The following is a 110,910-nucleotide window of genomic DNA, read 5'->3' as shown; positions in this document are numbered from 1 at the left end:
TAGGCGCAACGCCAGCAATCGCCCTCCTCCTCGCCCTTCTCCGCTCACTCGAAGCAGAAGGAGCGCGCGATGACTAAGCTGACGGAGTCAGAGGCAATTGTGAGCCGCTTGCCATGGTTCTATGGCGACGGATATTCGTATGGTGGCCAGATCATACTGACAATTGGCGGGCGATCCGTTTCCTTTGGCAATAGCGGCGAAGACGAACTTATCGCAATCGAGCTTGCTTGCCGTTGGAATGCCGGCCGCGCAACCTTGGAGGCCGACGATGCTACCTGATCAGCACATCGGCCAAGGCGGCAGCATCCCGAAAGGCTTCACGGACCTGCTCAAGCGTCGCAAGATCTTCGCTCCACGCCACGCAGGCCGAAACCGCATCCTTGTAGACCTGGCTTTTCTTATCCGGCCATCTGGCGTCAAGCAGCGCCTCGCCGACCTCGATAACGGAGGTGACGTTGCGCATCTGGCCAACGGTCAGCATTATCGTGACAGGCTCGAAGCGTTCTTGCATCGCCGTCAATGCGGATGGGTCGAGGAAGTTCCGGGAGAGCAGAATGAGTAGGGCGGACAACATCGCATATGCGCCCCGCGGACTTTGCCGGGAAGAAGCCGCCCGATACATTGGCGTGGGATCGACCAAGTTTGACGAAATGGTCAAGGATGGTCGAATGCCGAAACCGAAACGGGTGGACGGACGGACGGTTTGGGACCGGATCGCTCTCGATGCGGCATTCACTGATCTACCTGATGACGGTGGAAATGTGCTCGACCGGCTCTTGTCACGCCGAAATCGCGCAGCATAACTTGCCTGCATGAGCGATGATTACCCATATGCCTCGTCATATCAGGACCGCCACGACAAAACTCGTTGGCGATTTCGTCGCAATGGGAGAACGAGAAGCCTTCCCGGTTCTCCCGGCGAGCCAGACTTTGAGGCAGCATATCGAGCGGCGATTGAAGGCCGTGAACCGCCGAAGAAAGCCGCCGTTGTGGCGATGCCGGGCGCGTCGCTGCCGGAAACCTTTGGCGCGGCATGGAATCGGGTTATGCAGTCTGCCGAGTGGAAGGCCTACAGCATCGCGACCAAGACCAAGAATTCGAAGCTAGCCGAGGAATTCTTGCTGTCGCGCATCGTGCCTGACGATCCGTTTCTATGGCGCGACGTGCCGGTGAAGGACATGCGCCGCCGGCATCTCAAGGACATCATCGCGGACCATTCCGACACGCCCCACAAGGCCAAACACCTTCTCGTTGCGATCCGGAAGATGATTTATGCCGCGCTCGATGAGGAATGGATAGAGGTTGATCCATCCTACAAGCTGAAATGGCGGCCAGAATATATCGGCTGGAAGGCTTGGACACCGGAAGCCATGGAGGCTTTCGAAAAGCGATGGCCAATCGGCACCACGCCTCGCCTCACCTATGCGCTTGCCTTATGGCTCGGGAATCGCCGCAGCGATGTCGTGACGCTCCGATGGGATCAGCGCTGCACGCGGCAGATCCAGCAAGGCGAGACGAGCCGAAAGGTTGAAGGCTTCTTAGTCGTACAGGAAAAGGGTGGGGCAGCAGTCTTCGTGCCCATCACTCCTATGCTCGAAGAGGTTCTAGCGGCCACGCTGCGCAAGGGCGAGACGGTGCTGGTGACGCAATACGGCGAACCATTCTCGGCAAAGTCGATCACCGGAAGGATGGCCGATTGGACGAAGGCGGCAAAGATCGACAAGGGATACACGCTTCACGGCCTTCGCAAGACGCTTGGAAAGATGCTGGCAGAGGGCGGCGCATCAACCCGCCAGCTCATGAAAATTCTCGGCCACGATGATATCGAACACGCCGAACTCTATTCGCGCGAGGCAGAGCAGGTGCTGCTCGCCACCGAAGGTATGGACAAGGTCACAAAACTGGTGAATCGCCGCCGTGGCTAACCCTTTGGCGAACCTCATGGCTAACCACAAAATAAGTAATTGATTTTAAAGGAATTTTGGTGGGCCCGGAGGGACTCGAACCCCCAACCAAGCGGTTATGAGCCGCCGGCTCTAACCATTGAGCTACAGGCCCCACACACCGGCTGGATAGTGTCTTTTTGCGCAGCGCACAAGGCTTTACGCGCAAACAGTTTTGCACTTGCCGCATTCAACCCATAATCGCACCATAGTGCCGCTTGCATAGGGACGACGATATTGGAGATTTGCATGACGAAACATTACCTGCCGCTCGCGCTCGCTGCTGCGATTGCCCTTCCCGCCGCTGCCGCGCACGCTCAGGCCGCACAGAATCAGCCACCGGCGCGCATCATCGTCACCGGCGAAGGCGAAAAAACCGTCGCGCCCGATCTCGCTCTGCTCTCGCTCAGCGTGATGCGCGAGGCCAAGACCGCACGCGAGGCCCTGGACGCCAACAACGACGCCATGGCCGCCGTGATCGCGGCCATGAAGGCCGCCGGCATCGAGGACCGCGACCTGCAGACTTCAGGCATTCAGATCACCCCGCGCTACAATTTCAACAACAGACCCGATGGCAGCCAGGAGGCGGAGTTGGTCGCCTACCAGGTCACCAACACGCTTTCGGTGCGTGTGCGCGATCTGGCCAAGGCCGGCGACATTCTCGACAAGTCTGTTTCACTCGGCGTCAACCAGGGCGGCGGCATCAACTTCACCAATGACGATCCTTCGGCGGTGCTGACCGAAGCTCGCAAGCTCGCGGTTGAGGATGCGATCGCCAAAGCCAAGGTGCTGAGCGAGGCAGCCGGCGTGAAGCTCGGTCGCGTGTTGGAGATCGCGGACCAGTCCTTCCAGCCGCGCCCGATGCCGATGGCCAAGAGCGTCGCCTTCGACAGCGCCAGGGCGGTTCCGATCCAGGCCGGCGAGAACTCCTACAACGTCCAGGTCAACGTCACTTTCGAGATCAAGTAAGCAGCATATGCGGGCGGCGGATCGAGCGGCGCCTGCATTTCTCGCGATGGACATGGAAAAGCCCCGAGGGATTACTCCTCCGGGGCTTTTTATTGATCGCCGGGTTCCGGCCTGCCGTCAGCGCAGGATCGGGCAGTGCGAGGCGCGGCCGAAGGTTATGACCCTGCGGTCGCCGAACTTGCGGCCCACCACGGTGATGGTGCGCCGGCTGACATCAACGACGCGGGCACGGTGCAGGCCCATGCGGTCGGCCTTGTTGAGCGCACGTTCAGGCGTGCAGACGCGGCGGTCCCAGCGGTCACGACGATCCCAGCGGTCGGGGCGATGCCACCGATGATCGTTATCGCGGACATAGAAGCCGCCACCTGCGCCGCCACTGCCCAGATTGAGGTAAATGCCATCGGCCTGCGCGCTGGCCGGAAGGGCAGCCATGGCGCCGAGCCCGATGAAGGCGGAAAGCGCGGCGGTCTTGAGCATATTCAGCATCGGTGTCTCCTCTTTGGCTGAACCGTTCGGCGGTTCTTGCCGAAGCAATGTGGAGACAATGCCGGACCTCTGCTGAATGTTTCCAGAATCCGCCGTTCATCTGCGGTTCATGCAGTAAATCATTGAAAACTATCCGCAATAATACGTGTTCAGAGAGGTTTGCACGCGATTTCCGAGGTCGCCTTCAGGGCTCCTCGGCGAGCATGTGCTCGAAGAAATCCTCAGGCTCGGCCAGTTCGCTTTCCAGCGCCGTGACACGGCCGCGCATGGACATGCCGGCTGTATGGACCGTCTCGGGATTCCCTGAAATCAGCGGATGCCACCAGTAGAGATCGCGTCCCTCCGCAACCAGGCGATAGGCACAGGTCTGCGGCAGCCAGGAGATGGTGCGCACATTTTGTGGCGTGAGGCCGACACAGTCGGGCACGCGCGCGAGACGGTTGTGATAGTCGGCGCAGCGACAGGTTCCCGCGTCGAAAAGGCGGCAGCCCACGCTCGTCCAGTAGATGTCGCCGGTGTCCTCGTCCTCGAGCTTCGACATGCAGCATTTGCCGCAACCGTCGCACAGGGATTCCCACTGCTCGGGCGTCATCGCCTCCAATTCGGTGGTTTTCCAGAAGGGTTCGTTCATGGCCTGCATGTGGCCCGCGAACACGCCAAAATCAAGCGAAACCGGCACTTTGTGGCAGGTTTTGCCCACACTTCCGGTTTGCCCGGCAATCGCCCCACTCATGCCCCCTTTGCGGCCTTCGGGGAACAAATTTTCGTGTCCTATGTTCCTTTCAGGACGGGACTTATGCATCCAATGGAGAATTCACTGATGAAGCGCCAACCAAGGATTTTGACGGGCACCGCGCTCGGCCTGCTCATGGCATCCGCACCGCTGTCTGCAGCGCCGATGCCCGGCAACGTCACTGGTGAGGCGGTGCAGGCACCTTTCACGACGCACCTTTCCGCGCCCATCGTTCTGGCGCAGGCGGAAGAGCAGCCCTTGGAAGAGGTGCTTCCGAAAAAGCACCGCAAGAAGGAGCAGGCTCCCGCCGAGGCTGCACCGGAAGCCGCACCCCAGGCACAGGAGGCGGCTCCGGCTGAAGAGCAGCCGATGAAGCCGCGCCGGAAGGAGCGCAAGGAGGCTCCGGCAGCCGGGCAGGAGATGGCGCCTGTGCCCGCTGAGGCCCGGCCCGAGGCCGCGCCTGAGAAGCCGCGCAAGAAGAACCGCAAGGAAACGCCGGCAGCCGAGCAGGAGATGGCGCCTGCGCCCGCTGAGGCCCAGCCCGAGGCCATGCCCGAGAAGCCGCGCAAGAAGAACCGCAAGGAAACGCCGGCAGCCGAGCAGGAGATGGCGCCTGCGCCCGCTGAGGCCCAGCCCGAGGCCATGCCCGAGAAGCCGCGCAAGAAGAACCGCAAGGAAACGCCGGCAGCCGAGCAGGAAATGGCCCCTGCACCCGCTGAGGCCCAACCCGAAGCTGCACCCGAAAAGCCTCGCAAGAAGAACCGTAAGGAAGCGCCAGCCACCGAGCAGGAAACGGCACCCGTACCCGCCGAAAAGCCGACGGAAACAAAGAAAACACCGCAGGAGGCCACTCCCGAGCAACCGACAGAGGCAAAGCCGGAAAAGCGTGTGAAGAGGAAGGGAGGCCAGCAGGCTCCCGAAACAGAGCAGCCGGGCGCACCCAGTGAGGCGACCACCCCAACTCCCGCCGAGAAACCTGTGACGGGTGAAGAGCAACAGGCTCCCGCCGAAACCACCGGCGAAGGTAAGGCCGTACCTACACCCGACAGCCAGAAGGCAGCCCCTGTCCCCGACAGCCAGAAGCTTGCTCCCGCAGAAGGCCAGGCCGAAGGCACGCCCGATCAGGGCAAGAGAGGCCAGCGGGGCGAGAAGCGCCGTCCGGCCGCGCCGGAGGAAGCCGGCCCGCCACCTGCCGACGACAAGGCCGCCCAGCGGGAAGTGCGCACCGAAAAGATCGAGCCGGTAACGGCCGAGCAGGGCAAGCGCGTCAAGGAACGGCGCGTCGACATTTCCCGCCGTGAGCGCCCCGAAGGCACCGAGGTGCTCAAGCAATTCGGTGATCGCGTCATCATCGAACTCGGCAAGCAGATCATGGTGGAGAGCGATGACCGCCCGCGTATGCGCCATGGCGCGCGGGACGTCTATTACGAGGATCTGTCGCGCGGCCGCACCCGCGAAACCATCGAGCGTGGCGACGGCACCCGCGTCGTGACCATTCGCAACAGCTATGGCGACGTCATCCGCCGTTCACGTATCACGCCAGACGGCCGCGAATATGTGCTCGTCTATGTGGAGGACGAGGATCTCGACCGCGTCCGCGACTGGCGCGATCCCGGTCTCGACCTGCCGCCGCTTCGGCTCGACATTCCCGAGGACGAATATGTGCTGACGGCCGAGCGTGCGCGCGACCCGGATATGTATTATCGCTTCCTCGAACAGCCACCGGTCGAGCCGGTCGAGCGCCTTTATTCCATTGACGAGGTCAAGCGTTCTGCGCGCATCCGCGACAAGACGCGGCGCATCGACCTCGACACCATCACTTTCGATTTCGGCTCGGCCTCAATCGCCGAGAACGAGATTCAGCGCCTGGAAGGCGTGGCGACCGCGATCGAACGCATTCTGGAGCGGAACCCGGCCGAAACCTTCCTGATCGAAGGACACACCGACGCCGTGGGTTCCGATCTCGCCAATCTGGCGTTGTCGGACAAACGAGCGGAATCGGTTGCCGACGCGCTCACCAATGTCTTCGACATTCCGCCGGAGAACCTGGCAACGCAGGGCTATGGCGAGCAGTTCCTGAAGGTGGGAACCGACGCGCCCGAACGCCAGAACCGCCGTGTGGTCATCCGGCGCATCACGCCGCTGGTGGCGCCGGTCGCCAGCAACGGGGGCTGACTATGGCCTTTCGACCCGGTTTTGCCAGATTCCTGGTCGATACTCGCTGTCGATCACGGTTTCGCGAGCCGGCCCCGAGGTCATTGACGCGCCCGGCCCATAGCACCAGTTCAATTGGTGCGTAGTTCCCTGCCCCGTCCCCCTAGCCGGGGGACTGCGGCGAAAGCCCGGCCGGTTCCCCCCTCCCCGGCCGGGCTTTTCCTTTCTGGAAAAGCGGCAATCTGCCTCGCGATCGGCTCTTGAAAAGCGTTGCGCGGTCCCTGAAATACGCGCTTTCTCTCCAGACCACGATGCGAAAAAGTGCGGTTTCGCACGACATCATGGTCTATCCAGGTGATTTTGCCACATGTACGCGCCGCCAGGTGATTCGACCTGGTTGCAGCAGGCTCTAACGGAAGGCTCCATGAAACGTCTCGAACTCGCCATCGAATCCATCATTCTCGCCTCGCGCTGGCTACTGGTCGCGTTCTATCTCGGGCTGGCCGTGGCGCTGGCGGTCTACGCGCTTTCGTTCGGGAAGAAGCTGTTCGAATTCACCACCAACGTGATGGTGCTGCACGAAACCGATACGATCCTGAAGATTCTCGGCTTGATTGACGCCGCGCTCGTGGCAAGCCTGGTGGTGATGGTCATCATCTCCGGCTATGAAAACTTCGTCAGCCGCTTCGACAACCATGATGGCGAAGTGCATTGGCTGGGTACCATCGATGTCGGGTCGCTCAAGATCAAGGTCGCTTCCACAATCGTGGCGATCTCCTCGATCCACCTGCTGCAGGTCTTTCTCAACCACGCCAGCTACACCAGCGAGCAGATCATGTGGCTGACGCTGATGCATCTCACTTTCGTGGTCTCCGCCTTCATCCTGGCCTATATCGACAGGATCACCGGCCTTTCAAAGAAGGGCGGAAAGGACCTCAAGGCCCCGCAGGAACCGGGCTTGTAATCTGCCGCAGGGAACCTGCAGGCGAGGCAAAAGCTCCTGTCAGTATCGCTTCACCAGCGATCGGTAAATCGGCTTGGATCTTGCCCACACAGACCTTTACCAGGGGCGGGTCACTTCCGTTTGCGTCTGCTCCAGCACTGTATCCGGCACGAAGAAATCGCCGGCCAGCGCGCCCGTCACGCCGGGCGCGTATTTTGAGAAGTCGGTGACGCCCGCTTCGCGCAGCACCAGTTCGTCTATGTAGAAATTGCCGGTCCTCTCGCGCGACGGGCTGGTGAGGATGACATGCGCCGCATCGGCCATGATCTCCGGGGTGCGGCTCATATCGGCCATGGCCGCGCCGCCCAGAAGGTTGCGTACCGCGGCGGTGTCGATGGTCGTCAGCGGCCACAGCGAATTGACCGCAATGCCGTCCCCGGCGAACTCGGCGCTCATGCCCAACGTGCACATCGACATGCCGAATTTGGCCATGGTGTAGGCGACATGGTTCTTGAACCACTTGGCATCCATGTCCAGCGGCGGTGCCAGATTCAAAATATGAGGATTTTGCGCCAACTTCAGATGTGGAATGCACATTTTGGAAACGAGGAACGTGCCGCGCGTATTGATCTGGTGCATCAGATCATAGCGCTTCATATCCGTTTCCAGCGTGCCGGTAAGCTGGATGGCGCTGGCATTGTTGATGCAGATGTCGATGCCGCCGAAACGCTCGACGGTCCTGGCCACTGCATCCGCCACCTGTTGTTCATCGCGAATGTCGCACACCACCGGAAGAACCTTGCCGCCAGCTTTCTCGATTTCCCCGGCCGCCGTATAGATCGTGCCCGGCAGTTTGGGATGCGGCTCGGCCGTCTTGGCCGCAATCGTCACATTGGCGCCGTCGCGCGCGGCTCGCAATGCAATCGCAAGGCCGATGCCCCGCGATCCGCCCGAAATGAAAAGCGTCTTGTTCTTCAGCGACACGGCAATCTCTCCTCGTTGCCGGGCCAGTGTGTGGCGGGCTCCTCTTCGCGTCAATCGGTGGTGACTGTCTCTTCCGTGGTCCTCACCGCAACGCCGGCTCCATCTACGGAAACGGAACCCGCCTTCACCGAGGTGGTTGCCGTCCCGTTGGAAACGTGCGTGCCGAACACCCCGCCGCCCACCGCGCAACCCGACAGAACAGCCGTCGAGACACCTGCGGCAAACGCCAAATGGATGAATCTTTTCGGCAATGGCTTCATGATCTTCTCCTGCCCTATTGTTCCCGGCTTTGCGACAAGGATCAAGAATTCGCTCTTTCGCGGCGCGCAAGAACATGATCCCGGACCGACGGTCCGGGATCATTCGTCACAAACAGGGGCTTGGAAAGAAAGGTGGGCTCGGAGGATCGCCTCACTACAGCGCGCTGCCTTCCAGATATTGCGCGGCGAACTCCTCGCTTGGCGCGATCGGCTTGATGATGTCGATCAAGACGCCATTTGGATCGGCGGTGATGAAATGGCGCTGGCCAAAGGCCTCGTCGCGCAGCGTCAGCAGGATCGGCAGGCCCGCCGCCTGAGCGCGCTCATAGTGCGCGTCGGGGTCCTTCACCTCGAAATTGATCAGCAGGCCGGCTGCACTCTTGCCGCGCGCGGGCTCGGGTATCGTCTCATGATCGGCCTGCACGATGCCGAGATTTACCCGCCGGTCCTCCGTCGACTGGAGATGCACATACCAGTCGCTCTCGAACAAGGGCGCGAAGCCGAAATGCTCGGTATAGAAGACGGCGGTCGCGGCAACGTCGTCTGTCATGATCACGGGGTAGTAGCTGGTGGTTTTCATGGCTTTCAATCTCCATGGAATTTACATACAGTCTGCATGTGAAGCTCTATTAACATACAGGCTGCATGTATGCAACAACCAACCGGCCGTCGCTCCAACCGTGAACGCACCGAGGCTACGCGCGCGGAGCTGATTGCGGCCGCACGGCGGCTGTTCACCGAAAAATCCTATGCCGAGACGGGAACGCCCGAGATCGTCAGCGCTGCAGGCGTCACCCGCGGCGCGCTCTATCATCATTTCAGCGACAAACAGGCTCTGTTTCGCGCGGTCGTGGAACAGGAAGCGGCCGCCGTCGCGGACGAGATCGAGAACGCGACACCCGCCAACCTGTCGGCACGCCGGGCGCTGCTGCAGGGCGCCGAAGCCTTCATGGCCGCCATGCGCGAACCGGGGCGCACGCGCCTGCTGTTGCTGGATGGCCCGGCGGTTCTGGGCCGCGCCGAGATGGACGACATCGATGCGCGCCACAGCGCCCGCACGCTGCGCACCGGCATCGCCATCGCTATGCGTGAAGGCGAAATGAAGAAGCTGCCGCTCGACGCGATCACCACCCTGCTCTCTGCCGCCTTCGATCGCGCGGCGCTGGCGGTGGAGGCGGGCGCTTGCCCGGACGATCATTTGCGGGCACTTGCCGCGCTCATCGACGGGCTGATGGCCGATTGACGTTTTGTGCGCAGGCGACGCACAAAAAAGAGCGCCGAAGCGCTCTTGTCGGCGGGTTGCGCCGCAACTGGGTCAGCCGAATATCGACTCGCCCTGCTCGTCGATGATCTGCTTGCCCTTTTTGAAGGATACCTCGACCGCATCATCAAGCGAGGCGAAACGGTCAGCTCGGATGAAGCGATGCTCCTTCACCGCCTCGCCGACCTCCTTGGAGATGATGCCGCAGGTCTGGAACTGGCCGCCTTCCTTGAACGGCGTGGCGCGAATGCGGAAGCCGTTGTACTCGATCTCCTTGACTGCGGTTTCCGAGGTCTTGTCGGCTTCGCCGCCCCCGCCGAAAAGACGTTTGAAAAAAGACATATGCACCTCGTCCTGGATTCAATACTTAAAGGCTAGAGCATCGGAGCGAAAAGGGGAATCCGGTTTTCGGAATATCCGATGCTGATTTCCGCCGGATCGTTTTCGGTTCTCCGACGCATAGCGACGGAGAGACTCACGCCGCGGCGGCGCCAATTGTCGCGCGCGACACACGAAGTCCACACATAGGGCGCATCCGCCGTTCGGGTACCGGCGATGGCGTTATTCGAGCGTGGCGATGATTTCCCGATAGGCGGCCTCCGGAAATGCCTTGAGCGTACAGCTACGGACATTTCCGGCCTGGCCGATCTGCAAGGCAAAACGCGCGGCCACCGCATCATCAGGCGCCTCGCATACGGCCACCATGTCGTATTCGCCCATGGTGAGGTAAAAATGCTTGAAGCTGCCGCCCATGTCCTGGAGCTGCTTCTTGGCCGCGTCGAGCCGGCGCGGCGATTCCCGCACATTCCTTACGCCCTGTTCGGTCCACTTCATCAGCATGATGTAGGTTGTCACGACACACCTCCTTTGGCGCCGTAACGCGAAGACAAGCGGCGCGGGCGCCGGCAACCCTCTCCCCCCCGAAACGAGATATGGCTCCCGTATGGTCGAGGACAAGCATGCGCCGACACATCATGTTGTCCCGAACCGCTTCAGGACCAGTCGTCCCAGATTCTGCCGCCGCGTGGCGGCACGCATCTGTCGTGGCGCAGCAATGTCCATTCCTCGCACACGCTGCCATCCAGCAGACGGCAGAAGCCGAACTGCTTGCCGGCGCGGGTCTGGCGACTGTCCGGCTGCCCGCCGATATAAAGGCAATAATCCACCGCCGCATTGTGCAGATAGATCACTCCGGCCTGCGGCTTGTTCGGCGAACAGCCAACCGCTGCGGTCAGGGTGAGGATCATCACGGCACTGCGTGCTTTCAGGCTGATTGCCATCTGCCTGCCTCCTTCCCTTTCCCCCGAAAAGAAAAGAGCCCGGGGCATGCCCGGGCTCTCTTATATCTCAGCTGTCGAGGAAGCTTCTCAGCTTGCGCGAGCGGCTCGGATGCTTGAGCTTGCGCAACGCCTTCGCCTCGATCTGGCGGATACGCTCGCGCGTGACCGAAAACTGCTGGCCGACTTCTTCCAGCGTGTGGTCGGTGTTCATGCCGATGCCGAAGCGCATGCGCAGCACCCGTTCCTCGCGCGGCGTGAGCGATGCCAGAACGCGGGTCGTCGTCTCGCGCAGGTTCGCCTGAATGGCGGCGTCGATCGGCAAGAGCGCATTCTTGTCCTCGATGAAGTCTCCGAGGTGCGAATCCTCCTCGTCGCCCACCGGCGTCTCGAGGGAGATCGGCTCCTTGGCGATCTTCAGCACCTTGCGCACCTTTTCGAGCGGCATTGCGAGCTTTTCAGCCAGTTCTTCCGGCGTCGGCTCGCGGCCGATCTCGTGCAGCATCTGGCGCGAGGTGCGCACGATCTTGTTGATCGTCTCGATCATATGCACCGGAATGCGGATCGTGCGGGCCTGGTCGGCGATCGACCGGGTGATCGCCTGCCTGATCCACCAGGTTGCGTAGGTCGAGAACTTGTAGCCGCGGCGGTATTCGAACTTGTCGACCGCCTTCATCAGGCCGATATTGCCTTCCTGGATGAGGTCCAGGAACTGCAGGCCGCGGTTCGTGTACTTCTTGGCGATGGAGATGACGAGACGCAGGTTCGCTTCCACCATCTCCTTCTTGGCGATGGCCGCTTCGCGCTCACCCTTCTGCACCTGGTTCACGATCTTGCGGAATTCGGCGATGGAAATCGCAGTTTCGGTCGCCAGATTCTGGATTTCCGAACGCAGATCGTTGATTGTGGAGGTTTCCTTCTGCGTAAATTCCTTCCAGCCGCGGCTGGGGAGCTTGGCAATGTTCGACGCCCAATTGGGATCGAGCTCGGAGCCCTGATACTCCCGCAGGAACTCGTCGCGGCGCACGCCGAAGCTTTCGGCCAGACGCAGCAGCTTGCCTTCGTTCTGCACCAGACGCTTGTTGATGTCGTAGAGCTGCTCCACCAGCGCCTCGATGCGGGCATTGTTGAGCGATAGCGACTTCACGGCCGTGATGAGCTGGTCCTTCAGCTCCTTCAGGCGACGATCCTGGCTGGGCGACAGCGTGTCGGCGTCGGCCAGCCGGCTTTCCACCTGCTGGTCCTGCAGCTTGCGCAGCTTCTTGTAGGTGTCGGCGATGACGTCGAGCGTTTCCATCACCTGCGGGCGAAGCTCGGCTTCCATGGCCGCGAGCGACAGGTTGGTCTCGTCCTCGTCCTCTTCGTCCTCTTCCGTGCGGTTCTCGCCGCCGACATTGGTGATGTCGTCGTCGTCATTGCTGCGCGCACGTCGGGGCGGATTGCGATCTTCCGGGGTCTTGGGCCGCTCCAGCTCCTCGCGGTCGAGCACCGGGGCCTGCTTGGCTTCCGGCCCGGCATAGGTGGCTTCGAGGTCGATGATCTCGCGCAGCAGGATCTTCGCTTCGTTGAGCTCGTCGCGCCAGATGATGATGGCCTGGAAGGTCAGCGGGCTCTCGCACAGGCCCGCGATCATGGTCTCGCGACCGGCCTCGATGCGCTTGGCGATAGCGATTTCGCCCTCGCGTGACAGCAGCTCGACCGACCCCATTTCGCGCAGATACATGCGCACCGGATCGTCGGTACGGTCCGTCGGTTCCTTCTTCGTCGTGGTGGCGGCAACAGCCGTGCCGGTCTGCTCGGCAAGCTCGTTGGCGTCTTCCTCGGCATCGCCGGAGGCTTCGGCCTCGTTTTCCTCGCCGGCCTCGTCATCCTCGACGACATTGATGCCCATGTCCGAAAGCATGGCCATCGTGTCCTCGATCTGTTCGGAGGTGACTTCCTCCGAGGGCAGGACCGAATTCAGTTCGTCCATGGTGACATAGCCGCGCTTCTTCGCGGCCTTGATCATCTTCTTGACAGCATCATCGGAAAGGTCGAGCAGAGGGCCATCGGTGGCGCCTTCGCGTTCGTTCTCGACCTCTTCCTTTTCCTTAATCGCCATTCTTCTGCTTTCTCCAAGCGATCGGCCGTACGGAGCCCCAAGCTCTCCGACCGGGTAACAAATCACCGGCACTGCGGCTTGATCAAGCCGTTAGCAGTGCGTCAGTTACCTCCTGATTAACCCTAATATCTGGGGCAGCTTGTGCTTGCCGTCCAGATCAGCTTCCCATTCTGCCAATTCGGGTGCGGGTCGTTCCGCGTTCTCAAACTTCGAATCGTTCTGATTCCGCCATTCGGACCATAGGTCAAGCGCCTGTCGCATGATTCGCACCATAAAAGCGAATCAAATGCGATTCGTTTCCGCCCAACTTCCTTGCTGCCGGCCGGTGGCCCGTCAGTTTCGATCGGTGCGACCCGAAGATATACCGAAGCCTTCAATCAGCGCCTCGGTAGCCTGAACGTCACGAAACTGGGCCTGGACTTCCACCAGATGTCGATAATTTTCATCGGTTGGATCGGTGGCCAATGCCGTTTCCGCTACTTTCAGCTCCTTATGTAGAGTTCGGGCGCTACGGTGCAAGTGCAGCGCCTGACCGAAAGCATCGCGCGCATCTTCGATGGCTGCATCCTCAAGCGCCGGCCACATCCTCGCCTTGCGCACCAGCGCGATGGCGCGCTGCCATATCTCCTCCAAACCCGCCTGCACGATATGCGCCGCGATGGCGCCGCGCTCTTCCGCTTCATGCGCCACGGCGTCTATCGCCGCATTGTGCAGCAGCCGCAGATCCGGATCGGTCAGGTCGAGTTCCTCGATATGTTCGAAATGCTCGTCGATCAGGATCGGATGATTGATGAGCGTCACCACGAGCGCCGCCTCACGCAGCGGCATTACGCCGCTGGCACGCCTGACCAGCGCCGAACGCGCAAGGCTCTCCGAAACCGCCAGCCGCCCGGCCGCGATACCGGGCCTGCTACCACCGCGCTGGCCGGCATAACGGTTGCCACCGCCGCCCTGCTGCTGCGGCCGGGCACGCTGCGCGCCAAAAAAGCTCATCACCCGGTCGCGCATTTCCTGCGCGTAGTGATAGCGCACGCTCTCGTCCTTGATGCGATTGGTGAGTTCGCGCAGCGTCTTTTCCAGCTCGGCCCGCCGCTCGGGCGTATCGAACACCCCGCCCGAAGTCTCGCGCATCCACAGGAGATCGGCCAGCGGCCGCGCTTCGGCCAGCACTGCCTTGAAGGCATCCGGCCCCTCGGCCTTCACCAGATCGTCAGGGTCCTTGCCTTCCGGCAGCAGCGCAAAGCGCGCCGTGTGGCCTGCCTGGACCAATGGCAGCACCATGTCGGCCACGCGCCAGGCCGCGCGCAAGCCTGCCTGATCGCCGTCGAAGCACAGGACCGGCTCGCCGGTCATGCGCCACAGGATTTCAAGCTGGTTCTCGGTCAGCGCGGTGCCGAGCGGGGCCACGGCATTGTCGAACCCGGCCTGCGCCAGCGCGATCACGTCCATATAGCCCTCGACCGCGATCACCGTACCCTCACGGCCCATGCCCTTGCGGGCGCGGGCGAAATTGTAGAGCACGTTGCCCTTGTGGAAGAGTTCGGTATCGGGCGAATTCATATACTTGGCCATCGCGTCGGCCGACAGAGCCCGCCCGCCGAAGGCGATTACCTTGCCGCGCGCATCCTCGATCGGAAACATCACGCGGTCGCGGAACCAGTCATAGGAAACGGGAATGTCCGGCCCGTGCCGCACCAGGCCGCACGCCTCGATCTGCGCCTTCTCCACCCCTTTGGAGGCAAGATATTCCTTCAGCGCATTGCGGCTGTCGGGTGCATAGCCGAGACGGAATTTCTGCTGCGTCACCGACGTCAGCCCGCGGTCGCGCAGATAGGCGCGCGCCTTGGCGCCAGCGGCCGACTGCAATTGCTCCTCGAAGAATCTCGCCGCCATCTCCATGACGTCATGCAGTGAGGCGCGCTCGCGCTCGCGCCGTTCCTCCGCCTCGTCGCGTGCCGGCATGGGCACGCCGGCCATATCCGCGATGCGTTCCACCGCTTCGGGAAAGCTCATGCCGTCGAGTTCGGTCAGGAAACGGAAATGATCGCCCGAAACGCCGCAACCGAAGCAGTGGTAGCGACCCTTGCGGTCCTCGCAATGGAAACTCGGCGTCTTCTCGCCGTGGAAAGGGCAGCAGGCCCAGAAATCGCCGCGCGAAGCGTTGGTCTTGCGGCGATCCCACGCGACACGCTGGCCGATAATCGCCGAAATCGGCACCCGGTCGCGTATCTCGTCAAGGAAGGAAGGCTGGAAGCGCATGGAAGTGGCTCACTTTCCGCCCCATATAACCATGACTGTCCCGCGATACGACTCCCGGATTGAACAATGCCCGCTTTTCACAAGCAGGCGCTTCATTTCCGACGCTTTGCGACGCCATTGACCATGCACCGCGATTGGACGAAAAATATTATCCGGCTAATCTAAACGCAGACAGAGCCATGATCCTGATTCGTACCGTAACCGGCCACCTGAAACGCCAGTTCATCATGGCGGCGACGGCGCCTGCCCAAAAGGTGGCGGCATGAGCGGATCGGTCGTGCTGCTGCATCTGGCCGGCGCAGTCGCGCTGATGCTTTATGCCACGCGCATGGTGCGCACCGGCGTGGAGCGCGCCTATGGCGACCTGCTGCGCCAGAAGCTCCGCTCCACCATGCGCAACCCCTTCATGGCGGTCATCGTCGGCACCGCGCTGGCGATCGCACTGCAAAGCTCGACGGCGGTGACGCTGCTGGTGGGGTCTTTTGCGGGCGCCGGCATCGTCAGCGGCATGGCCGGGCAGCTTGCCGTGCGCGGGGCCGAAATCGGCTCGGCGCTTGTGGTCAAGATCCTGTCCTTCGACCTCACCCTGCTGGTGCCGATCTGTATCGCCGGCGGCACCGCGATATTCCTTGCCACCGAGCGGCGCACATGGCGCCAGTTTGGCCGTATCCTCGTCGGCATCGGGCTGCTGCTGCTTTCGCTTGAAATGATCGGTCAGGCGTCCGAACCCTTGCGCGACAGCAAGCTTCTGCCTGTCATCATCGACTATTTCTCCGGGGATCCGGTGACCGCTTATCTACTTGCTGCGCTGATAACCTGGCTGTTCCATTCCAGCATCGCCGGCGTGCTTCTGGTGGTCCAGCTTGCGGGGCGCGGCCTGATCCCGCCGGAACTCGGCATCGTGCTGGTGCTGGGCGTCAATCTCGGCAGCTCGATCATTGCGCCACTGCTGACGCGCGGGGCCGAGCCGGAAGTGCGCGTGGTGCCGATCGGCAACCTCCTCATGCGCGGCCTCGGCTCATTGGTGATGCTGGCGGCTTTCCTGACCTTCAAGCCCTCGCCTGCGCTCATCGGCGCGACCAGCACCGACCAGATCATCAATGCGCACATCCTGTTCAACGTCATCGTGCTGGTCGCCGGCATTCCCTGCTCGCCTCTGGTCTATCGCGCCTCGCAGGCTCTTGTCGCGCTGGGGACTTCGGCCAAGCCGGCGGAATCGCTCGCCATGGTCGAACTCAGCGCGCTCAACCAGGCCGACCTGGGCACGCCGAGCCTGGCACTTGCCAACGCGACGCGCGAAACCGTGCGTGTGTGCGAAACCGTCGAGATCATGCTCAAGCGCATCATCGAGCTTTACGAGAGCGCCAACACCGACAAGGTCACGGCGCTTGCCGCGCTCGACGACCGCGTCGACGACAAGACAGCCGCGATAAAGCTCTATCTGGCCAAGGCCACCATCCAGCAGATGACCGAGGATGAAGCACTGCGCTGCCAGGAACTGCTCGGCGCCTGCGTCAGGCTAGAGCAGGTCGGCGACATCATCGTGCGCAACATGCTGGTGCATGTGCAAAAGAAGATGCAGCGCGGGCTGGAATTCACGCCCGAGGGCTGGCGGGAGCTTTCCACCTTCCATGCCACGGTGCTGGCCAATGCGCGGCTCGCCTTCAACGTGCTGATCTCGCGCGATCCGGATTCGGCGCGCCAGCTCGTGGTGGAGAAGGACCGGCTGCGTGATTTCGAGAAGGAAACCAGCCATTCGCACTTTGCACGCCTGCGCGAGGGCGCAGAGCGCAGCGTCGAAACCAGCGCCATCCACCTCGACACCATCCGCGACCTCAAGCAGATCAACTCCCTGCTGACCTCCATGGTCTATCCGGTGCTGGAGGAACAGGGGCTGCTGCAGAAGACCCGGCTGAAGGCGAGCTGACGCGGCGCGCGCTGTTCGGCGTCGCCCCTATAAATCCACCCGGAAACGCAGGCTCTCGGCCCCTCCATAGGCCGCGTCTTCCAAAAACCGCTCTAAAAGCATGCCGCCATTGGCAAGGATCACCTTGTGGGAGGCAACGTTGTCAGGCTGGGCGGTGATCTCGACATAATCGAGCCCCCTCGCCCGCGCTTCGTCCAGCATCAGCGCGAGCGCGCGGGTGGCGTAGCCGTGACCGCGCTTCCACGGCACGATCGCATAGCCGATATGCCCCAGCACATGGGACGGCAGCGCCGACGTGCCCTCCTGCCAGCGAAAACCGATGGAGCCGGCCACTTCACCGTCCCAGATGAAGCGTCGATAGCCCGGCAGACGCGGCACCGTAGTGCCATCCGGAAGAGTGAGCGCAGGCCCCTTGGCTTCGGGATCGTCGAGGCTTTCGATAAAGGCAAGCGGATCGGCCGCAATCGCCGCAAGATGCTCGCGCGCCGTCACCTCCGGCTGCACATTGTCCGGCGACCAGCCGCGCTGAAGTGCATCCACATAGGAAGGCAGATGTTCGAGCGCGGGTTTTACCAGCTCTATCGTCATGGCTTGTCCATTGGCCGCCCATACGGCGGGCAGCTATTGCAGCGACGCCTTGACGAGCGCGCTGGCCCTGGTGAAATCCATCTGGCCGGTGTAGCGCTCCTTGAGCAGGGCCATCACCCGGCCCATGTCGCGCAGGCCCGCCGCGCCGGTTTCGGCGATCGCATCGGTCACGGCCTTTCTCACTGCGTCCTCGTCCATCTGCCTGGGCAGGAATTCGCGGATGATCTCGATTTCATCACGCTCCTGCTGGGCAAGCTCCAGCCGGTTGCCGTCTTCGAACGCCTTGGCCGATTCCTCGCGCTGCTTCACCATCTTGGCGAGAATCTGCAGGATGTCGTCATCGTTGACCGGGTCCTTGCCAGTGCCGCGATTGGAAATGTCGCGATCCTGGATGGCGGCGTTGACCAGCCGCAATGTCGAGATACGCAGCTTGTCCTGCGCCTTGAGCGCGTTTTTCAAAGCTTGGGCGATGGTCTCGCGCATGGCGTCAACTCCTGGGAACCGCGAGACAATAGATCACGATCCCCCTGGCCGGGAAAGATGTGTCCGCGTGCGCCCCGCGCAAAATTTCAATGACTTCCCGTTTCCAGACGGGACACCCGTCTAGGGGATTCGCGCCGAAAGTGGAATTCGGTTTTTCGGTTTACTCGATACTCAACCGGAGACCCGGTCGATGCGAAAGCAAATGTCTGCTTGCTCATATTGCGCTGCAAAATATTTCTTTGCAGACACTCGCCCTAACATTGACCCTGTGCGGCCCTTCGCCTATTGTCCGTGCCTTGCATGGACTTGTTTATGGGTATGCACGGGGATTTTGCGCGAATGCGCTGCACCCCGTGTTTTGTGCTGCGCGCTCGCCTTCGGATAGCTCCGCCTGGCAACAGCCGCATGCCGCCCGCCCGCTGACGAAGCCTGCCGCAACAAGATAGCAGATGGAGTAGCCGAGATGGCCACCAATACCGCCCCCTGGGCAACCGAAGTGCCGACCGCAATACTGGTTCTGGCCGACGGGACGGTCATCGAGGGCCGCGGCCTCGGCGCCACCGGCAGCGCGGTCGGCGAAGTGTGCTTCAACACCGCTCTGACCGGCTATCAGGAAATCCTCACCGATCCGTCCTATGCCGGTCAGATCATCACCTTCACCTTCCCGCATATCGGCAATATCGGCACCAACGACGAAGACAGCGAAGATCTGAACCCGGCCGCCCGCAATGGCGCGGTCGGCGTGGTGCTCAAGGCCGACGTGACCAACCCGTCAAACTACCGCGCCGCCGGCGACCTCGACCAATGGCTGAAGCGGCGCGGCGTCGTCGCCATCTCGGGCATCGACACGCGCGCCCTCACCGCTCTGATCCGCCAGAAGGGTGCAGCCAACGCCGTTATCGCGCACGCGTCCGATGGCAAGTTCGATCTGGAAGACCTCAAGGCGCGCGCTGCAGCGTGGTCGGGACTGGTCGGTCTCGATCTGGCTGGTGAAGTCACCTCGGGCCAGTCCTCGGTCTGGAAGGAGACCCCTTGGGTTTGGAACGAAGGCTATGGCGAGCAGGACGCGCCGTCCATGCATGTGGTGGCCGTGGATTATGGCGTGAAGCGCAGCATCCTGCGCCTCATTGCCGGCCTGGGCGCCAAGGTCACGGTCGTGCCGGCCAGCACCAGCGCCGAAGACATCCTCGCCATGAAGCCGGACGGCGTTTTCCTATCCAACGGCCCCGGCGATCCGGCTGCCACCGGCGAATATGCCGTGCCGGTGATCCAGGACCTGCTCAAGACCGACCTGCCCATCTTCGGCATCTGCCTCGGCCACCAGATGCTGGCGCTGGCCGTCGGCGGCAAGACCGAGAAGATGCATCAGGGCCACCACGGCGCCAACCATCCGGTGAAGGATCACACGACCGGCAAGGTCGAGATCGTGTCGATGAATCACGGCTTCGCGGTCGACTCCAAATCCCTGCCGGAAGGCGTTGAAGAGACTCACATTTCGTTGTTCGACGGCTCCAATTGTGGCATCGCGATCACCGGACGCCCGGTGTTTTCGGTGCAGCACCACCCCGAGGCCTCGCCCGGCCCGCAGGATTCCCACTATCTGTTCCGCCGCTTCGCCAACCTCATTCGTGCACGCAAGGGTGAGCCGGCGCTGGCCTGAAATCGCTCCGGCCGCTGCCAGAAGTTCAAAAAAAAGCCGCCTCTCGGGGCGGCTTTTTTGTCGGTTCAGGCTTCCGCCCGCTTCCGGGCAGTGCGCTCAAGGCTCACCGTTGAAGGTATCGCAATCCTGCAGCTTGCCGCTCTGGAAGCCGCGATTGAACCAGTTCATGCGCTGCGCCGAGGTACCGTGGTTGAAGCTGTCGGGGACGACATAACCCTGCGTGCGCCGCTGCAGCGTATCGTCGCCGATCTGCTTTGCGGCATTGAGCGCCTCTTCGAGGTCGCCCTGCTCAACCAGCCCTTTCTGCGCGGTAAAATGGCCCCAGATGCCGGCAAAGCAGTCGGCCTGCAATTCGACGCGCACCGACATCGCATTGGCGTCGGCTTCGCTCATCGACGGCCGCATCCGGTTGAATTTGGGCAGCACGCCGATGAGGTTCTGCACATGGTGGCCGACCTCGTGCGCCAGCACATAGGCCTGCGCGAAATCGCCAGAAGCACCGAACTGGCGGTCGAGCTGGTTGTAGAAGGACAGGTCGATATAGACCTTGCGGTCTTCCGGGCAATAGAACGGCCCCGCAGCCGACGAGGCATAGCCGCAGCCCGAACGCGTCTGGCCCGAAAACAGCACCAGCGTCGGCTCTTCATATTTCAGGCCATTGGCCTGGAAAATCCCGTTCCAGACGTCTTCGGTCTCCGCCAGGACAGTGGAAACAAACTGCTTCATCTCGTCATTGGACTGAGTGCCTTGCGTGACCTGCCCGCCACCGGGTCCGAGCGAGCCACTCTCGTCGAGGATCGCCAGCGGATCGATACCGCAGGCGCGCAGGACGAAGAACAGCACCACCAGGATGATCAGGCCCGACAGCCCGCCGCCGCCGGCCGCGCCACCGATGGGGATGCGAAAGCCCCCGCCCGGCCCCATGCCGCCGCCGAAGCCACCGCCTGCCCCCCGCTCGTCTTCCACGTTCTGACTTTGACGGCGACCTTTCCACAGCATGCGCGCAACCTCGTGCTCGTTCACGATCCGGCCGAAGCGGCCGTTGATATCAAATCGAAATCTATTCCAACGGTTGCATCAAGTCACAGGGTTTTTAGCGCCAGCACAAACCGCTCGCCCTGCACAGCTCTTCAGGCAAAGTTTCAGCGCTGCTTGGTCCCGGCGCTCTTTCCGTCCGAACTTTTGGCGCGTTCTTCGAAGCGCTCCGCTCCCTTCTTCATCTCGCTGCCCTTGCGGGCTTCTGTCTTGCGCTCATCGCCGGCAGCCGCCTGCCGCAAGCCCTTTGCCGCTTCCTTGCCCTTCCGCGTCGGTGCTTCCTTCACGCCCATGGTGTCGCTCCTTACCTGCATAGGAACACGCCAAAGCGTGACACGACCCCGCGTTCCACCGAAAAATCTTCGTTCCTCCCCTTGCGCTCACCTTGATGTCGCCCGATTTATATTGCTAATGATTTGCAATAGCGAATAATCCGCAAAGCCAGCAGAATGGATATTTCCAGCCAGACCGCCACCAAAACCGAAGATGGATGGCGCCAGCCACGCGGCGAAGCCTCCCTATCGGATGTACATCGCTCCATAGCGGTCCGAACAGGCGGCCCGACCTGGCGTCGGGCCATCGCTTTTATCGGCCCCGGCTATCTCGTCGCCGTTGGCTATATGGACCCCGGCAACTGGGCCACATCGCTCGCCGGCGGGTCGAAATTCGGCTACACGCTGCTGTTCGTCGCGCTGATTTCCAACATCATGGCGGTGGTGCTGCAGGCGCTGTGCGCACGCCTGGCCATCGGCTCGGGCCGGGACCTCGCCCAGGCATGCCGCGACGCCTACGGCAAGCAGGTTTCCTACGTTCTCTGGTTCCTGGCCGAGATCGCCATCATCGCCACCGACCTTGCCGAGGTCATCGGCACGGCCATCGGCCTCAATCTCATCTTCGGCATTCCGCTGGAAATCGGCGTCGTCATCACCGCGCTGGATGTCTTCCTGATCCTTTATCTGCAGCGGCTCGGCTTCCGCTGGGTGGAAGCCATGATCATCGCGCTGCTTGCCGTCATCGCCGCCTGTTTCGCCATCCAGATCGCGCTGGCCGATCCCGACTGGGGCAGTGTCATCCGCGGCTTTGCCCCCACCACCGAGCTTCTGACCAGTCCTGATATGCTGTATCTGGCGCTCGGCATCCTCGGCGCGACGGTCATGCCGCACAATCTCTACCTGCATTCGGGCATCGTGCAGACCAGAGACTACGGCCACACCACCCCGGAGAAGCGCGAGGCGCTGAAATTCGCCACGTGGGATTCCACCATCGCGCTGACCTTCGCGCTGATCATCAACGCCTCGATCCTGATCCTCGCCGCCTCCACCTTCCACCGGACCGGCCAGACCAATGTCGAGGATATCGCGCAGGCGCATGCGCTGCTCAGCCCCCTGCTCGGCCTTTCGGTCGCGCCGGTGCTGTTCGGCATCGCGCTGATCTGCTGCGGCATCAATTCCAGCGTCACGGCCACCCTTGCCGGTCAGATCGTCATGGAAGGTTTTCTGCACATGCGGCTGCCGCAATGGCTGCGCCGGCTCATCACACGCGCCATCGCCATCGTACCGGCAGCAGCCGTTACCATCTGGTATGGCGAGGCCGGCACGGCGCGCCTGCTCATCCTCAGCCAGGTGGTGCTCAGTCTCCAGCTTTCCTTCGCGGTATTCCCGCTGGTCATCTTCACCGCCAGCAAGACCAAGATGGGGCCGCTGGTGGCGCCGCGCTGGCTCACGGCCTTCGCCATGTTCATCGCCATCGTGATCGCGCTGCTGAACCTCAAGCTGATCTACGATTTCCTGCTGAGCTGATCCGGCAGGAAGAGGCCTGACCGAAACCGGTTCTTGCCGGATAAGCCGTGCGAACGAAATAACCGGAGCCGCGCATGTCGGGATCGCCTGCCTGCGCGCGTCCTCGAAACATTGCCGGACCTGAAGACGCCCGGCCCATTCGGGAGAGACATCATGAGAAGGATCGTAGCAGCCGTTTTCGTCAGCCTCGACAGCGTCATGCAGGCGCCGGGAGGCCCGCAGGAAGACCCCACCGGGGGCTTCCGCCATGAAGGCTGGGTCGCGCCCCATTTCGACGAAGCACTGTTCGGCGTCATGGGCAAGCTGTTCGAAAAGCCGTTCGACCTGCTTCTGGGACGCCGCACCTACGACATCTTCGCCGCCCACTGGCCCTACGTGAAGGATGATCCGATCGGCCCGATGTTCGATCGCGTGACCAAATACGTCGCCACCCATGATCCCGAAAGCCTCACCTGGCAGAACAGCGAATGGCTGGGCAAGGATGTTCCCGCGGCACTGCGCAAGCTCAGGCAGGACGATGGACCCGACCTGCTCATCCAGGGCTCCAGCGAACTCATTCAGGAACTGCTGGAACACGACCTGATCGACCGCTTCCAGCTTGTCGTCATTCCGGTCATTCTCGGCAACGGCAAGAAGTTGTTCGGCACCGGCGCCATGCCGGCAGCGCTCAAGCTGACCGATAGCCTGGTGACGCCCAAGGGCGTGATCGTCGCGGCCTACGAGCGCGCCGGCGAGGTCGAGACCGGCAATTTCGGGGCGGAACATCCAAGCGAGGCGGAACTGGAACGCCGGCGCGGACTGGCGGAAATGGAGCGACGGCGGAAGTCGGCGTGATCTGAACGCTCGACCTGCGCGCCCGCTGGATCAATTTTCGCAACCGAACCGTTCTTCGCCTTACGGCTTCTGCGACTTGCATTTCCTCGCCCTCACGAAATTGGGGAGAGGTGTCGAGGGCGAAGCCCGAAATGGAGAGGGATGTTGTCGATCTCACCAGACATTGGGACATCCCAGAGTTCAGCAATGTGGTGGGAAGCAGGTCGGCGGTTTTTGGCATGGAACACAGGTAAGCAGTCGTCCGGCTTATTCGTGAGGTACTGCTTCCTCGGGAGTTGGTCGCTTGTTGGCAACCGCCAAAGCGAGTCCGCCCAAAATCAGGATGACGCCTGCCGCAAACATTGGGCCGAGTTGGTCGCCAAAGATTGCCGACGCGGCGGCAATCCCGAAGACTGGCTGAAGATACTGGACGCTCGCCGCGACCCGCGCCGGAACGGTTCGCAGCAGATATAGCCACAGCAGCAGGCCCGCGACCGTCACCATGACGCCGAGATAGACGATTGCCCACATCGCCTGCATCGTGACCTGCACGGGCTCATGCGCCATTTCCCAACCGGCCAGAGGCAGGATTGCGACAAGACCAGCCAAGGCGTTCCATGCGGCTACGGGCAAGGTGCCATATTTCTCGGTAAGTTCAGCGCTCCAGATGTAGTAGAAGGCGATGGCGACGGCCGAAACGAGCATCCAGGCCACGCCGGTGGCTGTTGTTCTCGTCAAGTCGTCAACGCCCGATCCGCTTCCTGCCGCCACCAATGCAATTCCGGCGAAGGCCCCAAGCAGGCCGATCCACTGTCGCCCCGCAACGGGCTGTTTGAGGCGGATTGCCGCGAAAATCACGATGAAGATCGGGATCGTCGCCGAGATGATCGTTCCGGCCGATGCCGATGTGCCTCGCACGCCGAAGGATTGTGCGACATTGCCGAGCGTAATGCCCATCACACCGAGCGCGATGATACTTGGGATAGCTTGCCACGGCACGCGAAGCCGGCCCGCCGCCAGGATCATGAACAGAGGGACAGCGACAACGAAACGTATGGCGGTCAGCGTTATCGGCGGGATCGTTTCGAGGCCCAGCTTGGTGATCGGGATCGACAGACCCCACATGATCGCAAGCAATAGCATCGCGCCGATGCTCTTCGCGGACGGCGAGTGAGCAGCGAGAGCGGCAGGAGAGACGACTGCGGCGTCGGTAGCGTTCTGCGTCATGGTCTGCTTCGATTGATGTGATTGGCGAAAGCGTGCATCTGTGTCATGTCTAACGGCCGCTGAACCCCGCCGACAAACCATTTGTTCTCACATGATACGTGAAGACACATCACGCATAAGAACCCGATGTCCGACCAACTTCCTCCATTGCAAACGCTCCGGGCCTTCGAGGCGACCGGCCGAAGGCTGAGTATGACGCTGGCGGCGAAGGAACTGCACCTGACCCACGGCGCGGTTAGCCGCCAGATCAAGGCGCTGGAAGGCAGCCTGGGGGTTCAGCTTTTCAGCCGCCTGACCCGCAGGATCGAGCTGACAGAGGCGGGCTTATCCTTCTTCAGTGCCGTTACCCGTCTGCTTTCCGAACTCGCGCGCGAGGCGGAAAACGTGCGCCGCCGGAACGACGACAATCGCCTTGTCGTGAATTCGGGCGTCTCCTTCGCGAGCAAGTGGCTGACGTCGCGCCTGCACAGGCTGATGGCGCGCTATCCGGATTTCGATGTCCTTCTGGAAGTCGCTGACGCCCCGATTGATTTCGCCGCCGGTCATGTCGATGTCGCCCTGCGCTATGGTGCTGGCCAATATCCCGCGGCGGCGGCCGAGCGCATCATGAACGAGACCGTCTCTCCCGTTTGTACGCCAGACTATCGCGACCGCATGGGCGGGCTTTTGTCTCCGGCCGACCTGGGCGGATGCCAACTTATCCATGAAATCGGCATGACCACGACGTGGGAACGCTGGTTCTCGACGATGGGACTGCCTTATCCGAAGATGCGAGGTCCGGGCTACACACTCGGGAGCATGTCCATCGAAGCCGCGATTCGAGGGGAAGGCGTGGCGCTTGGGCGGAGCGTGCTGGTCGCCGAAGACATCGTGGCAGGCCGCCTCGTGAGCTTATTCCCGCAAGCCAAGCTGGACGTCGAATGGGGATATGATCTCGTCTACCGGACGGGTAATCAGGACGATCCAAAGGTCCGCGCGTTCAGAAATTGGATAACTGACGAAGTACGGAAGTTCACGATCGAGAGTGCTCTACAATGACCGCATTGGCGCGATGCGATCCTAATAAAAGTGCCTGCTTGGAGGTCGCAAGCAGCTTTCCCACACCAACGGCAACCCAAATCACACCAGCCTCGCCACACGTCCTGCAAGCGTCCAACAGCCGAAGCAGAGCTGCGATTTAGCCCTCTCCCTTGCCCGCATGGCTGCCATGCACAAAGGTCGCAAAGATTCCCGCATTTTCGGGGTTACAAGCGCGGCAGCATTTGCCTATAAGGCGCCCTTAGCCTGACAACAGACTCTGCACCCCACCGGCCGGGCATTCCCGCGCCGGGGTTTTGCGCAGAGCCAACGACGAATGGACCCCTGCCCATGCCAAAACGCACCGATATCAAATCCATCCTGATCATCGGCGCCGGTCCCATCGTTATCGGACAGGCCTGCGAATTCGACTATTCCGGCACCCAGGCCTGCAAGGCGCTGCGCGAGGAAGGCTACCGCGTCATCCTGGTCAACTCCAACCCGGCCACGATCATGACCGACCCGGAACTGGCCGACGCCACCTATATCGAGCCGATCACGCCCGAGGTCGTCGCCAAGATCATCGCCAGGGAACGCCCGGATGCGCTGCTGCCGACCATGGGCGGCCAGACCGCGCTCAACACCGCGCTGTCGCTGCGCCGCATGGGCGTGCTGGAGCGCTACAATGTCGAGATGATCGGCGCCGACGCCCATGCCATCGACAAGGCCGAGGACCGCGCCCTGTTCCGCGAGGCCATGGCCAAGATCGGGCTGGAAACGCCGAAGTCGATGTTGGCCAACGCCACCGAAGTGAAGGACGCCGACCGCAAGATGCACGAGGCCGAGCGCGCCGCCCTCAAGGCGTCGGGCGCCTCCGACACCGAGCTCGACGCGCTCGAAACCCAATGGAATCTCGGCGAAGGCGACCGCAAGCAGCGCTACGTCTCGCATGCCATGGGCGTAGCCGCGCAGGCGCTCGACGCGGTCGGCCTTCCGGCCATCATCCGCCCCTCCTTCACGCTCGGCGGCACCGGCGGCGGCATTGCCTTCAACCGCCAGGAATTCTTCGAGATCGTGCAGTCGGGCCTCGACGCCTCGCCGACCACGGAAGTGCTCATCGAGGAAAGCGTGCTGGGCTGGAAGGAGTATGAGATGGAGGTCGTCCGCGACAAGGCGGACAACTGCATCATCATCTGCTCCATCGAGAACATCGACCCGATGGGCGTCCACACCGGCGATTCCATCACGGTGGCCCCGGCGCTGACGCTGACCGACAAGGAATATCAGATCATGCGCAGCGCCTCGATCGCGGTGCTGCGCGAGATCGGCGTCGAGACCGGCGGCTCGAACGTCCAATTCGCCGTCAACCCCGACAATGGCCGCCTCGTCGTCATCGAGATGAACCCGCGCGTGTCGCGCTCCTCGGCGCTCGCTTCCAAGGCGACCGGCTTTCCCATCGCCAAGATCGCGGCCAAGCTTGCCGTCGGCTACACGCTGGACGAGCTGGACAACGACATCACCGGCGGCGCGACGCCCGCCTCCTTCGAGCCGAGCATCGATTATGTCGTAACGAAGATCCCGCGCTTCGCGTTTGAAAAATTCCCGGGCGCCGAGCCGACGCTCACCACCGCCATGAAGTCGGTGGGCGAGGTCATGGCCATCGGCCGCACCTTCCAGGAAAGCTTGCAGAAGGCGCTGCGCGGCCTCGAAACCGGCCTCACCGGCCTCGACGAGATCGAAATCCCCGGCATTGGCCAAGGAGGCAACCACAGCGACGACAAGAATGCCATCCGCGCAGCCCTTGGCACGCCCACGCCCGACCGCCTGCGCATGGTCGCCCAGGCCATCCGCATGGGCACCTCGCTGGAAGACGTGCACGCCATGTGCAAGATCGACCCGTGGTTCCTGGAACAGATCGCCGGCATCATCGCCATGGAACAGCGCATCCGCGAACACGGCCTGCCGGATGACGCGGTCAACCTGCGCATGCTGAAGGCCATGGGCTTCTCCGATGCCCGCCTCGCCTCACTCACCGGCAAGACTGCCAAGGAAGTCGCGCATCTGCGCAATTCGCTCGCCGTGCACCCGGTCTACAAGCGCATCGACACCTGCGCGGCCGAATTCGCCTCCCCCACCGCCTATATGTACTCGACCTACGAAGTGCCCTTCGCCGGCGCCCCCGCCAACGAGGCTGAGGTTTCCTCCGCCAAGAAGGTGGTGATCCTCGGCGGCGGCCCAAACCGCATCGGCCAGGGCATCGAGTTCGACTATTGCTGCTGCCACGCCTGCTTCGCGCTGGCCGAGGCCGGCTACGAATCGATCATGATCAACTGCAACCCGGAGACGGTCTCGACCGACTACGACACCTCCGACCGGCTCTATTTCGAGCCGCTGACGGCGGAAGACGTGATCGAGATCCTGAAGATGGAGCAGAGCCGCGGCGAGCTGGTCGGCGTGATCGTGCAGTTCGGCGGCCAGACCCCGCTGAAGCTGGCCGAAGCGCTGGAGAAGAACGGCATCCCCATCCTCGGCACCTCGCCCGACGCCATCGACCTCGCCGAAGACCGCGACCGCTTCCAGAAACTGCTGCAGAAGCTCGACCTCACCCAGCCGAAGAACGGCATCGCCTACTCGGTCGAGCAGGCGCGCACGGTGGCCGGCGAACTGGGCTTCCCGCTGGTGGTGCGCCCCTCCTACGTGCTCGGCGGCCGCGCCATGCAGATCATCCACGACGAAGGCATGCTGCAGACCTATCTGCTCGACACGGTACCTGAGCTGGTGCCCGAGGACATCAAGCAGAAATACCCGAACGACAAGACCGGCCAGATCAACACGCTTCTGGGCAAGAACCCGCTGCTGTTCGACACCTATCTCACCGGCGCCATCGAGGTGGACGTGGATTGCCTGTGCGACGGCGAAAACGTCTTCGTTTCCGGCATCATGGAGCACATCGAGGAGGCCGGCATCCACTCGGGCGACTCGGCCTGCTCGCTCCCCGTCCACTCACTGTCCGATGAGATCGTAGAGGAACTGGAGCGCCAGACGGCAGCGCTTGCCAAGGCGCTCAAGGTCGGCGGCCTGATGAACGTGCAATACGCGATCCAGGACGGCACCATCTATGTGCTGGAGGTGAACCCGCGCGCCAGCCGCACCGTGCCCTTCGTCGCCAAGACCGTGGGCAAGCCGATTGCCAAGGTCGCGGCCCGCATCATGGCCGGCGAGACGCTGGACAGCGCCTTCGCCAACTATGGCGACAAGCCCGACGCGCGCATGCCCGGCCACATCGCGGTCAAGGAAGCGGTGTTCCCCTTCGCGCGCTTCCCCGGCGTCGATACCCTGCTCGGGCCTGAAATGCGCTCCACCGGTGAGGTCATGGGCCTTGACCGCGACTATGCGCTGGCCTTCGCAAAGGCCCAGCTCGGCGCGGGTGTCGACCTGCCGCGCTCAGGCACCCTGTTCGTCTCGGTGCGCGACGACGACAAGGAAGGCGTGCTCGCACCCGTGAAGCGTCTTGCCGGGCTCGGCTTCAAGGTGCTGGCCACCGGCGGCACGCAGCGCTTCCTCGCCGAAAACGGCATCGAGGCGGAAAAGATCAACAAGGTTCTGGAAGGCCGCCCGCATATCGAGGACGCCATCCGCAACCGCCAGGTGCAGATCGTGTTCAACACGACCGACGGCCAGAAGGCCGTGTCGGACTCCAAGTCTCTCCGCCGCGCGACCCTGATGCAGAAGGTGCCCTACTACACCACGCTGGCCGGCATGGAGGCCGTGGCCGAGGCCATCGCCGCGCTGAAGGCGGGCAGCCTGGAAGTCAGGCCGCTGCAGGAGTATTTCTGAGCCTTTCCCCCCTTGCCCAGAGATCGGAGCAAGGGGGAAAGGTCAATATTGCGATCGCCTTGCCATTGACGAAGGGCACGGCGATCGCTAATCGGAACCCCGCGAGGGACGACCCTCACGCTAGCATACGATTCCGGGACGGCCCGGCCACTCAAAGGAGGGCCGCGCTATGGCCGGACCAATCGAACAGTTCGAGATTTCCCGGATTGTACCGGTCGAGATCGGCGGATTCGACCTCAGCTTCACCAATTCGTCGGCCTATATGGTGCTCACCGTGGCGCTTGCGTCTGGCTTCCTGCTGTTGGCGACGAAGCGTCGGGCGATCGTGCCGGGCCGGCTGCAATCCTGTGCCGAACTACTGTTCGAGCTCATAGCCAAAACACTGCGCGACAATACCGGCGAGGAAGGAATGCGCTTCTTCCCACTGGTTTTTTCTTTGTTCATGTTTGTGCTGGTCGCCAATCTGATCGGGATGTTCCCCTACGCCTTCACAGTCACCAGCCACATCGCCATCACCTTTACGCTCGCCATGCTGGTGTTTCTCACCGTCACGATCTATGGGCTGATGCGCAACGGGCTCGGCTTTCTGCGCCTGTTCATGCCGCCCGGCGTTCCGCTGGCACTCGCCCCCATCCTCGTTCCCATCGAGGTCGTCTCCTACATATCCCGGCCGGTGAGTCATTCGGTGCGCCTGTTCGCGGTCATGTTGGCCGGTCACATCACGCTGAAGGTGTTCGCAGGCTTTGTGGTTTCGCTTGGTGGGCTGGGCGCACTGGGTATCGCCGGCGCGATACTGCCGCTTGCCATGACCGTCGGCCTGACAGGCCTGGAATTGTTGATGTCAGTCATCCAGGCTTACATTTTCACAATGCTGACTTGCATGTATCTCAACGATGCCCTGCATCCGGGGCATTGACTGTTCGCAGCAACGCTTCCACGTAACGGCGAGAGGACGACCTCTCAACCGCAATCGAACGACCGGGACGGCCCGGCCCTGAAAGGAGGGCCTCGCCATGGCCTGGATTTATCTGGCACTTGCCGGTTTTCTCGAAATCGTATGGGCGTTCTTCATGAAGAAGTCCGATGGCTTCACCCTGCTGGTGCCGAGCGCCATCACCATCATCACAATGATCGCAAGCTTCGCGCTTCTGTCGATCTCGATGAAGTCGCTGCCGCTCGGAACCGCTTACACGATCTGGACCGGCATCGGGGCGGTCGGCGCCTTCGCCGTAGGCATCGTCGTGCTCGGCGAGGCCGCAACCCTGATGCGCCTTGCAGCCGGAGCCCTGATCGTGTCCGGCATCGTGCTCATGAAACTGTCGAGCACGGGCACATAGCCGGAGATACTGCCGCGGGCGGTCGCAAGGCCGCACCGCAAAACTTCATCCCTGGCCGATGCTGAAACGGAGTAAAAAACGCGCCGGCGGTTCAGGCGCCGGGCGTCACGGAAGCCAGCGCCGGCACGGGCGCGGTGTCCGGTGTTATGACCGGCGCGGAAACCGGGATCACGGCCGTCGCGGTCGGATCGGTCGCGGTCGGCTGGCGGCGCATGCGATGACGATCCCTACCGAGGCCGGTGATCTCCAGCATGCCCTTGCGTTTGGCATCGTAATAATAGCCGCGCTGGTAGAGCTTGTCGGCGCGCTTGTGGTCGCCATCGGCCACCAGATAGGCCCCGCGCAGATATTTGACCGCATATTTCAGATTGGTCTCGGCATCCAGCAACCCGCGCGCCGGGCCGTCATAGCCCATGCCGCGCGCGGTGGCATGCTTGATCTGCATGAGGCCCCAATGACCCTTGTTGTAGGCCAGCGGATTGAAGGTGCTTTCGCGGTTCACCACATGGCGCACCAGACCGACCGGCACGTCGTAGATGGACGCGTATTTGACGATCAGCGTCTCGATTTCCGCCGGTCCGGGCTGGGGTGCGGCGAGCGACCCGGCCGTGGCGGCGCCGGCATAGGCACTGGCCGGCAGCATTGGCTCCAGCGAGGCGACCTGCGTGCCGGGCAGGTCCGAACCGACCTGCGTAGGCAATTGGCCCTGGATGCCCTCGGCCTGCGCCACCAACAGCACCGGCGCGCCGTCGACAGGCGCGTAGGAAGTGGGCAGCACGGCCACGGTTTCGGGAAGCGGGAAGTCCGCGCTTTGCTCGTCCGCGGGGGTGGCGTTGAGAGCTAATTCAGGCGACGCGCCATTGCCGGTGGAGGTGCAGGCTGACAGGCTCGCTGCGGAGATCGCAACGCCGATAGCCAGAAAAATCCGCAAATTCGGCAAACCCGCTCTCACTGCAAATCGTTAAAAAGGCTCGTCCCAGAGAAAAATCTCTTACATGAGCCGTCTGGTGCGGGCAACCTGCCGCCGCGGCCCACGACAACGGGGCTGATCAACAGATGTGTCAGAGTGTTGCGGAAAAGTATTTGTTCCCCATTTGTACTTGATCACTTGCATGATACAAATCTGGAAGCATCAGGAACGAGGCCCATGTCTTCCGCCTTTCCCTATCATCTCTTCGAAACGCCTCTCGGCTGGATCGGCATTGCCTGGAGCGAGCGCGGCCTGTCGCGGGTGCAACTGCCCGAGCGCGACCGCGCCGCGACCGAAAGGCGGCTTGTGGCCACGCTGCCGCGCGCGCAGGCCGCGCACCCTGCGGAACAGAGCGCGGAGCAACTGCCGGCGGCCATCGCCGAAGCAGTCGCGGCGATCAGGCGCTATGCAGCGGGTGAAACCGTCGATTTTACCGACATTGCGGTCGATCTGGGCGATGCGGACGATTTTCGCCTCGCCATTTATGATGCCGCGCGAGGGCTCGGCTTCGGCGAAACCGTCACCTATGGCGAACTGGCAGCGCGGGCCGGCCATGCCGGGCTGGCGCGCGAAACTGGCCAGGCGCTGGGACAAAATCCGGTGCCCATTGTGGTGCCCTGCCACCGCATCCTCGCCGCGGGCGGCAAGATCGGCGGCTTTTCGGCTCCCGGCGGCTCGGTCACGAAGGAAAGGCTGCTGAATCTGGAAGGCGTTCAGGTCGGCCCACCTCCGTCCGCGCAGGGTTCGTTCGCCTTCTGAGGGCCGCAACCCGCCTGGATCAGGGACGGCTCGGCAGACGCAGGCGGCGCCCCGGCTCCGCCGGGCGGCACTCTCGCACCGGGCAGGCCTTGCGGTCGGCGGCAGGCACGAGGGTGGTTTCGGCACGCTCATTGTGCCGGCAGAATTGCCGGTCGCGCACGTAGCGGTCGAAACGCAAGGCGGAGGGGTCCCGCGGCGAGCGGTAGCGCAGGATCACCGCGCCCTCGCGCTCGATTGCCGACTGCACCTGCCCGCAACTCATATCCTTAGTATCGTAACGGGAAATCGCCTGCGCCTTGGCAGCAAGCAGCGACAGGAAAAAGGCAAGCAATACGCGTTTCACCAACACCTCCATAAGCGCCGGTGCATCCCCGCCGGCGTCTCCGCGCTATGGCCGGAAATGGCCGGAAGAATGGCGAAAACGCAGAGTGCTTCCGAAAACGGTGGATAGAGCCTTGGGCCGGAATGATCTGCGTTTTCAAGCGTTTTACGGTCGGGGATGCCGGTGGATAGCCTTGCGCCCCTCCGCCAAGATTGTTGCCGATGCCCCTTGTGCTTGTGACAGGCAACCCCTATATCGGGATTGTTGATATTTCGGCCGATCGATCTGGTAGTCTCGCGATTCTGTCGCGTTTGCTGACGTCTATCTCCAAAATCTCGATACTAACGACTGGAGTTCGGCCATCTGGCATCCGGTCAACCAACGTGCAAACGCAAGGAATACAAACATGCCTATCGGCACCGTAAAGTGGTTCAATTCGACCAAGGGCTTCGGCTTCATCCAGCCCGACACTGGCGGCGCGGACGTTTTCGTCCACATCTCCGCTGTGGAGCGCGCTGGTCTTTCCAATCTGGTCGAAGGCCAGAAAATCAATTTCGAGATCGAGCAGGACCGCCGCACCGGCAAGTCCGCTGCTGGATCTCTGTCCAAGGTCGGCTGATCGCAAAGCGCGCTGGGCCGAAAGCTCAAAGCGCGCGGCAAGTCACGGATGTACTGGCGGCCGCGCGTCAAGCGCGCCGGAGGTCAAGACCAGGAGCCTGACGCGGCAGATAGCCGCCAGACCTGGGCAATGAATTCCAGATCAGTCCGTTTGGACAACGAAGGCGGGGTAATTCCCCGCCTTTTTTATTTCAGATCAAAGCGCCGGGCGAGAAAGCCAGCAAACCGGCTTCTTCATGGCAGCCAGTCTATCGACACATGGCCCGGATCGGCGCGCACCCGCTTCAGCCAGGTGCTGACGGCCGGATATGCGGCGAGATCGAAGCCGCCCTCCCCGGCAGCATGGGTGTAAGCGTAGAGCGCAATGTCGGCGACACTCATTGCATCGCCAGCGAAGAACGCATTGCCCGCCAGATGCTTTTCCATCACGCCGAGCGCCTTGTTGCCGCGCTCCAGCGTCACTGCCAGGCGCTCTGGTGTCGCGTCCTTTGCCCGTTCGGGGAAGGTCAGCAACGCCTTGCGCACCGCAATATACGGCTCATGGCTGTATTGCTCGAAGAACAGCCATTGATAGGCCAGTCCGCGCCGGTAGGGGTCGGCCGGCAGGAACCGCGTTCCCTCAGCCAGATAGAGCAACATGGCGTTGGACTCGGCCAGCATGCGGCCGTCCTCGATTTCCAGCAGCGGCACCATGCCGTTGGGATTTCTGGCAAGATAGTTGGCGGATCGGGTTGCGCCGCTGCGTGAACTCACCTCGACATGCTCGAACGGCAGGTCCAGCTTGGCCAGCAAGAGGCGCGGCTTGTAGCAATTGCCGCTCTCGGTCATCCCGTAGATCCTGATCATGGCGCCTCCTTGTCGTGCGATCCCGTCGCGTTATCGCGCGGATCGGACCAGGCATCCAATGATAAGTTTTGCAGCTTTCTTCAACGCCGCTGACAGATTGCGCACGTCGTGCGGCAAATCCGGGTCAGGATCTATCCACGCAGTGAGATTGCCTTGCCGTCGTCCAGAATTGCCGAGATCGGAACCGGCCTGTCATCGAAAATGGCGCCTGCGGGCGCAGCCGAGGCAAGGAAATCACCCTGAAAATGGTCGGCATTGGCGTCGAGCGCAATGCGAAGCTGCGCGGCGGTGCCGATCCCGTCCACCAGCACCTTGAGGCCACGGCTATGCCAGACCGAGATCATCGATCCCAGCAGGCGCGCGGTCGGCTCGGCGCAGATCTTGCGGAACCAGGCCCGTTCCAGGCGAATGACATCGGCATCGACAGTCGTGGTCAGAGGCTGCGCGCCGCCAAAGACGCACGCCATGCGCACGCCTTTCCAGCTCAATTCTTCCAGCGCGTCGAGGATCTCACAGGAAGGCTCCGCATCGCCAGCGATTTCGCAAACCAGTTTTTCCGGTCCCAATGCGACGTCCTCCCACCCCGCCGTGCTGGGGCTGTCGAGAAGCGGCAGAAGATTGGCGATCCGATCGAGGCTGCAACTCACATGCAGGTCGAGCCCGGCAATTCCGGTATGACCGTAATTACGGATCAGCAGCGCCATGCCCAGAATGGCAGCGAAATCGGCATCCTGCACCGTCGCCGCAGCGAACGCATCGGCGGGAACCGGCCCCGCAATGCCGGCAAGACCGGACGGTCGCAAAAAATTGCTGTAGCGCGAAAAGATGGGCTGATAGGCGCAGGCCATCCTAAATCCGCCGACTATGCCCGTTGCGATGTCCAACTCGTCGACGCGGATCGCCTGATCGATTACCGCCGGCAGATAATGATCCTGCATCATGACGATTTTTTCCGGGTAGTACGCGCCACGGTCGAGCCGGAAGGAGCCTGGCGCGCGGACGCCGCGCCCGCCGCTTCCTTTACGCGTCCGCCAAAACCCGGCGACACGATTTCCGGCCGCGCCAGCACATAGCCCTGCACCATGGAAGCGCCGGACTTCTCGGCAAGTTCCAGTTGCCAGCTTTCCTCGATCCCCTCGAACACGGTGGTGATGCCCTGTTCGGCAAATTTTTCAACCATGGCGGTCAGCAGCGCAAAGCCCGCCCCGGTTACCATCAGCCGGCCGATCCATTGTGCGTCGAACTTCACGATATCCGGCTGCAACGCCTTGACGCGCCGGATGTCGGAGTTCTCCGCGCCGTAGTCGTCGATGGCCACCCTCAATCCGTTGGCGCGCAGCGCCTCGACAAAGGCGCGAAGCGCAGCCGCCGAGGGGGCCTTCTGCTCGGTCAGTTCGCAAACGACGCGGCCGGGAGCGATCCCCGCCTCCTCCATCACAAGGCGCATGTCGCGCAGCGCACTGTCGGCCACCGCGCGCTCGGTGAACAGCGAGGGATCGAAGTTCACGAAAATGGAAGTATCCTGCGGCAGCCATGCCGCACCATTGAGCAGATGCAGCGTCCGCGTCATCGTTTCGACGTCAAGCCGCTCTCCCGCCGCAATGGCGCTGAAGAAGATCATCGGCGAAATACGCTCGCCCCCGAGCGACGGTCGCACCAGCCCCTCATAGGCGACCAGCCTGGGTTTTTCCCCCGGCTGAAAGGCGAAAATCGGCTGGAATGCCGTTTCCAGCAAGAACGCGCCCCAGGAGCCGGTTGCGATACCGTTGTCCTGTCGGATGATGCGGCCGGTTCCGACGTTTCGCGACACGATAATTGTTTGCTCCGGGTTGACGGCGGATAATGACATGCCAAGGTTTTATTCCTTGTTAACGCATGTGAGGCTTGTGCGGACATTGATCCGAACCAGCCACAGCGCGAATTAAACGAGACCAACGCCACGCGACACTTGCGAATTGCCGCACAATCCGACATGACATGCGCGGCCGAAATTCAGGCCGCCCCATTGCAATGGAGATGAAAAGTCATGGCCTTTCTTGCCGACGCCCTTTCCCGTGTGAAGCCTTCCGCGACGATCGCTGTCACCCAGAAAGCCCGCGAGCTGAAAGCGAAAGGCCGCGACGTGATCGGTCTTGGTGCAGGCGAGCCCGATTTCGACACCCCTGATAACGTCAAGAATGCGGCGATCGAAGCGATCCGCCGCGGCGAAACCAAGTATCCGCCGGTATCCGGCATCGCTCCGCTGCGCGAGGCGATCGCCAGCAAGTTCAAGCGCGAGAACAACCTCGACTACAAGCCCGAGCAGACCATCGTCGCCACGGGCGGCAAGCAGATTCTGTTCAACGCCTTCATGGCCACTCTCAACCCCGGCGACGAGGTGGTGATCCCCGCTCCCTACTGGGTAAGCTATCCGGAAATGGTGCTGCTGTGCGGCGGCACGCCGACCTTTGCCCAGACCACCGACGCCAACGGCTTCAAGCTGACCGGCGCGGCGCTGGAAAAGGCGATCACGCCACGCACCAAGTGGCTGGTGCTGAATTCGCCGTCCAACCCTTCGGGCGCGGCTTATACCGAAGCCGAGTTGCGCGAGATCGCGAACGTCCTGCTCAAGCATCCGCAGGTGTGGGTGCTGACCGACGATATGTACGAGCACCTGACCTATGGCGACTTCGTCTTCAAGACCATCGCCGAGGTCGAGCCGCAGCTCTACAGCCGCACCCTCACCATGAACGGCGTGTCGAAAGCCTATGCCATGACCGGTTGGCGCATCGGCTATGCGGCAGGTCCCGTCGAGCTGATCAAGGCCATGGACATGATCCAGGGTCAGCAAACCTCGGGCGCCTGCACCATCGCCCAATGGGCTTCGGTGGAAGCGCTGAACGGTCCGCAGGATTTCATCGCCAGGAACAAGGCGATCTTCCAGGCGCGCCGCGACCTCGTGGTATCGATGCTCAACCAGGCGCGCGGCATCACCTGCCCCTCGCCGGAAGGCGCGTTCTACGTCTATCCGTCCTGCGCCGAACTGATCGGCAAGAAGGCACCGTCCGGCAAGGTGATCGACAGCGACGAAACCTTCTGCTCCGAACTGCTGGAGGCGGAAGGCGTTGCGGTGGTGTTCGGCTCGGCCTTCGGCCTCGGCCCGAACTTCCGCATTTCCTACGCGACGTCGGAAAGCCTTCTGGAAGAAGCCTGCACCCGCATCCAGCGCTTCACCGCCTCGCTCACCTGAGCGAGAACAAATCGAAACACGAAAAACCCGGCCTCGCGCCGGGTTTTTTGTTGGCTCGAACCGTTCTCAGGCAGACTGCTCTATTGCGCGGTTGCCAGCTGCGGGCGCGACCTGACGACCAGCAACAGGATGGCCGCGAGCAAGCTCACCGCTCCCGCGACCAGCATCGCCAATTGGAAGCCGCCCGCATAGGCGTCGAGGAAAAGCACCTGTACCCCGCTCTCGCCCAATGCAGCGTCGGTGGCAAAGTCATGCCGGGACACCGCAGCCCGCGCCACGTCGGCGGCACCGGAAACGCCGGCAAGTTCCAGCCCGTCGGTCAGCAGCCAGATGGCCCGCTGGCTCATGAAAGCGCCAAGCAGCGCAATGCCTATGGCCGTTCCGGTCTGGCGTGTGGCGTTGACGATCGCCGACGCCATGCCCGAACGCTCGCGAGGCGCCGAAAGCATGGCCGCCGCGCTTGTGGTCGGAATGGCCAATCCGGTGCCGATGCCCGTGATGGCCAGCAGCGTGCCGAAATAGGCGTAAGACGTTTCGGCGCCGACCCGGAACATAGCCAGCATCGAGCCGCCCAAAAGCAGATAGCCCACGATCATCACCACGCGATGGCCGAAGCGCGCGGTGAGCCGCCCGGTCGTCGGCGCTACCAGAACCTGCGCGATGAATTGCGGCGACATGTGCAAGCCTGCCATCACCGGTGACATGCCCTGCACCTGCTGGAAGAACAGCGAGAAGAAAAACACGCTGCTGTAGGAGGCAAAGCCGAGCGCAAAGGATGCAACATTGGTGACGGTGAAGCTTGTATCGCGGAAAAAGCCAAGCGGCAGCATGGGCTTGCGGGCTCTTGCCTCGACGGTCAGGAAGGCCGCCAGCCCGATAATGCCCACCGCAAGCGCCGAGAGCGTCAAAGGTGCGGTCCAGCCGGCTTCACCCGCTTCGATGAACGCAAAGGTGAGAGCACCCAGCCAGACGATGCTGAGCAACTGCCCGGCGGGATCGAGTGCGGCATGTTCGGGATGCGCGGTTTCCTGCATCGAACTGCCGCCGAGCAACATCGCAATGGCGCCGAGCGGCAGGTTGATCAGGAAGATGCTTTGCCAGCCGACGAGATCGACCAGCGTGCCGCCGAGAATCGGTCCGACGATGAGCGAGAGCGCGGTAAAGGACGACCAGCCGCCTATCACGCTGGCGCGTTGACGGGTGTCCGGAAAGGCTTGAACCAGGATCGACAAGGCGCCCGGAATGAGCAACGCACCTGCAATGCCCTGCACGACACGCCCGGTCAGAAGCACGGCGAGATTGGGCGCGGCCGCGCAGATCGCCGACCCCAGCGTGAACACGCCGACACCGATCATCCACGAACGCTTGCGGCCGTAGCGGTCGCTGATGGCCCCCGCCGACAGCATGAATGCCGACAGGCACAGCGTGTAGGAATCGACCACCCACTGCAGGCCGGCAAGATCGGTATCGAGCGCGCGCTGCAGCGTGGGCAAAGCGACATTGACGATGCTGACGTCCAGAACAGCGATGAACGTGCCGAGATAGACGGCAGCAACAAGCATGGGGCGGCGGGAGGTGGTCATCGGATCATTCGCTGCGTTGAAAAGATCGAGTTAAGGCAATGACCACCAGTCAGTCAATATGGACAACTCCTTTATTATCTTTATAAATTCCCTTCAAATAGCACTATCCATCAGGGAGCGAGGCATGGTGGACGGCAAGGAAATGCCCCCCATCGGGCAACGGACGTCACGCAAGCAGCGGCCCAAGCCGCGCACCAAGCCCTCCGAGGTGCGCCGGAGCGAACTGCTGGATGCCGCCGCAAGGCTGTTCATCGCCCAGGGCGTCGAGGAAACCACCGTCGAGGAGATCACCCTTGCCGCGGGCGTCGCCAAGGGCACCTTCTATCTCTATTTTGCCTCCAAACCGGAGATCGTGATCGCGTTGCGCGAACGCTTCATCGAAGGGTTTCGCGCTCGCATCCGCACGGCCCTCGACTCCTGCGGGCAGGAAGACTGGCCCGAGCGCTTGAACGCATGGGTCGCGAGCGCAGTCGGCGCCTATCTGGACGGCTATGAGTTGCATGACGTGGTTTTCCACGACTACCGCCCTCATTTCCGGCAGATGAAGGGCGAAAATATCGTTGTGACGGACCTCGCCATGATGCTGACGGCAGGCGCACGGGCCGCAGCCTGGAAGCTGGATGATCCCCGCCTCACCGCCATCGTCCTGTTTCAGGGGCTGCACGGGGCGGTGGATGACGCAATCGCCAATGATGAAAAGGATGGCGACAGGCTTTCCGCCCATCTTTCCGAACTGTTCCTGCGGATGCTTGGAACCAACCGGCAGGCCGGTTAAGAGAACGCCGCCCGCGAGCGCATGGGCTCACGGGCGGTTTCATCGCATGATCGCGCGCCGCTAGGGAATGTTGCAGCCAAGTAGAAACACCTGGCGTCGCACCCATGCGGCAAAATCAATTAGATAGCCCATGATGCCCGCTTCGCGCTTTTCGGCAACATGGTCTATGCGTTCAGCCAGCAGTAGACGAGCGCCTTCGAGCCCATCAGTTCGCCGTTGGGATCATCCACCCAGCCACCAACCTTGTCACTGGTCGCATCGACATAGTTGTTGAACATCGGCACGATCACCCCGCCCTCGTCGCGCAGGATGACCGCGGCGTCGTGATACATCTGCTTGCGCTTGGCCGTGTCGAGTTCGCCGCGCGCACCCAGGATCAGCTTGTCGAAATCCGGCCGGAAGAAGCGCGTGTCGTTCCACTCGGCGTTGGAGAGATAGGCGATCGAGTAGACCTGATCCTGGATCGGGCGCCCGGTCCAGTAGGACATCGAGAAGGGCTGCTTGTTCCACACTTCCGACCAGTATCCGTCGCCCGGCTCGCGCTTGATGTCGAGGGTGATGCCGGCCTTTGCCGCGCTCTGCTGGTAAAGCTGGGCAGCATCCACCGCGCCGGGAAACGCCACGTCGGAGGTGCGCAGCAGCACCGGGCCGTCATGGCCGGATTTCTTGAAGTGGAACTTCGCCTTGTCGGGATCATACGGGCGCTGCTCGATGTCCTCCGGGAACAGCGCATAGCCCGACATCACCGGCATATCGTTGCCGACCGTGCCATAGCCATGCAGGATTTTCTGCACCAGTTCTTCGCGATCGACGGCATATTTCAGCGCCAGCCTCAGGTCGTAGTTGTCGAAGGGCGCGGTGTCGCAATGAGCAATGAACACATAGTGCCCCTTGCCCGGCACGTTGCGGATCGTCACGCCGGGCGCACGCTTGACGAGATCGATGATCTTCGGCTCGATGCGATTGATGAGGTGCACCTGCCCGCCCTGCAAGGCCGACACGCGCGCGGTGGCATCGTTGATGACGACGATTTCGATCTGGTCGGCATGGCCGCGCACTTCGGGCGCCCAATAATCCTTGAATCGCTCACCGACATGGCGCACGCCCGGCTCGTTGGCAACAATCCTGTAAGGGCCGGTACCGATACCCTCGGCAGGATTGTCCTTGCCGCCATTGGGTTGGATCATCAAATGATAGTCGCCCACCACATAGGGCAAGTCCGCATTCGGCTCCTTCAGCGTGATGACGACATTCTGCCCGTCCACCTTCATGCTTTCGAAGCCGCTGACGAAAGGCAAGGCCGCGGATTTGGAGTTCTCGTCGGCATGGCGCTCCAGCGTCGCCACCACGTCGGCCGGCGTCAGATCCTTGCCGTTATGGAAAGTCACGCCCTTGCGGATCTTGAAGGTCCAGGTCCTGGCGTCGGGCGAGGCGTCGTATTCCTCGGCCAGACGCATCTCGATCTCGCCCGTCGGCGAAACCTCCAGCATCTGCTCACCCCAGCAGCGGCCGAGCGTATAGGGCACCTGGCTGGCCCATGTGCCCGGATCGAGGCTGTTGGTGGATTCGCCACCGACCATGCCCGCTCTCAATATGCCACCCTTCACCGGTCCTTCGGCGCGCGCGACGCTGCCGATCAGCGAATTGGCGAATGTCGCAGCAACGCCCAACGCAGCGGCGCGACCGAGGAAATCGCGGCGCGACAGCCGCCCGCGCGCGACTTCCCGGCTCAGGAATTCAAGTTCTTTGGACATGTTTCGGTTCCTCCTCCTCATTGCGAACGGGTACTGTGCTTATTGTCCCGTATCCGGAATAGTGACTGGCGCCCAAATGCCCTCGCCGGGCAGCCTACGACATCAAACGGCGCAAAAGAAACACGCACCCTGTCGTCAGCGGCAAAACGCCGGAAATCCAGACACAGCTGCACGAAGCTCCTCGCGGAGCGGAAACATCGATTCGCAATTCCCTTGCCCTCGCCCCCGGCCCGTGTGACGATGCTTTCAGGCGGGCCGGACGGCCCGCCGCGCGACGGCCGGAGAGGCCGGCCGCCGCCCCGGTGTTCACGCATCAGGAGGAGGTTGTCTCACCATGGGAAAACGCGCAGGAGGAAGACGAACGGGGCCGAAATGCATCGCCATTATCGGTCCCTTCGCAAGCGGTAAAACCACGCTGCTGGAAGCCATTCTTGCTCGCACGGGCGCCATAGCACGCCAGAATTCCATCTCATCGGGCAGCACGGTTTCCGATTTCTCGCCAGAGGCCCGCGCCCACGCCATGAGCGTGGAAGCCACCTTCGCCACCACCGAATTCATGGGCGAAAGCATGACTTTCGTCGACTGCCCCGGCTCGGTGGAGTTCGCCTTCGAGACGGAGCCGGTACTTGCCGCCAGCGATATCGCGATCGTGGTGGCCGAGCCGGACGAGAAGAAGATCCCCGCGCTGCAGCTCATCATGCGCAAGCTCGACGAGCTTGGCGTGCCGCGCATGCTGTTCCTCAACAAGATGGACAAGGCCGAAGGCGGCGTGCGCGAAACGCTGAAGCTGCTGCAGCCGACAAGCAGTTCCCCGCTTTTGCTGCGCCAGATACCGCTGCGCAAGAACGGCATCGTGATCGGTTCGATCGACCTGGCGCTGGAGCGCGCCTACATCTACCGCGAACATGCCGAGAGCGAGATCGCCGATATTCCAGGCGACGAAAAGGCACGGGAGATAGAGGCCCGCTTTTCCATGCTGGAAACGCTGGCTGACCATGACGACGCCCTGATGGAGCAATTGCTGGAGGAAATCGAGCCGCCGAAAGACACGATCTTCGACGATCTCGCCGCCGATCTGCGCGACGGCAAGGTAACGCCGGTGCTGATCGGTTCGGCCGAAAAGGGCAATGGGGTGCTGCGCCTTCTCAAGGCGATCCGCCACGACGCCCCCGATGTCGAGGTGACGCGTCGGCGCCTTGGCGCGCCGGATGACGGCCAGATGATCGCACAGGTGATGAAGACCATTCACACCCCGCATGGCGGCAAGCTTTCGGTAGCGCGCATCCTGTCCGGCACGGTGGCCGATGGTGCCGAACTGTTCCTGCCCGGCGGCGCAAGCGCCAAGGTGTCCGGACTCTATCGCATGTTCGGCAAGGATCAGACCAAGCAGCCATCGGCCGAGTCCGGAGAGACCGTCGCGCTCGGCAAGCTGGACAATGTCCGCACCGGGCAGACGCTGACCTCCGCCAGGAGCGGACTGGAACCGCTCGTCGTCCTGGACCCACCGCCGCCCGTGTTCTCTTTTTCGATGCGGCCGAAGGAACGCAAGGACGACGTGAGGATGTCGGCGGCAATCCAGCGGCTGTCGGAAGAAGACCCTTCCCTCTCTCTGCGCCACCGGCAGGATTCCAGCGAAACCGTCCTTTCCGGACACGGCGAAATGCATCTGCGCGTCAGCGTGGAGCGGCTCGAGGGCAAATACCAGATCGCCGTCGATGCGCGGGCGCCTGCGGTCCCCTACCGCGAGACGATCCGCAAGGGCGTGCAGCAGCGCGGCCGTCACAAGAAGCAGTCGGGCGGGCATGGCCAGTTCGGCGACGTGGTGCTGGACATCAAGCCACTGCCACGCGGCACCGGTTTCCAGTTTTCAGACACCATCACCGGCGGCGTCGTGCCCAAGACCTATATCCAGTCGGTCGAGACGGGCATCCGCGACTATCTGCGCAACGGCCCGCTCGGCTTTCCCGTGGTGGATGTGGCGGTCAACCTGTCGGACGGCTCCTATCATACGGTCGATTCCTCCGACATGGCCTTCCAGATGGCGGCAAAGCTCGCCATGAAGGAGGGCATGGTCGCGTGCTCGCCGGTGCTGCTGGAGCCGATCATGAAGGTCGAGATCTTCACGCCTTCGGACGCCACCGCGCGGATCACCGGCATCGTTCCACAACATCGCGGCCAGATACTGGGTTACAACCCACGACCTGACTGGCCCGGCTGGGACGTGGTGGAGGCGACCATGCCGCAGGCCGAAATCGGCAGCCTGATCGTCGATCTGCGCTCTGCAACCGCCGGCGTGGCCAGCTATCAGGCGAATTTCGACCATATGGCGGAATTGACCGGCAGGCTCGCCGACGACGTGATGAGCGCCAACGGCAAGGCGGCCTGAAAGCACATTGCCGAATCAACGAAAAACGGCGCCCGGGAGGAAATCCGGGCGCCGTTTTGCGGACCGTGCCGCCCAGGATGAATGGGGGGAGGAAAGCAGCACGTCAGGTCCGCCGCAGAACTCTGTTTCCCGGTACCGCCGCAGCACGCGATTGACCGGTCGGACGCGGCGGCTGCCTGAGCCCTGGTCCGAACGGGTGATGCCCCCATCCCCCGGCCGCCCAACGCCGCGTCCTTAGCTTGCCTAGCAAAACGGGCGTCTGTCCGGCAGGTTACAGGGGGTTACATGTCACTGTTACGCCGCCTAATCGGCTCGCGGCAGAACGTAATATTCACCGGAATATAGCACTTCACATGAGGCCCGGAGCGCCATGACAGGTTGGCGGTGAATTTCGCGCACAAAAAAAGCCGGATCAAATGACCCGGCTAAGTTTGATTGGAAGTGCCGATTAAGGCTAAACCTCCAGAGGGGAACACTCTAGGGCGCTAATGGGAGGAGGAACGCGCCCAGGAGATGGTTGTTATATGGGCTACCCATGCCCAAGAAACAAGCAGTTTCCTTGCAAGGCACCCATGCAAAATGACGCAGGCTGTGGCCCAAGCCCTGGATCACTCCATTGATCCAGTTCGATTTACACCCGATTGCCCACGCGCGCGCAGCAAAAACGGATGGTCGATCCGGGTCAGTTCGGCGACGGCAACTTGAAAGGCTGGCGCGAAAACAGGCACGAGCGTGCTGCTGACGATCATCGTGCGTAAGTGTTCAGAAAGTCGAAACGAACCACCGTGAGGCCGAACGCTCTCGACGCAGCAACCCGCGAGTTGCTGCAGGCCGCCCCCTATCGATTAAGCCGGCGTTATGGTCCGCCATTCTCATCCACACGCGACACGACGCACAAAGACGCGCCAACCGGCGACTGCATCAGTAGGACCAGTTGCGCGCCTTGGCGATGACGAAGTCACGGAAGACCTGCAGCTTGGCCTGGTTCTTCATCGTGTCGGGATAGCAGAAATAGGTGTCGAAGGACGGCACCTCGGTCTCGTCCAGAAGCTGCACGAGGCCCGAATCCTTGCTGACCACATAGTCGGGCAGCATGGCGATGCCCGCCCCGGTCTGCACCGCCCGCTTGATCGACAGGATGTCGTTGATCTGCAGGTTGGCGATGCGCTGGCCGCTTTCGAAATCGCCGACCGTTTCCAGCCAGTTCAGCTCGCTGAGATGGGAAGGAACCGGCACGCCGAAGGTGACGATGCGGTGGTTCTTGAGGTCGGCGATGGAGGACGGCTTGCCATGCTTGCTGACATAGGACGGCGACGCGTAGAGGTGGAAATGCACCGTGAAAAGCCGCCGCTGGATGAGGTCCGGCTGCTGCGGCTGACGCAGACGCAGCGCGCAGTCGGCCTGACGCATGGTCAGGTCCAGTTCCTCATTGGCGAGGATGAGTTGCAGGTTGATCTCGGGATAAAGCTCGAGAAACTCCTGCACACGCTCGGTAAGCCAGCCCGCCCCGAGGCCGACGGTCGTGGTCACACGCAGGACGCCGGACGGCCGATCCTTGGTCTCGGTGAGACGGGTCTTGATCGACTCCAGCTTCATCAGCACGTCATGGGCGGTGCGAAACAGCATTTCGCCCTGCTCGGTCAGCACCAGGCCACGCGCATGCCGATGGAACAGCGGCACGCCGACATCATGCTCGAGCGCGCTCACCTGCCGCGAGATCGCCGATTGCGACAGACGCAAAGTCTCGGCTGCATGCGTGAACGATCCCGCCTCTGCCGCGGCGTGAAACACGCGTAGCTTGTCCCAGTCGAGTGCCATGTTCCCCTCATTGCGCCGGGCTGCCTTGCCGGCGCGCTCCGCTTTACTCTGCGGCCTCACGATGTGCTTCAATTCCTGCCAGATACTTTTCTGCTTCCAGGGCCGCCATACAGCCCAGCCCCGCCGCCGTCACCGCCTGCCGGTAGACTTCATCGGTAACGTCGCCGGCGGCGAACACGCCGGGCACGTCGGTACGGGTCGAATCGGGCGCGGTCCACAGATAGCCGTTCGGCTTCTGCTTCAGCTTGCCCTCGAACAGTTCCACCGCCGGCGCATGGCCGATCGCCACGAACACGCCATCAATGGGAAGCCGCGTTTCGGCACCGGTGACGACATTGCGCAGCTTCAGACCATCGACCGAAGGCGGCATCGGCGCCTTGCCGGGCTGGCCGCAGATCTCGTCCACCACCGTATCCCAGATGACCTTGATGTTGTCCTTCTGCATAAGCCGCTCGCGCAGGATGCGCTCGGCGCGGAATTCGCTGCGGCGATGGATCACCGTCACGCTCTTGGCGAGATTGGAAAGGTAAAGCGCCTCCTCCACCGCCGTATTGCCGCCGCCGACGACCGCGACATCCTTGCCGCGATAGAAGAAGCCGTCGCAGGTGGCGCAGGCCGAAACGCCGAAGCCCATGAAGGTCTGTTCGGTCGGAATGCCCAGCCACTTGGCCTTGGCGCCCGTGGCGATGATCAGCGCGTCGCAGGTATAGGTCGTGCCGGAATCACCCTTCGCCGTGAACGGCCGCACATTCAGATCGACTTCGGTGATCACATCATTGACGATCTCGGTTCCGACATGCTCGGCCTGCTTCAGCATCTCGCCCATCAGCCACGGCCCCTGGATAGGATCGGCAAAACCCGGATAGTTCTCGACGTCGGTGGTGATCATGAGTTGGCCGCCCTGCTCCAGGCCGGCCACCAGAACCGGTTTCAGCATGGCGCGCGCGGCGTAGATGGCGGCGGTGTAGCCGGCCGGACCGGAACCGATGATAAGAACGGGCGCGTGTTTGGTCGTCATAATGGGCCTTCGTGAATCTGGAGACGGCGCGTTGCGATGTGAAATCGATAATCCGGGCTAATCTAGGTGTTGCGTGCGGCACCAGCAAGGCGGCGAATCAATAGTCCCCGGAAAGCTTTGGCTCTGGGGGCTCACGCGTTGTCGCAGTTGCGTCCAACCGTCAAAAATTCGCGCCATTCCGGCTGACGACGGCGATTGTATAGTTTAATTACGCGACTGCGACAGATTCTTGCGCCAACCACTCTACCGGGAAGATAAAAATGCCGCTTAAGGCCGACCTCGATGCTATCGATTGGAAGATCCTGCAGGAACTCCAGAACGATGGGCGCATGACCAATGTCGAATTGTCGCGGCGCGTCGGCATCTCCGCGCCACCGTGCCTGCGGCGCGTCAAGCGGCTGGAGGATACCGGCATCATCCGCGGCTATCGCGCGCTGCTGAACGCGCCAGCGCTCGGCATGGATGTGGTGGCCTTTTGCCTGGTCGGCCTCCACCACCACGCGGAAGCGGAACTGAAAGCCTTCGCCGACCGCACACGGCTCTGGCCGATCGTGCGTCAGGCCTGGATGGTGTCGGGCGACAGCGACTTCATGCTGCACTGCGTGGCAAGCGACCTGACCACCTTCCAGACTTTCGTCATCGAAGACCTCGCCTCGGCCCCGAATGTCGATACGGTGCGCACCGCCCTCACCATCCGTCAGGTCAAGAATGAGGGGTTGGTCGCGATCGCAACCAGCGACTGATCACGCACGGCACCACCATCCCGTGACAGCCATGGATGATAGCTGTTAGGGAACGTCAGCTCAGATCGGCTTCCAGTCCGGATCGATCCGCGATGCCTCCGCGCGCCAAAGGTCGCCGTAATCGACGTGTTGCCAGTCCTTGAACCAGGGACCGCCATTGGTGAAATGCACCGCCTTGGGCGTGCCGCCGGCCGGCTTTTCATTCCAGCCTTCCAGCCAGTTCCAGTCCACAGGCAACGCGCCGATCTCGTCATCCTTCGCCCATTGCATCCGGTGAAGGTAAGCGCCGCTTTCACGGTTGATGACGTCCGGCGTCAAGGTACGGGTCGAAGGATGCTCGCAGTTGAAGAGCATGAAGGACGACCAGTTCTTGCGCGGATAGGACGTCTGGACCTTGCCGTCCATCTTCACCGTGGCGGAAGGCGTGTAGTCGTGCTGCACGCACAATACCGCCTTGGAGGGGTCGAGATATTGCAGCAGCCCGGCCACATCATCGAGAAACAGGAAATCGCAGTCGCAAAACAGCGCCCATCCCTTGTAGCCCGCCAGCCACGGCGTGAAGAAGCGCGAATAGGTGAATTCGGTCGAGGCAAGCGGGTCCACCTCGCGCGTATACGCGCCTTCCCCCACCAGTTCCTGCAGCTTTATCGGCGAGACGCTGACAGGAACCGATGCGCGCTCACGCAGCGTGGCTTCAGCAACATCATAGGCAATCGGCTCGCGCGAGTCCCAGCCGATGTAAACATCCAGTCCTTGTCGTGCTTCCAACGTTTCTTCCCTCGCTTGCTTTCAGCCGGCGCGCCAAAACGTCAAATTCCGCTCCTCAACCTGCCGCAGCATCCATTCGCGTTCCGCATTCCAGGCGTGGCGCTTCCATCCTTCCCAACTGAAGCCGCAAATGTGAATGTCCCACTCGGCTCCGGCAAACCGCTCAAGCGTATACCTTATCCCGAAAAATCCGGTTGTCGGAAAGACGGTGCGGCGGTCACGCTCCGGAATGCCTAGCATATCGCAGCCCTCTTCGTAATAGGAGGGCGGCAGGATGGCGACCTTCTTGTTCACCCGCCCGAACATCTCCAGCGCGTCGAGCGTCCAGTCGGCCCGACGGCCCTTGAGCCGGGACAAGAAGTTCGGCTTGATCAGATAGTTGCGGATGGTGATGGGATGATAGGCGAAGAAAATGAAATCCGCCGCCTGCACGGTCGGCAAATGCGCATATTCCCTGCTCAGTATGCGCCGCTGCATCGGCTTGCCGGAATTGTTGACGAACAGCCAGTCGGTGCGGGTTCCACTCCAGTCGATCGAGGCCTTGGGCTCATTGAACCGCACTACGTGAGCGGCCCCGTCCACACGTCCGGAAAGATCGTGAGGCAAGGGTCCGTTGCCGATGATGAAAACTTCCTTGGCCACGTATTTACCCCTTGCCGGGCTACCGCATGGGGAAAACGTCCCTTGCCCGCGCCCTGAATTCCTTGTCCGTTGCGTCGTAGGTGGCGCGCGCCGCGCGTCCCATTTTTCGCTTGTCTTCTTCCGTCATTGCAAGAACGGACGCAATAGCCTGTTCCAGCGCAGCGCGATCCACGAAGAAACAAGTGCCCAGATGACGCGGTTCCTGACGACCATAGCGCACCGGAATGCCGTTTTCGGCGGTCACGAATTCGTTCATCGGCGGCGCGTCAGTCGCCACCACGCAGGCTCCGGTGGAAAGCGCCTCGACGATATTGTGGCCCCAGCCCTCGGCACGCGAGGGGCACAGATGAATGCCGCACTCGTTTTGCAGCCGCCGCAATTCGACATCATCGATGTAGCCGGACAGCAGCCGGACATTGGCCGGTACTTCCCTGGGGGCGTTGTCCGCCTTCTGCACCAGCACCAGTTCCGGCCATTCCGGATGGCTGGCCCAGAGCGCAAGCACATCCTCCGTGCCCTTCAACGTTGAGCCCCCGGCCAGATGCAGGAATTTGTTCCAGTCCTTTTCCACCGCCGGATCGAACCTGTCCTCCGAGGTGAAGCCGACATGGATGGTTCGCACCCCGAGGTCGGAGAAAATGCGCTCGGCATGGCGTGTCTTGGCGAACACGCCAGTGGCCCGTTTCAGCCGGTTCAGATGCCGGAGCGGATACCGCTCCTGATTGGGCATGATCCAGTTTTCGCTGCCGGCCGAAAACCAGCGCCACGAAGCGCGCTCCAGTTGCAGCACCCTCCTGGCGGCTTTGCGGCCCAGCAACAGGTCGAGGAGACGCCAGCGCTTACGCGGCGAAAACTCCGCGCTGAGCCCTGCCGCGCGCATGGCCTCGATCAGGATCTGCGCATCCCTGGTCAGCCCGTAGTTGTTGGCTCGGGCAACAACCAGCCAGTCCGGCAAATCCCGCTTGGCCATGATCCGTTCAGCCCTGCGCCGCCCAGACCTGGTCGTAGACGCCGCGAATGCCATCGACCTCGCGCCGCAGCGGAAAATTGGCGCGCGCATGGGCAAGAGCGGCTTCGGCCGCCGTCTGCCGCATGGCATCGTCATCCATGAAGCGGCCGGCCTTCGCGACCATTGCCGGCAGATCCTCGCGGGCGATCACATTGCCGGTCACGCCTTCCACGATCAGCTCGGAAAAGGCGCCGACGTCGGTCGCCACGACCGGCACGCCGCTCGCCATCGCTTCCAGCGGGGTCAGGCCGAAACCTTCCCAGCGCTGTGGCGCGATATAGAGCGACATCGCTCCAAACCACGGCGTGATGTCGTCCACCTCGCCCTTGAACAGAATGCGATCGGCCAGCCCGGCGGCTGTGGCGCGATCTTTCAGCTTCTGCTCGAATTCGGCATTCTGGGCCGTCGCCCTGCCCGTCACGACCGCTGTCCAGTCGGGTCGGGCCGGCAGCAGTTCGATCATGGCCTCGACGAACAAGTCCGTGCCCTTCTGGTGCCGCACGCGCCCGAAGCAGCCGACATAGTGCCGGCTCGGGTCGAGCCCGAGCGCCTTCTGCGCCACCGCCTTGTCGGCAGGCGGCGTGAAACGATCGGTGTCGATACCATGCATGACCACCGTGTGCGGCACCTTGAGATAGGCCGCCGACTTGCGGCTGGTGGCAATCACCGCATCCATCTGCCGGATCAGGAACTTCGTCCAGCGCTTGTGGTCACGCTGCCCTGCGGAGGTGAAAACGAGCGAAAGCGGCGCGCGGAACACCGATTTCAGCACGACGCCCGCCAGCATTTCCGGATTGCGCCGAGCGTGCCAGATGCGCCGGCGACCGGAGCGCGGCCGCTTCAGCAGCGAAAACACCTGCCACCATCGCATCCGCGGCAGCGTCTGCGGCAGGCCGGGACCGATCGTGGCAATGCCGAGGCTCTGCGACTGGATTGGCACGAGCTGGATGATGGTGCTGGTCACGCCCGACAGGCGCTTTTTCATGTTCGGCGCGACCACCTCGACCCGCGCCATGTCCGGCGCTGCCGAATGCGCAGCCGCGGCCTTGAAGGTCGCGGTTTCCTTGTGGTCGGCCATGGTGGAGGACCTCAAATGAACTGGACCTCGACCACTTCATAGCCGCGCGGGCCGCCGGGTGCGTTGACCTCGATGGTTTCGCCCACTTCCTTGCCGATCAGCGCCCGCGCGATCGGGGAAGAGATCGAAATGCGGCCCATCTTCACATCGGCTTCCTGGTCGCCGACGATCTGATAGGTCTTTTCTTCCTCGGTCTCCTCGTCGACCAGCTTGACGGTGGCGCCGAATTTGATCTTGTCGCCGGAGAGCTTGGAGATGTCGATAACCTCGGCGCGCGCGATCAGGTCTTCCAGCTCGTTGACGCGGCCTTCATTGAGGCTCTGGGCCTCCTTGGCCGAATGGTATTCGGCATTCTCGGAAAGATCGCCATGCGCGCGCGCCTCCGAGATCGCCTCGATGATGCGCGGACGTTCGTCCTGTTGACGCCACCGCAGCTCTTCCTTGAGAGTTTCGAATCCGGCTGCGGTCATAGGGACCTTGTTCATGTTGGTCTGCCTTTCCTCAAAACACCTTCCTCGTCCGGTTCACAGCGAAAGGACGCGGGCAGGCACAAAAAGAAAACGGTCCAGCAGCCTCCGCCGCAGGAACCGTCAGATTCATTTCGCAGCAATATAGCAATCTTCCTGCATTTTTCACGTCAAAAAAGCGCGCGCGGAAATTCATGCAGATATTTCGCGGGGGTAGGCTTGAAGGCGTAATGCCGCACCTTCGGTCCCGGCACAATTTCCGATTGCCGGAACGGATACTTGCCCGCACCGGAAGAAGCGCGGCTTGCCCCTCGACAGGCGCAACCTATTTCGTTCTGATGCGCATCATGAAGCCTTTTGCCGCATTTGCCATCCTTTCCCTGCTTTGCCTCATGGGTCCGGCACAGGCTGCGTCCAAAACTTTCGACACCGACAAGGTCAGGGTGGAGGCGACCGTCATCGCCTCGGGGCTCGACCATCCATGGGCGCTTGCATTCCTTCCCGACGGCGACGTGCTGGTCACCGAACGCTCCGGCCGCATGCGCATCCTCTCGCATGGCAAGCTGTCGGCCCCGATTGCCGGAGTGCCGGAGGTCGCGGCCTATGGCCAGGGTGGCCTGATGGACGTTGCAATCTCGCCGCACTACGCCACGGACCAGTTGATCTTCTTCACCTTCTCGCGGCCCGGCAAGGGCGGTTCCGGCACGGCTGCAGCGCGCGCAAAGCTGGTGCGCGACGGCGGGAAGGCCCGCCTCGAGGAGGTCAGGGTCATCTATTCGATGAAGGAAAAGACCGCTTCGCCGCTGCAGTTCGGCTCGCGCCTTGTCTTTGCCCCCGACGGCACCCTGTTCATCACCACCGGCGACCGAGGCGATGCCGAACGCGCGCAGGACATGCAGGACAGCGCCGGTGCGATTCTGCGTGTGGAGCCGGATGGATCGGTGCCACCCGACAACCCCTATGCGAAGGGCGGGAAGGCGCTGCCGATCATCTGGTCCAAGGGTCATCGCAACATTCAGGGCGCGGCCTATGACCCGCTCACCAGGGGATTGATCGTCACCGAGCACGGGGCGAGGGGCGGCGATGAGGTGAACCGGCCCCAGGCCGGCAAGAACTATGGCTGGCCCGTCATCTCCTATGGCCGCAACTATTCCGGCACCAGGATCGGCATCGGCACGGCCGCGCCTGGTTACGAACAGCCGCTCTATTACTGGGACCCCTCCATCGCCCCCTCCGGGCTCGCGATCTACGAGGGTGACATGTTCCCCGAATGGAAGAACGACCTGCTTGTCGGCGCTCTGAAATACCGTCTCGTCGCGCGGCTGCCCCGCGATGCCAGGGGCAGGATCACGGGCGAGGAGCGATTGTTCGCGGGTGCCTTCGGTCGTATCCGCGACGTGCGCGTGGCTCCGGACGGCTCGATCTGGCTGCTCACCGACGAGGACGATGGCGAGATCGTCCGCCTGTCGAGAGCCAGGTGATGCGGCGCATGGCCTGACCCTCCATTGGGAGGCAATGCGACCGCCTGTCCCTTTGCATTGGCGCGTGTGGCTCTCTTGCCGCCGCGCGCAACGATGCTATGAGAATGCCGATCCTCCTCCAGCGGTTGCTCCCCGAAATGACCCGTCTTCAGGCCAATCTCATTCTTCTGCTTGCCGGCGCCATGTGGGGCATGGGCTTCGTTGCCCAATCGACCGCGATGAAGTCGATCAGCCCGCTTTTGTTCACCGGCCTGCGCTTCACATTGGCCACGCTCGTGGTGCTGCCTTTCGCCATTCGAGAGGCGCGGCAGGCGCAAACGGCACTGACGCCGCGCAACTGGCTGGCCTTCATCTGGATCGGGCTGTTGATGCTGGGCGCCATCGCCACGCAGCAGATCGGCCTCCTGACCACGACCGTCACCAATTCCGGCTTCCTGACCGGCCTCTATGTAGTGATGACGCCGCTGTTGGGCGTGATGCTCTTCCGGCACTGGCCGCATCCGGTCGTCTGGCCGGCGGCGCTGACGGCGCTTGCGGGCATCTGGTTCCTGTCCGGCGGCGCGATCGAGCATCTCACCTCGGGCGATTGGCTGACGGTTCTGGCAGCCGGCTTCTGCGCGTTGCAGGTCATCTTCATCGCACGCGCGGCATCGAGCACCGGCCGGCCGATCACTCTGGCCGTGACGCAATTCGCGGTCTGCGCCGTTCTTGGGCTAACCGGTGCGCTGGTTCACGAGCAGATCGACTTCAACGCGGCGCGCGCCGCACTGCCCGAGATCGTCTATGCCGGTATCTTTTCCGGTGGCATCGCCTTCACCCTCCAGGTGATTGGGCAACGCTACACCACCGCGCCACAGGCTGCGATCTTCCTGTCCTCCGAAGCCCTCTTCGCCGCCTTGTTCGGCGCCCTGATCCTCGGCGAAAGGCTGCCGGCAATTGGCTTCCTCGGCTGCGGTCTCATCTTCGCGGCCATATTGGCGGTGGAACTGGCGCCGGCGCTGCTTGCCAGGGCTCGCGCGACCGGAACCGTCTAGGCCCTGAAAATGAGGGCCGCGCCGCCGGCGATCAGAACGAAGCCTGCGACGTGATTCCAGGTGAACGCTTCCTTCAGATAGCAGACCGAAAAAACCGCGAAGACGCTGAGCGTGACGACTTCCTGGATCGTCTTCAGTTCGGCGGTTGAATAGGCCTGGCTACCGATGCGGTTGGCGGGCACCGCCAGGCAATATTCGAAAAAGGCTATCATCCAGCTCGCCACGATCACCACATAGAGCGGTGTGCTCTTGAATTTCAGATGCCCGTACCAGGCAAAGGTCATGAATACGTTCGAGGCGACCAGCATGAGCACTGGCGCTATCTTGGACGAAAGCAGGAGAGACATCGGCGTGGAACCATTCATTGGTAGGAACGCGCCATTTCAGGCCATCGCCGCCACCTGTCAATCTGCGCGGCGCAGATGTGAGCGGCCTGCCTCAACAACATGCGTGACGTGGCCCGCAAATCGGCTATCATCCCGTCAGGAGCGGCAAGGATGACGGCCGTGGAGCGAAAGCTTGAAAGGGAATGGGACCTGACCATCGGTCCCGACACCGTGCGCCTTTTCATCGAAAAGGCGAAGGCGATCAGTGCCGCCGTCAACGACGACTATTTCGACGGCGGCGAACACGAGATCGAGATGGACGGCGATACCCGCGACAGCCATTCCCATGACGGGCTGGCGGAGGAGGAGGCCGAGGACTTTACCGAGGAGGAGTTGAGGGAACTCATCAACGACCTCAATGTCGATGAGGCCGCCGAACTGGTGGCGCTGGCCTGGGTGGGACGCGGCGACTACGAGGCTTCCGAATGGCAGGACGCAGTGACCGAGGCGCGCAGGCGCAGCAACGGCCGCACCGCCAAATATCTGCTCGGCATGCCGATGCTGGGCGACTACCTTGAAGAAGGGCTCGAAGCCATCGGCGCGTGACAGGGCGTCACCCAACGTGATCGCCGCGCGGCAACCGGAACGCGCATCCGGTCGTTGCTGCGCCGATGAAGATTTCTCCGCACGATCCAATCGCAAGAATTCTGCTGCTGACGACGACAGGTTTGCTCTGCGCAACGGTCGCCGCAGCGAAGACGCCCCAGCTTCCGCAGCAGGTGCCTGTGCCTGCGGTCTTTTCACCGCCGGCCGGCAATCTCCCACCCAGGAAGCTTGGCGACACGCCGCTGCCTGAGCCACGTCCCGATGATCCGGCAAGGCCCGGTGCCAGGCCGGCACCCGTGGGTGAAACCCAACCGCCCGAGAAAGTGCCCGTACCCGAAGAAAATCCGAGTGTGGAAAGGCAGGCCGTTCCCGAAAAACCACCTGTGCCGCAGGAAAAACCGCAAAAGCCCGACAGCAAGGGCGAAGCGCACGACAATCGACCGGCCCAACCTGTCGATCCCCGTTCGACCGCATCGCGCTCGGCGATCATGCCCGCCGGTGAGGTCGCCTGCCGCAAACGGCTCGATGGGCTGGGCGTTGAGTTCGAGGAACGCGAGCCGGAGAGCGATCCTTCCGGCTGCGCCCTTCCCTATCCCATCGCGGTGAAATCGTTCGGCAAGACAGTCGGCATCACGCCCGATGCGCTTATGGACTGCGCAATGGCCGAAGCGGCGGCACGGTTCGCCACCGGTATCGTCTCGCCGGCGGCCAAGACAACCTATGGCGCCGAGCTGAAATCCGTGTCGCAGGCCTCGGCCTATGTTTGCCGGCCACGCAACGGCTCCACCAAGCTGTCCGAACACGCCTTCGGCAATGCGCTCGACATCGCCCGCTTCATCCTGGCGGACGGCACAGCCATCGACATCGGTCCCACGCCGGACCCGAAGGCCGCGAAATTCCTCGCCGATATCCGCGAATCCGCCTGTGGTCCGTTCAAGACCGTGCTCGGCCCCGGCAGCGACGCCGACCACGAACGCCATTTCCATCTGGACCTCGCCCCGCGCAGGAATGGCGGAACCTTCTGCCAATAGGGCCTCCGCGTCCGGCCAAATCCCGTTCGCGCCACAGGGGTAAACGGCCGCGCTGACCTTTCATTTACCCTGGCGTCTTACCCTTCCTGTTTCAGAACAGGAATCACCAATGGCCCAGCCAGTTCGAACCGTGGCAGCCAAGGCCCGGCGTTTCGGCACGACACGCAGAGCCGCCATCGGCGGAGTAGCGCTCGTGATCGCCGCGACCATTGCATCGTGCAGTACCGAAGGTGTGCTGCGGCCGGACGTGGATATCGGCATGCAGACGGCTGCCGTGCCGCCAAGGATAGTGCCACCCGCGCCGACACTGACTCCGGTCGAGCCGACACCGGCTCCGGTTATGCCCGATCTGGTACCGGTAGAGCCCACTTTCGGCACTACGGACGACATGGCGCTGCCTGCGGAGAGCGACGAGCCGGACGAACCCGTCATCCAGATCGCACCCACGCCCGCACAGGTGGCTGCTGTCATTCCTCCAGGCTCGGTCAAGCCGAAAGGCTTGCAGACGCTGGTTCCGTCAAATCCGATGATGGTCGCCTATCCACGCATGGATTCGCCGATGGCCCCCAGCACGGCAATGCCCGCCGACGAGGTCGCCTGCCGCAACGATCTGAAACGGCTTGGCGTCACATTCCGCAACCTCGCGCCGATCAACGACGGCGGCGCCTGCCGCATCGACTATCCGGTTTCCGTATCTGCCATCGGCGGGGTGAAGATGAAGCCGGCCGCGACGCTGAGCTGCAGCATGGCCGCGACCTTCTCGCGCTGGACGCGCAAGGAACTGGTACCGGCGGCACGGTGGCGCTACTGGTCGAGCGTGAAGACGATCCACCAGGGCTCCAGCTACTCCTGCCGACGCATTGCCCGCACCACCACGCCCTCCGAGCACTCCAAAGGCAATGCGCTCGATGTCATGCGCATCGAGTTGACCAACGGCAAGGACATCGACGTGCGCAAGCCCGGCTGGTTCGCCTTCCGCGAAAAGGGCTTCCTCAACACCGTGCGCGCCGATGGCTGCGACTACTTCACCACGGTGCTCGGCCCCGGCTACAATTACGACCACCGCAACCACTTCCATTTCGACATCAAGCCGCGCAAGAACGGCTACGTCGCCTGTCGGTAGCAGGCGACGGTCATCCCGGTTGCACGGACACTCCGGTGCTCAAACCTGCAAGCCGGTCGGTCGAGTCGACATCCAGATCGACAGCCATGCCATCCCTGACCGGCCGCCGAAGCGCGCGCTCTCCGACCGGCGAAAGCCTCAGTCTTTCGGCGGCATGAAGCTCCTGAATCCTGGTGCGCGATACGCCAAGCTCAACCACCAGCAGGCGGTCCAGCCGCAAGGCGCACGGCACGGAAACGCTTAAAGCGATCCGCGCTCGCTCGAAAGCCGCCGGATTGCCGGCCAGCACCCTCTTCGTGACATGTGCTTCCGGGAATTCTTCGATCCGCGTCGCGCTGCGGCGCAGGCCTTCGATATCGAAGGCGATTGCTTCGATCCGCTGGCGGTCGTTTGCCTGGAGTGCCTGCAGCAGACCCGCGTCAATCTCCCTGACATTGCGCCGCTCGAACAACGGCCGGTTCCAACTGGCGTCGCAATCGGTGCATTTGTAGATCAGCCGCGCATCCAGGCGCTTGCCATTGGCATTCAGCCTGGCCTTGCCGCTGCTCTGAAAGGGTTTGATGCCGCCGCACCGGCCGCAGGTGAGCCACGGGCGCGGTGCGATGAGTGGAGTGACGGTCCATTGTACATGGAGAGTGCTGGACATGCCGGCTTGCCTTCCTCGCTGGGAAGTTCGTCAAGACGGCGCTGAGAAGCCTCGCATGGAGGCACGATGTGACAGGAAATTCGAGGGCGATCGAGGAGCGAACCGGAGCGAGCACTGCCCGGCAGCAGTCCAGCCTGCCAAACCGGTCTCAACCGCCACCTCGAAGAACGCAATTCATTGGTCGAGCAATGCCGCTGCACTGCTGCGATTATCGGGTGGAACTGCGGAGACCGACGGTTACGTTGGCAAAATCACAAACCAGACTAATGAAAACAGGACGCACCTTTAACGCGAAGACCGCGATATATGCAACCGCGCAATGGTGGACGCTGCGATCCACGCCTCATCGATGTTCACGCAACTGCCTGCGGCACGAAGCATCTTCGCGACAAAATCGGATTGCTCCCTATTTGCGTGCGACCATGCCGATGCTATGGAGCGGCAATGCTATACGTCGAAATTCTCGTCGTCTTTGTCCTGATCTGCGTGAACGGCCTTCTGGCCATGTCCGAACTTGCCATCGTCTCGTCGCGGCCGGCGCGGCTCAAGACGATGGTAGACCGTAACATCAAGGGTGCGGCGCGCGCGCTGGAGCTCGGCTCCAATCCCGGCCGCTTCCTGTCCACCGTGCAGATCGGCATCACGCTGGTCGGCGTGCTCTCCGGCGCTTTTTCCGGCGCCACGCTGGGCCAGCGGCTCAGCGTGGTTCTGGTCGAACAAGGCATGTCGAAAGGTGCCGCCGATGCGCTGGGCGTGGGCGTTGTTGTGGCGATCATCACCTACGCCTCGCTGATCATCGGCGAACTGGTGCCCAAGCAGATTGCCCTGCGCAACCCTGAAACGGTCGCTTCGCGCGTTGCCCCGATGATGAACGTGCTCGCGCTGATCGGCGCGCCGCTGGTCTGGCTGCTCGACATCTCCGGCCGCAGCATGCTGTGGCTGCTTGGCCAGCGCGGCGAAAGCGAGGAAAAGGTTACCGACGAGGAGATCAAGATGCTGGTCGCCGAGGCCGAGCATCACGGCACGATCGAATCCGACGAGCGGCGCATGATCGCCGGTGTCATGCGCCTGGGCGACCGGGCCGTGCGCGCCGTGATGACGCCGCGCACCGAGGTGGACTGGCTGAACCTCCATGCCGACGAAGCGGTCCTGCGCAAGCTGCTGATCGAAACCCCTCATTCGCGCCTGCCTGCGGGCGAAGGCAGCGTCGATGCCATGGTGGGCGTGGTGCAGACTCGCGAAATCCTGGCCACGATCCTGGCCGGCAAGGGTTTTGACGCAGCCAAGCATGTGCGCACAGCTCCGATCGTCCACGATCAGGCGGACGCGCTCGACGTGCTGGCCACGCTGAGGGAATCCGACGTGCCGATGGCGCTCGTGCATGATGAGTACGGGCACTTCGAAGGCGTCGTCACGCCGGCCGACATTCTGGAAGCGATCACCGGCGTGTTCCGCGCCGACGCCGACGAGGACGAGTTCGCACCCGTGCAGCGCGAGGACGGCTCATGGCTGCTGGCGGGCTATATGCCGGCCGACGAAATGGCCGACCTGTTCGACATCGACCTGCCGGAAAATCGCGACTACGAGACGGTCGCCGGCTATGTGCTGTCGCATATGCATCACCTGCCCACGACCGGTGAAAGCGTGGACGCCCAGGGCTGGCGTTTCGAGGTGGTCGATCTCGACGGCCGCCGTATCGACAAGGTTCTGGCAGCCAAGCTGACGAGCGCGTGAGTTCAGTCTCGAAGTCACATCTTGCCCGGTAGGCCGGCGGGTTGCGGGTCCATGCCTCGTCATTACGGACATCGGCGACGGCTCAGGCGCCGCGAAGCCGCACGGCCTGCGACGGCGTAAAACAGTGCTAATAAAAAGGGCGGCATCGCTGCCGCCCTGCCGTCTCTTGGGAGGAAATGTCGTTGCCGCTCAGGCGGCCTGTGTGGCGGCTGCGGCCGCATCGGCATCGCGCGCAACCTTGAGCGCCTTGGCCCACCAGATCGTCTCGTCCAGCAACGCCTTGCCGGCCTGGTTGAGATGCTCGATTTCATCGATCTTCTTGCCGTCCCTGATAGCAAGGAAATCGCCCCACACGATGTGAACGGCCGTCTTGGTGGGCGCCATCTGCAGTTCCACCGCATGCATGCGCAGTTGCTCGACCGCGCGGGCGCCGCCCACGCCGCCATAGCCGATGAAGCCGGCCGGCTTCTTGTTCCACTCGGTATAGGCATAATCGAGCGCGTTCTTCAGCACGGCCGTCGGGCCGTGATTGTATTCGGCGGCGGTAAAGATGAATCCGTCGAGCGAAGCGACCTTCTCCTGAAACCTGCGCGCAACCTCGCTCTGCGAGGGGCCCCATGCAGGTGAAACCGCTTCCTCGAAAAAGGGCATCGGATAGTCGCGCAGATCGACCACTTCCACCTCGACATCGCCGCGCGCCTTGGCCAGACTGGTGAACCACTCTACAGGCTTGTCAGCGAAACGCGCGGCGCGCGTGGAGCCGATGATAATGCCGACCTTCGGCTTGGACATCGCATTCTCTCCTTTCGAAATCTGGTATCTTATGGATACCGACGCTATATAGGTGACTTAAATAACGAGCCGCAAGGAGGCACTTTTTTGAAACCGAGGCACCTGCACCGCACCGAGGATTGCCGGGCCGTCAGCGATATATTGCAGCGCGTCGGCGACAAATGGACCGTCCTGGTCGTAAGCCAGCTCGGCAGCGGCCCGATGCGCTTCAACGAACTGCGCCACATCGTCGGCGGCATCTCGCAGAAAATGCTGACCACCACGTTGCGCGGACTGGAGCGCGACGGGTTCGTCACACGCACCGTGTTTCCCACCATCCCGCCGCGTGTCGATTATGAACTTACCGAACTCGGCCACGAGCTTCTGGTGCCGGTCACCGCGCTGGGCGAATGGGCGCGCAAGAACACCGCGCGCGTGAACGAAGCGCGGATGAAGTTCGATGCCGCCTGCCCGGAACGGGTTACAAGACAGCGAGTAGCGAGTAGCGAGTAGCGAGGGTTGGCGGTTGCCGTAGCCCGTCAAGCCATTTTCACTTCCGCCCTATTCGCTATTGGCTACTCCCTATTCATTCCCCTCTTCCACCGGCACCGGCTTCGGCTTGCCCTCGCCGTCCAGAGCCACCATGACGAAATCGGCGTCGGTCACACGTTCCATCAGTTCAGTGAGGTAGCGTTGCGCCCATGCCTCGACCTTCAGAGTCATGGAGGTGCGGCCAATGCGGGTAACATGGGTGTAGATGCATAGCGTGTCACCGATCTTCATCGGTTTGGCGAAGGACATTTCCTTCACCGCCGCCGTCACCACGCGCCCTCTCGCGCGTTCGGCGGCGCGGATGCCGCAGGCAAGGTCCATCTGCGCCATCACCCAGCCGCCGAAAATATCGCCGGCGGCATTGGCGTCAGCCGGCATGGCCAGCGTGCGCAAGGTGAGTTCGCCTGTCGGCTGACCGTCTGCGTATTGCACCATCTGGAATCTCCCTGACCTCACCTGCATGGTTGGCAGTTACCGCCGCACCCGACAAGCTTCGCAATTGCCACACGGTCGCTTTTTTCACAGGCCATGCCGGTCGCCCATCGGCCAAGGCGACGAGACAGGGTCTAGGCTTGAATCGATGGTTGAGCCAGTTTGCGGACGGTCTTTTCTTTCCGATGCAAGACTATGATTTCATTATCATCGGTGCAGGTTCAGCCGGCTGCGTTGTGGCCGAAAAACTGTCGGCCGGCGGGCGCCACTCGGTGCTGGTTCTGGAGGCCGGCGGCACCGACCGCCGCTTCTTCGTGCAGATGCCGCTGGGCTATGGCAAAACCTTCTTCGACCCGGCGGTGAACTGGAACTACAAGACGGAAGCCGATCCCGGCCTCGCCGGCAATGCCGACCACTGGCCGCGCGGCAAACTGCTCGGCGGCTCCAGCTCCATCAACGCCATGGTCTGGATTCGCGGCCAGCGCGAGGATTTCGACGGCTGGGCAGCGGCGGGTAATTCCGGCTGGAGCTATGATGATCTCCTGCCGATCTTCAAGGCGATCGAGGACAACGAAGCCGGCGCCGACGAATGGCGCGGGCGCGGCGGCCCGATCCACGTGACCGACAATCGCAGCCGCGTGCATCCCCTCACCCACCGCTTCCTCGAGGCCGGGGAGCAGGCCGGCCTCGCCCTCAATCAGGATTTCAACGGCGCGGCCCAGGAAGGCGTCGGCATCTATCAGCTCAACACGAAGGATGGCCGCCGCTGGTCCGCCGCCCACGCCTTCCTGCGCCCGGCCATGAAACGCGCCAATGTCCGCGTCGAAACCGATGCCCTGGCGACGAAAATCCTGTTTGAAGGCAGCCGCGCAACCGGCATCGAATATCTGAAGAACGGCCGCACGCACACGGCACGCGCCGGGCGCGAGGTGGTGCTGTGTGGCGGCTCGGTCAACACGCCGCAACTCTTGCAGCTTTCCGGCGTCGGTCCTGCCGATCTGTTAAGGGACCTTGGCATCCCGGTGGTGCATGCCAACGCCCATGTCGGCGCCAATCTGCAGGATCATCTCGGCATCAACTACACCTACAAAGGACGGCTGCCGACGCTGAACCAGACGCTTCGCCCGTGGTGGGGCAAGATGCTGGTCGGTATGCAATATCTCCTGCTGAGCACCGGCCCGCTGTCGATGAGCATGAACCAGGGCGGCGGCTTCTTCCGCACGGACGCCACGCAAGCGCGCCCCAACATGCAGCTCTATTTCCAGGCGTTCTCGACGGTTCTGCCCAAGCCGGGCGAACGCCCCATCCTGACACCCGACCCGTGGCCGGGCTTTTCCATCGGCCTGTCCAACTGCCGGCCGTCGAGCCGCGGCTCGATCATGATCCGCACAAAAAACCCGCTCGACCATCCCAGGATCGTGCCCAACGCCTATTCCACCGACACCGACGTCGCCGAAATGCTCGCTGCGGTGAAATTCCTGCGCAAGCTCGCATCGATGCCCGCCATGCGCGAAGTAATCGAGCAAGAGGTGCTGCCCGGCCCGAAATGCGTGAGCGACGACGAGTTGATCGCCGATTTCCGCAAGCGCAGCGGCACGGTCTATCACCCGGTCTCGACCTGCCGCATGGGGGTCGACGCATCGCAATCCGTCGTTGACCCGCGCCTGAAGGTACACGGGCTTGATGGCCTGCGCATTGTCGACGCCTCGATCTTCCCCGACAACATCAGCGGCAACACCAATGCAGCTTCCATCATGACCGGCTGGAAGGGCGCGGAGATGATTTTGGAGGATCACGCATGAAGATCACCGACGTAAAAACCTTCGTCGTCGGCAATCCGCCACCGGGCATCGGTGGACGCTATTTCATCTTCGTGAAGCTCACGACCGACAGCAACGTGGTCGGCTATGGCGAGGCCTATAACGCCACCTTCGGCCCACATGTCACCGCGCGCATGATCGAAGACCTCGCCGAGCGCTACCTGGTCGGGCACGATCCCCACGACATCGAAACCTTCTTTCGTCGCGCCTATTCCTCCGGGTTCTCGCAACGGCCGGACATTTCCGTCATGGGCTGCTTTTCTGCGCTGGAAATCGCCTGCTGGGACATTGTCGGCAAGGAGGCGGGAAAGCCGGTCTACAAGCTGCTGGGTGGCCAGGTGCATGAGGCGCTGCGCTCCTACACCTATCTTTATCCGCAAACCGGCAGCGCCGTGCCGGCCGAGGCCGACAACCCGGACAAGAACGTCTACAACGACCCCGACCTGGCCGCCGAATGCGCCCTCGCCTATGTCGAGCAGGGTTTCAATGCGGTGAAGCTCGACCCCGCCGGGCCCTATACAGCCTTCGACGGCCACCAGCCGCGCCTCATCGACATCGACCTGTCGGCGCGCATGCTGAAGGCAATCCGTGCAGCGGTGGGCAACCGTGCCGACATATTATTCGGCACGCATGGCCAGTTCACAGCCGCCGGCGCGCTGCGCATGGCCAGGGCCATCGAGCCCTACGATCCGCTGTGGTTCGAGGAACCGGTGCCGCCGGACATGCCTGAGGTGATGGCGCAAGTGGCCCGTGGCACCTCAATTCCCATCGCCACTGGCGAGCGGCTGACGACGAAATGGGAATTCGCCCGTATCATCGAAAACCGCGCGGCCAGCATCCTGCAACCGGACCTCGGCCGCTCTGGCGGCATTCTCGAAACGAAGAAGATCGCGGCCATGGCCGAGGCCTACCATATCCAGATCGCGCCGCACTGCTATTGCGGACCGATCGTCGGCGCGGCCAACATCCAACTTGCTACGAGCTTGCCCAACTTCCTCATTCTGGAGTCGCTGAAACAGTGGGACGGTTTCCACGAGAAGCTTCTGAAGTCAAAGATCGACTGGCAGAGCGGGAACGTCATTCCTTCGAAGGAACCGGGACTCGGCGTCGAACTGGATGAGGCGGTGTGCGAGGCGCATCCCTGGACCGGCCCGGAACTGCATCTGCAAATGGCGCAGGATCCGCTGTTCCCGTAGGAAAATTGCGATCCCGATCAGCGCCTTGGCAGAAAATCCGGAATCGTCATGCGAAGGCCGGCCCACCGGGCCGACCTTCGCGGATCATCGTCACTTCACTCGTTCAACGGCGGTCGCCATCTTGTCGCTGCCGGTCGTTATTTTCACCTGCTCGCCAGCCTTCAGCCCATCCAGCTTCACGGTCGGCTTCACCATGACCGACATTCCATCCTGCATGGTGATCTCATGCTTCTTCATATCGACCGACTTGATCTTACCCTGCATTTCTCCAGCCATCGTCGGCGCGATGGCCATCATCGTCAGCAAGGCCGTTGCGAGGATCGTTTTCATCGGCTTCTCCTATTGTAGCGCAGAGATGCGTCGCCCATCGACACATCCGGCGCGAGAGCAAGCGGCGGGCTAACGCATCGACCCCGAAACGGTTGCTCCCACAAACGAGATTTGAAGAACACGTATTCGCGATAACTCGTCACGCTGGAAAAACACCCGCATCGCGGTCGTGGCGTCCCCTTGCCGACACCCCAAATCCATGGCTAATTTCGTGCATGAAGAAAGTTCTTCTGGCCGCTGTCGTCTTGTTGTTTGCCCAGCCGGCGCTTGCCGAATGGAAACCGCTCGACGATGGCGTGACCTCCGCGCCGAGCGACACAAACAGCACCATTCAGGCCGTCGTGCTGCATTGCGTGGATGGCGCGGTAATCGACGTCTATTCAGGCGGTGACGGCACGATCCGGCCGCTCTCCGGCGGCGAGGTCGAGGACTTTTTCTACAAACCCGGCTTCATCCGCGCCGTGGTGGACGATCAGGTCTTCCCCATCGTTGCGGCTGGCTCCGGCGATGCCGTGGTCCTGTTCTCGGAAGGCGAGGAACAGGACGGCTATCAGGCACCGCTCGACCCGGCGTTGGTCGCAGCTCTCGGCACCGGGGAGTTGTTGACTCTCAACTTCGACCTCAACCCGACGACAGGCTCAGATGGGTCCACGTTCGAGAGTTTCGCCAGCTTCGACCTCACCGGGGGCGGCCAGCTTATTCGCGATGCCATAGGCAACTGCCAGTAGCCGCCACTGACACCGCCATGTCAGCAGCAGTGGCTTTTGCCCTGCCGGCCCTTTTCATTTCCTCGGACTCCCACCATATTCCGGACCATGGTCAAATCCCCCGACAAGAAATCGCCGCACGACGCGGCCGCACGCGACGATCGCCCCGCAAAGGGCATGCGGCGCAGCGCATTGACCGATTTTCTCGATGCCGCAGAACCGCTTGAGCGCAAAGGCTTTTCGGAGGCTCCACAGGCCGGGTTGTCCGGTACGCCATTGAGCGGCTCGATTTCCGATTGGGCCGACGAGATTGCGCGCAAAGCGGAAAAGGCCAAGCCAAAATCCGCCAAGAAGGTTCCCGAGCGTTCCGCCGCCCCGGCACGCACGGCGCGCGGCACTTCGATGGGCGGCGCGGCCACGGCCAAGGAGCGTGCCGCCGCCGGCCTCAACCCGGTCGCCGGCATGGACATCAGCCTGGAGGAGGCCGAGACGCTCGCCCCTTCGGGCGTCACCGCCACGGTCGCAGCACTTTCGGCGCTGATCGAAAGTGGCAATCCGCTGCACAAGAACGGCAAGGCCTGGGTGCCGCATCGGCCCGAACGCCCGGAAAAGTCCGAAGGCGGCGTGGCCATCAAGATGGTCTCGGACTTCGAGCCGGCGGGCGACCAGCCGACCGCCATCAAGGACCTCGTGGAAGGCGTCGGCCAAAGCGAGCGCACGCAGGTGCTGCTCGGCGTCACCGGCTCCGGCAAGACCTTCACCATGGCCAAGGTGATCGAGGAAACGCAGCGCCCTGCCCTGATCCTCGCCCCCAACAAGACGCTCGCGGCGCAGCTTTACGCCGAGTTCAAGAAATTCTTCCCCGACAACGCGGTCGAGTATTTCGTCTCCTACTACGACTACTACCAGCCGGAAGCCTATGTGCCTCGCACCGACACCTTCATCGAGAAGGAATCGTCGATCAACGAGCAGATCGACCGCATGCGCCACTCGGCCACCCGCTCGCTGCTGGAGCGCGACGACGTCATCATCGTCGCCTCCGTGTCCTGCATCTACGGTATCGGCTCGGTAGAGACCTATACGGCGATGACCTTCCAGATGCAGGTCGGCGACCGGCTCGACCAGCGGCAACTGCTCGCCGACCTCGTCGCCCAGCAATACAAGCGGCAGGACGTCAACTTCGTGCGCGGCTCCTTCCGCGTGCGCGGCGACACGATCGAAATCTTCCCGGCCCACTTGGAAGATTCGGCCTGGCGCATCTCCATGTTCGGCGACGAGATCGAGCAGATCACCGAGTTCGACCCGCTGACCGGCCAAAAGACCGGCGACCTGAAAAGCGTGAAGATCTACGCCAACTCGCATTATGTGACGCCGCGCCCGACCTTGAATCAGGCCATCAAGTCCATCAAGGAAGAGCTGCAGCACCGGCTGCAGGAGCTTGAAAAGGCTGGACGCCTTCTTGAAGCACAGCGGCTGGAGCAGCGCACGCGCTTCGACCTCGAAATGCTCGAGGCAACCGGTTCCTGCGCCGGTATCGAGAACTATTCGCGCTACCTGACCGGCCGCGACCCCGGTGACCCACCGCCCACGCTGTTCGAATATGTGCCGGACAACGCCATCGTCTTCATCGACGAGAGCCACGTCACCGTGCCGCAGATCGGCGGCATGTATCGCGGCGACTTCCGCCGCAAGGCTACCCTTGCCGAATATGGTTTCCGCCTCCCCTCCTGCATGGACAACCGGCCGCTGCGCTTCGAGGAATGGGACGCAATGCGCCCGCTCACCGTGGCGGTTTCGGCCACGCCCGGCGGCTGGGAGCTGGAGGAATCCGGCGGTGTGTTCGCCGAGCAGGTCATTCGTCCGACCGGCCTCATCGACCCGCCTGTCGAAGTGCGCCCGGCCAAGAGCCAGGTCGACGACGTGCTGGGCGAAATCCGCGAAACCACCGCCAAGGGCTACCGCACGCTGGTCACGGTGCTGACCAAGCGCATGGCTGAGGACCTGACCGAATATCTGCACGAGAACGGCATTCGCGTGCGTTACATGCACTCCGACATCGACACGCTGGAGCGCATCGAAATCCTGCGTGACCTGCGCCTCGGCGCCTTCGACGTGCTGGTCGGCATCAACCTGCTGCGCGAAGGTCTCGACATCCCCGAATGCGGCTTCGTCGCCATTCTCGACGCCGACAAGGAAGGGTTTCTGCGTTCGGAGACCTCGCTCATCCAGACCATCGGCCGCGCGGCGCGTAACGTCGATGGCAAGGTCATCCTCTATGCCGACAACATCACCGGCTCGATGGAACGGGCGATGGCCGAAACCACGCGCCGCCGCGAAAAGCAGGTGGCATGGAACGAGGCCAACGGCATCACGCCGGAAAGCGTGAAGTCGCGCATCGCCGACATTCTGGAATCGGTCTACGAGAAAGACCACGTCCGCGCCGACATTTCCGACTTCGCCGCTGACGGCAACATGGTCGGCAACAATCTCAAGGCGCATCTGGAGGCGCTGGACAAGCAGATGCGCGATGCCGCCGCCGATCTCGACTTCGAGCGCGCCGCGCGCATCCGCGACGAGATCAAGCGCCTGCGCGAGCTGGAGCTTTCCGTCTCGGACGATCCACTGGCGAAATACGCCGAGATGGAAAGTCCCGTTTCCGGCCGTGAAAAGGGCAAGCACAACAAGGGCATCGCCAGGCATCGCGCAGTCGGCGACAAGGGCGATTCATCCTTGTTCCGCAAGCCTCATCTGGACGAAATGGGTGCCGACGGCGCAAAGCCGCTGGGCACCTCACTGTTCCAGAAACCGCATATCGACGACATGGGCCCCGGCACCGACATGACCACGCCGGCCGGCGCGGTTTCGCGCTCGCTGTTCAAGAAGCAGTCGGCGCAGGAAGCTCACGGTGCCGATTACGGCCTGCCGGACGACGATCGGGCAAGCGGCGGCAAATCCCTCTTCCGAAAGAACAGTCTGGACGAAATGACCGTGGGCCGCACCGAAAAGCCGGTGGAAGGCACCAAACCCATCAAGCGGGCCAAGATCGGCGCGGGATCCTATGAGGACCCGGCCGACGAACGTCAGCGCAAACGGCGGCCCGGCAAGACCGGCAAACCGGGGCACTGAAGCCCGGACTTCTCAGGTAGACTTCTCAGGCAAAAGCCATGCCGCCGGAGGCTGATGACGTTTCTCGGAGCGTCATCAGGCTCCGGCTGTTTGTTTGAGCATGATCTTTTCCGAAAGCCGGTTCCCACTTTTCGGGATCATACTAAAGGCCGGGCCATTGAGGCTACGCACCGTTCCGTCGAAAAATGGCTGCTGCATCCGGCTGTGTCGCCGATGACAATGCCGCCGCCCGCCCTACCTTCCTGCTGCATAGCCAGGCCCGCCATTTCGGGCCCTTCCGCCGCAATCGCGGCGCGAAGCCGTTTGTTCAGCAACAGGAGGAAAATCATGTCAGTCGCCAAGGTCACGGAAATTATCGCCACCTCCGACAAGGGCTTCGACGACGCCGTGAGACTGGGCGTGGAGCGCGCTGCCAAGACGCTGAAAAACATCACCAGCGCCTGGGTAAAGGATCAGCAGGTCGAAGTCAGCAGCGGCAAGATCACCCAATACCGCGTCAATCTGAAAGTGACCTTCGTGCTTGAGGATTGACGCGCGGCAGCCCAGGCACCGCGCCGGCTCCTCCCTGGCGGGACGACAACGGAAACGCATCCGGGTCGCCTGCCGTCACGTCGGGCGGCGCGTTGGCCAACAATATCGAATTTCATGGGAACCTTTGCGAGGCAGCGCCATCCAACGCTTAGCGGCCGAATGAACGGTCGCGCCTTGCCAAGGAGCATTGTCCATGAAAGCGCTCGCCTTTGCACTTGCCCTGACCGCCGCCGGCACGCTGCCCGTCGCCGCTGCCGAGCAGGTCGCCAAGTCGCCCCCGTCGGCCCCGTATGAGCAGGTCAGCAAACTGGTAAAGCTGCCGGACTTCATTCCCGGAATCGGTCAGCTTTTCGTCGATCCCAAGACGCTTCCCGCTGGCCCCTTCCTTGCCTACGACCATGACGGGGCACTCGTCAGCACCATTTACATGATCCCCCTCAAGGACCTGAATCCGGACAAGCACTTTGATGATCTTGCGGCTCCGGGCGGCAATGTCGATCATGTCAGCATTTACTACAATGCCGGCCATCCGGGCGTGGAAACGCCGCACACCCACATCGTTCTGTGGCATGTTTCGGCCAAGGACGAGGCGCGGGTCGCGAAATGATCACCACCAGGCGACATATGTTGCAGGCAGGCGGCGGCTTTCTCGCCGCCTTCGGCCTCCTTCGCCTGCCGGCTCTGGCCTCGGACGTGGTCGATATACGGATGCATGGCAATGCCGACGGCGCGCATGTGTGGTTCGACCCGATCGGCTTGCGCATTCAGCCGGGCCAGACGGTGCGCTGGACAAACGGCGACGCCGGCAACTCGCATACCGCCACCGCCTATCACCCGTCGCTGTTTGACCGGCCACGCCGCATCCCGACGAAAGCCAGGCCGTGGGATTCCGACTACCTGTTGCCGAATGAGACCTTTTCGGTCACGCTGACGGTGCCGGGGATTTACGACTTCTACTGTATCCCGCACGAGCACGCTGGCATGGTTGGCCGGATCGTTGTGGGCGACCCGGCCGAAAACGACTGGGATCTGGCAATGCCACAGAACCCCGAGAGTGAGGGAGCCTTGCCGCAGATAGCGCTCGATAACTTCCCGGCAGTGGATGAGATCATGAAAAAAGGCATTGTTCGACGCGCCTGACACACAATGTTCCGAGAAATCCCAGGGAGCGAGGAATGTCATGCAGACAAGTCCCGTGCGGGCACAAACGCCTCTGAACAGCCTTGAGTCACAGGACGATGCATGTCTGGTCGAGCTTGCACGCCGCAACGATGAAGCAGCCATTCGCACGCTCATACGTCGCCACAATCGACGGCTCTTCCGTATCGCCCGAAGCATTGTGCGCGACGACGCGGAAGCCGAGGACATCGTTCAGGAAACCTACGTCAAAGCCTTCACCAATCTGGCTTCCTTTCGCGGCGAGGCGCGCATGCTCACCTGGCTGACCCGGATTGCGCTCAACGAGGCGCTGGGGCGGTTGCGCCGCCGCCGGCCGACTGCCGAACTCGAGGAGGTCGACAGGGCCGATGAGGCGCAACTGATCCCCTTCCCCGGAGCGCATGTGCCCGACCCCGAGGCGGAAACGGCGCGCAGCCAGCTACGCGATCTCCTCGAACGCACGGTGGACGAACTGCCGGAACCGTTCAGGATCGTCTTCGTCCTGCGCGATGTCGAGGAAATGAGCATCGAGGAGACGGCAACCCTCCTCGCGATCCGTCCCGAAACCGTAAAGACGCGTCTCCACCGTGCCCGCGCGATGATGCGCAATTCGATCGAACGGCGGTTTTCCGCGACCTTTTCGAGCCTTTTCCCCTTCGACGGCATGCGTTGCGCGCGCATGGGCGACCGCGTGATCGCCCGCTTGCGCGAACACCGGAATATCTCGCGACCGGATTGAAGCATCGCCTTCATCCGATCGCGAGAGGCGTCAACCCAGCTCCATGAAGCTCTGGAAGCCGCCATAGATCATGCGTTTTCCGTCGAAAGGCGCATCGTTCATGAAATCCTTCAGGCGCGGATCGGCCATCACCTTCCCGTTGATGGCATCGCGGTCCTCGCGCGAGCCGTAGACGATCCATGAGAACACCACGATCTCATTTTCCTTGGCCTGCACGGCACGCGGAAACGAGGTCAGTTCGCCATAAGGCACATCGTCGCCTATGCATTCGACATAGGCGCGCGCGCCATGTTCCATCCAGACCTCTCCGGCCAGTTTCGCCATCGACTTGTAGGCGTCGATATTGTCCTTGGGTACAGCGACCACGAAACCATCGACATAGGACATTTTTCATCTCTCCCGTTGCGTTTGCACATCGAAGACGTCCGCCCCCTTGCCGAACCGACACGACGAGCGGAATTTTTCTCCCTTCTGGCTCTGGCCGCAACCGGGTGTTCTTAAAAAAAATTCCGCTCGGTTGTCGGAAAACCTGTTTCTCCGCCGTCATGGGAAAGCGCGACAATCAATGGAGGAAAAGACATGACCGAAGCGACCACACAAGCACCGGCCAGGACGCTGGGCGGCCTCGTCGCCTATCTGCAGGTGGATGGCGCCGTGAAAGCGGCCGACTTCTACAAGCGCGCCTTCGGCGCCGAACTCGCATTCGCCTATCCGCCGGACGACAAGGGCCGCACGATGCATGTGCATCTCTACGTCAACGGAAGCTCCCTGATGCTCGGCGATGCATACCCCGAACACGGCCATCCCAGCGTTCCACCGCAGGGCTATACGATGCAGCTCATCCTTGGCGACGATGTCGACGCATGGTGGCAGCGCGCCGTCGATGCCGGTTGCACGGTGGAGGTGCCGCTCGACGTGATGTTCTGGGGCGATCGCTGGGGTTTGCTGCGCGATCCGTTCGGCGTGAACTGGGGCATGAACGCACCGGTGAAAAAGGGCTGACGTTCGCGCTCGCCCTGCGTCCCGCAGTATAAGTCGAAATCGAGCCAGGTCTTCCATGCGTCCGGCGCAAGATTCGCCGGGCGCATACTCCCCCCGCATCAGAACAAGACACTCGTCGACTTCCGTTCGCAACACCCCCTTGACTTTGCGATCAAGGAACGATGTCGACGACTTCCTTATATATCTTGATTTGCTAAATTATATTGGCAAACTGAAATCGTCTTCGCACAAGCTGTCTTGCCAGCTTCACATTTCCGTGCAATGAATTCGTGGTTCGGGCATTTGTGGCCCGGTGATTGGAACGCTTGTTGCAGACCCCACTCTCCGAAAACCGTGAATCTCTGACAGCCCCGTTTTGGCGGGGGCTTCACCGTGCGCGAATGCACGACCGCCAATTTGCTACCACCTCCCCGCGCCGGCGCCAGACGGATCGGGGACCGACTGAAAATGGGTGAAGGAGTTTCCCCACAATGTCCCAAAGCGGCACCGTCAAATTCTTCAACGCCACCAAGGGTTTCGGCTTCATCACGCCGGACGGCGGCGCAAAAGACGTCTTCGTTCACATCTCTGCTGTCGAACGGTCCGGCCTGCACACGTTGGTCGACGGCCAGAAGGTCACCTTCGACGTCGAGCCTGATCGCATGGGCAAGGGCCCGAAGGCGGTCAACCTCGCCGTCGTCTGACCCAGACCGGCTGGAACGATCCCGAAATCGATGAAAGGCGCGGCTTATGCCGCGCCTTTCTCTTTGATTTATCGGCATATTTTTCCGCACAAGATGCATCGTGAAATGCATTTGAAGCGCAGGCGCGCAAAAACTTCCTCGCCCGCCAAGGTGCTGCCGAAAACTTTTGCTTGCCCCTGTCGATAAAATATGGAGAAACTTAGCCTTCGGGCATTTACGGGCCCGGAGAGTGGAATAGCCTGCCCTGGGAAAACCGAAGGTTTCCTGGCTGGAATCGTGAAAAAGAGGGCGAATGCCCCACTCGATGTCTGTTTCTTCTCCCCCAGTGAACGACCGAGATGGCGGAAATTCCGCCAGATATGGACTTATGAGGGGAATACAAGGAGCTACCCATGCCGCAGACCGGCACTGTAAAATTCTTCAATCATGCCAAAGGCTTCGGCTTCATCACGCCGGACGATGGTGCGAAGGACGTTTTCGTTCACATCTCCGCCGTGCAGGCCTCCGGACTTCCGGGCCTTGATGATGGCCAGAAAGTCACGTTCGAGACCGAGCCGGACAAGCGCGGCAAGGGCCCCAAGGCCGTAAACCTGACGATTGCCTGATACGTCCGGGCGCCCACGCGCTCGGATGACCACTTCGCGGCGGACACCGGACAGTCTGCCGCCGCGAAGATATTACGCCAGAAATGGTCCCGGGGTGTGTCTTGCCGCTGCATACCCGCAACGACCCGGCGATTGCCAGGCAGCGGTGCCGAGGGAGCAGGGAACCCCCTTTCATCGATGAAGCACGGTTCGCGTTGTTTCATCGGGCAATTTTTTGTGTTTTCCCCCCGCTTACGCATTCCTGATTTCGACATAAACGCCGTTCAGCCTGCATTCAGGCGCAGCGCGGTAGGATCTTCCGAAAGCTTGGCCGCCTCTGGAAAAAGCGACCGCTCGAAGGAGATCGGAATGAACCATTTTCTCAAGACCACCGTTCTTGCCACCGCCGTGGCCGCAACGACGCTGGTGGCATCGCTTCCGGCCGCGAATGCCGGTGAACGCTGGCGGCACCATGGCCATCGCGATCGCAGCGGCGACATCGTCGCAGCGGGCGTGCTGGGGCTGGCAGTCGGCGCGCTTGCCGCAGGCGCTGCGAACGCGGCGTCCCAGCCACGCTACTATGAGCCAGTCGATCCCTATTATGCCCCGGACTACGTCTATGCCGAGCCGCGCTATCGCTATGTGCGTCGCCCGGCCCCGGTTTATGTCGACCGCTACGGCGCGCTCGAACCCTGGACGCCCGAATGGTATCGCTACTGCTCCGACCGCTATCGTTCGTTCAACCCGCGTTCCGGCACCTTTACCGGTTATGACGGGTTGCAGCACTTCTGCAACGCCGGGTGAACAAATCCGCGAGGGCCTGGCACAAAGCCTGGGCCCCGCGACTTGCTCTGCACCTCGGCGCAGCAGGCACGGTCCGATCACATATTCGAACATGATCCCGAAAAACGAAAAGCACGTCTCCGAAAAATCGTTCCTGAACAAATAGATGGAACGCAACTGCATGCTTGCGACGCAATCGATCACGAATTGGCCGACGCGCCTTGAGTTTCTTGTTCTGCAGGGCGGTGTTCTTATTTTCTCCTGATGCAGCCTGATCCGGGCCTCCCACCCGTATCTGCGAGAAGGAGATTGTGATGATTAATCCTCTCAAGACCACCGCTCTCGCCGCGGCCGTGGCCGCGACCACGCTAACCTCCGTACCGCCGGCGGATGCACATCCCGAAGCGATCTGGGCCGCAGCCATCATCGGCGTCGCGGCCGGCGCGCTGATTGGCGGCCTCTTCGCCCGGAACCATTGGGGGCCCACCTACACGACCGACCCCAATTACAGCAGCACGCAACCCATGTACGCGCCCAACTATTCCGGCGCCGCGCCCATGTACGCCACAAGCTATGGAGAAACGGGCTACTCGACCGCGGAATGGTCGCCGGAATGGCTGAATTATTGCCGGAACCGGTACCGGACCTTCAATCCGCGCACCGGCACCTTCACCGGCAATGACGGCCAGCAGCACTTCTGTATAGCCAGATAAAGGCACGGGTTCCCCAGGCGGCAAGCACGGGGAACCTTCTCGGGGAAAGCCTCGAATTTTCAAAGCACCAGAACCGGCGTGCCGATCTCCACCCGATCATAAAGATCCTCGACATGCGCGTTGAGCATGCGGATGCAACCGTTCGACACCGCACGTCCGATTGTCCACGGCTCGTTGGTGCCGTGGATGCGATACATGGTGTCCCGCCCGTCTTCGCCATAGAGATACAATGCCCGCGCACCGAGCGGATTTCGTGGCCCTCCGTCCACACCATCGGCATATTTGGCGTATTTGCGCGGATCGCGCCTGATCATGTCATCGGTTGGCCGCCAATGCGGCCATTCTTCCTTACGGCCGATATAGGCGTAGCCGGACCAGGCAAGACCGGCTTTGCCGACCCCCACCCCATAGCGACGGGCAGTGCCGGGCCGCGTGATGAGGTAAAGGAACCTCTCATATGGATCGACCACCACCATCCCCGGATCGTATTCGAACGGGAAGGCGACGTTGTGCGGCGCATATTTCCGGTTGAGGACGAAGTGCTTGTGAGACCTGGCCGCCAGTGCGGTCCGAGGTGACATCGCTGCGGCGACCAACCCCAGCATGAACAAACGCCGACTGACCATGGACTGCCCCTTCCAACGCAGAACGCATGCCTGAAAATGCCGACCACTACACGTTGAAGTGTAGGAGGCTTTTCCGCAGCGTCCATAGTGCCTTGGGCAGGCAGTGGCTTCACTCTCGCGTGAAGCCACTCGAACGATAAAGCGTTCGGATCAGTTTTCCTGGCCGGATTGGCCCATCAGCAGCACCGCATCCGGCCGGCTGATCGGCACATTCGTCCGTGATGTCTTCTTGGCCAGATTCTTTGCGCCATTCTTCTGCAGCAACTCGCGGAAGCTGGGGTGCATTCCGCCATCCGTGTAGGCATGGGCGGAGATGAGCGACCCGCTGACGGCAGCGGCCTCCATGGCGCGCGCGTCGGCGTCGCGCCTGGCAATCAGGTCCGGGTCGGGCGCGCTCGTCATCGGCGGGCAGGCAGCCAGCGGATCGGCGGGCTCGCCATTGGCGAACTGCGCATCGAACACATAGCGCCCCCCGCAGGCCGACACGACCGGCGGCCGCCGCTTCACTTCGAGAATGTCGTAGCCTTCCTTGAGATTCTTCCAGAACGGCATGTTCGGATCGTCACGATGGCGCGCCATGTTCTGCGGCGTCATGCGGAAGGGGAAGGCCTGCACCTGGAACGAGGTCTGGCCGCCGCGCAGCGCCTCGCGCACGACGGCGTAGATTTCCGAAACGCCGTCATCCGTCATGGCGTAGCAGCCGGAGGATGAGCAGGCGCCATGCACCATCAGCGAGTCGCCACTATAGCCCAGCGCCTTTTCCAGCTTGTTCGGGAAACCGAGATCGAAGGACAGGTAATATTGCGATGCCGGGTTCAGCATGCGGACGTTGACCTGATAGAAGCCTTCCGGCGCCTGCCGGTCGCCATTGCGCTTCTTGGGCCCGAGCTGGCCCGACCAGCGGCACATCGGATAGCTCTTCAGCCGCGCGTAGCGTCCGCTGCGGTCGCGTTTCCAGATCTCCAGTTCGCTCTCTTCCTTGAAGATGCGCACCACGATCGGGTCGGACGGCTTCATCTGCTTGGCGGTCATCTGGCTGACCAGCCTGGCGGGTATCGGCTGGCTCGCCTTCACATTGGGATCGAGCACACTCGAAACGCACCCCGCCAGCGCAGTCGACAGCGCCAGAGCAGCCAAAGGAACAGCAAATCTACGCAGCAGTTTCAAATCCGGCTCGTCCCCGAAAAACCCGTCGCCCGATCCTCCCCTGCCATTCATCTGTGGCGGAACTGCGGGCGTCAAATCATGTTTGGCGACAATTCTTGGCTGTTATTGTTAACGAAACCTTGCGATCACGCGCTTTGTGACTTGCCGTTGAGCAAACGCAGCGCATTGCCCACCACCAGCAGCGAGGCGCCGACATCCGCCGCGATCGCCCCCCACATGGTGGCGATGCCGAATGCCGTCAGCGCCATGAACACGGCCTTCACGCCAAGCGCGAAGACGATGTTCTGCCGGATGACGCCCATGGCACGGCGCGAATGGCGGATCAGCCATGGCACCTTGGAGAGATCGTCGGTCATGAGCGCAATGTCGGCCGTCTCTATGGCCGCGTCGGACCCGATGGCACCCATGGCAATGCCGAAATTGGCGCGCGCCATGGCCGGCGCATCGTTGACGCCGTCACCGATCATGGCGACCATCGCGTGACGCCCGGTCAATTCGTCGACGACCTCGACTTTCTGCGCCGGCAGAAGCTCGGCCCGCACCGTATCGATGCCGACCTGCCGCGCAACGCTTTCCGCGGCGGCGCGGTTGTCGCCGGTCAGCATGACAACCTCTTTCACCCCCTGCGCATGCAGCGCGGACAGGATGGCCTTTGCCTCTGGCCGGATCGTGTCGGCGAGCGCAATGACGCCACACAGATGGCCTTCGGAGCCGACGACCACGGTGGTGGCGCCGTTCCCCTCCAGTTGGGCAATCCGGGCCGCGACGGCATCGTCGGCCTGACCCCGCGCGACCGCGTAACGCCATGAGCCGAGCCAGTATGTCTTGCCGTTGAAGGTGCCCTGCACGCCCTTGCCCGGCAGCAGCTTAATATCCTCGCCGGCAATCGGCTCGATGCCGCTTTGCTTCATGTGACGCAGGATCGCATCGGCCAGCGGATGCGAACTGCGCGCCTCCAGCGCGCCGGCCCGCTGCAACAGTTCCTGCTCGTCATGGCCCGAAAGCGGGATGACGGCCGTAACCTGCGGCTCGCCCCTGGTCAGCGTGCCGGTCTTGTCCATGGCGAGCGCGGTGAGCCTGGACGGCAGCTCGATGAAGGTGCCACCCTTGATCAGCACGCCATTGCGCGCGGCCGAAGCGAGCGCGGCGACGATCGACACCGGGGTGGAGATGACCAGCGCACAGGGGCAGGCAATGACCAGCAGCACCAGCGCATTGTAGAACCACGCCCTCCATTCGCCACCGAACAACAGTGGCGGCACGACGAACACCAGCAGCGCCAGCAGCATGACAGCGGGCGTGTAGACGCGCGCGAAGCGCTCCACCCACTGCTCCACCGCCGCACGCCGGCTGTGGGCGTCCGACACCATGCGGATGATGCGCGCCAGCGTCGTATCGCTCGCCGCCTTGGTCGCCTCCACTTCCAGCGTCCCGTCGCCATTCACGGTACCGGCGAACACCTCGTCGCCCGGTTCCTTGCCGACTGGAATGCTTTCGCCCGTAATCGGCGCCTGATTGACGGAGCTGACGCCTGAAACGACGCGGCCATCGAGCGCGATGCGGTCGCCGCCGCGCACGATGAAACGTGTACCGATACGCACATCCGCCGCCTTCACCTCGCGTTCGCCATTCGCATCCTTCACCCGCACCACAGGCGGTGCGAGGTCGAGCAAGGCCGAAACCGCATTGCGCGCGCGGCCGACACTCCAGCTTTCAAGCATCAGCGACAGCGCAAACAGGAAAGCGACGGTGGCGGCTTCGAACCAGTCGCCGAGGATGAGCGCACCAGCCACGGCCACCATCATCAGCAGGTTCATATCCGGCGACATGCGCCTGAGCGCATACCACGCCTTGACCACGACGAAGCGCGCACCGGTGATGACCGACAGGATGAGCGCCGCCTGCTCGGCGAGCGGCGCGCCCTCGGGATGATGGAAAGCCATGATCTCCAGGAAAGACTGGCCCGGCGACATCATGGCATGGACGACGAAGCCGGCAAGGAGGAACAGGCCGCTCAGCGCGGTGAACAGCTTTTGCTCGGCAAGCCGCGCATCCTTGGCCGGCGGTGCGCCTTCCTGCCATGGCTCTGCCCGCATGCCGGTTGCGGCGACCGCCGAAACGATCGTGCTGGCCTGGATGGGACCCGCACCGTCCAGAACGGTCATCCGTCCGTTGATGACGTCGAACGCCAGATGTGTCGTCCCGCCGACCACCGGTCCGACGGCCGATTTCAACGTTGCCACTTCTTCTGCGCAGTCCAGGCCGAACACCCGGAAGCTGCGCCCTGAAACCACCGGCGCGGATGCGATCTCATCATCCGGCTCGCCATGATCATGGCCGTGTCCGCAACAGCCGCCATGCTCATGCGCGTGATCATGTTTATGGCCATGGGAATGCCGGTGGCTTTCCTGGGCCTCCACTTGCCTGGGGCTGCAACAAGCAGCATCGAGCTTGATGATCTCGGCGTCTTTGCGCGCGGACATGGTGTTCTCCTGTGCGTACAGGATGGACGTAGCCCCTCTAGCAACTAGAGCTACAAGAGGGTTTTTCGCACTTTTTTCGCATTCGCGGTCATTCTTGACCTCGGGTCGGACAAGCTCCATATCTCCATAGACTATAGATTTTGCAGGAGAGGATCATGCTCAGCATCGGCGACCTGTCGCGTCAGACCGGGGTGAAGATACCGACCATTCGCTATTACGAGCAGATCGGTCTGATCGAGGCGGCCGAGCGCTCGGAGGGCAACCAGCGCCGCTACACATGTGAGGAAAAGGATCGCCTCTCCTTCATCCGCCATGCCCGCGACCTTGGGCTGACGCTGGAAGCCATCCGCAAGCTGATCGATCTCAGCCAGCATCCGGAGCGCCCCTGCGTCGATGCCGACCGCATTGCGGCCGAACAGCTAAAGGCGGTGCGCGGCAAGATCGAGAAGCTGAGGCGACTTGAAACGGAACTGGAGCGCATCGCCACGCATTGCCATGGCGACCAGGTGAAGGACTGCTACGTCATCCACGCCCTTGCCCATCATGAATTGTGTGAAAGCGAGCATTAAGGCGTCACTCTACCCTCTCCTTGATGGGAGGGACCGAAGGTCCAGGGTGAGACGAATATTGCCGCAACGAGAAGCCCGCACCCCGCCCGCCAATTCGTGGCGACCTTCCCCATCGACGGGAGAGGGCCGCATCACCGCCTGTACAAAATCTCCCCTGTGCCGGCTACGGCATTGTCACCGCCGAACTTACCCGGCGCGGCCCCAAGCAGCGGCCGCTTGAGAATACCCTCTGCCACCAGATAGCGGTCGAACACGCCGGCAAAGACGCTGTCCGGCGCGCCGCATGCGACGAAGCTGGGCGACAATTCTTCCGGCATGCGGTCGAGCAGGATCGAGCCGCGCCGCATCAGATAACCCGGCAGGCGCCCTACCCCACCTGTGACGACCAGCGTCCCGGCGATCATGCGCGCGCCGGCATAGTCGCCGCAACCCTTCAACACGGCCGCCACGCCGCGACGCATCCGGTCGGCCGCATAAGCGCCGGCGCGGCCGCGCACGATGAGCAGCCCGCCATTCATGCCGGCGAGTTCGCCCGCCAGCGGCCCGCCGAGATGATCGCCGGCATTGCCAAGAATCTCCAGCCGGCCGCCACGCATGCAGGAACCGGCATGCGGCCCCGTGCTGCCCTCGACCAGAAGCTGGCCGCCGCGCATCTTTCGGCCCACCTGCGCACCGACATCGCCGGCAACGCGAATGCTGCCTTCGGTCATCCCGGTGCCGACGCCGTCGAAGCGGGAGCTGCCGCCCTCGAAGGCGAGGTTTTGCACGTCGCCACCGGAAATCTTGAAAAGATCGCCAACCGTGAGGCCGCGCTTCGACATGCCGAGTTTTATCCCGCCCATTTCCTTGGCTGAAAGACCCGCCAGCCCCTGCGGCGTCAGCGGCGACAGGTCGAGCCGTTCCGGCGGGATCTCGCGCAAGGTGAAGGTGAGCGGCTTCACGGCAGCAAATCCTTCAGATGATAGTGGAATTTCCCGAGCTTGCCGCCATAGTTGCCGGCGCTGATGCGCGAAGCGCCCTTGTCCGGCCCCAGCGCCGTGACCGCGCCGATGCCGGCCCTCATCGCCGCCGCCACCGCATCGCTGGTCTCGCCGTCGATGACGATCTCCAGCACGGCATTGTCGTCGGGTCCAAGCTCGCTCTTGGTCACCCCGCGCAGCGTCGGCGCGAAGGCATCGTTGGTCGAGGCGATCATGCCCTTGTACTTGCCGCCGATCTTGGAGCCCGAGCGCACGACGCCGCCCGGAAACGGCATGATCGCACCCGGCACCTTTTCGATCGCCGCCACGGCTGCTTCCGCTGCCGCCAGTGCCTTGGCGCTGGATGAGGCGACCAGCAGCAGATTGCCGCCGCCGACGGCCTCCTTGGTGAGGCCGGTGGTGGCCTCGCACAGAAATTCGCCATCCATCACCGGCACGCGCCAGAAATGCCGTCCGCCGAATTTCTTCGACACCTGCCAGCCGTCGCCGAAATAGCGCAGCGCGGCGCCGAGCTTCAGATCGGCCGTGCCCTTCAGCCCGGCAAAGCAGGCGCTGCCCGGCGAAGTCAGCACGCATTGGCCGAGCCGGTTCTGCAACTGCTTCTGCAATTCGTCGGTGCTGACGGCGAAGATCATCACGCGGCAGCCGGGCCGGCCGTCCGGTGTCTCCGAGCCCGACAACTCCACGTCGATCGCCGCCTCGCAGCCGCAGCCGATCACCGAGGTGGCAAAGCCCGTCATGGTGATAGCTGCCTGCCGCGCCCATTTGCGGTTGGGTGCGGTGATGATGATGGCGGTAGCGCGCATGCCGAAGGCTTCGGCAAAAGTGTCGTCGATGGCGACGCCGTTGACCGTCAAGCGTTGCATGACACCTCGCTGAACGGTTGCTCGCGCGGAAGCGCGGAATCGGGGAAATCGAACCAGTTCAGCGACAGGCCGTAGCGCTCCTGATAATAGCCCTCCAGTCGCTTCACCATGGCCTTGTCCGGCGTGGGCTTCAGCCGCAGCGCCTTGCCCCAGCGATAGTTTTTGACAATGCCGTCCTCGACCACCATTTCACCGTTCTTCAGCACGAATGCGGCCGAGCGGAACATCCGGGCGATGTCGCCGCCCTTGCGATAAACTGCAATGTCGGCCAGCGCCCCTGCTCCCAAATGCCCCCGATCCTTGAGGCCGAGCAGCCTGGCGGGTGCCGCCCGTGTCATGATCGCGATTTCCTCGAACGTGTATTCGCGCGTCAGGTCGGGAAGCGTGGACAGGGCCAGCGCCCGCTTCGACAGGCTTTCCATGGCCTGCGCGCGCGCCTCGCGGCTCATCAGCAGCTCGAAGATTTCCGGATAGGCGGTGAAGGGCGCGCCGTTGGGGTGGTCGGTGGTGAAGAACACCCGCCACGGGTCTTCGATCAGCAGGAACAGTTCCAGCCCGATCGCCCATTGCAGCGAACCGTGGAAATCATCCCGATAATTGTAGGGCACGATGCCGCCGCCATTGGCATCGCCGTCGATGATCACCGATTTCCGGGGACTGGCGGTTCCGCGCGCCGAAAACTGCCGCAGCACATCCGACGAAATGGTCACCGTCTGGCCGAACATCACCTGCCCGACATCGATGGTGATCTCGCGTGTCGAGTTGACCAGTTCGGCCAGCCGCGCGGCGGCCGACGAAAACCCGCGCTTGCCCTCGGTGCCGTAGCCGTAGAACTGGAGATGCGCCAGATGCAGGGGCAGGCCTTCCGCCGCCGCCATGGTTTCGGCGGCCGTGTCCGGCGCGCCCGGAATGCCGAGATTGTTGCAATGGACATGCAGCGGATGCGGAATGCCGAGCGCACCGACCGCCGCCTGCAGCGTCTTGACGATGCTGCGCGAACTCGTGCCGTAGAAAGGCACGACATCGTCGAAGGAAAAGCTGCGCGCATTCTCCTTGAAGGCCGCCGCCGCGCCGGCATTGATGACCTTCACCCCGAGCGCACGGCTCGACGCCACGGTCCAGGCGACATAGTCCTCGATCATGACCGGCGAGGCCTTGTCGCGGATCATCGCGAGCAAGAAGTCGTCGTTGCCGAGGATCGCCAGCGTCGCCTTGTCGATGATCGGTATGTCGGCCAGTTCGAGGTGGGTGTGCAGCGCCGCCCCCGGCGACATCGCCGGCTCGACCACGGTGGTGAACCCCATCTGCGCGTAGCGGCGGCCGGTCTCGAATGTCGTCCAGCCGACCTTGGACAGCGGCGTGGTGGCCGGGCGCGACGCATGCGCCTTATGCTGCTCGGGCAGCAGCAGCCGCGCCGTGTTCACATTGCCGCCGCCAATATGGGAGTGGATATCGATGGCACCGGCCATCACCACGCAACCCGTTGCGTCCAGCGTGAGATCGGGCTGACGACCAACAGGTTCGTCAACGACCGTCTCGTCCTCGATCCAGAGATCGCCCTTGCCGACGCGACCGTTGACGGGATCGACGATTTCACCGCCGGCGATCCGGGTCAGCATGGCAATGCCTCTTCTTGCGGCAAATGTTCGGCGATCTGCCGCAATACGGCCGCCGTCGACGGCAGTTCGCTTGGAGCTTTCGCCTCGATGGCCGCCAGCGTACCGATCCGGCTCGCATAGAAGACCGCGTCATGGCCGAGGCCCGGCGTGCCGATGGCAATGGTCACGGCGGCCCCGGCAACCTGTTTTTTGGTTCCGGTCAGCGCGATCAGCGCCATATTCCTGGACCCGGCAGGCAGACGCTTCGCATCATCGGCAACGACCAGATGCAGGTCCGCCTCGCCATCGGCGATCATCCGCGCCGCATCGAAACGCCAGGGGTCGAACTCCGCTTCGCCGCGCATCAGGCTGGTACGAAGCGGGAAGCCTGTCGTCCAGGTCGAGGCCAGCGTGCTGCCCCAGCCATTCTCGCTTGCCGGCAGATGCAGCGCCGAGGCGCGCTGCTTGCCGTTGATGTCGGCGATGAGCCCTTGCAGCATCTCCAGCCCGAGCGTTCCGACCGACTGACCGCAAAAGGTGAAGACCGGAAAACGAGCGTCGGCCAACGCCTTGGCGAAGTGGGCAAAATGGGTCACTTCGAGAGCGGTCTTGCGTCCGGCCCATTGCGCGCGCAGTGCGGCAAGCGTGGCCTCAAGCCCGCCATCGCAGGAAAGCCGCGTCGCCTTGACCTTTGCCGGCGCTTTCACCTCAGTCCCGATCAGGAAAAACTGTCGGCCGGTTCCGGCATCGAGATCGGGAACGGTAGCGGCAAGCCCTGCCATGATGTCGCGATGCGCTGCCGGCAGCGCCCCGACGATGACGATCACATCCGCACGCCGCCGCACCTCGCCCGGCGCGATGAACATGCCGCCCTTGTCGGTGTGCTGCGCCGTCTCCCGCGCCACCGCCTCGCCGTCGAGCTGGTCATAGGCGGCACCGACCGCACGTGCGAGTGCGATCGCGGCGCGCGTGCCATGCACATCCGTATCGAAACTGAAAACGGGACAGGAACTGGTCACCAGAAGCTCGGCGGCATGCTTTGCCGCGTCAGCCACAGGCACGCCCCGGTCGCCGATCCATGCAACCGTCATGCTCTCGCAAACTTTCTGGTGCCCGGTCTGACTTTAGACGAAACTGTTTTGAGCGGAAACCCCACCCGGTCCGGACTATCGAAGGACAGCGCGCCCGCGTCAATCGTATTTGATGTAGGCGAAGCGCTGGTCGGTGGATGGCGTGCCTTCGAGCGCGCCGCCTTCCTTGCCCGGCTGCCATCCAACAACGGATTCGATCTTCCTGGCCAGTTCGAAATCCTTGTCGGTAATGCCCTTGGCCGCATGATTCTGGAGCTTCACCTCGACCCAGGCATAGGACGCGGCGATATCGGGATGGTGCCAGGCGGCCTCGGCCAGATGGCCGACCGTATTGATGACCATCAGCGTGGATTTCCAGCTATGGGTCTTGTATTTGCGCCTGATCCAGCCATTCTCATACCACCATTTCGGCAGCTCCTTCTGGAGCCGTTCGGTGATTTCGGCCTCGGAATAAACGCGTTCCTTTGCAGCAGCTTGCTTTTCTTCACTCATGATCGCCTCCACCGTCCCTCCGAATTTCCAAAGGCTCCGCCTGCCCGGAAACGCCCATGTAACCTTTTGTCCCGCTTGCCCCGCCTTTGAAAGCCGCTATCATTGCAATGGGCACCTAAACTTCTGTGATGCATGTATGATGCACCCACAAGGGGGCAGATGTCTAATTCCGTGACCATAAAAGTGCCGGCAAGGCTGCATCTTGGGTTTCTCGACCTGAGCGGCGACGCCGCGCGCCGTTTCGGTAGTCTCGGCCTGCCGCTGAGCGGGCCGGAAACGATAGTGACCTTGGCACGCGCGCACGAAAACAGCGCCGAAGGGCCGGATGCCGCCCGCGCCGGAGAACACCTCAAGCGCCTGTGCAGGCATCTCGGCATCCACACGGGCCATCGGCTGGTGGTCGAACAGGCCATCCCGCCCCATGCCGGGCTCGGCTCCGGCACGCAGATCGCCATCGCAGTAGCGGCGGCTCTGCGCACTCTGCACAAGATGCCGCTCGACACGGCCGCCGATGCCATATTGCTCGGGCGCGGCGAACGTTCCGGCATCGGCATCGCCAGCTTCGAAAGCGGCGGCGTGATCGTCGATGCCGGCAAGGACGACAGCGGCAGGCAGCCGCCGGTGGTTGCCCGCCTTCCGTTTCCCGACGACTGGCGCGCGATCCTGATCCTCGATCATAACCAGAACGGCATCCATGGAGCCGAGGAAATCGACGCGTTTCGCGCCTTGCCGCCCTTCCCGGCCGCGAGCGCCGGGGAAATCTGCCGCCATGTGCTGATGGGGGTGATGCCCGCGCTGGTGGAGCGCGACCTGCCCGCCTTCGGCGCCGGCATTACCGCCATCCAGTCGCTGATCGGCGCCTATTTCGCGTCGGCGCAGGGCGGCATCTTCACCAGCAAGCGGGTGGAGGATGTTGCCAACCGCCTCGCGACAGCGGGTGCGACCGGCATCGGCCAGAGTTCGTGGGGTCCGACTGGCTTCGTCTTCGCGCCGGCGGCGCAAGCCGAAGCGATTGTACGCAAGGCTGGCTCGCTGCCGCCGGGCATCGAAACGCGCATCGTGCGCGGCCGCAATTCCGGGGCCGAGATCCACGCCACCGCGCTCAATCTCGTCGGTTCCTAGACTTTCATCCGCAGGGCACCCTCTGTCACAGCCAGGAAGATCATCATGGCCCGCAAACACATCCTGCATATGCTCACGCCGCTCCGGCACATGAGCCCGTTCGACGTCAACATGGCGGTCGATGCCGGCTATGACGTCGTGGTGCCCTATGTCGAGGTCGGCCTGGCCGAAGTCACCGGTCTCGTCCAGGACGCGATCTTCTCGCGCCCGCCCGATGCCGGGGTCAACACCGGCATCTTCATCGCCGGCAAGGACGCAGCCCTTGCACTCGACATGTTCGCGGCCGCGAAAAAGGCGATGGTGCCGCCCTTCAAGATTTCTGTCTTCGCCGACCCGGCCGGTTCGTTCACCACGGCGGCGGCCATGGTCGCCAAGACGGAAAAGCTCTTGCGCAGCAAGTTCGAGCGCACGCTCGACAACACACGCATCACCGTCTTCGGCGCGACCGGCGTGGTGGGCTATTGCACGGCCGTCATCGCCGCCAGGGAGGGTGCCGAGGTAACGCTCGTCGGCCATGACGGCGTCGAACGGGTGACGAAGATTGCCGCCGACATCAAGCGCCGCTTCGATGTCGATACCTGGCCGGTTGACGGCTCGAGCGACGACAGGAAGAAGGACGCCGTCCATGCCAGCCAGGTGGTGCTGTCGGCCGCCAAGGCGGGCATCCAGGTGCTGTCGCGCGATCAGCTTTCGCAAGCGCAGGACCTGCTGATCGCGGCGGACGTCAATGCCGTGCCGCCAGCCGGCATAGAGGGGTTGGGGGTCAGCGCCAATGGCGACCCGATCGAAGCGACAAGGGCTGTCGGTATCGGTCCGCTCGCCATCGGCAATGTGAAGTACAAGACCGAATTCGGATTGTTCCAGAAGATGATCGGCGCCGAAAAGCCGGTCGCATATGATTTTCAGGACGCATTTACCCTTGCGCGCGAGATCGCAAAGTAACTCGAGCGCCGTGCTGATCGCGGCGATTTCCGGTCGGGCACTGGCAGCCGCCGCGCGCCGCGCGGGCTATCGCGCGCTGGTGGCCGACTTTTTCTGCGACGACGACACGCGCGCGCTGGCCGAACGCACGGCGATGCTGCCCGGCGACCTGCACAAAGGTATCGACCCCGACCGCATCATCAGCACGCTAACCAAGCTTTCCAACCGCGAGGAGCCTTTGGCGCTGATCTGCGGCTCCGGTTTCGAGCGGCTGCCGGGCCTCATCGACACTCTGGCCGCCCGTTTTCCCTTGGCCGGATGCGCTGGCGATTCCATTCGTCGCGTGAAAGACCCGGAACGCTTCGCGGCCGACTGCGCCGAACTCGGCATCCCGCATCCCGAAATCCGGCGCCAGCGGCCCGACGATCCGCACAACTGGCTGCTCAAGCGCGACGGCGGTGCCGGTGGCACCCATATCGGCCGCGCCAATGGCGATGCGGCTGCGCCGGGCCGCTATTTCCAGCGCTTTGTGGAAGGCAGCAGCGTCTCGGCCCTGTTCGTCGGCGATGGCAGCCAAGCGCATGTCGTGGGCTTCAGCCGGCAGTTTGCCTCGCCGACAACGGCCGCGCCCTACCGCTATGGCGGCGCGGTACGGCTGCGCCGCCTGGACCGCAAGGACGCCGTCACCATCGAAAGCTGGCTTTCCCTGCTGACCCGCCGTTGCAATCTGGTCGGCCTGTGCAGCGCCGACCTGATCCGCAACGCGCAGGGCTACCATCTGCTCGAAATCAATCCCCGGCCGGGCGCCACGCTCGACATTTTCGACGCCGACGAAGCATCGCCCATGGAAGCGCATCTCGACGCTGCGCGCGGAAAGCCCATTCGGCTGCCGGTCTTTTCCGACTGCATGGCCTCGATGATCGCCTACACTGACCGACCGCTGGAGAGCTTTCCGCAGATCGACTGGCCCGGCTGGGCAGCCGACCGGCAAGCGGCCGGCACCAAACTGCGGGCGGGCGATCCGGTCTGCACCATCTTCGCGCGCGGCCCCAATATCCGCGCCGCGCGGCAAACCCTGAACGCACGCGCCCGCGAACTGAAACGCCAATGGGCAGGAGGTATCCGACCATGAAAGAGGGCTCAGCCTTTCTCAACGAAAACGCCGCGCGCATCGCGCAAAGCATGGTGGCGGATGCCGAGCGCCTGCGCGTTAACGTTTCCACGGGCTCGCTTGGCGAGCGCCGGATCGATGCCGGCGCAAGAGCGCTCGGCAGCATCGAGGCCGGGTTGCGTATGGCCGAAGCCGCCATGGGCGGGCTCGGCACCGTCTCGCTCGTCATGAACGCGACGGCAGAAAAATATCCGCTCAATGTGCAGGTCCGCTCCTCGCAGCCGGTCATCGCCTGCCTTGCCGCGCAATATGCGGGCTGGAACCTTTCCATCGACGACTATTTCGCCATGGGCTCCGGCCCGGTGCGCATGCTGGTGTGCGTGGAGCCGCTGTTCGAGACGCTGACCTATCGCGAGAATGCGAAGCGGACGGCCGTCATCCTCGAAGCGGCCACGCCGCCGCCGGAGGCCGTGGTGGAGAAAGTCTCCAAGGCGGCCGACATCGTGCCCGAAAACCTCACCTTCATCTATGCACCTACCCAAAGCCTTGCCGGTGGCGTGCAGATCGTCAGCCGGGCGCTGGAAGTCGTCCTGCACAAGGCCAACGACCTAAAGTTCCCGCTGGACAACATCGTCGATGGTGTCGCGACGGCGCCCGTGCCGGCCCCGCATCCGGATTTCCTCGCCGCCATGGGCCGCACCAACGACGCCATCATCTACGGCGGCACCGCGCAGCTTTTCGTACGCGGTTCGTCCGACGACGCGCGCGACCTCGCGGAAAAGATGCCCAGCAGCGCCTCGCGCGACTATGGCCGTCCATTCGCGGAAGTCTTCGAACACTTCAAGGGCGACTTCTATGCCATAGACCCGCTGCTTTTCAGCCCGGCCGAAATTGCCATCACCGCAATCGAAACCGGCGAAACGTTCCGCGCCGGACGGCGCGACCTCGCCATGCTGGAGAGGTGCCTTGGCTGAGAAGGACAGAACGTGAAGGTCCTGGTCGTCAACGACATCGTCACCAACCGTTCGCGGGGGCTTGCGGTAGCGCTTGAAAGACGCGGTTGCGAGACCGTTACGGCCGCCCTTTCGGAGATCGGCTTCGATACCGGCAGCCCGTCCGGCCTTGCCATTCCCGGCTTGGGTGCAGGCGAACTTCCCGATGCGGTTCTGGTGCGTTCCGTGGCGGCCGGATCATTCGAGGCAATCACCCGTCGCCTCGGCGTGCTGCACGCGCTGGCTCGTCTTGGCGTGCCGGTGTGGAACTCGGCGCAGGCCATCGAGCGCTGCGTGGACAAGTCGATGACCACGTTTCTCCTGCAAAGGGCCGGCCTTCCCACCCCGGCCACCTTCGCAGTCGAGGGCCGGGACGCGGCGCAAGCGATCGTTGCGCATGAGGCGGGACCGCTGGTGCTGAAGCCTCTTTTCGGCGCACAGGGCCGCGGCATCCGGCTGGTCCGGAGCACGGAAGATTTGCCGCCGGAAGCAGACGTCAGCGGCGTCTATTATCTCCAGCGTTATGTGCCGCGCCCCGGCCCGCCCTTCCGCGACTATCGTGTCTTCGTCTGCGCCGACAGGGTGTTGGCCATGATGCTGCGGCGTGGCGACGACTGGATCACCAACATCAATCGCGGGGCAACGCCCGAGGGGCTTGTCTCGCCCGATGGCGAGTTGGAGAAGCTGGCGATTGCCGCCGCGCGCGCGGTAGGCGCGGATTTCGCAGGCGTGGACATCCTGCCCGACGCGGAGGGGCGGCTGTTTATCCTCGAAGTCAACAGCATGCCCGCCTGGTCGGGTCTTCAGTCGGTGGTCGCGGTCGATATTGCCGATGCCATCGCCGAAGCGCTTCTGGACTTCCTCGCAGCTCGCGCCGACACCCCGGCAAGCCTCCTGCCTGCGAGCGCCGCGTGCTGAACATGACACGAAGGCAAGCAATCCGGGCCGCCTATGAGGATGCCTGCCGGCGGGAAATCGAGGCACTGAAGCCCGGCAACGTCCACCTGTTTGCCGATGGACACCGCATGACGGCACAGGAATTCCTGACAAGCGCGCAGGTGTCTTCCGACCCGCTGACGGACCCCACGCTATCGCTCGGCCAGCGCATCGTCGAAGCGGTACGGGCCACGCGCGCGGCCGTCGGCACAAACACCAATCTCGGCATCATCCTGCTTTGCGCACCGCTTGCGGCGGCAGCGGCTCCGGAAGGAGGAAGACTGCGCGAAAGGCTGGGCCACGCCCTCCAGGCAATCGACCTTGATGACACCGCGGCGGTATTCGAGGCCATCGTGCTGGCTTCTCCCGGCGGGCTCGGCGCGGCGTCCACGCATGACGTGCATGAAAGGCCGACCGTTGGCCTCCTGGAAGCGATGAGGCAAGCCGCCGACCGCGACCGCATCGCCCGTCAATACATCTCCGGTTTTGCCGATATATTCGAGCTCGGCCTTCCGGCACTGGAAACGGCTATCGACTGCGGCGAAACCGGCATGTGGCCTGCCGTGCACTGCTATCTGGCGTTTCTGACCGCCTTTCCGGACAGCCATGTCCAGCGCAAATTCAACCTTGAAACGGCGCAGAAGGTGCGCAACGAGGCGCTTTCGGTCCATGCCCGGTTCCTGTCGGCGCCGGACGATCCGCGGCGGATCGAGCTGCTCTCGGAATTCGATGCGCGCCTGAAAGAACGCGGAATCAATCCCGGCACTTCGGCCGATCTCACGGTAGCTTGTCTTTTAGTCCACAATCTGGGAGGCCGGCTTGCGCAGTTGTCGGGTTGATGGTTGAATTTCCGCAGCGGAAGCAGTGCTTTCGCTGCTATCTAGCCAACCGGTCCGGATTGTCCGGACGCTGCCAACAAGGATAGCTGTCCATCGGGCGTCCGCTCGAGAGCGGCACAAGTGGACACCATAATTGTGTCTTGGAGGAGAATTGGTATGGCAAAAATCAATAAGGTCATGGTTGGTGAATCGCTTGTCGGAGACGGCAACGAAGTCGCCCACGTCGATTTGCTGATTGGCCCGAGAGGGAGCCCGGTCGAGGCGGCATTCTGCAACGCACTGACCAACAACAAGGACGGCTTCACCACGCTTCTGGCGGTGATCGCACCCAACCTGCCTTGCAAACCCAACACCGTGCTGTTCAACAAGGTCACGATCAAGGGCGCCAAGCAGGCGGTGCAGATGTTCGGTCCCGCCCAGTTCGCCGTGGCCAAGGCCGTGCAGGACAGCGTGGCCGAAGGCGTCATTCCCGCCGAGGAAGCCGACGATGTCTTCATCTGCGTCGGCGTGTTCATTCACTGGGAAGCCAACGACGACGCCAAGATCCAGCAGTTCAACTACCAGGCCACCAAGGAGGCCATCAAGCGCGCCATCGACGGCACGCCCACGGCTGCCGAGGCAACCGCCAAACGCGATTCGGTGAAGCACCCCTTCGGAGCCTCATAGACAAGAGACAGCCCCGCACAGGGGAAACCCTCTGCCGAGCCGGATGGTCTGTTGCGCCGGCTGCTGAAAAGTCTGGGGTTCTGATCGCGGGGAAGCACGTGGCTTCCCCAACCAGCGCCGTTTGAACCTGCCCGCGAAGGCGCCGGCGGGAAAGTGTTTTCTGCCTTCTGATGCATCCAACGGGCGCGGCCTTCCGCGCCCATCTCGGCAAACAGCATCGGGGCGTGGCCGGGTCGCACCCCGCCCAGCATGTCAAACGATCCGCTCATGCCAATCGTCCGTTGGCACGGTTCATGGCCAGGTTCTAGCTTTCGCTGAGCCTGGCGATCTGTTTCGGCGTCAACACGCCATTGTGCAGCGACGTGGCCACCAGCGCCGCGCTGACGCCCAGTTCGGAAAGCTGCCGCAGGTCGGCTTCATGACGCACACCTCCGGCGGCGATCACCTCGCGATCGCCCGCCTTGGCCTTGATCTCGCGCAGCCGCGGGAAATCCGGTCCGGTGCCGGCGCCAACCTTGGCCAGCGTCATCACGATGACGCATGCCGGCCAAAGTTCGGGCTTGTTCAGCAATGTGGAAGGCCCCCGATACCCATCGGCGAAAAAGTCGAGCGAAAGGATCAGTCCGGGATGGTCGCGGAAGCGTTCGAGCACGCTGACGTCCTTCTGCGATTCAGACCCCAACACCGGACAAAGCGATGGCGTGGCCAGCGCGGCCGCCACGTTGATCAGGTCGGCAAGCCCGGCGTCCCACCACACGGTGGGTGAACCGGCCTCGCCCTGCAATCGTGCGATCGCGTCGTAGTTCGGGGTACGCCCCTCGATCGCGTCTATGTCGGCCACGTAAAAGGTGGAAAACGGATGCAGCCCGCGCAGGCCCGCAGCCACGGCGACGATATCCGGGCTCTGGCTAAGCGGGGTCACGATCGGCTTGTATCGGTCGCGGCGACCATGCTGGGCACGCACGACCTGACCGCCTTTCAGATCGAGCACAGGGATGATACGCATCTGTGGTCCTCGTTTCGCCCCCTATAAAAGCAAAAGCGTGCAGCATGAGCAAAGAAAAGAACATCGTGGTGGGTTGCGACATAGGCGGCGCGCATCTGAAGGTTGCCCGCGCCGAGGATGGTCGCATCGAAAAAGCGCTGACGCTGGCGACCCCGATCTGGCTCGGTCTCGACCGGCTGACCTCCGCCGCGCGCGAAGCGGCGCCATTGTTTGCCGGCAGCCGACTCAACGTCTTCACCATGACCGGCGAGCTTTCCGACATCTTCCCTTCGCGCGAGGCCGGCATTGCCTCGCTTCTCGACATCGTCGCCGGACACTTTCCGGGCAAGGCGCGGATCTATGCAGGGCGCTCCGGTTTCGTCCCATCCGACCGGGCGGCCGGACTGGCCGCCGACATAGCCTCCGCCAACTGGCTTGCGAGCGCGGCTTTGGTGGCAAAACAGGTCGGCACCGCGCTGTTCATCGACATGGGCTCGACCACGACCGATATCGTCGCGACCCGCAACGGCGTGGTTGAAAATACCGGCTACAACGATGCCGAGCGCCTTGCCACCGGCGAACTCGTCTACACCGGTTTTACCCGCAGCGCGTTGATCGGGGTTGCCGGCACCGCACCGGTGCGCGGGACGATGTCGCCGCTGATGAACGAATATTTTGCCTCGATCGCAGATGTCCACCGCATTCTTGGCGTGCTCGACGAGGGCGACGACAAGCAGCCGGCAGCCGACGGCCAGGCCAAGACCGTGGAGGGCTCCATCGCGCGCATGGCCCGCATGACCGGGCACGACGCCTCCGACCTTACCCTGCCGGAATGGCGCGATGTCGCGCACTGGTTCAGCGAGCAGCAGCTTCGGACAGTGCATGACGCGGGCTTCCGCGTGGCCGCCAAACTGGCGGATGACCCCGATGCACCAATCGTCGGTGCCGGCATCGGCCGCTGGCAGATCAGGCGGCTTGCCGAGCGCATGGAGCGACGTTTCGTCGATTTCGCGGAGCTTATCGAAGCAAGCGACGAAGCGCGCAGCGAAGCAAGCAGTGCCGCTCCGGCCGCAGCGCTGGCGCTGTTGGCCCGGGATGTGGAATAGCGCCATCGCCTTACTTCCTCTCGCGGGCCGGTGAATATGGGCAGGCATGACAACCCTTCAGTTCACCCCGACCCCCCGCATCACGGATGGGGGTGGAGCAAGCGCAGTCAACCGGCAAAATCCAAGAAGGACAGGCAGTTAAAGCCGCCTCCGGATTCAAGACATCAGCGCTCCGGCGGCACAATTCCCTCGGGACGGGCGTGTACATCGCGTCCCTTGGCGTCCTCATGCGCGAAATGGTCGTTCACCCTTTGCATCAGCCACCCCCAGGCCTCTTTCTCGTCAGAACCTGCGGTTTTCTCTATGGCAATCGCAAGATAAGCGATCTCGGTCTCCACCTTCTCGCGCGGCAGCATGCCGAGCCGGCTGACGAGGATCGCAAGTTCCAGCACCGCCGAACGAGCGCGGTTGAGGCCGGTGAAAGGCGCGTGCGTTTCCTCGGCCACCACGCGGCAGAAATGGCGCGGACGCACACCGTCATCCTGCACGTCGACGACCTCGAGCACCGAATGCGCCAGCGCTGCATCCAGCCGCGGCACCGGGCAGCCGTCAACCGGAACCGTCGGCCAGTCCTTGCGGCCGGTCAGGCAGCCGGCAAAGATGCGGGCGTCGTCCGTGTAGTTGGCAATGGCGAAGGGCACTTCCGACAGATTGTCCAGCGTGACCGAAGGGCGAAACGGCGCGATGATCCAGCCGTCCCGTTCCGCGATGATGCCGAGCGGCGCGATATGCACCTTGCCGTGGCGGTCGACGGTGGTGACGATCGTTTCGCGAATATAAGGCATCACCTGCCCTCCTTCTTCGCCCGCAGCGTGTGCCCGGCCTCGGCAAGCCGTGTGCGGTCGGCTTCGGGCTCGGGCGCCGCCACGCCCCACGCCAGCGGTTCGTCCTGCGCGTAGCGCTTGCCCAGTCGCCAGGCGATTTCGGCCTTCATCAGTTCGGCGCCCAGATAGAAGGCGTGTGCGCCATCATTCTCAACGCCAAGCCCGGCAAACAGTTCGAAAGCATCGGTCGCAACCGCATGCCCCTTGCCGTTGAAGATATGGATGCCGTCCTGCGCGGTCATGATGCGAAAATTGGCGTCGCGCACATTGGCGGCAAGTGCCGCGATGTCCTCCAGGCTCGCGGCATAAGGCTTGCGGTCATGTATCTGCAGCAACCCGGCATGGTAGCCGCGAGGCAGCGCGCCATCGGCACGGGCAGCGAACATCACGCGCCGGGCGATATCGTGCTCTTCCACCGTGCGCACCGTGTGCGGGCTGACATGCACCGTCAGCACATTGCGCACACCCAGCTCGGAGCACAGTCCCGCGAGCATGGCGGTGACACCGGAACTGTCCGCGTCTGTCAATTCGGTGAGATTGCCGGTGCCCATCAGCAGCTCGACGCCGGGCCAGCGTCGCCGCGCCTCGATGAACCGGCCGAGCGAGGCGGCAAAGCCGAAGTGAATGGGGTCGAGCACCGGATCGGCGATAAATTTTATCCCCCTGCGCTCAGCCACCTCGATTGCTCGCCCGAGCGAATCCAGATCGCCTGGAATGGAAGGGATCAGCACCGGCACGGCCGAGTGACCGAAAGCGAGCGGCAGCGTTTCCTCGTTGAGGCTAAGCAGATAGTCCGCGCCCGCCTCCGCGCCGATCCGCAACTCCTCGATGCTTGCCGAATCGACGCTGACGCAAAACCCCTCCTCCTTCAGCGCGCGCACCGCCTCGCCAAGCAGTGGAAAAGGCGTTTCGGGCAGACAGCCGAGGTCGATCACATCCGCGCCGGCCTCCCCCAGCACCCGCGCGCGGGCGAGCAACCCGGCGACCGACAGCATCGGCGCATCGACGACCTCGGCGAAGATGCGCATGTCATGGCGCGACAGGTCCGGCGGCTGGCCATCGCGGCCAAGGAAACCCGGCAGGTCCGCGACTTCATCCGGCCCGCGCACGAAAGGCACGTTGAAATGCCGCGTCAGCCGGTCGAGCTCACCGCGGTAGCGGCCGGGCAGGATCACGCGGTCCGGCCCTTCGGGAAGCCTGAGACGTCGCTTGACGATCTCCTCGGTCATCAGCGCCGCAACCTTCACGCCGATGTCTATGATTTCCCAGGAAAATTCCGTCTCGCCGAGACCGGACAGCACCCTTTCCAGCCGGGCTTTGGCCAGATGCCCGGTAAGGAAGACGAGCCGCTCAGCCATGGCTTTCCAGTTCGGCCCGGCGCGCGGCCACCGCCGTTTGCAGATCGGCAAGCGATTCCACCACATTGGTGTAGTGAAAACTCTTCAGTCGCTCGGTGTGCTCCAGGTCGATTGGGCGCGGATAGACCTTGACCATGCCGTGCGGCGCCATCGTTTCAAGTTCCGGAGCGGTATCGCAGGCAAATATGATCGATGGCACGCGGCACTTGCCGGCCTGCGCGTAGACATTGGTGGCGATGGTGTCCGAAATGCCGAGCACGCATTTGGCCACCGTGTTGGAGGTGGCGGGCGCAATCACCACCGTGTGGTAGATGCCGTGATAAAAGCCGCCGACGGGAATGGAACTCGCCGTCTTGTCGTGGATCACCCGCATCGTCCTGGGGAAATCGAGCTTCAGCTTGTACATGCGCAGAACTTCTTCGGCCGCCCTGGTGACGAAGATGTCGCAATGTTCCAGCTCATGGATGAGCGCGAAGCTCTCCGTGAAGAAATGGCCGGAGCCGGTCAACACCCAAGCCCAGCGTGGCGTGTGCAGTTTGGCCATCTATGCCGCTCCCCTCCGACCGGCCATCGATGCAGAAAAATTCCTGCCCGGCAAGGTATTTGCAGCGAGGCGTTCATGCGCCGTGGCCAGCGATGCAGGACCGGCGAGATGGAGTGCCGTGGCCTCGCCCAGCATTGCGGGCAGAAGGAGGTCAACGATTCCGGCGGCAACCAGCGCCTCGATGCCATCAGCATTTTCAAACGCGTCGGTCTGCTTGATGAGAAGCAATGCTTCGGCGCCGATACGTGCCGCAAGCCAGGCGGCGAGCGAATCCGAGGTCATGTCCCAGGACTGCGCAATATCCTCGGCCGCATCGCACATTTGCGAAGGCAGCCACACCGGCAGCTTGCCGCTCGTCAGGGCGCTGTCGATTTCTTCGAGCGAACGGGCCAGGGTCAGGCGCGCATCCATGTCGAGCAAAGCCAGCCCCATCTGGTCCATGGCCATGATCGCCATGAAATGGGCCGCGCGGTCGGAAAAGCCCATTTCGCCTTGCGCCTCACGCACCCGGTCGGCGAAAGGCCCGCCACCCGGAACGAGGACCAGAGGCCGTTGCGAGGCCGTCAGGATGGCGACCCAGTTTCGCATTTCGGCATGGTAGGCCGTGCTGCCGCCAAGCTTGACGACGACCCGCCTCATGAAGACGACCCCTTCTGGCCGCCCCCGTAAAACAGGCTGTCGGCCGGCGCAATGCCGTGATGACGCGCGGAATGCGCCTGTTCGCTGGCGCGCTTGCGCTCGATCTCGACGCCGACGCCGCCGGGCCCGAGCTCGAGCTTTTCCACCCGCACCCGCACCTGCATCACACGCGGGTCCTCCAGCACCAGTGCCGCCACCTGTTCAGCCAGCGCCTCGCTGAGTTGCACATGGCCGCGCGCGACAATGGTGCGGATGCCGTCCATGATGATGTCGTAGGAAAAGACATGGCGCATGTCTTCGGGTGCGTGCGTTACCCGCAGCACGTCGGCCACTACGTCGAAGCGCACCTTCTGCGTATGTCCATGCTCGAAGCTGTAGGCGCCGATCTGCACGGGCAGCACGAAGTCGCGCACGAAAATCTTGTCCGTGCCGAGAGACGGGTCCACCGCTCCCGGCGAATAGCCCCGCGCGGCGAGCAGCCGGTAGTCGACGCTGGAGGCAGTGCCCGCCGGACGCTCATCGGGGATCAGTTCGCGTATCTGCCGCACGGCTTCCAGCTCTATAGCGCCCTCGCGTTGGGACTGGTCGCAGAGCGCGCCGCGGAAACCCAGGAAATCGGGCAGCATCGGCAGGAGGCGCGGAATGTCTGGCGCTTCCAGCGAACCGGCAAGGCCGACCTTGAGGCCAAGCTCGCGGCATTCATCGACAAAGCCATGCAATTGGTCGGGCGGCAAATGGTCGAGCAGACGCCGGCCGTCTTTTTTTGCGGTGTCGAGCATGGCGCCATGGAAGCCGTGGCGCGCCAGAACTGCCAGCAACCCGAGATCCGGCTGAAGATCGGCAAACAGCACGCCGATAAGCCTGGTGCGCGCCGCGAGCGATGCCAAAGCCTCCGCGCAAGCCACCGCATCGGCGGACGGAAAGAAGCCGATCTTGACGTAGTCTACGCCGGTCGCGGCGATTTCCTCCACCTTGGCGCGGATGGTGTCGGGTTCCATCGGCAGGTCGCCGGCCACGGCACTGACCGGCTTGCGGCCCGCGACCGTTCCCATCGTCTGGCGGATCACATCGATGGCCACTGCTCCCAATGCTCCGGCCGCCGGGTCCTTGAGATCGACAATATCGGCGCCACCCGCAAGCGCGATCTCCGCCTCGTCGCCACCATTCACGCTCGCGAGCATTTTCGTCATGTCGTCAGTCCTTCCGGCGCAAGGCCAGTATGTTGCGGCAAGGTGGTCGAAATCCAAAGCATGTCCGCCCTTTGCCGATGTCGATATAGCGCATTCCGGCGCGCGGTCATGCACGTTCGGAAGTGCCGTTCCTCATTCGCATTCCCGCCGCCGCCGGCAAAAACGGCAATCGCGTTCCCGACGGGGTTGCCGCCGAGATTTATCGGAACGCACCGGCGCGCGGCCTTCCCGATCCGCCCCGAAACATGAGAGAAAGCGACACCGGGCGCATCCGCGCAGGCAAGTTTTCGGCCCGAAGCCTTTGACAATATGGAGGTCTGGGTTAAGTTCACCTTCGGCACCAACTTTTTGCGACACTTCCTCCCGGCTGGCGGCCGGGCGACGATGGGTGAGCCATTATGAAGAGCATGGTGCCGAACTCTCCGTGGATGTTCATCATTCTTTTTTTGGCGGCCGTCAACATTATGCCGGCCGTGGCGCAGGAAACCGCGCCGGCGGCACAGTCCGCCAAACCCGCGCAGCAGGTGACCGAAATCCGGATCGGCTATCTGCGCGCCTATGCCCCGCAACTGACGCTCTCCCTCCTTGACGTCCCTCCGGCTGATGAAGGGGTCGCCGGCGCCATGCTCGCCATCGGCGACAACAACACGACGGGCTCTTTCCTCAAGCAAAAGTTCGAACTCGACGTCGCCGAGATCAAACCCGACGCCGACGCTGTCGCGGCCTTCAACGAGCTGGTCGCCAGGGGCGACAAGAACATACTGGTCGACCTTTCGGCCAGGCAGATCCTGTCGATTGCCGACCTCGCGCGCGACAAGGGCGTGCTGCTCTTCAACGTCGGTAACACCGATGACAGCCTGCGCGAAGAGGATTGCAGGCCGAACGTGTTCCACATTGCCCCGACGCGCACCATGCTGGCCGATGCGCTGGCGCAATATCTCATCTGGAAGCAATGGCCGCGCTGGGTCCTGATCTACGGTTCGCATGAGAAGGACCAGCTCTACGCCGATGCCCTGCGGCGTGCGGCCACCCGCTTCGGCGGCAAGATCCTGGCTGAGAAGGAGTTCAAGGATACCGGCACGGCGCGGCGCACAGATACCGGCGTAATCCAGATCCAGCAGCAGATTCCCGTCTTCACGCAGGACCTGCCCGACCATGACGTCACGCTGGTTGCCGACGAAAGCGAAGTGTTCGGCACCTATATCCCCTACCGCACCTGGCTGCCGCGGGTGGTGGCGGGAACCGCCGGCCTCGTGCCTTCCTCCTGGCATCCGGCCAGCGAGCAATGGGCAGGCATGCAGATACAGGACCGCTTCTTCAAGCAGAGCAACCGCAACATGCTGTCCAGGGACATGTCCGCCTGGACGGCGGTGCGCGTGGTGGGCGAGGCCGCGACCCGCACCAACAGCGGCGACCAGGCGAAGATCAACGACTATCTGCACAGCGACAAGTTCTCGGTGGCGGCATTCAAGGGCCAGAAGCTCACCTTCCGGCCCTGGAACCTGCAATTGCGGCAGCCGATCTTCCTTGGTGATGCCAAATCCGTCGTTACCACCTCGCCGCAGGAGGGGTTCCTGCATCAGGTCTCGGAACTCGACACGCTTGGCGTCGATCAGCCCGAGACCAAATGCGTGTTCAAGAAATAGAGGCGAAGCTGAAAACGGGAGGAGTAACGCAGGATGCGCAGACAGTTGACACTGACGGCCCTGGCGCTGGGGCTCGGGATCACGGCAAGTCCCGCATGGGCCTATATGGTCTATGTTTCCAACGAGAAGGACAACACCATGACGATCGTCGATTCATCGACGATGAAGGTGGTGAAGACGGTGGATGTGGGCCAGCGGCCGCGCGGCATCACCATCTCGCCCGACGGAAAATTCGTCTATCTGTGCGCAAGCGACGACGACACGGTCCAGGTGATCGACACCGAAACGCTCCAGGTGGTCGGAACCCTCCCCTCTGGACCCGACCCGGAATTGTTCGTGCTCTCGCCGGACGGCAAGGTTCTCTACATCGCCAATGAGAACGACAACCTCGTCACCGCCATCGACCTCGAAAGCAAGAAGGTGACGGCCGAAATCCCGGTCGGCGTCGAGCCGGAGGGCATGGGGATCAGCCCCGACGGGAAAACGCTGGTGAACACATCCGAAACGACCAGCATGGCCCATTTCATCGACACCGCGACCCATGAGATAACCGACAATGTGCTGGTCGATACGCGCCCCCGCTTCGCCGAGTTCAAGCCGGACGGCTCTGAAGTCTGGGTGAGCGCGGAAGTCGGCGGCACCGTTTCGGTCATCGACAATGCCACCCGTGAGGTAAAGCACAAGATCACCTTCGAGATTCCCGGATTGCGGTCGGAGGCGATACAGCCCGTAGGCGTGCGCATTACCGCCGATGGCAAGAAGGCCTATGTGGCGCTCGGGCCGGCCAATCGCGTCGCGGTGGTGAACGCCGAAACCTATGAGGTCGAAAAATACGTGCTGGTCGGCCAGCGCGTCTGGCAGCTTGCCTTCACCCCCGACCAGAAAACGATCATCAGCACCAACGGCATTTCAAACGACATCACATTTATCGACGTCGCCACCGACGAACCGGTCGAGTCCGTCACCGTGGGCGCCCTGCCCTGGGGCGTGGTGGTATCGCCGAAATAAGCATTTTGCAGGCAACACAAGGAGGAGAAGACGATGAGGAACTACCGTGCAATCGCTTTCGCAACCCTGTTGGGCGCGGCGCTGCTGCCTGCGCACGTGCTGGCGCAGGATGCGGACGACGATGACGACGAGCCGCAGCACACGCGCTCCAGCCAGAACGTGCCGGAACTGAAGCTGGGCTCGGCGGAAAGTACCTATGACGTCAACCAGAAGGACTTCACCCTTCTCGCCGGGCAGGGCTATCGCTGGAAAATCACCTCGGGCGCCGCCTTCGAGTACAAATTCCAGACCGATCTGTTTCGCGACACCTGGGTCAACCAGATCGTCATCGACGATCTGGAAGTGCACATGAACGGTGCGCCGGCCTGGCTGGAATTCGATTCCCCCGGAACCATCCTGGTGCAGTTCAACACCGTGCGGCCGGGAACTTATACCTGGTCGGTGCCCGATCTTGCCGACAAGGGCATGAAAGGCACCATTACCGTCAAATAGGCCAATGGAGACCGGCCTGCGCAGGCACTATGCTCGTCATGGGCAAAGGAGCGATCCGACTTGCAGCATGTGAAGACTGACGGCAATGGCGGCGTGGCGGCCCTCGAGGTCGCCGCGGTCAGCCATTTCTACGGCTCCAAGTGCGCCCTGTCGGATGTGTCCTTCACCATCCCGCCGGCCAGCTTCACGGTTCTTCTCGGCCTCAACGGGGCCGGGAAAACCACCTTGTTCTCCCTGATCAGCCGGCTGTACAACACGCGGCAAGGCACGATCCGCATTTTCGGCCACGACGTGACGCGCGCCGCCGGCCAGGCCTTGCGGCGTCTCGGCATCGTCTTCCAGGCGCGAACGCTCGATCTCGATCTCAGCGTCTACCAGAACCTCGCCTATCACGCCTCGCTCCACGGCATCGGCGCGCGACAGGCGCGCCAGCGCATCGACGCGCTGCTGCAGCAGGTGGACATGAGCGACCGGCTGCGTGACAAGGCGCGCAGCCTTTCCGGCGGCCAGATGCGTCGCATCGAGATCGCCCGCGCGCTCCTGCACCAACCGTCGCTGCTGCTGCTGGACGAGGCGACTGTCGGCCTCGACATCCAGTCGCGCGCCGGCATCCTCGCCACCATCCGCGATCTGGTGGCGACCGAGGGCATCAGCGTGCTGTGGGCCACGCATCTCATCGACGAGGTCGAGGATAGCGACCATGTCGTGGTGCTCCGGGAAGGACGCGTGGTTGCCGCGGGCAATGTGGCCGACGTGGTCCGTTCCACCGGCCGCAAATCGATCCGCGACGCGTTTTCGCACCTCAGCGGCATCGACACCCGCCAGATGACGGACCTGCAGCCATGAGCGCACATGCAGTCCACTCGACCGGAAAGGACGTTCTGGCCATGCAGGCGCCAGGCTTCGGCCCGCGCCAATATCTCATCTGCCTGAAAGGCATCATGGTGCGCGAGGGCCTGCGTTTCGTGAACCAGCGCGAACGCTTCATCTCCTCGCTGGTGAGACCGCTGGTGTGGCTGCTGATATTCGCCGCCGGCTTCCGGCAGGTGCTCGGCGTGTCGATCATCCCGCCCTACAAGACCTACGTGCTCTACGAGGTCTACATCACGCCGGGCCTGTGCGGCATGATCCTGCTATTCTCCGGCATGCAGTCATCGCTGTCGATGGTCTATGACCGCGAGATGGGCAATATGCGCACGTTGTTGGTGAGCCCCTTCCCGCGCTGGTACCTGCTCGTCTCCAAGCTTTTTGCCGGTGTCACCGTATCGATCGCGCAGGTCTATGTGTTCCTGCTGGTGGCCTATTTCTTCGACATCAGGATGTCGGCGCGCGGCTACCTGTTTGCGCTGCCGGCCCTCTTCCTGGCAGGGCTGATGCTGTGCGCGCTGGGCATGTTCCTGTCCTCGGTCATCAAGCAGCTCGAGAATTTCTCGGGCGTCATGAATTTCGTGATCTTCCCGATGTATTTCGCCTCGCCCGCGCTCTACCCTCTGTGGCGCATTCAGCAGTCGAGCCCCCTGCTTTACAAGATCTGCCAGCTCAATCCCTTCACCTACGCCGTCGAACTGATCCGCTTTGCCCTCTATGAGCAGATCGACTGGCTGTCGCTCGCCGTCGTGGTCGGTTGCACCGTGCTGTTCCTGGCCGGTGCCATCATCGCCTACGACCCCGCGCGCGGCCTCATCACCCGCAAACAGGATACGGGAGGAAACGCCTGATGAACCCGAGAAGGTCGATCTGCAATTTCGCCGCCGTCCTGGCCGGACTCGGCATTGCAAGCCCCGCGCTTGCCGACGCCACCAACCCCGACTGGCCCTGCATGCAGCGCAAGGTGCCGGAACTGTCGCTGGCGCAGGTATGGTCCGGACCCGAGCTTCCCGAGGCCGCCAGGGACTGGGCGAACGATCCCGAAATTTCCCGCCGCGTGCAGGATCTCTCCGCCCGCCGCGTACCGCTCAAGGATGCGGCGCAGGAGATTAAGGATTTTGCCGCGAGCCTGCCGGGCGACCAGCTCCTGCCCAAAATGGCCATGCTCGAGCAAGGTCTCTTCGACCATATGAACGCCGAGCGCTCGAATGTCATGGACGGCATCACGCGCTACGCCCACAAGCAGATCGAGCTTGCTACCCAGCTGCGCAAGGAGGCCTCCCAGGTCGATGATCTGGAAGACAGCAAGAAGGCCGATCCCAAGGTGCTCTCCCAGCGGCAGGACCAGCTTGCCTGGGGCACTCGCATCTTCCAGGAGCGTGTGAAGTCGCTGACCTATGTGTGCGAGGTACCGACCATCATCGAGCAGCGGTTGTACCAGCTTTCCAAGGCCGTCGCCGACACACTGACGGCGAAGAAATAACGCGGCCGCCTCACACGGAAGCTTCGGCTGCCGGGTAGAGCGTGCCGAACAGCGGCAGGTACATCGCGCCCTTGCGCATCAGGAAATCGTGGAACGTCGCCATGGCCGGCGAAATCGCCCGGTCGGCGCGCATGACCGCGAACCACTGTCGCCGGATCGGCATGCCCACCACATCGAGGATGACGAGGCGACGGGTCTCCACCTCGAACGCCACGGTGTGAGCCGAGATGAAGGCGATGCCCAGCCCCGCCATGACGGCCTGCTTGATGGTTTCGTTGGAATCCATTTCGATCCCCAGATCGTCGAGCCGGCCGGGAATTTCGCTCAGGAAAATCTCCAGCGAGATGCGCGTGCCCGAACCCGGCTCCCGCACCAGGAAATTCTCGCGCGCGATGCGCTCCTTGGAGATGTCGCGCGCTTTGGCCAGCGGGTGATCCGGCGAAGCGATGATGACCAGCGGATGATCGCCGAAGGCAGACGCCCGCACCGGCACGTCGCGCGCAGGCCTGCCCATCATGGCGATGTCGACCTCGTGGCTCCTGAGATTGGCGATGGTCTCCGCCCGGTTGCCGATCTTCAGGCGCATCTCGATATCGGGATATTCCTTCATGAAAGCCGCCATGAGCTGCGGCGCGAAATATTTGGCCGTGGAGACCACGCCGAGCGTCAGGCTGCCGGCACGCACACCCTTGATGGCGTCGATCTGGTCCTCCAGCAAGCGCAATCGTTCCTCCAGCGCCTGTGCCGCATCCACAAAGGCCAGCCCTGCGGCAGTCGGACGCATCCCCTCCGCCGTGCGGTCGAACAGCGCAATGCCAAGTTCTTCCTCAGCCTGCCTGAGCTGGATCGTCACCGCCGGCGCAGAAAGGCCTAACACCTTGGCTGCATTGACAATTTTACCATGTGCGAGGATGGCTTGAATGGTCCGGAACTGTCGGAATGTCAGATTGCGCATGACTTAGATAAATTGTTTTTATCGGCAAAGTAAAGTTATTAAAATTTACTTATCCATGCGGCTTTGTTCTCCTTTTCAAATGCCCGGCCACAGCGCTCCGGGCTGGAGGAGGACAGATGACGGCAGCGACACTCGATGCGGTTTTGAACTCTTACGTTCGCGGCGGAAGCGGCATCCGCGCCGACATCGCCGCCACGGTGCATCAACTGGCGCTGGCCGCGAACAAGATTCGCAGCACCATCAACCAAGGTGCGCTCGGCAAGGCCTTTGCCGGCACACGCGGCACCAACACCGATGGCGACGTGCAGAAGGACCTCGATGTCTTCGCCGACGACATCTTCCTCGACGCGGTGCGTCATGCCCCGGTCGGGCTGTATGCATCCGAAGAGCTGGAGCAGCCCGTGCTGCTCGACAAGGATGCCAGCCTCGCGCTTGCCATCGACCCGCTCGACGGCTCCTCCAACATCGACACGAATGTGTCGATCGGCACCATTTTCTCGTTCCTCCCGGCAACTGGCGCGCCGGACCAAAATCCGGCCGCCCCTTTTTTCCAGACGGGAACGAACCAGCTCGGCGCTGGCTTCTTCATCTACGGCCCGCAACTCGCGCTTGTGCTGTCGCTGGGCAGCGGCACGCATGTCTTCGTACAGTCGGCCCGGCTCGGCACCTTCGTGCAAGCCTATGAAAGTCGCGTCATACCGGCGCGCGCGCATGAGTTCGCCATCAACGCCGCCAATTATCGCCATTGGGATGAAGCCGTGCGGCTTTATGTGGACGATTGCATGAAGGGCAGTGAAGGCCCGCGCGAGCGCGACTTCAATATGCGCTGGATCGCCTCGCTGGTGGCCGAGTGCTACCGCATCCTCATGCGCGGCGGCGTCTTCCTCTACCCCGGCGACCAGCGCCGCCGCTATGGAAACGGCCGCCTGCGTCTCGTCTATGAAGCCAACCCGATCGCCTACCTCATAGAGCAGGCGGGAGGTGCGGCCACCGATACGGTTGACCGCATCCTGGAAATACCGCCGCAAAGCCTGCACCAGCGCGTGCCGCTGGTGTTCGGCTCCGCCCGCGAGGTGGCGCGGATCGCCCGCTACCACACCGATCCCAGCAGTATCGGCGAGAGATCGCCGCTGTTCGGCAATCGCGGCCTGTTTCGCGCGTGATCGGGAGATAGCGGCTCATGTCGGCAAAGCATCCGATCATTTCGATCACCGGTTCGTCAGGTGCGGGAACCACGTCCGTGAAGCGGATTTTCGAGCAGATTTTTCGGCGCGAAAGTATAGAGGCCGCCTTCATAGAAGGCGACGCGTTCCACCGCTTCGACCGCGCGGCAATGAAGCAGAAGGTCGCCGAGGAAGAGAAGAAGGGCAATCCAAACTTCACCCACTTCAACGTGGAGGCAAACGAACTGGAAATCCTCGAATCCGTCTTCGAGGAATATGGCCGCCGCGGCACAGGCCGCACGCGGACCTACATCCACGACGAGGACGAGGGCAAGCTCTTCGGTCAGGAACCCGGCACTTTCACCGACTGGCGCGCGTTCGAGCCGAGCGACCTTCTGTTCTACGAAGGCCTGCATGGCTGCGTAGCGACAGAGGAGGTCAATATCGCCCGATATGCCGATCTCAAGATCGGCGTCGTTCCGGTCATCAATCTCGAATGGATCCAGAAGATCCACCGCGACCGGTCCACGCGCGGCTATTCCACCGAAGCGGTCATGGACGTGATCCTGCGGCGCATGCCCGACTATGTGCGCTACATCACCCCGCAATTCACGCAGACCGACATCAATTTCCAGCGTGTGCCGATCGTCGATACGTCGAACCCCTTCATCGCCCGCTGGATACCGACGCCGGACGAATCGATGCTGGTCATCCGCTTTGCGCGGCCACGCGGCATCGATTTTCCCTATCTGCTGTCGATGATCAACGACAGCTTCATGTCGCGGGCGAATTCCATCGTCGTGCCGGGCAACAAGCTCGATCTCGCCATGCAGCTCATCCTGACCCCGCTGATCCTGCAGCTTATCGAGCGCAAGAAGCGCGCGTCGTGAGGGCGAGGCAGATGGCGCGGCAACACCGACACATGAACACGACCAAGAAGGAGAGCTGACCATGGCGCGCATCACCCTGAGGCAATTGCTCGACCACGCCGCCGAACGCGGCTATGGCGTGCCGGCCTTCAACATCAACAACATGGAACAGGGCCTCGCCATCATGGAGGCGGCCAGGGCCTGCGATGCGCCCGTCATCATCCAGGCCTCGCGCGGCGCCCGCTCCTACGCCAACGACATCATGCTGGCAAAGATGATCGACGCGCTGGCCGACATCTATCCCGAAATCCCGGTCTGCATGCATCAGGACCACGGCAATGACGAAGCCACCTGCCTCACCGCCATCCGCCACGGCTTCACCTCGGTGATGATGGACGGCTCGCTGGAGGCCGACGCCAGGACGCCCGCGAGCTATGAATACAACGTCGCCATCACCGAGCGTGTTGCCCGCATGGCCCATTGGGTCGGTGCCTCTGTGGAAGGCGAACTGGGCGTTCTCGGCTCGCTCGAAAGCGGCCAGGGCGAGGCTGAGGACGGTCACGGCGCCGAAGGCGCGCTGTCGCACGACCAGCTTCTGACCGACCCGGACCAAGCCGTCGACTTCGTCGCCCGTACCAGGGTCGATGCACTGGCGATTGCCTGCGGCACCTCGCACGGCGCCTACAAATTCACCCGCAAGCCCGATGGCGAAATCCTCGCCATGCGGGTGATCGAGGAAATCCACCGCAAGCTGCCCAACACGCATCTGGTCATGCACGGCTCCTCCTCGGTGCCGCAGGAGCTGCAGGACGTCATCAACAAGTTCGGCGGCGAGATGCCCCAGACCTACGGCGTGCCGGTGGAGGAGATTGAGCGCGGCATCCGCCACGGCGTGCGCAAGGTCAACATCGACACCGACTGCCGCATGGCCATGACCGGCCAGTTCCGCCGCATCGCCATGGAGAGCCCGCGTGAGTTCGACCCGCGCAAGTTCCTGAAACCGGCGATGGACGCCATGCGCGACCTTTGCCGCGACCGGCTCGAACGCTTCGGCGCCGCCGGCAACGCCTCGAAGATCAAGGTGATCGCCATGGACGAGATGGCCCGGCGCTACGCCGCCGGCAAGCTCGACCCGCAGATCGCCACCGCCAGGGCCGCCTGACCGGCCGCCCGACCCGAATTCACGAAAGGACCTCAGCCATGGCCAACAAGTCCGAAACCGTCACTGGAGCGGCGCGCTACAGATCCGGTGTCATGGAATACAAGAAGATGGGCTATTGGGAGCCCGACTACGAGCCCAGGGACACCGACGTCATCGCCGTGTTCCGCATCACGCCGCAGGACGGCGTCGATCCGGTCGAGGCGGCGGCGGCCGTCGCCGGCGAAAGTTCGACGGCGACCTGGACCGTGGTGTGGACCGACCGCCTGACGGCGACGGAAAAGTACCGCGCCAAGGCCTACAGGGTCGATCAGGTGCCCAACGCGCCCGACCAGTACTTCGCCTATATCGCCTACGATCTCGATCTGTTCGAGCCGGGCTCCATCGCCAATCTGACGGCCTCGATCATCGGCAATGTGTTCGGCTTCAAGCCGCTCAAGGCGCTGCGGCTGGAGGATATGCGCCTGCCGGTCGCCTATGTGAAGACTTTCCAAGGCCCGGCCACCGGCATCGTGGTCGAGCGCGAGCGCCTCGACAAGTTCGGCCGCCCGCTGCTCGGCGCCACCGTCAAGCCCAAGCTCGGCCTGTCGGGCCGCAACTACGGCCGCGTGGTTTATGAAGCGCTGAAGGGCGGGCTCGACTTCACCAAGGACGACGAGAACATCAACTCGCAGCCCTTCATGCATTGGCGCGAACGCTTCCTCTACTGCATGGAGGCGGTCAACAAGGCGCAGTCCGAGACGGGCGAGATCAAGGGCACCTATCTCAACGTCACCGCCGCGACCATGGAGGACATGTACGAGCGCGCCGAATTCGCCCGCGATCTCGGCTCCAACATCGTCATGATCGACCTGGTCATCGGCTATACGGCGATCCAGTCCATGGCCAAGTGGGCGCGCAGGAATGACATGATCCTGCACCTGCACCGCGCCGGCCACTCGACCTACACGCGCCAGAAGAATCATGGCGTGTCCTTCCGTGTCATCGCCAAGTGGATGCGGCTTGCGGGCGTGGACCACATCCATGCGGGCACGGTGGTGGGCAAGCTCGAAGGCGACCCGGCCACGACGAAGGGTTACTACGACGTCTGCCGCGAGGATTTTAATCCCATGCGACTGGAGAACGGCATCTTCTTCGACCAGGATTGGGCTTCGCTCAACAAGCTGATGCCCGTGGCCTCGGGCGGCATCCATGCCGGCCAGATGCACCAGCTCATCGACCTGCTGGGCGAGGATGTCGTGCTGCAGTTTGGCGGCGGCACCATCGGCCACCCGATGGGCATCGCGGCCGGCGCCACCGCCAATCGTGTCGCGCTGGAATGCATGATCCTCGCCCGCAACGAGGGCCGCGACATTGTCCGGGAAGGCCCCGAAATCCTGAAGAATGCGGCCCGGACCTGCCTGCCGCTGAAGCAGGCGCTCGAAACCTGGAAAGACGTGACCTTCAACTACGCCTCGACCGACTCGCCGGACTTCGTGCCGGTGGCGACGGCGGCGGAATAAGGCGGAATAAGGAGACCAGACCATGCGTATCACCCAGGGAGCCTTCTCGTTCCTGCCGGACCTCACCGACGATCAGATTCGCGCGCAGGTGCAGTACTGCATCGACAATGGCTGGGCGGTCAGCCTTGAGTTCACCGACGACCCGCACCCCCGCAACACCTATTGGGACATGTGGGGCCACCCTATGTTCGACAATCCCGATGCCGCGGCCCTGATGCTGGAGCTGCAGGATTGCCGCAAGGTCTATGGCGACCGCTACATCCGCGTCGTGGCCTTCGATTCCAGCCATGGCTGGGAGTCGGTGAAACTGTCCTTCATCGTCAACCGCCCGGCCGAGGAACCCGGCTTCCGGCTGGAACGGCAGGAAGCTGTCGGCCGCATGGTCCGCTACACGACCAAGCCCTACGCGGCGGACAGGCCTGCGGGCAGCAGATACGGGTGAAATCGGGCCGAGCGCCAAAGTACCCCACTCCGGCCCCTGGGGTCCCTCTCCCCCGGACAGGGGGAGAGGTGGTTTGCGCGGCAAACCGGAGCGGGGATGCTTCGATCCAACCTGGCCCGAACAGCAGAGTATGCATCATGTCCGCAACCGCAACAGCCGAACCCGAAACCCCTGCCCCGGAAATCCCCTCGGCGATCGACCTGCGCGAAGAGTTCGAGAGCTCGGGCGTCAAGGAAGTTCTGGCCGAACTCGACCGCGACCTGATCGGCCTCGCCCCGGTCAAGAAGCGCATCCGCGAAACCGCTGCGCTGCTTCTGGTGGAGCGGGCGCGCAAGCGCATGGGACTGGCCCACGAAACGCCGACGCTGCATATGAGCTTCACCGGCAATCCCGGAACCGGCAAGACGACGGTGGCGCTGCGCATGGCCGACCTGCTGCATCGCCTCGGCTACATCCGTAAGGGACATCTCGTCTCGGTGACACGTGATGATCTCGTTGGCCAATATATCGGCCATACTGCGCCGAAGACGAAGGAAATCCTGAAAAAGGCGATGGGCGGCGTCCTGTTCATCGACGAGGCCTACTATCTCTACCGCCCTGAGAACGAACGCGACTACGGTCAGGAGGCAATTGAAATCCTGCTTCAGGTCATGGAAAACCAGCGCGACGATCTTGTCGTCATCCTTGCCGGCTACGCCCAGCGCATGGACCGCTTTTTCGAGAGCAATCCCGGATTCCGCTCACGCATCGCCCACCACATCGATTTTCCGGACTATACGGACGGGGAGCTTCTGGAGATCGCGAAGAAAATGCTCGACCACCAGAACTACCATCTCGACCAGGCGGCCGTCTCCGCGCTGACCAACTATATCGCGCGACGCCGCGATCAGCCGCATTTCGCCAATGCGCGCTCGATCCGCAACGCCCTCGACCGGGCGCGGCTGCGGCAGGCCAACCGCCTGTTCGAAACCTCCAAAGGCCCGCTTGACGCAGCGGCGCTCTCGACTATCTCGGCCGAAGACATTACAGCCAGCCGGGTGTTCGGCATCAAGACCAGAAGCGAGGCAACCCGCCCATGACCGCAAAGACCCTGATTGCCCCTTCGGTCCTGTCGGCCGATTTCTCCCGCCTCGGCGATGAGGTCGAGGCGGTGGCAGCCAGCGGCGCCGACTGGATCCATCTCGACGTCATGGACGGCCATTTCGTCCCCAACATCACCTTCGGCCCGCCGGT

At 62.8% G+C, this 110,910-nt stretch carries 115 protein-coding genes, 1 tRNA gene and 1 pseudogene (1 of these 117 only partly in view); 65 read left to right on the top strand and 52 right to left on the bottom strand.

The window, feature by feature from the left end; translation table 11 throughout:
* Together C7441_RS16755 and C7441_RS23815 are read left to right on the top strand one after the other, a co-directional pair.
* Positions 1 to 77, top strand: the end of a protein-coding gene (locus tag C7441_RS16755; RefSeq protein ID WP_109613850.1) for a hypothetical protein. 274 nt of this gene lie to the left of the window's left edge; the window shows 77 of its 351 coding nt (coding positions 275–351); its start codon lies off the left edge, out of view; its stop codon occupies positions 75 to 77.
* Entirely contained in the window at positions 70 to 279 is a 210-nt protein-coding gene (locus C7441_RS23815; RefSeq protein WP_146201508.1) for a hypothetical protein, read from the top strand. The genes C7441_RS16755 and C7441_RS23815 overlap by 8 nt, the downstream gene beginning before the upstream one ends.
* On the opposite strand, the gene C7441_RS24285 is transcribed toward C7441_RS23815, so the two are convergent.
* On the bottom strand, positions 272 to 658 hold the full coding sequence (locus C7441_RS24285; protein ID WP_210205669.1) for a DUF982 domain-containing protein: 387 nt from the start codon (positions 656 to 658) through the stop codon (positions 272 to 274). The genes C7441_RS23815 and C7441_RS24285 overlap by 8 nt on opposite strands.
* Here C7441_RS24285 and C7441_RS24400 point away from each other — a divergent pair.
* Both C7441_RS24400 and C7441_RS16740 read left to right on the top strand, forming a co-directional pair.
* Entirely contained in the window at positions 555 to 803 is a 249-nt protein-coding gene (locus C7441_RS24400) for a helix-turn-helix transcriptional regulator (protein ID WP_109613927.1), read from the top strand. The genes C7441_RS24285 and C7441_RS24400 overlap by 104 nt on opposite strands.
* Before the next feature lie 9 nt (positions 804 to 812).
* The gene (locus C7441_RS16740) at positions 813 to 1,925 is read left to right on the top strand and encodes a tyrosine-type recombinase/integrase (RefSeq protein ID WP_109613848.1); all 1,113 of its coding nucleotides are present in this window, start codon (positions 813 to 815) and stop codon (positions 1,923 to 1,925) included.
* 57 nt (positions 1,926 to 1,982) lie between these two features.
* On the opposite strand, the gene C7441_RS16735 is transcribed toward C7441_RS16740, so the two are convergent.
* A tRNA-Ile gene (locus tag C7441_RS16735) sits at positions 1,983 to 2,058 on the bottom strand.
* Between the two features lie 134 nt (positions 2,059 to 2,192).
* Here C7441_RS16735 and C7441_RS16730 point away from each other — a divergent pair.
* Positions 2,193 to 2,912 (top strand): SIMPL domain-containing protein, encoded by a 720-nt coding sequence (locus C7441_RS16730; RefSeq protein ID WP_109613847.1) that lies wholly within the window; start codon positions 2,193 to 2,195, stop codon positions 2,910 to 2,912.
* A 117-nt stretch (positions 2,913 to 3,029) separates the two neighbouring features.
* Here C7441_RS16730 and C7441_RS16725 read toward each other — a convergent pair whose 3' ends face one another.
* Together C7441_RS16725 and C7441_RS16720 are read right to left on the bottom strand one after the other, a co-directional pair.
* Positions 3,030 to 3,398, bottom strand: coding sequence for a hypothetical protein (locus tag C7441_RS16725; protein ID WP_109613846.1), 369 nt, complete (start codon positions 3,396 to 3,398; stop codon positions 3,030 to 3,032).
* Positions 3,399 to 3,582: 184 nt separating this feature from the next.
* Positions 3,583 to 4,029: a YcgN family cysteine cluster protein gene (locus C7441_RS16720; RefSeq protein ID WP_109613926.1), complete on the bottom strand. Its 447-nt coding sequence runs from the start codon at positions 4,027 to 4,029 to the stop codon at positions 3,583 to 3,585.
* Positions 4,030 to 4,218: 189 nt separating this feature from the next.
* Between C7441_RS16720 and C7441_RS16715 the strand changes: the two genes are divergently transcribed.
* Complete coding sequence (locus tag C7441_RS16715; protein ID WP_170125160.1) at positions 4,219 to 6,306, top strand: OmpA family protein; 2,088 nt, start codon at positions 4,219 to 4,221, stop codon at positions 6,304 to 6,306.
* Between the two features lie 403 nt (positions 6,307 to 6,709).
* Positions 6,710 to 7,249 carry a TIGR00645 family protein gene (locus C7441_RS16710; protein ID WP_109613924.1) on the top strand — a complete coding sequence of 180 codons (540 nt, stop codon included), beginning with the start codon at positions 6,710 to 6,712 and terminating at the stop codon, positions 7,247 to 7,249.
* A 96-nt stretch (positions 7,250 to 7,345) separates the two neighbouring features.
* Here C7441_RS16710 and C7441_RS16705 read toward each other — a convergent pair whose 3' ends face one another.
* The 3 genes from C7441_RS16705 to C7441_RS16695 all read right to left on the bottom strand — a co-directional run bounded on the left by C7441_RS16705 (position 7,346) and on the right by C7441_RS16695 (position 9,052).
* Positions 7,346 to 8,212, bottom strand: a complete 867-nt coding sequence (locus tag C7441_RS16705) for an SDR family oxidoreductase (RefSeq protein WP_109613845.1) — start codon at positions 8,210 to 8,212, stop codon at positions 7,346 to 7,348.
* A 50-nt stretch (positions 8,213 to 8,262) separates the two neighbouring features.
* Positions 8,263 to 8,472, bottom strand: coding sequence for a hypothetical protein (locus C7441_RS16700; RefSeq protein ID WP_146201507.1), 210 nt, complete (start codon positions 8,470 to 8,472; stop codon positions 8,263 to 8,265).
* 154 nt (positions 8,473 to 8,626) lie between these two features.
* Positions 8,627 to 9,052 carry a VOC family protein gene (locus C7441_RS16695; RefSeq protein WP_109613843.1) on the bottom strand — a complete coding sequence of 142 codons (426 nt, stop codon included), beginning with the start codon at positions 9,050 to 9,052 and terminating at the stop codon, positions 8,627 to 8,629.
* Positions 9,053 to 9,121: 69 nt separating this feature from the next.
* Between C7441_RS16695 and C7441_RS16690 the strand changes: the two genes are divergently transcribed.
* Positions 9,122 to 9,715, top strand: a complete 594-nt coding sequence (locus C7441_RS16690; protein ID WP_109613842.1) for a TetR/AcrR family transcriptional regulator — start codon at positions 9,122 to 9,124, stop codon at positions 9,713 to 9,715.
* A gap of 72 nt (positions 9,716 to 9,787) precedes the next feature.
* Here C7441_RS16690 and C7441_RS16685 read toward each other — a convergent pair whose 3' ends face one another.
* The 5 genes from C7441_RS16685 to dnaG form a co-directional block, all read right to left on the bottom strand.
* The gene (locus tag C7441_RS16685; protein WP_019171393.1) at positions 9,788 to 10,075 is read right to left on the bottom strand and encodes an HlyU family transcriptional regulator; all 288 of its coding nucleotides are present in this window, start codon (positions 10,073 to 10,075) and stop codon (positions 9,788 to 9,790) included.
* A gap of 219 nt (positions 10,076 to 10,294) precedes the next feature.
* Positions 10,295 to 10,588: a GYD domain-containing protein gene (locus C7441_RS16680; protein ID WP_019171392.1), complete on the bottom strand. Its 294-nt coding sequence runs from the start codon at positions 10,586 to 10,588 to the stop codon at positions 10,295 to 10,297.
* Positions 10,589 to 10,725: 137 nt separating this feature from the next.
* Positions 10,726 to 11,013 (bottom strand): putative hemolysin, encoded by a 288-nt coding sequence (locus C7441_RS16675; protein WP_170125159.1) that lies wholly within the window; start codon positions 11,011 to 11,013, stop codon positions 10,726 to 10,728.
* A gap of 67 nt (positions 11,014 to 11,080) precedes the next feature.
* Positions 11,081 to 13,111 (bottom strand): RNA polymerase sigma factor RpoD, encoded by a 2,031-nt coding sequence (gene rpoD, locus C7441_RS16670; protein WP_109613840.1) that lies wholly within the window; start codon positions 13,109 to 13,111, stop codon positions 11,081 to 11,083.
* Between the two features lie 333 nt (positions 13,112 to 13,444).
* Complete coding sequence (dnaG, locus tag C7441_RS16665) at positions 13,445 to 15,370, bottom strand: DNA primase (protein WP_109613839.1); 1,926 nt, start codon at positions 15,368 to 15,370, stop codon at positions 13,445 to 13,447.
* 59 nt (positions 15,371 to 15,429) lie between these two features.
* On the opposite strand from dnaG, the gene C7441_RS23810 reads away from it, so the two are divergent.
* The gene (locus tag C7441_RS23810) at positions 15,430 to 15,636 is read left to right on the top strand and encodes a hypothetical protein (RefSeq protein ID WP_146201506.1); all 207 of its coding nucleotides are present in this window, start codon (positions 15,430 to 15,432) and stop codon (positions 15,634 to 15,636) included.
* Positions 15,633 to 17,297, top strand: a complete 1,665-nt coding sequence (locus tag C7441_RS16660; RefSeq protein ID WP_109613838.1) for a Na/Pi cotransporter family protein — start codon at positions 15,633 to 15,635, stop codon at positions 17,295 to 17,297. The genes C7441_RS23810 and C7441_RS16660 overlap by 4 nt, the downstream gene beginning before the upstream one ends.
* 27 nt (positions 17,298 to 17,324) lie before the next feature.
* On the opposite strand, the gene C7441_RS16655 is transcribed toward C7441_RS16660, so the two are convergent.
* Positions 17,325 to 17,885 carry a GNAT family N-acetyltransferase gene (locus C7441_RS16655; protein WP_109613837.1) on the bottom strand — a complete coding sequence of 187 codons (561 nt, stop codon included), beginning with the start codon at positions 17,883 to 17,885 and terminating at the stop codon, positions 17,325 to 17,327.
* Between the two features lie 33 nt (positions 17,886 to 17,918).
* Positions 17,919 to 18,368 carry a GatB/YqeY domain-containing protein gene (locus C7441_RS16650; protein ID WP_019171386.1) on the bottom strand — a complete coding sequence of 150 codons (450 nt, stop codon included), beginning with the start codon at positions 18,366 to 18,368 and terminating at the stop codon, positions 17,919 to 17,921.
* Positions 18,369 to 18,831: 463 nt separating this feature from the next.
* Between C7441_RS16650 and carA the strand changes: the two genes are divergently transcribed.
* The gene (gene carA / locus C7441_RS16645) at positions 18,832 to 20,028 is read left to right on the top strand and encodes a glutamine-hydrolyzing carbamoyl-phosphate synthase small subunit (RefSeq protein WP_109613836.1); all 1,197 of its coding nucleotides are present in this window, start codon (positions 18,832 to 18,834) and stop codon (positions 20,026 to 20,028) included.
* A gap of 96 nt (positions 20,029 to 20,124) precedes the next feature.
* Here carA and ypfJ read toward each other — a convergent pair whose 3' ends face one another.
* Together ypfJ and C7441_RS16635 are read right to left on the bottom strand one after the other, a co-directional pair.
* Positions 20,125 to 21,027: a KPN_02809 family neutral zinc metallopeptidase gene (gene ypfJ, locus C7441_RS16640; RefSeq protein WP_109613923.1), complete on the bottom strand. Its 903-nt coding sequence runs from the start codon at positions 21,025 to 21,027 to the stop codon at positions 20,125 to 20,127.
* A 143-nt stretch (positions 21,028 to 21,170) separates the two neighbouring features.
* Positions 21,171 to 21,356, bottom strand: coding sequence for a hypothetical protein (locus tag C7441_RS16635; protein WP_109613835.1), 186 nt, complete (start codon positions 21,354 to 21,356; stop codon positions 21,171 to 21,173).
* A 156-nt stretch (positions 21,357 to 21,512) separates the two neighbouring features.
* Between C7441_RS16635 and C7441_RS16630 the strand changes: the two genes are divergently transcribed.
* Both C7441_RS16630 and C7441_RS16625 read left to right on the top strand, forming a co-directional pair.
* A complete protein-coding gene (locus C7441_RS16630) occupies positions 21,513 to 22,862 on the top strand; it encodes an Nramp family divalent metal transporter (RefSeq protein WP_109613834.1) in 1,350 nt (449 codons plus the stop codon).
* A 153-nt stretch (positions 22,863 to 23,015) separates the two neighbouring features.
* Positions 23,016 to 23,696, top strand: a complete 681-nt coding sequence (locus tag C7441_RS16625) for a dihydrofolate reductase family protein (RefSeq protein ID WP_109613833.1) — start codon at positions 23,016 to 23,018, stop codon at positions 23,694 to 23,696.
* Between the two features lie 246 nt (positions 23,697 to 23,942).
* Here C7441_RS16625 and C7441_RS16620 read toward each other — a convergent pair whose 3' ends face one another.
* The gene (locus tag C7441_RS16620) at positions 23,943 to 24,818 is read right to left on the bottom strand and encodes a DMT family transporter (RefSeq protein WP_170125168.1); all 876 of its coding nucleotides are present in this window, start codon (positions 24,816 to 24,818) and stop codon (positions 23,943 to 23,945) included.
* Between the two features lie 210 nt (positions 24,819 to 25,028).
* On the opposite strand from C7441_RS16620, the gene gcvA reads away from it, so the two are divergent.
* From gcvA to C7441_RS16600, 4 genes are all read left to right on the top strand, one after another.
* Positions 25,029 to 25,940: a transcriptional regulator GcvA gene (gcvA, locus tag C7441_RS16615; RefSeq protein ID WP_109613831.1), complete on the top strand. Its 912-nt coding sequence runs from the start codon at positions 25,029 to 25,031 to the stop codon at positions 25,938 to 25,940.
* Between the two features lie 330 nt (positions 25,941 to 26,270).
* On the top strand, positions 26,271 to 29,756 hold the full coding sequence (gene carB / locus C7441_RS16610; protein ID WP_109613830.1) for a carbamoyl-phosphate synthase large subunit: 3,486 nt from the start codon (positions 26,271 to 26,273) through the stop codon (positions 29,754 to 29,756).
* A 169-nt stretch (positions 29,757 to 29,925) separates the two neighbouring features.
* Positions 29,926 to 30,672, top strand: coding sequence for a F0F1 ATP synthase subunit A (locus C7441_RS16605; protein WP_109613829.1), 747 nt, complete (start codon positions 29,926 to 29,928; stop codon positions 30,670 to 30,672).
* A 97-nt stretch (positions 30,673 to 30,769) separates the two neighbouring features.
* A complete protein-coding gene (locus C7441_RS16600) occupies positions 30,770 to 31,093 on the top strand; it encodes a DMT family transporter (protein WP_109613828.1) in 324 nt (107 codons plus the stop codon).
* A 91-nt stretch (positions 31,094 to 31,184) separates the two neighbouring features.
* On the opposite strand, the gene C7441_RS16595 is transcribed toward C7441_RS16600, so the two are convergent.
* On the bottom strand, positions 31,185 to 32,024 hold the full coding sequence (locus tag C7441_RS16595; protein WP_244916178.1) for a lytic transglycosylase domain-containing protein: 840 nt from the start codon (positions 32,022 to 32,024) through the stop codon (positions 31,185 to 31,187).
* A 216-nt stretch (positions 32,025 to 32,240) separates the two neighbouring features.
* Here C7441_RS16595 and C7441_RS16590 point away from each other — a divergent pair, with 216 nt between their 5' ends.
* Positions 32,241 to 32,822 carry a methylated-DNA--[protein]-cysteine S-methyltransferase gene (locus C7441_RS16590; protein WP_109613827.1) on the top strand — a complete coding sequence of 194 codons (582 nt, stop codon included), beginning with the start codon at positions 32,241 to 32,243 and terminating at the stop codon, positions 32,820 to 32,822.
* A gap of 19 nt (positions 32,823 to 32,841) precedes the next feature.
* Here the strand turns inward: C7441_RS16590 and C7441_RS16585 are convergent, their stop codons facing one another.
* Complete coding sequence (locus C7441_RS16585; protein ID WP_244916177.1) at positions 32,842 to 33,165, bottom strand: hypothetical protein; 324 nt, start codon at positions 33,163 to 33,165, stop codon at positions 32,842 to 32,844.
* Between the two features lie 385 nt (positions 33,166 to 33,550).
* Here C7441_RS16585 and C7441_RS16580 point away from each other — a divergent pair, with 385 nt between their 5' ends.
* Positions 33,551 to 33,763: a cold-shock protein gene (locus tag C7441_RS16580; protein ID WP_019171375.1), complete on the top strand. Its 213-nt coding sequence runs from the start codon at positions 33,551 to 33,553 to the stop codon at positions 33,761 to 33,763.
* Positions 33,764 to 33,996: 233 nt separating this feature from the next.
* On the opposite strand, the gene C7441_RS16575 is transcribed toward C7441_RS16580, so the two are convergent.
* From C7441_RS16575 to C7441_RS16565, 3 genes are all read right to left on the bottom strand, one after another.
* Entirely contained in the window at positions 33,997 to 34,608 is a 612-nt protein-coding gene (locus tag C7441_RS16575; protein WP_210205668.1) for a glutathione S-transferase family protein, read from the bottom strand.
* 131 nt (positions 34,609 to 34,739) lie between these two features.
* On the bottom strand, positions 34,740 to 35,549 hold the full coding sequence (locus C7441_RS16570) for an EAL domain-containing protein (protein WP_109613825.1): 810 nt from the start codon (positions 35,547 to 35,549) through the stop codon (positions 34,740 to 34,742).
* Positions 35,546 to 36,418, bottom strand: coding sequence for an EAL domain-containing protein (locus C7441_RS16565; protein ID WP_109613824.1), 873 nt, complete (start codon positions 36,416 to 36,418; stop codon positions 35,546 to 35,548). The genes C7441_RS16570 and C7441_RS16565 overlap by 4 nt, the downstream gene beginning before the upstream one ends.
* A gap of 216 nt (positions 36,419 to 36,634) precedes the next feature.
* On the opposite strand from C7441_RS16565, the gene C7441_RS16560 reads away from it, so the two are divergent.
* On the top strand, positions 36,635 to 37,837 hold the full coding sequence (locus C7441_RS16560; RefSeq protein ID WP_019171371.1) for a pyridoxal phosphate-dependent aminotransferase: 1,203 nt from the start codon (positions 36,635 to 36,637) through the stop codon (positions 37,835 to 37,837).
* Between the two features lie 80 nt (positions 37,838 to 37,917).
* On the opposite strand, the gene C7441_RS16555 is transcribed toward C7441_RS16560, so the two are convergent.
* Positions 37,918 to 39,420: an MFS transporter gene (locus C7441_RS16555; RefSeq protein ID WP_109613823.1), complete on the bottom strand. Its 1,503-nt coding sequence runs from the start codon at positions 39,418 to 39,420 to the stop codon at positions 37,918 to 37,920.
* Positions 39,421 to 39,544: 124 nt separating this feature from the next.
* Here C7441_RS16555 and C7441_RS16550 point away from each other — a divergent pair, with 124 nt between their 5' ends.
* A complete protein-coding gene (locus C7441_RS16550) occupies positions 39,545 to 40,195 on the top strand; it encodes a TetR/AcrR family transcriptional regulator (RefSeq protein ID WP_109613822.1) in 651 nt (216 codons plus the stop codon).
* A gap of 164 nt (positions 40,196 to 40,359) precedes the next feature.
* On the opposite strand, the gene C7441_RS16545 is transcribed toward C7441_RS16550, so the two are convergent.
* Positions 40,360 to 41,949: an ABC transporter substrate-binding protein gene (locus C7441_RS16545; RefSeq protein WP_170125158.1), complete on the bottom strand. Its 1,590-nt coding sequence runs from the start codon at positions 41,947 to 41,949 to the stop codon at positions 40,360 to 40,362.
* 334 nt (positions 41,950 to 42,283) lie between these two features.
* Between C7441_RS16545 and C7441_RS16540 the strand changes: the two genes are divergently transcribed.
* The gene (locus C7441_RS16540; RefSeq protein ID WP_109613820.1) at positions 42,284 to 44,335 is read left to right on the top strand and encodes an elongation factor G; all 2,052 of its coding nucleotides are present in this window, start codon (positions 42,284 to 42,286) and stop codon (positions 44,333 to 44,335) included.
* Between the two features lie 921 nt (positions 44,336 to 45,256).
* Here C7441_RS16540 and C7441_RS16535 read toward each other — a convergent pair.
* Positions 45,257 to 46,153 carry a LysR family transcriptional regulator gene (locus C7441_RS16535; RefSeq protein WP_019171365.1) on the bottom strand — a complete coding sequence of 299 codons (897 nt, stop codon included), beginning with the start codon at positions 46,151 to 46,153 and terminating at the stop codon, positions 45,257 to 45,259.
* A gap of 43 nt (positions 46,154 to 46,196) precedes the next feature.
* Positions 46,197 to 47,171: a thioredoxin-disulfide reductase gene (gene trxB / locus C7441_RS16530; RefSeq protein WP_109613819.1), complete on the bottom strand. Its 975-nt coding sequence runs from the start codon at positions 47,169 to 47,171 to the stop codon at positions 46,197 to 46,199.
* A 260-nt stretch (positions 47,172 to 47,431) separates the two neighbouring features.
* Here trxB and C7441_RS16525 point away from each other — a divergent pair, with 260 nt between their 5' ends.
* Entirely contained in the window at positions 47,432 to 47,914 is a 483-nt protein-coding gene (locus tag C7441_RS16525) for an Lrp/AsnC family transcriptional regulator (RefSeq protein WP_019171364.1), read from the top strand.
* 60 nt (positions 47,915 to 47,974) lie between these two features.
* On the opposite strand, the gene C7441_RS16520 is transcribed toward C7441_RS16525, so the two are convergent.
* From C7441_RS16520 to greA, 5 genes are read right to left on the bottom strand one after another with little or no spacing between them, the layout of a single operon-like run.
* The gene (locus C7441_RS16520; RefSeq protein WP_019171363.1) at positions 47,975 to 48,682 is read right to left on the bottom strand and encodes an LPS glycosyltransferase; all 708 of its coding nucleotides are present in this window, start codon (positions 48,680 to 48,682) and stop codon (positions 47,975 to 47,977) included.
* Positions 48,683 to 48,703: 21 nt separating this feature from the next.
* Complete coding sequence (locus tag C7441_RS16515) at positions 48,704 to 49,324, bottom strand: hypothetical protein (RefSeq protein ID WP_109613818.1); 621 nt, start codon at positions 49,322 to 49,324, stop codon at positions 48,704 to 48,706.
* Positions 49,325 to 49,343: 19 nt separating this feature from the next.
* Positions 49,344 to 50,294 (bottom strand): glycosyltransferase, encoded by a 951-nt coding sequence (locus C7441_RS16510; RefSeq protein ID WP_109613817.1) that lies wholly within the window; start codon positions 50,292 to 50,294, stop codon positions 49,344 to 49,346.
* 7 nt (positions 50,295 to 50,301) lie between these two features.
* Positions 50,302 to 51,411, bottom strand: a complete 1,110-nt coding sequence (locus tag C7441_RS16505; RefSeq protein ID WP_109613816.1) for a glycosyltransferase family 4 protein — start codon at positions 51,409 to 51,411, stop codon at positions 50,302 to 50,304.
* Positions 51,412 to 51,422: 11 nt separating this feature from the next.
* Positions 51,423 to 51,896, bottom strand: a complete 474-nt coding sequence (greA, locus tag C7441_RS16500) for a transcription elongation factor GreA (RefSeq protein ID WP_019171359.1) — start codon at positions 51,894 to 51,896, stop codon at positions 51,423 to 51,425.
* A 329-nt stretch (positions 51,897 to 52,225) separates the two neighbouring features.
* Between greA and C7441_RS16495 the strand changes: the two genes are divergently transcribed.
* Both C7441_RS16495 and C7441_RS16490 read left to right on the top strand, forming a co-directional pair.
* Entirely contained in the window at positions 52,226 to 53,359 is a 1,134-nt protein-coding gene (locus tag C7441_RS16495; RefSeq protein WP_244916176.1) for a PQQ-dependent sugar dehydrogenase, read from the top strand.
* Positions 53,360 to 53,496: 137 nt separating this feature from the next.
* Complete coding sequence (locus tag C7441_RS16490) at positions 53,497 to 54,393, top strand: DMT family transporter (RefSeq protein WP_109613920.1); 897 nt, start codon at positions 53,497 to 53,499, stop codon at positions 54,391 to 54,393.
* On the opposite strand, the gene C7441_RS16485 is transcribed toward C7441_RS16490, so the two are convergent.
* A complete protein-coding gene (locus C7441_RS16485; RefSeq protein ID WP_026060221.1) occupies positions 54,390 to 54,740 on the bottom strand; it encodes a DMT family protein in 351 nt (116 codons plus the stop codon). The two genes, C7441_RS16490 and C7441_RS16485, sit on opposite strands and share 4 nt — an antisense overlap.
* Positions 54,741 to 54,899: 159 nt before the next feature.
* Here C7441_RS16485 and C7441_RS16480 point away from each other — a divergent pair, with 159 nt between their 5' ends.
* From C7441_RS16480 to C7441_RS16470, 3 genes are all read left to right on the top strand, one after another.
* Complete coding sequence (locus C7441_RS16480; protein ID WP_109613919.1) at positions 54,900 to 55,325, top strand: DUF3775 domain-containing protein; 426 nt, start codon at positions 54,900 to 54,902, stop codon at positions 55,323 to 55,325.
* 383 nt (positions 55,326 to 55,708) lie between these two features.
* On the top strand, positions 55,709 to 56,356 hold the full coding sequence (locus C7441_RS16475) for an extensin-like domain-containing protein (RefSeq protein WP_244916175.1): 648 nt from the start codon (positions 55,709 to 55,711) through the stop codon (positions 56,354 to 56,356).
* Between the two features lie 109 nt (positions 56,357 to 56,465).
* Positions 56,466 to 57,479, top strand: a complete 1,014-nt coding sequence (locus C7441_RS16470) for an extensin-like domain-containing protein (protein WP_109613813.1) — start codon at positions 56,466 to 56,468, stop codon at positions 57,477 to 57,479.
* A gap of 10 nt (positions 57,480 to 57,489) precedes the next feature.
* Here the strand turns inward: C7441_RS16470 and C7441_RS16465 are convergent, their stop codons facing one another.
* Positions 57,490 to 58,125 (bottom strand): DUF1062 domain-containing protein, encoded by a 636-nt coding sequence (locus tag C7441_RS16465; protein WP_109613812.1) that lies wholly within the window; start codon positions 58,123 to 58,125, stop codon positions 57,490 to 57,492.
* 444 nt (positions 58,126 to 58,569) lie between these two features.
* Here C7441_RS16465 and C7441_RS16460 point away from each other — a divergent pair, with 444 nt between their 5' ends.
* Positions 58,570 to 59,859: a hemolysin family protein gene (locus C7441_RS16460; protein WP_109613811.1), complete on the top strand. Its 1,290-nt coding sequence runs from the start codon at positions 58,570 to 58,572 to the stop codon at positions 59,857 to 59,859.
* A 189-nt stretch (positions 59,860 to 60,048) separates the two neighbouring features.
* On the opposite strand, the gene C7441_RS16455 is transcribed toward C7441_RS16460, so the two are convergent.
* The gene (locus C7441_RS16455) at positions 60,049 to 60,651 is read right to left on the bottom strand and encodes an NADPH-dependent FMN reductase (protein WP_109613810.1); all 603 of its coding nucleotides are present in this window, start codon (positions 60,649 to 60,651) and stop codon (positions 60,049 to 60,051) included.
* Positions 60,652 to 60,738: 87 nt separating this feature from the next.
* On the opposite strand from C7441_RS16455, the gene C7441_RS16450 reads away from it, so the two are divergent.
* Positions 60,739 to 61,143, top strand: coding sequence for a winged helix-turn-helix transcriptional regulator (locus tag C7441_RS16450; protein ID WP_109613809.1), 405 nt, complete (start codon positions 60,739 to 60,741; stop codon positions 61,141 to 61,143).
* A 69-nt stretch (positions 61,144 to 61,212) separates the two neighbouring features.
* Here the strand turns inward: C7441_RS16450 and C7441_RS16445 are convergent, their stop codons facing one another.
* Positions 61,213 to 61,617 (bottom strand): acyl-CoA thioesterase, encoded by a 405-nt coding sequence (locus C7441_RS16445; RefSeq protein WP_019171348.1) that lies wholly within the window; start codon positions 61,615 to 61,617, stop codon positions 61,213 to 61,215.
* Between the two features lie 182 nt (positions 61,618 to 61,799).
* Between C7441_RS16445 and C7441_RS16440 the strand changes: the two genes are divergently transcribed.
* The gene (locus tag C7441_RS16440) at positions 61,800 to 63,416 is read left to right on the top strand and encodes a GMC family oxidoreductase (protein WP_109613918.1); all 1,617 of its coding nucleotides are present in this window, start codon (positions 61,800 to 61,802) and stop codon (positions 63,414 to 63,416) included.
* Positions 63,413 to 64,630, top strand: coding sequence for a mandelate racemase/muconate lactonizing enzyme family protein (locus C7441_RS16435; protein WP_109613808.1), 1,218 nt, complete (start codon positions 63,413 to 63,415; stop codon positions 64,628 to 64,630). The genes C7441_RS16440 and C7441_RS16435 overlap by 4 nt, the downstream gene beginning before the upstream one ends.
* Before the next feature lie 90 nt (positions 64,631 to 64,720).
* Here C7441_RS16435 and C7441_RS16430 read toward each other — a convergent pair whose 3' ends face one another.
* Positions 64,721 to 64,960 carry a DUF1344 domain-containing protein gene (locus C7441_RS16430; protein ID WP_019171345.1) on the bottom strand — a complete coding sequence of 80 codons (240 nt, stop codon included), beginning with the start codon at positions 64,958 to 64,960 and terminating at the stop codon, positions 64,721 to 64,723.
* A gap of 215 nt (positions 64,961 to 65,175) precedes the next feature.
* Between C7441_RS16430 and C7441_RS16425 the strand changes: the two genes are divergently transcribed.
* The 6 genes from C7441_RS16425 (at position 65,176) to C7441_RS16395 (ending at position 71,221) form a co-directional block, all read left to right on the top strand.
* Positions 65,176 to 65,688: a hypothetical protein gene (locus C7441_RS16425; RefSeq protein ID WP_109613807.1), complete on the top strand. Its 513-nt coding sequence runs from the start codon at positions 65,176 to 65,178 to the stop codon at positions 65,686 to 65,688.
* A gap of 87 nt (positions 65,689 to 65,775) precedes the next feature.
* The gene (gene uvrB, locus C7441_RS16420) at positions 65,776 to 68,793 is read left to right on the top strand and encodes an excinuclease ABC subunit UvrB (protein WP_109613806.1); all 3,018 of its coding nucleotides are present in this window, start codon (positions 65,776 to 65,778) and stop codon (positions 68,791 to 68,793) included.
* 327 nt (positions 68,794 to 69,120) lie between these two features.
* Complete coding sequence (locus tag C7441_RS16410; RefSeq protein ID WP_109613804.1) at positions 69,121 to 69,324, top strand: dodecin family protein; 204 nt, start codon at positions 69,121 to 69,123, stop codon at positions 69,322 to 69,324.
* Positions 69,325 to 69,517: 193 nt separating this feature from the next.
* Positions 69,518 to 69,931, top strand: coding sequence for a DUF5602 domain-containing protein (locus tag C7441_RS16405; RefSeq protein ID WP_109613803.1), 414 nt, complete (start codon positions 69,518 to 69,520; stop codon positions 69,929 to 69,931).
* Positions 69,932 to 69,948: 17 nt separating this feature from the next.
* Positions 69,949 to 70,464, top strand: a complete 516-nt coding sequence (locus C7441_RS16400; protein ID WP_244916185.1) for a plastocyanin/azurin family copper-binding protein — start codon at positions 69,949 to 69,951, stop codon at positions 70,462 to 70,464.
* 40 nt (positions 70,465 to 70,504) lie between these two features.
* Entirely contained in the window at positions 70,505 to 71,221 is a 717-nt protein-coding gene (locus tag C7441_RS16395) for an RNA polymerase sigma factor (protein WP_109613801.1), read from the top strand.
* A 30-nt stretch (positions 71,222 to 71,251) separates the two neighbouring features.
* Here C7441_RS16395 and C7441_RS16390 read toward each other — a convergent pair whose 3' ends face one another.
* Complete coding sequence (locus C7441_RS16390; RefSeq protein ID WP_019171337.1) at positions 71,252 to 71,608, bottom strand: DUF1428 domain-containing protein; 357 nt, start codon at positions 71,606 to 71,608, stop codon at positions 71,252 to 71,254.
* Between the two features lie 192 nt (positions 71,609 to 71,800).
* Between C7441_RS16390 and C7441_RS16385 the strand changes: the two genes are divergently transcribed.
* The 5 genes from C7441_RS16385 (at position 71,801) to C7441_RS16365 (ending at position 74,986) form a co-directional block, all read left to right on the top strand.
* Complete coding sequence (locus C7441_RS16385) at positions 71,801 to 72,223, top strand: VOC family protein (RefSeq protein ID WP_019171336.1); 423 nt, start codon at positions 71,801 to 71,803, stop codon at positions 72,221 to 72,223.
* 470 nt (positions 72,224 to 72,693) lie between these two features.
* On the top strand, positions 72,694 to 72,906 hold the full coding sequence (locus C7441_RS16380) for a cold-shock protein (protein ID WP_019171335.1): 213 nt from the start codon (positions 72,694 to 72,696) through the stop codon (positions 72,904 to 72,906).
* A gap of 392 nt (positions 72,907 to 73,298) precedes the next feature.
* Entirely contained in the window at positions 73,299 to 73,511 is a 213-nt protein-coding gene (locus C7441_RS16375) for a cold-shock protein (protein WP_019171334.1), read from the top strand.
* A 348-nt stretch (positions 73,512 to 73,859) separates the two neighbouring features.
* Positions 73,860 to 74,294: a BA14K family protein gene (locus C7441_RS16370; RefSeq protein ID WP_109613917.1), complete on the top strand. Its 435-nt coding sequence runs from the start codon at positions 73,860 to 73,862 to the stop codon at positions 74,292 to 74,294.
* Between the two features lie 293 nt (positions 74,295 to 74,587).
* Complete coding sequence (locus tag C7441_RS16365) at positions 74,588 to 74,986, top strand: BA14K family protein (protein WP_019171331.1); 399 nt, start codon at positions 74,588 to 74,590, stop codon at positions 74,984 to 74,986.
* Positions 74,987 to 75,045: 59 nt separating this feature from the next.
* On the opposite strand, the gene C7441_RS16360 is transcribed toward C7441_RS16365, so the two are convergent.
* From C7441_RS16360 to C7441_RS16350, 3 genes are all read right to left on the bottom strand, one after another.
* Entirely contained in the window at positions 75,046 to 75,612 is a 567-nt protein-coding gene (locus tag C7441_RS16360; RefSeq protein ID WP_210205667.1) for a L,D-transpeptidase, read from the bottom strand.
* A gap of 150 nt (positions 75,613 to 75,762) precedes the next feature.
* Positions 75,763 to 76,779 (bottom strand): L,D-transpeptidase family protein, encoded by a 1,017-nt coding sequence (locus C7441_RS16355; RefSeq protein WP_425326593.1) that lies wholly within the window; start codon positions 76,777 to 76,779, stop codon positions 75,763 to 75,765.
* 125 nt (positions 76,780 to 76,904) lie between these two features.
* On the bottom strand, positions 76,905 to 79,262 hold the full coding sequence (locus C7441_RS16350) for a heavy metal translocating P-type ATPase (RefSeq protein WP_109613799.1): 2,358 nt from the start codon (positions 79,260 to 79,262) through the stop codon (positions 76,905 to 76,907).
* A 155-nt stretch (positions 79,263 to 79,417) separates the two neighbouring features.
* Between C7441_RS16350 and C7441_RS16345 the strand changes: the two genes are divergently transcribed.
* Positions 79,418 to 79,831, top strand: coding sequence for a MerR family transcriptional regulator (locus tag C7441_RS16345; protein WP_109613798.1), 414 nt, complete (start codon positions 79,418 to 79,420; stop codon positions 79,829 to 79,831).
* Positions 79,832 to 79,962: 131 nt separating this feature from the next.
* Here the strand turns inward: C7441_RS16345 and C7441_RS16340 are convergent, their stop codons facing one another.
* The 5 genes from C7441_RS16340 to C7441_RS16320 form a co-directional block, all read right to left on the bottom strand.
* A complete protein-coding gene (locus C7441_RS16340; RefSeq protein ID WP_109613797.1) occupies positions 79,963 to 80,772 on the bottom strand; it encodes a formylmethanofuran dehydrogenase subunit C in 810 nt (269 codons plus the stop codon).
* A complete protein-coding gene (fhcD, locus tag C7441_RS16335) occupies positions 80,769 to 81,677 on the bottom strand; it encodes a formylmethanofuran--tetrahydromethanopterin N-formyltransferase (protein WP_109613796.1) in 909 nt (302 codons plus the stop codon). The genes C7441_RS16340 and fhcD overlap by 4 nt, the downstream gene beginning before the upstream one ends.
* The gene (locus C7441_RS16330; protein WP_109613795.1) at positions 81,665 to 83,296 is read right to left on the bottom strand and encodes a formylmethanofuran dehydrogenase subunit A; all 1,632 of its coding nucleotides are present in this window, start codon (positions 83,294 to 83,296) and stop codon (positions 81,665 to 81,667) included. The genes fhcD and C7441_RS16330 overlap by 13 nt, the downstream gene beginning before the upstream one ends.
* Complete coding sequence (locus C7441_RS16325; RefSeq protein WP_109613794.1) at positions 83,290 to 84,366, bottom strand: molybdopterin-binding domain-containing protein; 1,077 nt, start codon at positions 84,364 to 84,366, stop codon at positions 83,290 to 83,292. The genes C7441_RS16330 and C7441_RS16325 overlap by 7 nt, the downstream gene beginning before the upstream one ends.
* Before the next feature lie 99 nt (positions 84,367 to 84,465).
* A complete protein-coding gene (locus C7441_RS16320) occupies positions 84,466 to 84,858 on the bottom strand; it encodes a 4a-hydroxytetrahydrobiopterin dehydratase (RefSeq protein WP_109613793.1) in 393 nt (130 codons plus the stop codon).
* A gap of 159 nt (positions 84,859 to 85,017) precedes the next feature.
* Here C7441_RS16320 and C7441_RS16315 point away from each other — a divergent pair, with 159 nt between their 5' ends.
* The 7 genes from C7441_RS16315 (at position 85,018) to fae (ending at position 91,445) form a co-directional block, all read left to right on the top strand.
* Positions 85,018 to 85,980, top strand: a complete 963-nt coding sequence (locus C7441_RS16315; protein WP_109613915.1) for a beta-ribofuranosylaminobenzene 5'-phosphate synthase family protein — start codon at positions 85,018 to 85,020, stop codon at positions 85,978 to 85,980.
* 45 nt (positions 85,981 to 86,025) lie between these two features.
* Positions 86,026 to 86,922, top strand: a complete 897-nt coding sequence (locus C7441_RS16310) for an NAD(P)-dependent methylenetetrahydromethanopterin dehydrogenase (RefSeq protein ID WP_109613792.1) — start codon at positions 86,026 to 86,028, stop codon at positions 86,920 to 86,922.
* Entirely contained in the window at positions 86,900 to 88,033 is a 1,134-nt protein-coding gene (locus C7441_RS16305; protein WP_244916174.1) for an ATP-grasp domain-containing protein, read from the top strand. The genes C7441_RS16310 and C7441_RS16305 overlap by 23 nt, the downstream gene beginning before the upstream one ends.
* Entirely contained in the window at positions 88,030 to 88,986 is a 957-nt protein-coding gene (mch, locus tag C7441_RS16300; protein WP_170125157.1) for a methenyltetrahydromethanopterin cyclohydrolase, read from the top strand. Before C7441_RS16305 ends, mch begins: the two co-directional genes overlap by 4 nt.
* Positions 88,987 to 88,998: 12 nt before the next feature.
* Entirely contained in the window at positions 88,999 to 89,922 is a 924-nt protein-coding gene (locus C7441_RS16295) for an ATP-grasp domain-containing protein (protein ID WP_109613789.1), read from the top strand.
* Between the two features lie 2 nt (positions 89,923 to 89,924).
* The gene (locus tag C7441_RS16290; RefSeq protein ID WP_170125156.1) at positions 89,925 to 90,779 is read left to right on the top strand and encodes a triphosphoribosyl-dephospho-CoA synthase; all 855 of its coding nucleotides are present in this window, start codon (positions 89,925 to 89,927) and stop codon (positions 90,777 to 90,779) included.
* Between the two features lie 156 nt (positions 90,780 to 90,935).
* Positions 90,936 to 91,445, top strand: coding sequence for a formaldehyde-activating enzyme (fae, locus tag C7441_RS16285; RefSeq protein WP_109613787.1), 510 nt, complete (start codon positions 90,936 to 90,938; stop codon positions 91,443 to 91,445).
* A gap of 304 nt (positions 91,446 to 91,749) precedes the next feature.
* On the opposite strand, the gene C7441_RS16280 is transcribed toward fae, so the two are convergent.
* Positions 91,750 to 92,451: a HisA/HisF-related TIM barrel protein gene (locus C7441_RS16280; protein WP_109613786.1), complete on the bottom strand. Its 702-nt coding sequence runs from the start codon at positions 92,449 to 92,451 to the stop codon at positions 91,750 to 91,752.
* A gap of 44 nt (positions 92,452 to 92,495) precedes the next feature.
* On the opposite strand from C7441_RS16280, the gene C7441_RS16275 reads away from it, so the two are divergent.
* Positions 92,496 to 93,536: a hydantoinase/oxoprolinase family protein gene (locus C7441_RS16275; RefSeq protein WP_109613785.1), complete on the top strand. Its 1,041-nt coding sequence runs from the start codon at positions 92,496 to 92,498 to the stop codon at positions 93,534 to 93,536.
* Between the two features lie 164 nt (positions 93,537 to 93,700).
* Here C7441_RS16275 and C7441_RS16270 read toward each other — a convergent pair whose 3' ends face one another.
* From C7441_RS16270 to C7441_RS16250, 5 genes are read right to left on the bottom strand one after another with little or no spacing between them, the layout of a single operon-like run.
* Positions 93,701 to 94,321 carry a DUF447 domain-containing protein gene (locus C7441_RS16270; RefSeq protein WP_109613784.1) on the bottom strand — a complete coding sequence of 207 codons (621 nt, stop codon included), beginning with the start codon at positions 94,319 to 94,321 and terminating at the stop codon, positions 93,701 to 93,703.
* Positions 94,321 to 95,718 carry a DUF6513 domain-containing protein gene (locus tag C7441_RS16265; protein WP_109613783.1) on the bottom strand — a complete coding sequence of 466 codons (1,398 nt, stop codon included), beginning with the start codon at positions 95,716 to 95,718 and terminating at the stop codon, positions 94,321 to 94,323. Before C7441_RS16265 ends, C7441_RS16270 begins: the two co-directional genes overlap by 1 nt.
* Positions 95,711 to 96,262 carry a flavoprotein gene (locus C7441_RS16260; protein WP_109613782.1) on the bottom strand — a complete coding sequence of 184 codons (552 nt, stop codon included), beginning with the start codon at positions 96,260 to 96,262 and terminating at the stop codon, positions 95,711 to 95,713. Before C7441_RS16260 ends, C7441_RS16265 begins: the two co-directional genes overlap by 8 nt.
* Complete coding sequence (locus tag C7441_RS16255; RefSeq protein WP_109613781.1) at positions 96,263 to 96,901, bottom strand: amino acid kinase family protein; 639 nt, start codon at positions 96,899 to 96,901, stop codon at positions 96,263 to 96,265.
* Positions 96,898 to 98,091 carry a (5-formylfuran-3-yl)methyl phosphate synthase gene (locus tag C7441_RS16250; RefSeq protein ID WP_109613780.1) on the bottom strand — a complete coding sequence of 398 codons (1,194 nt, stop codon included), beginning with the start codon at positions 98,089 to 98,091 and terminating at the stop codon, positions 96,898 to 96,900. Before C7441_RS16250 ends, C7441_RS16255 begins: the two co-directional genes overlap by 4 nt.
* Positions 98,092 to 98,555: 464 nt before the next feature.
* Here C7441_RS16250 and C7441_RS16240 point away from each other — a divergent pair, with 464 nt between their 5' ends.
* The 6 genes from C7441_RS16240 to C7441_RS16215 are packed head-to-tail and all read left to right on the top strand — an operon-like array spanning position 98,556 to position 103,587.
* Positions 98,556 to 99,737 (top strand): ABC transporter substrate-binding protein, encoded by a 1,182-nt coding sequence (locus C7441_RS16240; protein WP_425326595.1) that lies wholly within the window; start codon positions 98,556 to 98,558, stop codon positions 99,735 to 99,737.
* Between the two features lie 33 nt (positions 99,738 to 99,770).
* Positions 99,771 to 100,745 carry a YVTN family beta-propeller repeat protein gene (locus C7441_RS16235; protein WP_109613777.1) on the top strand — a complete coding sequence of 325 codons (975 nt, stop codon included), beginning with the start codon at positions 99,771 to 99,773 and terminating at the stop codon, positions 100,743 to 100,745.
* Positions 100,746 to 100,778: 33 nt separating this feature from the next.
* On the top strand, positions 100,779 to 101,237 hold the full coding sequence (locus C7441_RS16230; protein WP_109613776.1) for a cupredoxin domain-containing protein: 459 nt from the start codon (positions 100,779 to 100,781) through the stop codon (positions 101,235 to 101,237).
* Positions 101,238 to 101,297: 60 nt separating this feature from the next.
* A complete protein-coding gene (locus C7441_RS16225; protein WP_109613775.1) occupies positions 101,298 to 102,083 on the top strand; it encodes an ABC transporter ATP-binding protein in 786 nt (261 codons plus the stop codon).
* Between the two features lie 41 nt (positions 102,084 to 102,124).
* The gene (locus C7441_RS16220) at positions 102,125 to 102,955 is read left to right on the top strand and encodes an ABC transporter permease (RefSeq protein WP_170125167.1); all 831 of its coding nucleotides are present in this window, start codon (positions 102,125 to 102,127) and stop codon (positions 102,953 to 102,955) included.
* Complete coding sequence (locus C7441_RS16215) at positions 102,955 to 103,587, top strand: hypothetical protein (protein ID WP_109613773.1); 633 nt, start codon at positions 102,955 to 102,957, stop codon at positions 103,585 to 103,587. The genes C7441_RS16220 and C7441_RS16215 overlap by 1 nt, the downstream gene beginning before the upstream one ends.
* A 10-nt stretch (positions 103,588 to 103,597) precedes the next feature.
* Here C7441_RS16215 and C7441_RS16210 read toward each other — a convergent pair whose 3' ends face one another.
* Positions 103,598 to 104,542, bottom strand: a complete 945-nt coding sequence (locus C7441_RS16210) for a LysR family transcriptional regulator (RefSeq protein WP_019171303.1) — start codon at positions 104,540 to 104,542, stop codon at positions 103,598 to 103,600.
* Positions 104,543 to 104,658: 116 nt separating this feature from the next.
* Here C7441_RS16210 and C7441_RS16205 point away from each other — a divergent pair, with 116 nt between their 5' ends.
* The 7 genes and pseudogenes from C7441_RS16205 to C7441_RS16175 form a co-directional block, all read left to right on the top strand.
* Complete coding sequence (locus C7441_RS16205) at positions 104,659 to 105,705, top strand: class 1 fructose-bisphosphatase (protein WP_109613772.1); 1,047 nt, start codon at positions 104,659 to 104,661, stop codon at positions 105,703 to 105,705.
* A 17-nt stretch (positions 105,706 to 105,722) separates the two neighbouring features.
* Positions 105,723 to 106,595: a phosphoribulokinase gene (locus tag C7441_RS16200; protein WP_019171301.1), complete on the top strand. Its 873-nt coding sequence runs from the start codon at positions 105,723 to 105,725 to the stop codon at positions 106,593 to 106,595.
* A 61-nt stretch (positions 106,596 to 106,656) separates the two neighbouring features.
* Positions 106,657 to 107,736 (top strand): class II fructose-bisphosphate aldolase, encoded by a 1,080-nt coding sequence (gene fba, locus C7441_RS16195; protein WP_109613771.1) that lies wholly within the window; start codon positions 106,657 to 106,659, stop codon positions 107,734 to 107,736.
* A gap of 38 nt (positions 107,737 to 107,774) precedes the next feature.
* Entirely contained in the window at positions 107,775 to 109,235 is a 1,461-nt protein-coding gene (locus C7441_RS16190; protein WP_109613770.1) for a form I ribulose bisphosphate carboxylase large subunit, read from the top strand.
* Between the two features lie 22 nt (positions 109,236 to 109,257).
* Positions 109,258 to 109,677 (top strand): ribulose bisphosphate carboxylase small subunit, encoded by a 420-nt coding sequence (locus tag C7441_RS16185; RefSeq protein WP_019171299.1) that lies wholly within the window; start codon positions 109,258 to 109,260, stop codon positions 109,675 to 109,677.
* 137 nt (positions 109,678 to 109,814) lie between these two features.
* On the top strand, positions 109,815 to 110,756 hold the full coding sequence (cbbX, locus tag C7441_RS16180; protein ID WP_109613769.1) for a CbbX protein: 942 nt from the start codon (positions 109,815 to 109,817) through the stop codon (positions 110,754 to 110,756).
* A pseudogene (locus C7441_RS16175) lies at positions 110,753 to 110,910 on the top strand (ribulose-phosphate 3-epimerase); the annotation flags it as partial. The gene cbbX and the pseudogene C7441_RS16175, both read left to right, overlap by 4 nt.

The sequence above is a fragment of the Pseudaminobacter salicylatoxidans genome (assembly GCF_003148475.1).
Taxonomy (GTDB): domain Bacteria; phylum Pseudomonadota; class Alphaproteobacteria; order Rhizobiales; family Rhizobiaceae; genus Pseudaminobacter; species Pseudaminobacter salicylatoxidans.
Note: the sequence above shows the minus strand (reverse complement) of the source record. Positions and strands in the feature narration are given on the sequence as shown.

Excerpts from the sequence above, each read along its gene's own strand:
- C7441_RS16390 (WP_019171337.1), bottom strand. The coding sequence starts at position 71,608 with ATGTCCTATGTCGATGGTTTCGTGGTCGCTGTACCCAAGGACAATATC.
- ypfJ (WP_109613923.1), bottom strand. The coding sequence starts at position 21,027 with ATGCTGTGGAAAGGTCGCCGTCAAAGTCAGAACGTGGAAGACGAGCGG.
- C7441_RS16395 (WP_109613801.1), top strand. The coding sequence starts at position 70,505 with ATGCAGACAAGTCCCGTGCGGGCACAAACGCCTCTGAACAGCCTTGAG.
- C7441_RS16510 (WP_109613817.1), bottom strand. The coding sequence starts at position 50,294 with ATGGCCAAGCGGGATTTGCCGGACTGGCTGGTTGTTGCCCGAGCCAAC.
- C7441_RS16485 (WP_026060221.1), bottom strand. The coding sequence starts at position 54,740 with ATGTCTCTCCTGCTTTCGTCCAAGATAGCGCCAGTGCTCATGCTGGTC.
- C7441_RS16185 (WP_019171299.1), top strand. The coding sequence starts at position 109,258 with ATGCGTATCACCCAGGGAGCCTTCTCGTTCCTGCCGGACCTCACCGAC.
- C7441_RS16205 (WP_109613772.1), top strand. The coding sequence starts at position 104,659 with ATGACGGCAGCGACACTCGATGCGGTTTTGAACTCTTACGTTCGCGGC.
- C7441_RS16635 (WP_109613835.1), bottom strand. The coding sequence starts at position 21,356 with ATGGGCGTGAAGGAAGCACCGACGCGGAAGGGCAAGGAAGCGGCAAAG.
- C7441_RS16555 (WP_109613823.1), bottom strand. The coding sequence starts at position 39,420 with ATGACCACCTCCCGCCGCCCCATGCTTGTTGCTGCCGTCTATCTCGGC.
- C7441_RS16575 (WP_210205668.1), bottom strand. The coding sequence starts at position 34,608 with ATGATCAGGATCTACGGGATGACCGAGAGCGGCAATTGCTACAAGCCG.
- C7441_RS16630 (WP_109613834.1), top strand. The coding sequence starts at position 21,513 with ATGGATATTTCCAGCCAGACCGCCACCAAAACCGAAGATGGATGGCGC.
- C7441_RS16660 (WP_109613838.1), top strand. The coding sequence starts at position 15,633 with ATGAGCGGATCGGTCGTGCTGCTGCATCTGGCCGGCGCAGTCGCGCTG.
- C7441_RS16655 (WP_109613837.1), bottom strand. The coding sequence starts at position 17,885 with ATGACGATAGAGCTGGTAAAACCCGCGCTCGAACATCTGCCTTCCTAT.
- C7441_RS16695 (WP_109613843.1), bottom strand. The coding sequence starts at position 9,052 with ATGAAAACCACCAGCTACTACCCCGTGATCATGACAGACGACGTTGCC.
- C7441_RS16200 (WP_019171301.1), top strand. The coding sequence starts at position 105,723 with ATGTCGGCAAAGCATCCGATCATTTCGATCACCGGTTCGTCAGGTGCG.
- C7441_RS16725 (WP_109613846.1), bottom strand. The coding sequence starts at position 3,398 with ATGCTGAATATGCTCAAGACCGCCGCGCTTTCCGCCTTCATCGGGCTC.
- C7441_RS16495 (WP_244916176.1), top strand. The coding sequence starts at position 52,226 with ATGAAGCCTTTTGCCGCATTTGCCATCCTTTCCCTGCTTTGCCTCATG.
- gcvA (WP_109613831.1), top strand. The coding sequence starts at position 25,029 with ATGTCCGACCAACTTCCTCCATTGCAAACGCTCCGGGCCTTCGAGGCG.
- C7441_RS16620 (WP_170125168.1), bottom strand. The coding sequence starts at position 24,818 with ATGCTATTGCTTGCGATCATGTGGGGTCTGTCGATCCCGATCACCAAG.
- C7441_RS16605 (WP_109613829.1), top strand. The coding sequence starts at position 29,926 with ATGGCCGGACCAATCGAACAGTTCGAGATTTCCCGGATTGTACCGGTC.
- dnaG (WP_109613839.1), bottom strand. The coding sequence starts at position 15,370 with ATGCGCTTCCAGCCTTCCTTCCTTGACGAGATACGCGACCGGGTGCCG.
- greA (WP_019171359.1), bottom strand. The coding sequence starts at position 51,896 with ATGAACAAGGTCCCTATGACCGCAGCCGGATTCGAAACTCTCAAGGAA.
- rpoD (WP_109613840.1), bottom strand. The coding sequence starts at position 13,111 with ATGGCGATTAAGGAAAAGGAAGAGGTCGAGAACGAACGCGAAGGCGCC.
- fba (WP_109613771.1), top strand. The coding sequence starts at position 106,657 with ATGGCGCGCATCACCCTGAGGCAATTGCTCGACCACGCCGCCGAACGC.
- C7441_RS16590 (WP_109613827.1), top strand. The coding sequence starts at position 32,241 with ATGTCTTCCGCCTTTCCCTATCATCTCTTCGAAACGCCTCTCGGCTGG.
- C7441_RS16675 (WP_170125159.1), bottom strand. The coding sequence starts at position 11,013 with ATGGCAATCAGCCTGAAAGCACGCAGTGCCGTGATGATCCTCACCCTG.
- C7441_RS16685 (WP_019171393.1), bottom strand. The coding sequence starts at position 10,075 with ATGTCTTTTTTCAAACGTCTTTTCGGCGGGGGCGGCGAAGCCGACAAG.
- C7441_RS16360 (WP_210205667.1), bottom strand. The coding sequence starts at position 75,612 with ATGGTCAGTCGGCGTTTGTTCATGCTGGGGTTGGTCGCCGCAGCGATG.
- C7441_RS16240 (WP_425326595.1), top strand. The coding sequence starts at position 98,556 with ATGCCGGCCGTGGCGCAGGAAACCGCGCCGGCGGCACAGTCCGCCAAA.
- C7441_RS23815 (WP_146201508.1), top strand. The coding sequence starts at position 70 with ATGACTAAGCTGACGGAGTCAGAGGCAATTGTGAGCCGCTTGCCATGG.
- C7441_RS16720 (WP_109613926.1), bottom strand. The coding sequence starts at position 4,029 with ATGAACGAACCCTTCTGGAAAACCACCGAATTGGAGGCGATGACGCCC.
- C7441_RS16325 (WP_109613794.1), bottom strand. The coding sequence starts at position 84,366 with ATGACGGTTGCATGGATCGGCGACCGGGGCGTGCCTGTGGCTGACGCG.
- C7441_RS16410 (WP_109613804.1), top strand. The coding sequence starts at position 69,121 with ATGTCAGTCGCCAAGGTCACGGAAATTATCGCCACCTCCGACAAGGGC.
- C7441_RS16425 (WP_109613807.1), top strand. The coding sequence starts at position 65,176 with ATGAAGAAAGTTCTTCTGGCCGCTGTCGTCTTGTTGTTTGCCCAGCCG.
- C7441_RS16580 (WP_019171375.1), top strand. The coding sequence starts at position 33,551 with ATGCCTATCGGCACCGTAAAGTGGTTCAATTCGACCAAGGGCTTCGGC.
- C7441_RS16215 (WP_109613773.1), top strand. The coding sequence starts at position 102,955 with ATGAACCCGAGAAGGTCGATCTGCAATTTCGCCGCCGTCCTGGCCGGA.
- C7441_RS24400 (WP_109613927.1), top strand. The coding sequence starts at position 555 with ATGAGTAGGGCGGACAACATCGCATATGCGCCCCGCGGACTTTGCCGG.
- C7441_RS16190 (WP_109613770.1), top strand. The coding sequence starts at position 107,775 with ATGGCCAACAAGTCCGAAACCGTCACTGGAGCGGCGCGCTACAGATCC.
- C7441_RS16275 (WP_109613785.1), top strand. The coding sequence starts at position 92,496 with ATGAGCAAAGAAAAGAACATCGTGGTGGGTTGCGACATAGGCGGCGCG.
- C7441_RS16330 (WP_109613795.1), bottom strand. The coding sequence starts at position 83,296 with ATGCTGACCCGGATCGCCGGCGGTGAAATCGTCGATCCCGTCAACGGT.
- C7441_RS16570 (WP_109613825.1), bottom strand. The coding sequence starts at position 35,549 with ATGATGCAGGATCATTATCTGCCGGCGGTAATCGATCAGGCGATCCGC.
- C7441_RS16540 (WP_109613820.1), top strand. The coding sequence starts at position 42,284 with ATGGGAAAACGCGCAGGAGGAAGACGAACGGGGCCGAAATGCATCGCC.
- C7441_RS16600 (WP_109613828.1), top strand. The coding sequence starts at position 30,770 with ATGGCCTGGATTTATCTGGCACTTGCCGGTTTTCTCGAAATCGTATGG.
- C7441_RS16715 (WP_170125160.1), top strand. The coding sequence starts at position 4,219 with ATGAAGCGCCAACCAAGGATTTTGACGGGCACCGCGCTCGGCCTGCTC.
- C7441_RS16690 (WP_109613842.1), top strand. The coding sequence starts at position 9,122 with ATGCAACAACCAACCGGCCGTCGCTCCAACCGTGAACGCACCGAGGCT.
- fae (WP_109613787.1), top strand. The coding sequence starts at position 90,936 with ATGGCAAAAATCAATAAGGTCATGGTTGGTGAATCGCTTGTCGGAGAC.
- C7441_RS16350 (WP_109613799.1), bottom strand. The coding sequence starts at position 79,262 with ATGTCCGCGCGCAAAGACGCCGAGATCATCAAGCTCGATGCTGCTTGT.
- C7441_RS16380 (WP_019171335.1), top strand. The coding sequence starts at position 72,694 with ATGTCCCAAAGCGGCACCGTCAAATTCTTCAACGCCACCAAGGGTTTC.
- C7441_RS16525 (WP_019171364.1), top strand. The coding sequence starts at position 47,432 with ATGCCGCTTAAGGCCGACCTCGATGCTATCGATTGGAAGATCCTGCAG.
- C7441_RS16465 (WP_109613812.1), bottom strand. The coding sequence starts at position 58,125 with ATGTCCAGCACTCTCCATGTACAATGGACCGTCACTCCACTCATCGCA.
- C7441_RS16375 (WP_019171334.1), top strand. The coding sequence starts at position 73,299 with ATGCCGCAGACCGGCACTGTAAAATTCTTCAATCATGCCAAAGGCTTC.
- C7441_RS16385 (WP_019171336.1), top strand. The coding sequence starts at position 71,801 with ATGACCGAAGCGACCACACAAGCACCGGCCAGGACGCTGGGCGGCCTC.
- trxB (WP_109613819.1), bottom strand. The coding sequence starts at position 47,171 with ATGACGACCAAACACGCGCCCGTTCTTATCATCGGTTCCGGTCCGGCC.
- C7441_RS16445 (WP_019171348.1), bottom strand. The coding sequence starts at position 61,617 with ATGGTGCAATACGCAGACGGTCAGCCGACAGGCGAACTCACCTTGCGC.
- C7441_RS16370 (WP_109613917.1), top strand. The coding sequence starts at position 73,860 with ATGAACCATTTTCTCAAGACCACCGTTCTTGCCACCGCCGTGGCCGCA.
- C7441_RS16430 (WP_019171345.1), bottom strand. The coding sequence starts at position 64,960 with ATGAAAACGATCCTCGCAACGGCCTTGCTGACGATGATGGCCATCGCG.
- C7441_RS16345 (WP_109613798.1), top strand. The coding sequence starts at position 79,418 with ATGCTCAGCATCGGCGACCTGTCGCGTCAGACCGGGGTGAAGATACCG.
- fhcD (WP_109613796.1), bottom strand. The coding sequence starts at position 81,677 with ATGCAACGCTTGACGGTCAACGGCGTCGCCATCGACGACACTTTTGCC.
- cbbX (WP_109613769.1), top strand. The coding sequence starts at position 109,815 with ATGTCCGCAACCGCAACAGCCGAACCCGAAACCCCTGCCCCGGAAATC.
- C7441_RS16435 (WP_109613808.1), top strand. The coding sequence starts at position 63,413 with ATGAAGATCACCGACGTAAAAACCTTCGTCGTCGGCAATCCGCCACCG.
- C7441_RS16505 (WP_109613816.1), bottom strand. The coding sequence starts at position 51,411 with ATGGCCGACCACAAGGAAACCGCGACCTTCAAGGCCGCGGCTGCGCAT.
- C7441_RS16625 (WP_109613833.1), top strand. The coding sequence starts at position 23,016 with ATGAGAAGGATCGTAGCAGCCGTTTTCGTCAGCCTCGACAGCGTCATG.
- C7441_RS16460 (WP_109613811.1), top strand. The coding sequence starts at position 58,570 with ATGCTATACGTCGAAATTCTCGTCGTCTTTGTCCTGATCTGCGTGAAC.
- C7441_RS16280 (WP_109613786.1), bottom strand. The coding sequence starts at position 92,451 with ATGCGTATCATCCCTGTGCTCGATCTGAAAGGCGGTCAGGTCGTGCGT.
- C7441_RS16210 (WP_019171303.1), bottom strand. The coding sequence starts at position 104,542 with ATGCGCAATCTGACATTCCGACAGTTCCGGACCATTCAAGCCATCCTC.
- uvrB (WP_109613806.1), top strand. The coding sequence starts at position 65,776 with ATGGTCAAATCCCCCGACAAGAAATCGCCGCACGACGCGGCCGCACGC.
- C7441_RS16455 (WP_109613810.1), bottom strand. The coding sequence starts at position 60,651 with ATGTCCAAGCCGAAGGTCGGCATTATCATCGGCTCCACGCGCGCCGCG.
- carA (WP_109613836.1), top strand. The coding sequence starts at position 18,832 with ATGGCCACCAATACCGCCCCCTGGGCAACCGAAGTGCCGACCGCAATA.
- C7441_RS16260 (WP_109613782.1), bottom strand. The coding sequence starts at position 96,262 with ATGGCCAAACTGCACACGCCACGCTGGGCTTGGGTGTTGACCGGCTCC.
- C7441_RS16320 (WP_109613793.1), bottom strand. The coding sequence starts at position 84,858 with ATGAGTGAAGAAAAGCAAGCTGCTGCAAAGGAACGCGTTTATTCCGAG.
- C7441_RS16470 (WP_109613813.1), top strand. The coding sequence starts at position 56,466 with ATGGCCCAGCCAGTTCGAACCGTGGCAGCCAAGGCCCGGCGTTTCGGC.
- C7441_RS16535 (WP_019171365.1), bottom strand. The coding sequence starts at position 46,153 with ATGGCACTCGACTGGGACAAGCTACGCGTGTTTCACGCCGCGGCAGAG.
- C7441_RS16235 (WP_109613777.1), top strand. The coding sequence starts at position 99,771 with ATGCGCAGACAGTTGACACTGACGGCCCTGGCGCTGGGGCTCGGGATC.
- C7441_RS16310 (WP_109613792.1), top strand. The coding sequence starts at position 86,026 with ATGGCCCGCAAACACATCCTGCATATGCTCACGCCGCTCCGGCACATG.
- C7441_RS16255 (WP_109613781.1), bottom strand. The coding sequence starts at position 96,901 with ATGAGGCGGGTCGTCGTCAAGCTTGGCGGCAGCACGGCCTACCATGCC.
- C7441_RS16440 (WP_109613918.1), top strand. The coding sequence starts at position 61,800 with ATGCAAGACTATGATTTCATTATCATCGGTGCAGGTTCAGCCGGCTGC.
- C7441_RS16405 (WP_109613803.1), top strand. The coding sequence starts at position 69,518 with ATGAAAGCGCTCGCCTTTGCACTTGCCCTGACCGCCGCCGGCACGCTG.
- C7441_RS16650 (WP_019171386.1), bottom strand. The coding sequence starts at position 18,368 with ATGCGCGAGACCATCGCCCAAGCTTTGAAAAACGCGCTCAAGGCGCAG.
- C7441_RS16490 (WP_109613920.1), top strand. The coding sequence starts at position 53,497 with ATGACCCGTCTTCAGGCCAATCTCATTCTTCTGCTTGCCGGCGCCATG.
- C7441_RS16550 (WP_109613822.1), top strand. The coding sequence starts at position 39,545 with ATGGTGGACGGCAAGGAAATGCCCCCCATCGGGCAACGGACGTCACGC.
- C7441_RS16365 (WP_019171331.1), top strand. The coding sequence starts at position 74,588 with ATGATTAATCCTCTCAAGACCACCGCTCTCGCCGCGGCCGTGGCCGCG.
- C7441_RS16265 (WP_109613783.1), bottom strand. The coding sequence starts at position 95,718 with ATGGCTGAGCGGCTCGTCTTCCTTACCGGGCATCTGGCCAAAGCCCGG.
- mch (WP_170125157.1), top strand. The coding sequence starts at position 88,030 with ATGAAAGAGGGCTCAGCCTTTCTCAACGAAAACGCCGCGCGCATCGCG.
- C7441_RS16250 (WP_109613780.1), bottom strand. The coding sequence starts at position 98,091 with ATGACGAAAATGCTCGCGAGCGTGAATGGTGGCGACGAGGCGGAGATC.
- C7441_RS16545 (WP_170125158.1), bottom strand. The coding sequence starts at position 41,949 with ATGTCCAAAGAACTTGAATTCCTGAGCCGGGAAGTCGCGCGCGGGCGG.
- C7441_RS16290 (WP_170125156.1), top strand. The coding sequence starts at position 89,925 with ATGACACGAAGGCAAGCAATCCGGGCCGCCTATGAGGATGCCTGCCGG.
- C7441_RS16315 (WP_109613915.1), top strand. The coding sequence starts at position 85,018 with ATGTCTAATTCCGTGACCATAAAAGTGCCGGCAAGGCTGCATCTTGGG.
- C7441_RS16740 (WP_109613848.1), top strand. The coding sequence starts at position 813 with ATGAGCGATGATTACCCATATGCCTCGTCATATCAGGACCGCCACGAC.
- C7441_RS16730 (WP_109613847.1), top strand. The coding sequence starts at position 2,193 with ATGACGAAACATTACCTGCCGCTCGCGCTCGCTGCTGCGATTGCCCTT.
- C7441_RS16710 (WP_109613924.1), top strand. The coding sequence starts at position 6,710 with ATGAAACGTCTCGAACTCGCCATCGAATCCATCATTCTCGCCTCGCGC.
- C7441_RS16270 (WP_109613784.1), bottom strand. The coding sequence starts at position 94,321 with ATGCCTTATATTCGCGAAACGATCGTCACCACCGTCGACCGCCACGGC.
- C7441_RS16560 (WP_019171371.1), top strand. The coding sequence starts at position 36,635 with ATGGCCTTTCTTGCCGACGCCCTTTCCCGTGTGAAGCCTTCCGCGACG.
- C7441_RS16220 (WP_170125167.1), top strand. The coding sequence starts at position 102,125 with ATGCAGGCGCCAGGCTTCGGCCCGCGCCAATATCTCATCTGCCTGAAA.
- C7441_RS16400 (WP_244916185.1), top strand. The coding sequence starts at position 69,949 with ATGTTGCAGGCAGGCGGCGGCTTTCTCGCCGCCTTCGGCCTCCTTCGC.
- carB (WP_109613830.1), top strand. The coding sequence starts at position 26,271 with ATGCCAAAACGCACCGATATCAAATCCATCCTGATCATCGGCGCCGGT.
- C7441_RS16230 (WP_109613776.1), top strand. The coding sequence starts at position 100,779 with ATGAGGAACTACCGTGCAATCGCTTTCGCAACCCTGTTGGGCGCGGCG.
- C7441_RS16700 (WP_146201507.1), bottom strand. The coding sequence starts at position 8,472 with ATGAAGCCATTGCCGAAAAGATTCATCCATTTGGCGTTTGCCGCAGGT.